At 73.4% G+C, this 115,343-nt stretch carries 89 protein-coding genes, 2 tRNA genes and 3 pseudogenes (2 of these 94 cut by a window edge); 24 read left to right on the plus strand and 70 right to left on the minus strand.

Annotated elements, in window-relative coordinates; all coding sequences use genetic code 11:
• Positions 1–77, minus strand: the 5' portion of a protein-coding gene (locus tag RLT57_RS07655) for a helix-turn-helix transcriptional regulator (protein WP_311296607.1). 817 nt of this gene lie to the left of the window's left edge; only the first 77 of its 894 coding nucleotides appear in the window; the start codon lies at positions 75–77; its stop codon lies beyond the left edge, outside the window.
• A 113-nt stretch (positions 78–190) separates the two neighbouring features.
• Between RLT57_RS07655 and RLT57_RS07660 the strand changes: the two genes are divergently transcribed.
• Positions 191–1,675 (plus strand): MFS transporter, encoded by a 1,485-nt coding sequence (locus tag RLT57_RS07660; protein ID WP_311300620.1) that lies wholly within the window; start codon positions 191–193, stop codon positions 1,673–1,675.
• Between the two features lie 235 nt (positions 1,676–1,910).
• A complete protein-coding gene (locus tag RLT57_RS07665; RefSeq protein ID WP_311296608.1) occupies positions 1,911–2,516 on the plus strand; it encodes a hypothetical protein in 606 nt (201 codons plus the stop codon).
• Here RLT57_RS07665 and RLT57_RS07670 read toward each other — a convergent pair.
• The gene (locus RLT57_RS07670) at positions 2,486–3,868 is read right to left on the minus strand and encodes a glycine--tRNA ligase (protein ID WP_311296609.1); all 1,383 of its coding nucleotides are present in this window, start codon (positions 3,866–3,868) and stop codon (positions 2,486–2,488) included. The genes RLT57_RS07665 and RLT57_RS07670 overlap by 31 nt on opposite strands.
• Before the next feature lie 176 nt (positions 3,869–4,044).
• On the opposite strand from RLT57_RS07670, the gene RLT57_RS07675 reads away from it, so the two are divergent.
• The 4 genes from RLT57_RS07675 (at position 4,045) to RLT57_RS07690 (ending at position 7,353) form a co-directional block, all read left to right on the plus strand.
• A complete protein-coding gene (locus RLT57_RS07675) occupies positions 4,045–5,028 on the plus strand; it encodes a metal ABC transporter substrate-binding protein (protein ID WP_311296610.1) in 984 nt (327 codons plus the stop codon).
• Positions 5,025–5,795: a metal ABC transporter ATP-binding protein gene (locus tag RLT57_RS07680; protein WP_311296611.1), complete on the plus strand. Its 771-nt coding sequence runs from the start codon at positions 5,025–5,027 to the stop codon at positions 5,793–5,795. Before RLT57_RS07675 ends, RLT57_RS07680 begins: the two co-directional genes overlap by 4 nt.
• Positions 5,795–6,703 (plus strand): metal ABC transporter permease, encoded by a 909-nt coding sequence (locus tag RLT57_RS07685; RefSeq protein WP_311296612.1) that lies wholly within the window; start codon positions 5,795–5,797, stop codon positions 6,701–6,703. Before RLT57_RS07680 ends, RLT57_RS07685 begins: the two co-directional genes overlap by 1 nt.
• Positions 6,704–6,894: 191 nt before the next feature.
• Positions 6,895–7,353 (plus strand): Fur family transcriptional regulator, encoded by a 459-nt coding sequence (locus RLT57_RS07690; protein WP_311296613.1) that lies wholly within the window; start codon positions 6,895–6,897, stop codon positions 7,351–7,353.
• 152 nt (positions 7,354–7,505) lie between these two features.
• On the opposite strand, the gene RLT57_RS07695 is transcribed toward RLT57_RS07690, so the two are convergent.
• From RLT57_RS07695 to leuA, 4 genes are all read right to left on the minus strand, one after another.
• Positions 7,506–8,327: an isoprenyl transferase gene (locus RLT57_RS07695; RefSeq protein ID WP_311296614.1), complete on the minus strand. Its 822-nt coding sequence runs from the start codon at positions 8,325–8,327 to the stop codon at positions 7,506–7,508.
• Positions 8,328–8,490: 163 nt separating this feature from the next.
• Entirely contained in the window at positions 8,491–9,279 is a 789-nt protein-coding gene (recO, locus tag RLT57_RS07700) for a DNA repair protein RecO (RefSeq protein WP_311296615.1), read from the minus strand.
• Between the two features lie 163 nt (positions 9,280–9,442).
• The gene (locus RLT57_RS07705) at positions 9,443–10,150 is read right to left on the minus strand and encodes a TerB family tellurite resistance protein (protein ID WP_311296616.1); all 708 of its coding nucleotides are present in this window, start codon (positions 10,148–10,150) and stop codon (positions 9,443–9,445) included.
• 295 nt (positions 10,151–10,445) lie between these two features.
• Complete coding sequence (leuA, locus tag RLT57_RS07710) at positions 10,446–12,215, minus strand: 2-isopropylmalate synthase (RefSeq protein WP_311296617.1); 1,770 nt, start codon at positions 12,213–12,215, stop codon at positions 10,446–10,448.
• 306 nt (positions 12,216–12,521) lie between these two features.
• Between leuA and RLT57_RS07715 the strand changes: the two genes are divergently transcribed.
• Both RLT57_RS07715 and RLT57_RS07720 read left to right on the plus strand, forming a co-directional pair.
• Positions 12,522–13,637 (plus strand): M4 family metallopeptidase, encoded by a 1,116-nt coding sequence (locus RLT57_RS07715; RefSeq protein WP_311296618.1) that lies wholly within the window; start codon positions 12,522–12,524, stop codon positions 13,635–13,637.
• A gap of 1 nt (position 13,638) precedes the next feature.
• Complete coding sequence (locus tag RLT57_RS07720; RefSeq protein WP_311296619.1) at positions 13,639–13,902, plus strand: protealysin inhibitor emfourin; 264 nt, start codon at positions 13,639–13,641, stop codon at positions 13,900–13,902.
• A 100-nt stretch (positions 13,903–14,002) separates the two neighbouring features.
• On the opposite strand, the gene RLT57_RS07725 is transcribed toward RLT57_RS07720, so the two are convergent.
• The gene (locus RLT57_RS07725) at positions 14,003–15,445 is read right to left on the minus strand and encodes an MFS transporter (RefSeq protein ID WP_311296620.1); all 1,443 of its coding nucleotides are present in this window, start codon (positions 15,443–15,445) and stop codon (positions 14,003–14,005) included.
• Positions 15,446–15,560: 115 nt separating this feature from the next.
• On the opposite strand from RLT57_RS07725, the gene RLT57_RS07730 reads away from it, so the two are divergent.
• Positions 15,561–16,604, plus strand: coding sequence for an Lrp/AsnC family transcriptional regulator (locus RLT57_RS07730; protein ID WP_311296621.1), 1,044 nt, complete (start codon positions 15,561–15,563; stop codon positions 16,602–16,604).
• 162 nt (positions 16,605–16,766) lie between these two features.
• On the opposite strand, the gene era is transcribed toward RLT57_RS07730, so the two are convergent.
• The 6 genes from era to RLT57_RS07760 all read right to left on the minus strand — a co-directional run bounded on the left by era (position 16,767) and on the right by RLT57_RS07760 (position 22,487).
• Positions 16,767–17,762, minus strand: a complete 996-nt coding sequence (era, locus tag RLT57_RS07735; RefSeq protein ID WP_311300621.1) for a GTPase Era — start codon at positions 17,760–17,762, stop codon at positions 16,767–16,769.
• Between the two features lie 91 nt (positions 17,763–17,853).
• Entirely contained in the window at positions 17,854–18,243 is a 390-nt protein-coding gene (locus tag RLT57_RS07740; RefSeq protein WP_311296622.1) for a cytidine deaminase, read from the minus strand.
• Positions 18,244–18,300: 57 nt separating this feature from the next.
• The gene (locus tag RLT57_RS07745; RefSeq protein ID WP_311296623.1) at positions 18,301–19,626 is read right to left on the minus strand and encodes a hemolysin family protein; all 1,326 of its coding nucleotides are present in this window, start codon (positions 19,624–19,626) and stop codon (positions 18,301–18,303) included.
• A gap of 20 nt (positions 19,627–19,646) precedes the next feature.
• Positions 19,647–20,141 carry an rRNA maturation RNase YbeY gene (ybeY, locus tag RLT57_RS07750; RefSeq protein ID WP_311296624.1) on the minus strand — a complete coding sequence of 165 codons (495 nt, stop codon included), beginning with the start codon at positions 20,139–20,141 and terminating at the stop codon, positions 19,647–19,649.
• Between the two features lie 14 nt (positions 20,142–20,155).
• Positions 20,156–21,220, minus strand: coding sequence for a PhoH family protein (locus RLT57_RS07755; RefSeq protein ID WP_311296625.1), 1,065 nt, complete (start codon positions 21,218–21,220; stop codon positions 20,156–20,158).
• 160 nt (positions 21,221–21,380) lie between these two features.
• Positions 21,381–22,487 carry a carbohydrate kinase family protein gene (locus RLT57_RS07760; protein ID WP_311296626.1) on the minus strand — a complete coding sequence of 369 codons (1,107 nt, stop codon included), beginning with the start codon at positions 22,485–22,487 and terminating at the stop codon, positions 21,381–21,383.
• A gap of 59 nt (positions 22,488–22,546) precedes the next feature.
• Here RLT57_RS07760 and RLT57_RS07765 point away from each other — a divergent pair, with 59 nt between their 5' ends.
• Positions 22,547–23,875, plus strand: a complete 1,329-nt coding sequence (locus RLT57_RS07765) for a 6-phospho-beta-glucosidase (RefSeq protein ID WP_311296627.1) — start codon at positions 22,547–22,549, stop codon at positions 23,873–23,875.
• Positions 23,876–24,015: 140 nt separating this feature from the next.
• Positions 24,016–24,813 (plus strand): HAD family acid phosphatase, encoded by a 798-nt coding sequence (locus RLT57_RS07770; protein ID WP_311296628.1) that lies wholly within the window; start codon positions 24,016–24,018, stop codon positions 24,811–24,813.
• A gap of 61 nt (positions 24,814–24,874) precedes the next feature.
• Here RLT57_RS07770 and RLT57_RS07775 read toward each other — a convergent pair whose 3' ends face one another.
• The 7 genes from RLT57_RS07775 to hrcA all read right to left on the minus strand — a co-directional run bounded on the left by RLT57_RS07775 (position 24,875) and on the right by hrcA (position 35,157).
• Positions 24,875–25,774 (minus strand): ribonuclease Z, encoded by a 900-nt coding sequence (locus tag RLT57_RS07775; RefSeq protein ID WP_311296629.1) that lies wholly within the window; start codon positions 25,772–25,774, stop codon positions 24,875–24,877.
• Between the two features lie 106 nt (positions 25,775–25,880).
• Positions 25,881–26,240: a histidine triad nucleotide-binding protein gene (locus RLT57_RS07780; protein ID WP_311296630.1), complete on the minus strand. Its 360-nt coding sequence runs from the start codon at positions 26,238–26,240 to the stop codon at positions 25,881–25,883.
• 311 nt (positions 26,241–26,551) lie between these two features.
• A complete protein-coding gene (locus RLT57_RS07785) occupies positions 26,552–29,848 on the minus strand; it encodes a S41 family peptidase (RefSeq protein ID WP_311300622.1) in 3,297 nt (1,098 codons plus the stop codon).
• Between the two features lie 1,215 nt (positions 29,849–31,063).
• Positions 31,064–31,807 carry a 16S rRNA (uracil(1498)-N(3))-methyltransferase gene (locus RLT57_RS07790; protein WP_311296631.1) on the minus strand — a complete coding sequence of 248 codons (744 nt, stop codon included), beginning with the start codon at positions 31,805–31,807 and terminating at the stop codon, positions 31,064–31,066.
• Complete coding sequence (locus RLT57_RS07795) at positions 31,804–32,871, minus strand: nitronate monooxygenase (RefSeq protein ID WP_311296632.1); 1,068 nt, start codon at positions 32,869–32,871, stop codon at positions 31,804–31,806. The genes RLT57_RS07790 and RLT57_RS07795 overlap by 4 nt, the downstream gene beginning before the upstream one ends.
• A gap of 132 nt (positions 32,872–33,003) precedes the next feature.
• Positions 33,004–34,140, minus strand: a complete 1,137-nt coding sequence (dnaJ, locus tag RLT57_RS07800) for a molecular chaperone DnaJ (protein ID WP_311296633.1) — start codon at positions 34,138–34,140, stop codon at positions 33,004–33,006.
• Positions 34,141–35,157: a heat-inducible transcriptional repressor HrcA gene (gene hrcA / locus RLT57_RS07805; RefSeq protein WP_311296634.1), complete on the minus strand. Its 1,017-nt coding sequence runs from the start codon at positions 35,155–35,157 to the stop codon at positions 34,141–34,143. It lies immediately after the preceding gene.
• 293 nt (positions 35,158–35,450) lie between these two features.
• Here hrcA and RLT57_RS07810 point away from each other — a divergent pair, with 293 nt between their 5' ends.
• Both RLT57_RS07810 and RLT57_RS07815 read left to right on the plus strand, forming a co-directional pair.
• Positions 35,451–36,212, plus strand: a complete 762-nt coding sequence (locus RLT57_RS07810) for an MBL fold metallo-hydrolase (protein WP_311296635.1) — start codon at positions 35,451–35,453, stop codon at positions 36,210–36,212.
• 72 nt (positions 36,213–36,284) lie between these two features.
• Positions 36,285–37,109, plus strand: a complete 825-nt coding sequence (locus RLT57_RS07815; protein WP_311296636.1) for a DUF3097 domain-containing protein — start codon at positions 36,285–36,287, stop codon at positions 37,107–37,109.
• A 210-nt stretch (positions 37,110–37,319) separates the two neighbouring features.
• Here the strand turns inward: RLT57_RS07815 and hemW are convergent, their stop codons facing one another.
• The 4 genes from hemW to lepA all read right to left on the minus strand — a co-directional run bounded on the left by hemW (position 37,320) and on the right by lepA (position 44,900).
• Positions 37,320–38,552, minus strand: a complete 1,233-nt coding sequence (gene hemW, locus RLT57_RS07820) for a radical SAM family heme chaperone HemW (RefSeq protein ID WP_311296637.1) — start codon at positions 38,550–38,552, stop codon at positions 37,320–37,322.
• 454 nt (positions 38,553–39,006) lie between these two features.
• Positions 39,007–40,845 carry a SpoIIE family protein phosphatase gene (locus tag RLT57_RS07825; protein ID WP_311296638.1) on the minus strand — a complete coding sequence of 613 codons (1,839 nt, stop codon included), beginning with the start codon at positions 40,843–40,845 and terminating at the stop codon, positions 39,007–39,009.
• 176 nt (positions 40,846–41,021) lie between these two features.
• On the minus strand, positions 41,022–42,899 hold the full coding sequence (locus RLT57_RS07830; protein ID WP_311296639.1) for an AMP-dependent synthetase/ligase: 1,878 nt from the start codon (positions 42,897–42,899) through the stop codon (positions 41,022–41,024).
• A 129-nt stretch (positions 42,900–43,028) separates the two neighbouring features.
• On the minus strand, positions 43,029–44,900 hold the full coding sequence (gene lepA, locus RLT57_RS07835) for a translation elongation factor 4 (protein ID WP_311296640.1): 1,872 nt from the start codon (positions 44,898–44,900) through the stop codon (positions 43,029–43,031).
• A gap of 215 nt (positions 44,901–45,115) precedes the next feature.
• Here lepA and rpsT point away from each other — a divergent pair, with 215 nt between their 5' ends.
• Entirely contained in the window at positions 45,116–45,382 is a 267-nt protein-coding gene (gene rpsT / locus RLT57_RS07840; protein WP_311296641.1) for a 30S ribosomal protein S20, read from the plus strand.
• Positions 45,383–45,765: 383 nt separating this feature from the next.
• Here rpsT and holA read toward each other — a convergent pair whose 3' ends face one another.
• Positions 45,766–46,752, minus strand: a complete 987-nt coding sequence (holA, locus tag RLT57_RS07845) for a DNA polymerase III subunit delta (protein WP_311296642.1) — start codon at positions 46,750–46,752, stop codon at positions 45,766–45,768.
• Positions 46,753–46,846: 94 nt separating this feature from the next.
• On the opposite strand from holA, the gene RLT57_RS07850 reads away from it, so the two are divergent.
• Entirely contained in the window at positions 46,847–47,089 is a 243-nt protein-coding gene (locus RLT57_RS07850) for a hypothetical protein (RefSeq protein ID WP_311296643.1), read from the plus strand.
• Between the two features lie 106 nt (positions 47,090–47,195).
• Here the strand turns inward: RLT57_RS07850 and RLT57_RS07855 are convergent, their stop codons facing one another.
• The 10 genes from RLT57_RS07855 to tmk form a co-directional block, all read right to left on the minus strand.
• Positions 47,196–49,556 (minus strand): ComEC/Rec2 family competence protein, encoded by a 2,361-nt coding sequence (locus RLT57_RS07855; protein WP_311296644.1) that lies wholly within the window; start codon positions 49,554–49,556, stop codon positions 47,196–47,198.
• A gap of 635 nt (positions 49,557–50,191) precedes the next feature.
• On the minus strand, positions 50,192–51,025 hold the full coding sequence (locus tag RLT57_RS07860; RefSeq protein ID WP_311296645.1) for a ComEA family DNA-binding protein: 834 nt from the start codon (positions 51,023–51,025) through the stop codon (positions 50,192–50,194).
• 272 nt (positions 51,026–51,297) lie between these two features.
• Positions 51,298–52,143, minus strand: coding sequence for a DegV family protein (locus RLT57_RS07865; RefSeq protein ID WP_311296646.1), 846 nt, complete (start codon positions 52,141–52,143; stop codon positions 51,298–51,300).
• Positions 52,144–52,244: 101 nt separating this feature from the next.
• The gene (locus RLT57_RS07870) at positions 52,245–52,988 is read right to left on the minus strand and encodes a hypothetical protein (RefSeq protein WP_311296647.1); all 744 of its coding nucleotides are present in this window, start codon (positions 52,986–52,988) and stop codon (positions 52,245–52,247) included.
• 382 nt (positions 52,989–53,370) lie between these two features.
• The gene (gene leuS / locus RLT57_RS07875; protein WP_311296648.1) at positions 53,371–56,271 is read right to left on the minus strand and encodes a leucine--tRNA ligase; all 2,901 of its coding nucleotides are present in this window, start codon (positions 56,269–56,271) and stop codon (positions 53,371–53,373) included.
• 229 nt (positions 56,272–56,500) lie between these two features.
• A complete protein-coding gene (locus RLT57_RS07880; RefSeq protein WP_311296649.1) occupies positions 56,501–58,492 on the minus strand; it encodes a S53 family peptidase in 1,992 nt (663 codons plus the stop codon).
• A 550-nt stretch (positions 58,493–59,042) separates the two neighbouring features.
• A complete protein-coding gene (locus RLT57_RS07885) occupies positions 59,043–59,309 on the minus strand; it encodes a MazG nucleotide pyrophosphohydrolase domain-containing protein (protein WP_311300623.1) in 267 nt (88 codons plus the stop codon).
• Positions 59,310–59,507: 198 nt separating this feature from the next.
• Positions 59,508–60,716, minus strand: coding sequence for a DNA glycosylase AlkZ-like family protein (locus tag RLT57_RS07890; protein WP_311296650.1), 1,209 nt, complete (start codon positions 60,714–60,716; stop codon positions 59,508–59,510).
• Between the two features lie 34 nt (positions 60,717–60,750).
• On the minus strand, positions 60,751–62,061 hold the full coding sequence (locus RLT57_RS07895; protein ID WP_311296651.1) for a B12-binding domain-containing radical SAM protein: 1,311 nt from the start codon (positions 62,059–62,061) through the stop codon (positions 60,751–60,753).
• Between the two features lie 42 nt (positions 62,062–62,103).
• Complete coding sequence (tmk, locus tag RLT57_RS07900; protein ID WP_311296652.1) at positions 62,104–62,787, minus strand: dTMP kinase; 684 nt, start codon at positions 62,785–62,787, stop codon at positions 62,104–62,106.
• Positions 62,788–63,014: 227 nt separating this feature from the next.
• Here tmk and RLT57_RS07905 point away from each other — a divergent pair, with 227 nt between their 5' ends.
• Both RLT57_RS07905 and RLT57_RS07910 read left to right on the plus strand, forming a co-directional pair.
• Positions 63,015–63,308: a GntR family transcriptional regulator gene (locus RLT57_RS07905; RefSeq protein ID WP_311300624.1), complete on the plus strand. Its 294-nt coding sequence runs from the start codon at positions 63,015–63,017 to the stop codon at positions 63,306–63,308.
• Between the two features lie 152 nt (positions 63,309–63,460).
• Positions 63,461–64,267 (plus strand): transposase family protein, encoded by an 807-nt coding sequence (locus RLT57_RS07910; RefSeq protein WP_311296653.1) that lies wholly within the window; start codon positions 63,461–63,463, stop codon positions 64,265–64,267.
• A 129-nt stretch (positions 64,268–64,396) separates the two neighbouring features.
• On the opposite strand, the gene RLT57_RS07915 is transcribed toward RLT57_RS07910, so the two are convergent.
• Both RLT57_RS07915 and RLT57_RS07920 read right to left on the minus strand, forming a co-directional pair.
• Positions 64,397–64,546, minus strand: coding sequence for a hypothetical protein (locus RLT57_RS07915; protein WP_311296654.1), 150 nt, complete (start codon positions 64,544–64,546; stop codon positions 64,397–64,399).
• Between the two features lie 186 nt (positions 64,547–64,732).
• Positions 64,733–64,808: transfer RNA gene (locus RLT57_RS07920), tRNA-Ala, on the minus strand.
• A gap of 365 nt (positions 64,809–65,173) precedes the next feature.
• On the opposite strand from RLT57_RS07920, the gene RLT57_RS07925 reads away from it, so the two are divergent.
• On the plus strand, positions 65,174–66,241 hold the full coding sequence (locus RLT57_RS07925) for an alkene reductase (RefSeq protein WP_311296655.1): 1,068 nt from the start codon (positions 65,174–65,176) through the stop codon (positions 66,239–66,241).
• Here the strand turns inward: RLT57_RS07925 and RLT57_RS07930 are convergent.
• Complete coding sequence (locus RLT57_RS07930; RefSeq protein WP_311296656.1) at positions 66,168–67,319, minus strand: hypothetical protein; 1,152 nt, start codon at positions 67,317–67,319, stop codon at positions 66,168–66,170. The genes RLT57_RS07925 and RLT57_RS07930 overlap by 74 nt on opposite strands.
• Positions 67,320–67,456: 137 nt before the next feature.
• Between RLT57_RS07930 and RLT57_RS07935 the strand changes: the two are divergent.
• Positions 67,457–68,059 (plus strand): annotated as a pseudogene (locus RLT57_RS07935) (hypothetical protein).
• Positions 68,060–68,164: 105 nt separating this feature from the next.
• Here RLT57_RS07935 and RLT57_RS07940 read toward each other — a convergent pair.
• The 6 genes from RLT57_RS07940 to RLT57_RS07965 all read right to left on the minus strand — a co-directional run bounded on the left by RLT57_RS07940 (position 68,165) and on the right by RLT57_RS07965 (position 72,235).
• Positions 68,165–68,237, minus strand: a tRNA-Ala gene (locus RLT57_RS07940).
• 78 nt (positions 68,238–68,315) lie between these two features.
• The gene (locus RLT57_RS07945) at positions 68,316–68,969 is read right to left on the minus strand and encodes a histidine phosphatase family protein (RefSeq protein WP_311300625.1); all 654 of its coding nucleotides are present in this window, start codon (positions 68,967–68,969) and stop codon (positions 68,316–68,318) included.
• Position 68,970: 1 nt separating this feature from the next.
• Complete coding sequence (gene rsfS, locus RLT57_RS07950; RefSeq protein ID WP_311296657.1) at positions 68,971–69,402, minus strand: ribosome silencing factor; 432 nt, start codon at positions 69,400–69,402, stop codon at positions 68,971–68,973.
• A gap of 100 nt (positions 69,403–69,502) precedes the next feature.
• The gene (locus RLT57_RS07955) at positions 69,503–71,452 is read right to left on the minus strand and encodes an LCP family protein (RefSeq protein WP_311296658.1); all 1,950 of its coding nucleotides are present in this window, start codon (positions 71,450–71,452) and stop codon (positions 69,503–69,505) included.
• Between the two features lie 29 nt (positions 71,453–71,481).
• Entirely contained in the window at positions 71,482–72,084 is a 603-nt protein-coding gene (gene nadD, locus RLT57_RS07960) for a nicotinate-nucleotide adenylyltransferase (protein WP_311296659.1), read from the minus strand.
• Between the two features lies 1 nt (position 72,085).
• Positions 72,086–72,235, minus strand: coding sequence for a hypothetical protein (locus tag RLT57_RS07965; RefSeq protein ID WP_311296660.1), 150 nt, complete (start codon positions 72,233–72,235; stop codon positions 72,086–72,088).
• Positions 72,236–72,373: 138 nt separating this feature from the next.
• Here RLT57_RS07965 and RLT57_RS07970 point away from each other — a divergent pair, with 138 nt between their 5' ends.
• A complete protein-coding gene (locus tag RLT57_RS07970; protein WP_311296661.1) occupies positions 72,374–73,546 on the plus strand; it encodes a M48 family metallopeptidase in 1,173 nt (390 codons plus the stop codon).
• Here the strand turns inward: RLT57_RS07970 and RLT57_RS07975 are convergent.
• The 5 genes from RLT57_RS07975 to proB form a co-directional block, all read right to left on the minus strand.
• Positions 73,506–74,576 (minus strand): hypothetical protein, encoded by a 1,071-nt coding sequence (locus RLT57_RS07975; RefSeq protein ID WP_311296662.1) that lies wholly within the window; start codon positions 74,574–74,576, stop codon positions 73,506–73,508. The genes RLT57_RS07970 and RLT57_RS07975 overlap by 41 nt on opposite strands.
• A 63-nt stretch (positions 74,577–74,639) precedes the next feature.
• A complete protein-coding gene (locus tag RLT57_RS07980) occupies positions 74,640–75,065 on the minus strand; it encodes a hypothetical protein (protein WP_311296663.1) in 426 nt (141 codons plus the stop codon).
• Between the two features lie 117 nt (positions 75,066–75,182).
• Positions 75,183–76,469 carry a glutamate-5-semialdehyde dehydrogenase gene (locus RLT57_RS07985; protein ID WP_311296664.1) on the minus strand — a complete coding sequence of 429 codons (1,287 nt, stop codon included), beginning with the start codon at positions 76,467–76,469 and terminating at the stop codon, positions 75,183–75,185.
• 169 nt (positions 76,470–76,638) lie between these two features.
• Entirely contained in the window at positions 76,639–77,127 is a 489-nt protein-coding gene (locus tag RLT57_RS07990) for a hypothetical protein (protein WP_311296665.1), read from the minus strand.
• Between the two features lie 152 nt (positions 77,128–77,279).
• Entirely contained in the window at positions 77,280–78,380 is a 1,101-nt protein-coding gene (gene proB / locus RLT57_RS07995) for a glutamate 5-kinase (protein WP_311300626.1), read from the minus strand.
• A 191-nt stretch (positions 78,381–78,571) separates the two neighbouring features.
• Between proB and RLT57_RS08000 the strand changes: the two genes are divergently transcribed.
• From RLT57_RS08000 to RLT57_RS08010, 3 genes are all read left to right on the plus strand, one after another.
• Complete coding sequence (locus RLT57_RS08000; RefSeq protein ID WP_311296666.1) at positions 78,572–79,480, plus strand: UTP--glucose-1-phosphate uridylyltransferase; 909 nt, start codon at positions 78,572–78,574, stop codon at positions 79,478–79,480.
• 425 nt (positions 79,481–79,905) lie between these two features.
• Entirely contained in the window at positions 79,906–82,803 is a 2,898-nt protein-coding gene (locus tag RLT57_RS08005; protein WP_311296667.1) for a bifunctional glycosyltransferase/CDP-glycerol:glycerophosphate glycerophosphotransferase, read from the plus strand.
• Positions 82,800–83,966 (plus strand): glycosyltransferase, encoded by a 1,167-nt coding sequence (locus RLT57_RS08010; RefSeq protein WP_311296668.1) that lies wholly within the window; start codon positions 82,800–82,802, stop codon positions 83,964–83,966. The genes RLT57_RS08005 and RLT57_RS08010 overlap by 4 nt, the downstream gene beginning before the upstream one ends.
• Positions 83,967–84,231: 265 nt before the next feature.
• Here RLT57_RS08010 and RLT57_RS08015 read toward each other — a convergent pair whose 3' ends face one another.
• From RLT57_RS08015 to RLT57_RS08055, 9 genes are all read right to left on the minus strand, one after another.
• The gene (locus RLT57_RS08015; RefSeq protein WP_311296669.1) at positions 84,232–85,464 is read right to left on the minus strand and encodes an acyltransferase family protein; all 1,233 of its coding nucleotides are present in this window, start codon (positions 85,462–85,464) and stop codon (positions 84,232–84,234) included.
• A gap of 186 nt (positions 85,465–85,650) precedes the next feature.
• A complete protein-coding gene (locus RLT57_RS08020; RefSeq protein ID WP_311296670.1) occupies positions 85,651–87,234 on the minus strand; it encodes a glycosyltransferase family 2 protein in 1,584 nt (527 codons plus the stop codon).
• Positions 87,235–87,475: 241 nt separating this feature from the next.
• Positions 87,476–88,918 carry a GTPase ObgE gene (gene obgE / locus RLT57_RS08025; protein WP_311296671.1) on the minus strand — a complete coding sequence of 481 codons (1,443 nt, stop codon included), beginning with the start codon at positions 88,916–88,918 and terminating at the stop codon, positions 87,476–87,478.
• Positions 88,919–89,054: 136 nt separating this feature from the next.
• Complete coding sequence (gene rpmA, locus RLT57_RS08030; RefSeq protein WP_311296672.1) at positions 89,055–89,309, minus strand: 50S ribosomal protein L27; 255 nt, start codon at positions 89,307–89,309, stop codon at positions 89,055–89,057.
• Between the two features lie 14 nt (positions 89,310–89,323).
• The gene (gene rplU, locus RLT57_RS08035; protein WP_311296673.1) at positions 89,324–89,644 is read right to left on the minus strand and encodes a 50S ribosomal protein L21; all 321 of its coding nucleotides are present in this window, start codon (positions 89,642–89,644) and stop codon (positions 89,324–89,326) included.
• Between the two features lie 442 nt (positions 89,645–90,086).
• Positions 90,087–94,832, minus strand: coding sequence for an Rne/Rng family ribonuclease (locus RLT57_RS08040; protein WP_311296674.1), 4,746 nt, complete (start codon positions 94,830–94,832; stop codon positions 90,087–90,089).
• Positions 94,833–95,047: 215 nt separating this feature from the next.
• Positions 95,048–95,866: a TIGR03936 family radical SAM-associated protein gene (locus RLT57_RS08045; RefSeq protein WP_311296675.1), complete on the minus strand. Its 819-nt coding sequence runs from the start codon at positions 95,864–95,866 to the stop codon at positions 95,048–95,050.
• Positions 95,867–95,914: 48 nt separating this feature from the next.
• Complete coding sequence (locus RLT57_RS08050; RefSeq protein ID WP_311296676.1) at positions 95,915–97,045, minus strand: hypothetical protein; 1,131 nt, start codon at positions 97,043–97,045, stop codon at positions 95,915–95,917.
• A 96-nt stretch (positions 97,046–97,141) separates the two neighbouring features.
• Entirely contained in the window at positions 97,142–97,687 is a 546-nt protein-coding gene (locus RLT57_RS08055) for a GNAT family N-acetyltransferase (protein WP_311296677.1), read from the minus strand.
• A 271-nt stretch (positions 97,688–97,958) separates the two neighbouring features.
• On the opposite strand from RLT57_RS08055, the gene RLT57_RS08060 reads away from it, so the two are divergent.
• A complete protein-coding gene (locus RLT57_RS08060; protein ID WP_311296678.1) occupies positions 97,959–99,884 on the plus strand; it encodes a TIGR03960 family B12-binding radical SAM protein in 1,926 nt (641 codons plus the stop codon).
• 65 nt (positions 99,885–99,949) lie between these two features.
• Here the strand turns inward: RLT57_RS08060 and RLT57_RS08065 are convergent, their stop codons facing one another.
• The 12 genes and pseudogenes from RLT57_RS08065 to RLT57_RS08115 form a co-directional block, all read right to left on the minus strand.
• On the minus strand, positions 99,950–101,641 hold the full coding sequence (locus RLT57_RS08065) for a hypothetical protein (protein WP_311296679.1): 1,692 nt from the start codon (positions 101,639–101,641) through the stop codon (positions 99,950–99,952).
• Between the two features lie 341 nt (positions 101,642–101,982).
• Positions 101,983–103,525 (minus strand): annotated as a pseudogene (locus RLT57_RS08070) (glycosyl hydrolase family 28-related protein); the annotation flags it as partial.
• Between the two features lie 81 nt (positions 103,526–103,606).
• Positions 103,607–103,867: pseudogene (locus tag RLT57_RS33285) on the minus strand (CYTH domain-containing protein); the annotation flags it as partial.
• Between the two features lie 115 nt (positions 103,868–103,982).
• Positions 103,983–105,179, minus strand: coding sequence for a rod shape-determining protein RodA (gene rodA, locus RLT57_RS08075; protein ID WP_311296680.1), 1,197 nt, complete (start codon positions 105,177–105,179; stop codon positions 103,983–103,985).
• Positions 105,176–107,410 carry a penicillin-binding protein 2 gene (gene mrdA / locus RLT57_RS08080; protein ID WP_311296681.1) on the minus strand — a complete coding sequence of 745 codons (2,235 nt, stop codon included), beginning with the start codon at positions 107,408–107,410 and terminating at the stop codon, positions 105,176–105,178. Before mrdA ends, rodA begins: the two co-directional genes overlap by 4 nt.
• A 1-nt stretch (position 107,411) precedes the next feature.
• Complete coding sequence (gene mreD / locus RLT57_RS08085; RefSeq protein WP_311296682.1) at positions 107,412–108,074, minus strand: rod shape-determining protein MreD; 663 nt, start codon at positions 108,072–108,074, stop codon at positions 107,412–107,414.
• A 4-nt stretch (positions 108,075–108,078) separates the two neighbouring features.
• Positions 108,079–109,107: a rod shape-determining protein MreC gene (gene mreC, locus RLT57_RS08090; RefSeq protein WP_311296683.1), complete on the minus strand. Its 1,029-nt coding sequence runs from the start codon at positions 109,105–109,107 to the stop codon at positions 108,079–108,081.
• A 147-nt stretch (positions 109,108–109,254) separates the two neighbouring features.
• Positions 109,255–110,280, minus strand: a complete 1,026-nt coding sequence (locus RLT57_RS08095) for a rod shape-determining protein (protein ID WP_311300627.1) — start codon at positions 110,278–110,280, stop codon at positions 109,255–109,257.
• A 215-nt stretch (positions 110,281–110,495) separates the two neighbouring features.
• Positions 110,496–110,909 carry a nucleoside-diphosphate kinase gene (ndk, locus tag RLT57_RS08100; RefSeq protein WP_311296684.1) on the minus strand — a complete coding sequence of 138 codons (414 nt, stop codon included), beginning with the start codon at positions 110,907–110,909 and terminating at the stop codon, positions 110,496–110,498.
• A gap of 57 nt (positions 110,910–110,966) precedes the next feature.
• On the minus strand, positions 110,967–111,302 hold the full coding sequence (locus RLT57_RS08105) for a DUF4233 domain-containing protein (protein WP_311296685.1): 336 nt from the start codon (positions 111,300–111,302) through the stop codon (positions 110,967–110,969).
• Between the two features lie 71 nt (positions 111,303–111,373).
• On the minus strand, positions 111,374–112,810 hold the full coding sequence (gene folC / locus RLT57_RS08110; RefSeq protein ID WP_311300628.1) for a bifunctional tetrahydrofolate synthase/dihydrofolate synthase: 1,437 nt from the start codon (positions 112,808–112,810) through the stop codon (positions 111,374–111,376).
• 343 nt (positions 112,811–113,153) lie between these two features.
• Positions 113,154–115,343, minus strand: partial view of a valine--tRNA ligase gene (locus tag RLT57_RS08115; RefSeq protein WP_311296686.1) — the 3' portion only. Its footprint extends 438 nt past the window's final position; the window shows 2,190 of its 2,628 coding nt (coding positions 439–2,628); its start codon lies off the right edge, out of view — the gene reads right to left on this strand; its stop codon occupies positions 113,154–113,156.

Below are 115,343 nucleotides of genomic sequence, written 5' to 3' on the forward strand. Positions count from 1 at the left end.
AAGGACGCCAGTTCGCGGCGGCGGCTCTCCTGGGCGTCCCGGGAGTCGGCGGCGGGCCGGTCCGTGGCTGCGGTCATGCCGCCAGGGTGCCCCAATCCGCAGCCGGTTGCCAGGTGGTCCGTATACCTGGATAAACGCTCTCTGGTACCCCCTTGGGAAGGGGGACAAGGTTGAGCGGGTGACCGACCGAATGCAGAAGAGCCCGACATCAAGGGCCGAGGTGCTGCCGCGCGTGACCCGCATCGGCGTGCCCGCCCGGCAAGCCCCGTCCCCCTCCGCCGCCAAGGCCGCCGCCCCGACGCTCAGCACGCTCGGTCTGTTCACCGTGCTGATCGGCGCGGCACTGCCCATGGTGGACTCGTTCATCGTGAACGTGGCCCTGCCCACCATCGACCGCGATCTGGACGCCGGCCCCGCGGTGCTGGAGATGGTGGTGGCCGGCTACGGCGTCGCCTACGCCGTGCTGCTCGTCCTGGGCGGCCGGCTCGGCGACATGTTCGGCCGCCGCAACCTCTTCCTGTGGGGTCTGGCGGCCTTCGCCGTGACCTCGCTGGCCTGCGGTCTCGCGCCCAACGCGTGGACGCTGGTGGCCACCCGCGTCGCCCAGGGCGCCTCTTCGGCGATGCTGCTCCCCCAGGTGCTCGCCACCATCCAGTCCGCCACCTCCGGCAGCAGCCGCGGCAAGGCGGTGAGCTACTACGGCGCCACGGCCGGTCTGGCCAGCGTGGTCGGGCAGCTGCTGGGCGGTCTGCTGGTCTCCGCGGACATCGCGGGCACCGGCTGGCGGGCGATCTTCCTGGTCAACGTGCCGGTCGCGGCGCTCGCCCTGGTCCTGGCGCCGCGCGTGGTGCCGGCGACCCGCTCCGCGCACCCCGCCCGGATCGACCGGGCCGGTACGGTGCTGCTCGGCGTGACCTTGATCACGCTGCTGCTGCCGCTGACCGAGGGCCGGGCGGCCGGCTGGCCGGTGTGGTCGTGGGCGCTGCTGGCGGTGTCGCCGTTCGCCGCGACGGGCTTCGTGGTGGTGGAGCGGCGCGGTGAGCGCGCCGGCGGCACCCCGCTGCTGCCGCCGTCGCTGGTCCGCATCCACAGCGTCCGCAGCGGACTGATGCTGCTCGTGCCGTTCTGCGTCGGCTTCGGCGGCTTCATGTTCGTCCTGGCGGTGGCCATGCAGGACGGGCTGCGCTTCGGGCCGATGGCCGCGGGCGCGGCGCTGGCGCCGCTGTGCGTGGCGTTCTTCGTGTCGTCGCTGCTGGGCCCGCGCGCGGTGGCCCGGTTCGGCCGCCGGACGGTGACGGCGGGATCGCTGACCCAGGGGGTCGGCCTGCTGATCCTGACCGGGACCTTCCTGTGGGGCTGGCCGCACCTGAGCATCTGGGCGCTGGCGCCGGGCATGGCGGTGGCCGGCTTCGGGCAGGGCCTGGTGATGCCGGTGGTGATCAGGATCGTGCTCAGCGAGGTGCCGCCGCAGCAGGCGGGCGTGGGCGGCGGTGCGATGGCCACCACCCAGCAGTCCAGCCTGGCGCTCGGCGTGGCGACGGTCGGCACCCTCTTCCTGACCCTGTCGTCCTCGGTGGGCATCAAGGACGCGCTGGCCTGGACACTGCTGGCCGAACTGCTGACGGTGGCGGCGACGATCACGCTGAGCCTCAGGCTGCCGCGCCGGCTGCTCTGAGCCCGCTCGCCCGCGGCCGGTCCCGCCGCCCGGGGCGGGCGGCGCGACCCGGCGACGGAGGGGGCGGCAGGACCCGGCGACGGCAACCGGGCGGAACCGGCCGCCGGACCGGTCCCTTCGGCCGCTTCGGCCGCGGCACCGGTGCGCGGCCCGCTGCCGGGCAGGCTTCCGGGAGGGTTTTCGCCCTGCCCGGCGTTGTGCAGCACGCGGGGGCGGACCGGAGGGAGACACAGCGATGTCCGTGAGCGAGAGGTCGGCCCGCCACCCGAGAGCCGTCCACCTGCCCGCCCCCCGCGCCGCGCCCCCGGACGCGCCCGTCCCGGTGCTCCGCCGCTGGCCCGGATACGCGCTGGCGGCCTGCGGTGCGGCCCTCGTACCCTGGCTCGTCGTGCTGGCCACCGGGCTGCCGCCGACCACGGCGGTTCCGCACTTGACCACCGCCTGGGTCGGCCTGGACGCCATGGAGGCGGTCGGCCTGATCGCCACGGGCCTGCTCACGGTGCGGCGCCACCCCGTCCGGTCGGCCGCCGCCGCGGCCACCGCGATGCTGCTCGTCGTCGACGCCTGGTTCGACGTCATGACCTCCTCGGGCGCCGACCTCACCGCGGCCCTCCTGATGGCCTTCGCCGCCGAACTCCCCCTGGCCGCGGTCTGCGCCGCCCTCGCCGTCCGGGCCTTCCCCCGGCCGGCCGCCGGCGCCGCAGGACCCGGCCGGGACCCTGGCGGAAGCCCCGCCGGGGCCCCCGGACGCGCCGCGACGGACCGGCTCGGGAGGGAGCCGGTCCGTCGGCAGGGGACCGTCCGCAGGCGTCAGCAGCCGAGGAGGCGCCCGCCCAGGTAGGACTCCACCTGGTCCAGCGAGACCCGCTCCTGCTTCATGGTGTCCCGCTCCCGTACCGTGACCGCGTTGTCCTCAAGGGTGTCGAAGTCCACCGTGACGCAGAACGGCGTGCCGATCTCGTCCTGGCGGCGGTAGCGGCGGCCGATCGCGCCCGCGTCGTCGAACTCGATGTTCCAGCTCTTGCGGAGCGCGGTGGCCAGGCCCTTCGCCTTCGGCGAGAGCTCGGGGTTGCGGGAGAGCGGGAGGACGGCGACCTTGACCGGGGCCAGCCGCGGGTCGAGCCGCATGACCGTGCGCTTCTCCATGGCGCCCTTGGCGTTGGGGGCCTCGTCCTCGTTGTACGCGTCGAGCATGAAGGCCAGCATGGCGCGGTTGACGCCGGCCGCGGGCTCGATGACGTACGGGAACCAGCGCTCGCCCGCCTCCTGGTCGAAGTACGACAGGTCCTGGCCGGACGCCTTGGAGTGGGCGGACAGGTCGAAGTCGGTGCGGTTGGCGACGCCCTCCAGCTCGCTGAACTCCTGGCCGCCGAAGTTGAAGCGGTACTCGATGTCGGCGGTGCGCTTGGAGTAGTGGGAGAGCTTCTCCTTGGGGTGGTCGTACCAGCGGATGTTCTCCTCGCGGATGCCGAGGCCGGTGTACCAGTTCCAGCGCTCCTGCATCCAGTACTCGTGCCACTTCTCGTCCTCGCCCGGCTTGACGAAGAACTCCATCTCCATCTGCTCGAACTCGCGGGTGCGGAAGATGAAGTTGCCGGGGGTGATCTCGTTGCGGAACGACTTGCCCATCTGGGCGATGCCGAACGGCGGCTTTTTCCGCGAAGTGGTCTGAACCTGGCCGAAGTTCACAAAAATGCCCTGCGCCGTCTCGGGCCGCAGGTACGCCACCGAGCCGGCGTCCTGGGTCGGGCCGAGGTGGGTCTGGAGCATGCCGGAGAACTGCTTGGGCTCGGTGAAGGCGCCCTTGGTGCCGCAGTGCGGGCAGTTGACGTCGGCCAGGCCGTTGGCCGGCGGCTTGCCGTGCTTCGCCTCGTACGCCTCTTCCAGGTGGTCGGCACGGTAGCGCTTGTGGCAGGAGGTGCACTCGGTCAACGGGTCGGAGAAGGTGGCGACGTGGCCGGAGGCGACCCAGACCTCGGGGGCGAGGATCACCGACGAGTCGATGCCCACCACGTCGTCACGCGAAATCACCATGGCGCGCCACCACTGGCGCTTGATGTTCTCCTTGAGCTCCACGCCCAGTGGTCCGTAGTCCCAGGCGGCCTTGGAGCCGCCGTAAATCTCGCTGCTGGGGAATACGAAGCCACGGCGCTTGCTCAGGCTGACGATGGTGTCGATCTTGTCGGCGGCCACGGTGCTCTCTTCAGTACGACGAAGCGGTCAGTTGTCCCAGATTACCGGCGGGTGCGGGGCGCTTATCAAATCCGTTCGGCGACCTGCAAGGACAGCGCGAGCTCCCGGTGGTCGCCGTGCGTCCCCCCATGGGGGGCAATTGACAATCGTTTCCAGTCTAGATGAAAATGAGAACCATGAACGCCCTCCGCCGGGTGATACCGGCCACCGCCCTCGCCGCGGCCGCCGCCCTCGCCCTGCCGGCCCTGTCCGGCTGTTCCGGGACCGCCTCCGCCGAGGGCGGCAGGGGCGCCGGGCGGGACGGGAGGCTCAAGGTGACCGCGTCCTTCTACCCGCTGGAGTTCGTGGTCCGGCGGATAGGCGGCGGATACGTCGACGTCACCGACCTCACCAAGCCCGGCGTCGAGCCGCACGACCTGGAGCTGTCGCCCCGGCAGGTGGCCCGGCTCGGCGACAGCGGCCTGGCGGTCTACCTGCGCGGCCTGCAGCCCGCCGTGGACGCCGCGGTCGAGCAGTCCGGGGTGCGGCACACCGTGGACGCGGCGGCGCTGACCACGACCGAGGACCACGGTACCGAGGTGGACGGCCGGCACCACACCACCGGCGGGAACGGCAGCGGCGGCCGGAGCGAGGACGCCGGCGCCGACCCGCACATCTGGCTGGACCCGGTGCGCTTCGCCCAGGTCGCCCGGGGCGTCGGCGCGGCACTGGCACAGGCCGACCCCGCGCACGCGGCGGCGTACCGGAAGGGCACCGACACACTGGTCGGCGAGCTCGGCGCGCTGGACGCGGCCTTCCGCGCCGGGCTGCGGAACCGCGCCTGCGACACCTTCGTGACCACCCACGCCGCCTTCGGCTACCTCGCCGAGCGCTACGGCCTGGTCGAGGAGGCGATCAACGGCATCGACCCGGAGAGCGAGCCCAGCGCGGCCCGGATGAAGGCGCTCCAGGACCTGGCCGCGCGCAGCGGCGTCAGCACGGTCTTCTTCGAGCCGCTGGTCAGCGACCGGGCCGCCAAGGCGGTGGCCGGCGACCTGGGGGTGCGCACCGACGTGCTGGACCCGATCGAGGGCATCACCGGCGCGTCCCGCGGCGCCGACTACTTCCAGGTCCAGCGGGCCAATCTGCGGGCGCTGCGCACCGCGCTGGGGGCGAGGTGAGCGCGGCCGGGCGGCAGACGGTGGTCCGGCTGACCGGCGCCCGGGTCTCGCTCGGCGGCCGGCCCGTGCTGCGCGGCGTCGACCTGGCGGTGGCGCGCGGCGAGGTGGTGGCGCTGCTCGGCGCCAACGGCTCGGGCAAGTCCACCGCGGTACGGGCGGTGGTCGGCCGGGTGCCGCTGTCGGCGGGCGGCTGGGAACTGTTCGGCACGCCCGGCGCGGACTTCCGGCAGTGGGCGCGGATCGGCTACGTACCGCAGCGCACCACCGCGGCCGGCGGGGTGCCGGCGACGGTACGGGAGGTGGTCTCCTCCGGGCGGCTGTCCCGGACCCGGCTGCGGCCGCCCGGCCGGGCCGACCGGGCCGCGGTGGACCGGGCGCTGGACCGGGTGGGCCTCACCGGCCGGGCCCGGGACCCGGTGGACGCGCTGTCCGGCGGCCAGCACCAGCGGGTGCTGATCGCCCGCGCGCTGGCCGGCGAGCCCGAACTGCTGATCATGGACGAGCCGATGGCGGGGGTGGACCTGGCCAGCCAGGACGTGCTCGCCGGCACGCTGCGCGAACAGGTCGCGGCGGGCGGCACCGTGCTGCTGGTCCTGCACGAACTCGGGCCGCTGGAGCCGCTGATCGACCGGGCGGTGGTGCTGCGGGACGGCTGCGTCGTCCACGACGGGCCGCCGCCCCGGGGCGTCGGGCAGCACACGCTGCCCGGCCACGACCACGTCCACCCGCACGCCGCGCAGGCGTACCCGAAGGGCCGGCCGCTCTAATGGAGATCCTGGACTACGCCTTCATGGACCGGGCGCTGCTGGCCGCCGCGCTGATCGGGGTGATCGCGCCCGCCGTCGGCGTCTTCCTGGTGCAGCGGCGGCAGTCGATCATGGGCGACGGCATCGGCCACGTCGCCCTCACCGGGGTCGCGCTGGGCTTCCTGCTCCAGGTCAGCCCGGTGTGGACGGCGGTGGCGATCGCGGTGCTCGGCTCGGTCGCCATGGAACTGATCCGCTCGTACGCCAGGACGCGCGGCGACGTCGCGCTGGCCATGCTCTTCTACGGCGGCATGGCCGGCGGGGTGATGATCATCTACCTGGCGCCGAACGGCTCCACCGCCAACCTGACCACGTACCTCTTCGGCTCCATCCTCACCATCGCGCCGCAGGACATCGTGCCCATGGCCGTGCTCGCGGTGTTCGTGCTGCTGGTGACGCTGGGGCTGCGGCGACAGCTGTTCGCGGTCTGCCAGGACGAGGAGTTCGCCCGGGTCGGCGGGCTGCCGGTGCGGGCGTTGAACCTGCTGCTGGCGGTGACCGCCGCGGTCACCGTGACGGTGGCGATGCGGATCGTCGGGCTGCTGCTGGTCAGCGCGCTGATGGTGATCCCGGTGGCCGCCGCCCAGCAGGTCACCCGGGGCTTCGCGTGGACGCTGGCGGCGTCGATGCTGATCGGGGTGGTGGTGTCGCTGTCCGGGACGGTGTTCTCGTACTACGTCGACGTGCCGCCGGGGGCGAGCATCGTCCTGGCCTCGATGGCGGTCTTCCTGCTGATGACGGCCGTCGCGGCACCGCTGGCCGGGCGGCGGGCCCGCCGGGCCGCGGCCGAGCGGGAGCGGTGCGCCCCGGACGTGGCGCTGCCCGCCCCGCGGCCGGCCGGGACGCGGGAGACGACGGTAAGGACCTGAACCGGGCTCGGCCTGGCACAATGGGCGACCGGACAGCTGTCCCGCGGCGCCACCCGGGGCCGGGCGCCACCGGACGGACCGGCGGCGGCGACCGAGCGGCCGGCACGGCGGCACAGACGCCCACGACGCCAGGGACGGCGGACATGCCACAGACGCCACAGACGCCCGAGAAGACCCAGAAGGAGACACCGGTGAGCACCGCCAAGCATCCCGTGCGCGGCCGTTCGACCCGGCAGCGGGCCGCCGTTTCGGCCGCCCTCGAAGAGGTCGACGAGTTCCGCAGCGCACAGGACCTGCACGACCTCCTCAAGCACCGCGGCGACTCGGTGGGCCTGACCACGGTCTACCGGACCCTCCAGTCGCTGGCCGACGCGGGCGAGATCGACGTGCTGCGCACCGGCGACGGCGAGTCGGTCTACCGGCGCTGCTCCGGCGGCGGCCACCACCACCACCTGGTCTGCCGGATCTGCGGCAAGGCGGTCGAGGTCGAGGGTCCCGCGGTCGAGAAGTGGGCCGACGCGATCGCCGCCGAGCACGGGTTCGCGGACGTGGCGCACACCATGGAGATCTTCGGCACCTGCGCGGACTGCGCCGCCGCCGGGCCGGCCGGGTCCGGTGCCGGGTCCGCTCCCTCCTCCTCCGCGCCGTAGCCCGCGCCCTCCCCCCGGACGCGGCGGGAGCCGGCGAAGGCGCCGGCTCCCGCGGACGGGCGTCGGACCGCCGGCAGCCCCGCCCAGCCCCGGTCATCAGCCCCGGCCAGCCCCGCCCAGCCCCGGTCATCAGCCCCGGCCAGCCCCGCCGGTCAGCCCCGCAGGATCTGCTCCTCGTTGGGGACCGCCCCGCCGAAGCGCCGGTCCCGGGAGGCGTACTCCATGCAGGCCCGCCACAGGTCGCGCCGGTCGAAGTCGGGCCAGAGCACGTCCTGGAAGACCATCTCGGCGTAGCTGCTCTGCCACAACAGGTAGTTGGAGGTGCGCTGTTCGCCGCTGGGCCGCAGGAAGAGGTCGACGTCCGGCATGTCCGGGTAGTACAGGTACTTGGCGAAGGTCTTCTCGTTGACCTTGGCCGGGTCGAGCCGGCCGGCGGCGACATCGCGGGCCACCGCCTGGGCTGCGTCGGCGATCTCCGCCCGGCCGCCGTAGTTGACGCAGAAGTACAGCGTCATGGCGTCGTTGCCGACGGTCTGCTCCTGGGCGACCTGGAGCTCCTGGACCACCGACTTCCACATCTTCGGCATCCGGCCGACCCAGCGGATACGGATCCCCAGCTCGTCCATCTCGTCGCGGCGGCGGCGGATCACGTCGCGGTTGAAGTTCATCAGGAAGCGCACCTCGTCCGGCGAGCGCTTCCAGTTCTCGGTGGAGAAGGCGTAGAGCGACAGGTTCTTGACGCCGATCTCCAGGCAGCCCTTGAGCACGTCCATGACGACGCCCTCACCGACCCGGTGGCCCTCGGTACGGGGCAGCCCGCGCTCCTTGGCCCAGCGGCCGTTGCCGTCCATGACGACGGCGACGTGCTTGGGGACGAGCTCGCCGGGGAGCTTGGGGGCCCGGGCACCGGAGGGGTGCGGTTCCGGGGTCTTGTACGCGGTTCGGTTACGGGCCAGAATCCCGCGACGTGCCATGGTCGTACTTCTCCTGACGGCCGATCCTGACGGCTGAGGGGGGCGGCCTGCCCGGCCGCCCCTTCGCCGCATCTCCACATCCGTGCGTGTCCGCGTGTCCGCGTCTTCACGTGTCCTGCGTGTCCCGCGTGTCCCGCGTGTCCCGCGTGTTCACGGTCGCACGCTACTGCTCGGCGGCGTCGACACCGCCCAGGACCGCGTCCTGCCGCCTCTCGACGAACCGCAGCGACCGCAGGCCGCGCTCCAGGTGCCACTGGAGGTACGCCGCGACCAGTCCGCTGCCCTCCCGGCAGTGGCGCGGCTCGCAGGCGTCCGCGGTCTCCCAGTCGCCGCCCAGCAGCGCGCCGAGCAGTTCCAGTGACTCCCGAGAGGGTACGACGCTTCCGGGCACCCGGCAGTCACCGCAGACGACTCCTCCCGCGCCGACCGAGAAGAACCGGTTCGGCCCGGTCATACCGCATTTGGCGCAGTCGTCGAAGCTGGGCGCGTAGCCGTTGACGGCCAGCGAGCGCAGCAGGAACGCGTCCAGCACCAGGCGCGGCTCGTGGTCGCCGCCCGCGAGCGTGCGCAGCGCGCCGACCAGCAGCAGGTACTGCTGGACGGCCGGTTCGCCCTCGTGGTCGGTGAAGCGCTCCGCCGTCTCCAGCATCGCGGTGCCCGCGGTGTAGCGGTCGTAGTCGGTGACGATGGCGCCGCCGTACGGCGCGATGGTCTCGCCCTGCGTGCACAGCGGCAGCCCGCGGCCGACCAGTTCCCCGCCGCGGGCGAAGAACTGCACGTCGACATGGCTGAACGGTTCCAGCCGCGCGCCGAACTTGGACTTGGTCCGCCGCACCCCGCGGGCCACCGCCCGCACCCGGCCGTGCCGGCGGGTCAGCAGCGTGATGATCCGGTCCGCCTCGCCCAGCTTCTGGGTGCGCAGCACGATGCCGTCGTCGCGGAACAGGCTCATGCGCCCATTCTCGCGTACGGCGGGGCCCGGCCCGTACGGCAGCCCCGGATCGGCGCGGGCGGGGGCCTCGGCGGGGCGCGTAGCGGCCGGCGGGGGCCACCCGGGGCGGGAAAGGCCCGGGGCCGCGTCAGGCGCGTCCGGCGCGTCGGGAGAGGGGGCGCTGTCAGGAGGGGGTGGCCGCCGCGGCGGTCAGCAGGCGGTCGATGTCGTCGGTGTGCAGCGACAGACATCGGCCGACGGCCTCCAGCACCTCCCGCTCGGCCGGCAGGTACGGCCCGTCGGCCAGCGCGATGTGGGCGCCCTGGAGCAGTACCCGCTCGCGCCCCTGGGTGAGCAGGTGGTCGGCCAGCGGCTCCAGCGCCTCGTGCAGCTCGATGGACAGCCAGCCGCCGCAGCCGTCGACCGCTTCGGCGAAGGAGTCGGGGCCGAGTTCGTCGGAGCGGCGGAAGCGGCCCTCGTCGGCGACGATGGCGGCGAGCAGGCCGAGCAGCTGGTCCTCGGTGCAGTCGCTGTAGCCGGCCGCGCGGACCGCGCACACCGCGGCCTCCCGTGCGCCCCGGCCCGAGGCGCCGCCCGCGGTGAGCACGGCGAGCGCGATGGTGTGCACCGCGTCCCGCAGCATCGCCGCGAACCGGGTGGTGGTGGGCGTGAGCAGCACTTCGGCGCCGAACCGCCGGTGGCAGGCGGTGCACTCGATGACGGTGCCGGCCGAGCCGCGGGCGAGCAGCGGAACGTTCAGCACGGTCAGTTTGCGGGTGCCGGTTCTGCGGTGGTAGGCACGGTCCCCGCCGCAGTCGGGGCAGAAGAACTCACCGTCGTCCTCGGTGTGCCAAGCGGTACGCACACCCCAGATATACAGCCCCAGCTTCATCACGCTGCACCCTCCGGCCGTCTTCGTTCCGCTAGGCGACCCTGCCGGACCGAAGGCGCGCGAAGACGCTCCGGCAACGGTGCCGTACAGCCGTGATGTTAGCCACACCGACGAGGCCCAGTCAGTACCGCGTACGGGGGCAATTCACCTCGCCCCCGTACGCGGTCACCCCGCCGGGCGGCCGACCGTGCGGCAGAAACGACGAAATCCGGTCGTTCCCGTCACCTTCGCGGGACGCAGTGCCGCCGTACGCGGCACCGAGGACGTCCGCCGCCGACCGGTTCCGCGGGTGTGATCAGCGGCCGGCGCGGTTGACGGCGGAGACCACGGCCTGCAGCGAGGCCCGGGTGGTGTTGGGGTCGATGCCGATGCCCCACAGCACCCGGCCGTCGATCGCGCACTCGATGTACGAGGCCGCCTGCGCGCTGGCGCCCTCGCTCAGGGTGTGCTCGGTGTAGTCCAGCAGCCGGGCGTCGATGCCGGCGGAGGCCAGCGCGTCGAAGAACGCGGAGATCGGGCCGTTGCCGGTGCCGTGCAGCACCGCCTCGGCGCCGTCCAGCACCGCGTCGACGGTCAGCGCGTCGGTGCCGTCGTCGGAGCCGGACGTCCGGACGGAGCGCAGGGTGATCCGGCCCCAGGCGTTGTCCGGGGTGGGCAGGTACTCGTCGCGGAAGACCGACCAGATCTCCGCCGGGGTGATCTCGCCGCCCTCGGTGTCGGTCTTGGCCTGGATGATCCGGGAGAACTCGATCTGCATCCGGCGCGGCAGGTCCAGCTTGTGGTCGTTCTTCAGCACGTAGGCGACACCGCCCTTGCCGGACTGCGAGTTGACCCGGATCACCGCTTCGTAGGAGCGGCCGACGTCCTTGGGGTCGATGGGCAGGTACGGGACCGCCCACTCGATCTCGTCCACCGTCCGGCCCTGGGCGGCGGCGTCGGCCTCCATGGCCTCGAAGCCCTTCTTGATGGCGTCCTGGTGGGAGCCGGAGAAGGACGTGTAGACCAGGTCGCCCGCGTACGGGTGGCGCGGGTGGATCTCCATCTGGTTGCAGTACTCGGCGGTACGGCGGATCTCGTCGATCTGCGAGAAGTCGATCTGCGGGTCGACGCCCTGGCTGAAGAGGTTCATCCCCAGGGTGACCAGGTCGACGTTGCCGGTGCGCTCGCCCTGGCCGAACAGGCAGCCCTCGATCCGGTCGGCGCCGGCCATCAGCGCCAGTTCGGCGGCGGCCACCGCCGTACCGCGGTCGTTGTGCGGGTGCACGGACAGGCACACGTACCCGCGCCGGGACAGGTTGCGGGACATCCACTCGAACCGGTCGGCGTGCGTGGAGGGGGTCGACCGCTCGACGGTGGCGGGCAGGTTGAGGATGATCTCCCGGCCCTCCTCGGGCTGCCAGACGTCCATCACGCCCTCGCAGACCTCCAGCGCGAAGTCCAGCTCGGTGTCGGTGAAGATCTCCGGGCTGTACTGGTAGCCGAACACCGTCTCGTCGGACAGGATCTTGTCGGCGTACTCCATGACCAGCCGGGTGCCGTCCACCGCGATCTGCCTGACCTGCTCGCGGGTACCGCGGAAGACCACCCGGCGGAACACCGGGGCGGTCGCGTTGTACAGGTGGACGGTGGCCCGGCGGGCGCCGCGCAGCGACTCGACGGTCCGCTCGATCAGCTCCTCGCGGGCCTGCGTCAGGACGGAGATCGTCACGTCCTCGGGGATCGCGTCCTGCTCGATGATGGAGCGGACGAAGTCGAAGTCGGTCTGGCCGGAGGACGGGAAGCCGACCTCGATCTCCTTGTAACCCATCCGGACCAGCAGGTCGAACATCTCGCGCTTGCGGGCGGGCGACATCGGGTCGATCAGCGCCTGGTTGCCGTCGCGCAGGTCGGTGGACAGCCAGCGGGGGGCCCGGGTGACGCGGGCGTCCGGCCAGGTGCGGTCGGACAGGTCCACCTGCTCGTACCGGCCGTACTTGTGGATCGGCATGGCGGTGGGGCGCTGGGTGACGGTCGCGGCGGTGACGGGTGTGGCACGGCCGACACGGTGCTGGTGCTGGGTGCTCATGGGGGCTCTTGCTCCTCGGAGGTCCGCTCGGGGCGGCCGACGCGCTGGGAGAACGCCGAAACTCCGCGGGGAGGGGGTCGGCCTACGACTACAGGCCCTCGCCGCGGCAGCTAAGGAGGAGCAGCCCGAAACGCATGATGGGTCCGACCTTAGCCGAGGCCGGCCGGATCACGAAGTCGGCGCCGACGCCCTCTCACTATGCAAGATGATCGGCTCTGTCCAGAATAATCTGCTAGATTCCTCCCTTTTCATGAACCACCATCCGAATCAGTGACAAGCAGGGATGAGAGCTGCCACATTGCCCGTATGGGAGTCTTCTGCACGATCGTTCCGCCGCATGTACTCGACCATCTCGCCAGAAACGGGGCCGGCACCGCCCGCCGGACCCTGGAACACGACGCCCGGGAGCGGACCCGGCGCCGGCTGACGACGGCGCTCGGGACCTCGGCGGCCGGCACACCCGGATCCGGGCAGCTCGCCAAAGTCGCGCCCGGGGACCTGCTCGACCACCCCGCCCGCAGCCTCTTCGACGCCCGCCACCGGGACGACCTGCCCGGCCACGAGACGCGGACGGAGGGCGCGAAGCCGTCGTCGGACGCGAGCGTGAACCGGGCCTACGACGGCCTCGGCGCCACCTTCGACACCTACCTGTCGGCGTACGGCCGGCACTCCATCGACGGGCAGGGCCTGCCGCTGACCGCGAGCGTGCACTACCTCCACGGCTACAACAACGCCTTCTGGAACGGTGACCAGATGGTGTTCGGCGACGGGGACGGCGAGGTCTTCCTCGACTTCACCCTCCCGCTCGACGTCATCGGCCACGAACTCACCCACGGCGTCACCCAGTACAGCGCCAACCTGCACTACACCGGCCAGTCCGGCGCCCTCAACGAGTCGGTCTCGGACGTCTTCGGCAGCCTCATCAAGCAGTACGCCCTGGGCCAGAGCGCCCACCAGGCCGACTGGCTGATCGGCTCCGGGCTGCTGGCCCCCGGCGTATCGGGCCAGGGACTGCGCTCCATGAAGGCCCCCGGCACGGCCTACGACGACCCGCGCCTCGGCAAGGACCCGCAGCCGGCCGCCATGTCCGGCTACGTGACCACCGACGACGACAACGGCGGAGTGCACATCAACTCCGGCATCCCCAACCACGCCTTCTACCTGGTCGCGACGGCCCTCGGCGGCAACGCCTGGATCCAGGCGGGCCAGATCTGGTACGACACGCTCACCGGCGGCCACCTCCCCGCGAACGCGGACTTCGCCACCTTCGCCGCGGCCACCGCCGCCGCCGCCCTGGCCCGCTACGGTGATGCCGCCGCGCCCTATCACGCGGTCCTGGACGCCTGGTCCACCGTCGGCGTCACCCCCGCCGCCGCCCCGACTCTTCCCCACCAGCAGCCGGGGCACTCCCAAAAGGTCTGATATGCATATAATGGTGACCCGTACCGGCGGTTTCGCCGGCATCCGCCGTCACGCGGAGATCGACAGCGCCACCCATCCCAACGGCGCCCACCTCGCCACACTGGCGAAGTCCGCCCTGGCCACCCCGCCGTCCGCCCACCCCCACGTCCCGGACGGCTTCACTTACACCATCACCGTCAACTCGCACACCGTGACCTGCTCCGACCCGCACCTCACCCCCGCGCAGCGCGAACTCGTCCGCGCGGTCCTGGGCGAGGGCGCGTAGCCTCCCGCGCCATGCCGCCGCCCGCCGCCCGCCGCCCGCCGTGGAGAACGGGCGGCGGGAGGCGCGGGAGTGCGCGGGAAAGCGCCGGCCGGGCGCACGGTCAGTGGGCGACCGACTGTTCTGGGGCGGGGGCCGGCGCGGACGGGGTGGGGGGCTCCGCGACCGCGGGCCGGCGGCTGGTGAGGAAGACGAGGGCGGCACCCAGGGCCGCGGCGAGAGCGGCGAGCAGGGAGATGCGGTCGACACCCGCGGCGTACGCGGCGTGCTGGGATCCGCCGTGGGTGGAGACGGCGCGCAGCCGGGCGGTGAAGACGGCGCCGAACAGGGCGATGCCGAGCGTCATGCCGAGCTGGCGGAAGGTGTTGACCGCGGCGCCCGCCATGCCCGCCTGGTGCGGCGGGACCGCGTCGATGGCGGCGGAGACCAGCACGGGGGTGGTCAGGCCGACACCGACACCGATGACGGCCAGACCGGCGAACAGCGACGACTGGCCGGAGCCGGAGTCAACGGTGGCCCACAGCAGCAGTGAGCCGGCGGCGATCAGCAGCAGGCCGCCGCCGATGGGCACCCGGGGGGCGAAGCGGTGGGTGTGGCGCCCGGCGAGGGCGGCCACCACGAAGGCGGTACCCGCCAGCGGCATGAGGGCGAGGCCGCCGCGGACCGGGCTGAGGCCGAGTACGTTCTGCAGCCACAGGGAGATGAAGACCAGCCCGCTGAAGGCCGCCAGCTGGTAGATCAGCGCGCCGGTGAGCAGCCCCGCGAAGGAGGGCCGGCGCAGCAGCGCCAGGTCCAGCATGGGGTGCGCGCCGCGCCGCTCCACCGCGACGAAGCCCAGCACGGCCAGGGCGGAGACCACGAACGCGGCGACCGTGAGAGCGTCGCCCCAGCCGTGCTCGCCGCCCCGGATCAGGGCGTAGGTGAGGGCCGCGGCGGCGAGCGTGAAGGTGGCGGCGCCGGGCAGGTCCAGCCGGGCGCCGGTGCTGCCGGCGGGGGCGCCCGCCGGCAGCACCTTCAGCGTCAGCACCACCGCGACCACCGCGATCGGAAGGTTCACCAGGAAGATCGCCTGCCAGCCGAACCCCTCGGTGAGCAGCCCGCCCGCGATCGGGCCGAGCGCGGCGGCGGCGCCGTTGACCGCGCCCCAGACGCCGAAGGCCACCCCGCGGTCCCGGCCCTGGTATGTGGCGGACACCAGCGCCGCCGACGTGGCGAACATCGCCGCGCCGCCCACCCCCTGCACCGCCCGCGCGGTGATCAGCGCCGCCGCGTTCGGCGACAGCGCGCACGCCAGTGAGGCGAGCGCGAAGACGGTCAGGCCCAGAGCGTAGAGCCGCCGGTGTCCGAAGAGGTCGGCGAGCGAGCCGGTGACCATCAGCAGGGCGGCCAGCGCCAGGGCGTAGATGTCGATCACCCACTGGAGGGAGGCGAAGGACGCGTGCAGGTCGTCGGCCATCCGCGGCAGGGCGACGTTCACGATGGTGACGTCGACCAGCAGGATGAAGGCGCCCAGGGATATCGCCAACAGGGGCAGCCACTTACGCATGAGGGACTCCGTTCCGGTACGGGGGATGTGGCGTCTCCACGATCCGGTACGGACCCGGGCTCCCACAGCAGCGGCCACTCTCGCGGGTGAATCCGACATCCTCTAGCCTGGACGGATGGAATCCGACACCGCATGGATCCCGCTGACCGAATTCGACGCACTGGACCAGCGCATCGTCCAGGCGCTCCAGATCGACGGCCGGGCGCCGTTCAGCCGGATCGCCGAGGTGCTGGGCGTCTCCGACCAGACGGTCGCCCGCCGCTACGGACGGCTGCGGTCGGCGGGGGCGGTGCGGGTGCTGGGACTGGCGGACGCGCTGCGGACCGGGCTGACCCCGTGGCTGGTCCGGGTGCGGTGCACGCCGGACGCGGCGGCGTCGGTGAGCGAGGCGCTGGCCCGGCGTACCGACACCCGCTGGGTGAGCCTGACCTCCGGCGGCACCGAGATCTTCTGCTTCACCCAGGCCGCCGCGCCCGGTCAGGACGAGGCGCTGCTGCTGCAGAAGCTGCCGCGGACCCCTCGGGTGGTGCAGGTGACCGCGCACGCCATGCTGCATGTCTTCTTCGGCCAGGATCTGAGCCCGGTGAGCCGGCTGGGCCCGCTCAGCCCGGCCGAGATCGCGGCGCTGACCCCCGAGGACGCGCCCAGACGGCGCGCCGTGGAGGCGACCGAGCCCTTCCCGCTGGGCCCCGCCGACCGGCGGCTGCTGGAGGTGCTGGCCGTCGACGGCCGGACCCCGGCGGCGGAACTGGCCACCGTGGTCGGCTGGTCGCAGACGACGGTGCGGCGCCGACTGTCCGAACTCCGCTCGTCCGGGGCGCTCTACTACGACCTGGACTTCGAAGAGGGGTCGCTGCGGTGGGAGTTCCGGGCGGCCCTGTGGCTGGAGGTGGAGCCGGCCCGGCTCGCCGAGGTGGGCGCGGCACTCGCCGAACACCGCGAGGTCGCCTTCGCCTGCGCGACCAGCGGCACGGCCAACGTCTTCGCGGCCGTCAACTGCCGCGGCCCCGGCGCCTTCTACCGCTACCTCACCGGCCCGGTCGCCGCGCTGCCCGGCATCCGCCGCACCGAGACCGCCCCGATCCAGCGACTGCTCAAGGGCCCGAGCCCCTACCTGCCCGCCCCCCACCGCACTCCGTCACCCGGCGCCCGCGCCTGACCCCGGCCCCGTGGGCCTCCCGGGGGCTGCCGCCCCCGGCCGACCCCGGGCCCCCGCGCCGCGCCCGCCCTCCGGCCGACCCGGACACGGGCCGCCGCGGACCCCCGACCGCCGGGCCGCTTCGCGGCCCGCCCCGGTCGGACCAGCCGCGGACCGGCCCGGTCAAAAGCCCAGCTTCCGCAGCTGCTTGGGGTCCCGCTGCCAGTCCTTGGCCACCTTCACGTGCAGGTCGAGAAAGACCGGCGTCCCCAGCAGCGCCTCGATCTGCTGCCGCGACTTCGTGCCGACCTCCTTCAGGCGGGCGCCCTTGGGGCCGATGACGATCCCCTTCTGGCTGGGCCGCTCGATGTAGAGGTTGGCGTGGATGTCGAGCAGCGGCCGGTCGGCGGGACGGCCCTCGCGGGGGATCATCTCCTCCACCACCACCGCGATGGAGTGCGGGAGTTCGTCGCGGACCCCTTCCAGCGCGGCCTCCCGGATCAGCTCGCCCACCATCACCTGCTCCGGCTCGTCGGTGAGGTCGCCCTCGGCGTAGAGCTGGGGGCCCGCGGGGAGCAGCGGGACGAGGAGGTCGGCCAGCAGGGACACCTGGTCGCCGCTGACCGCGGAGACCGGCACGATCTCCGCCCACTCGAAGTCCAGCTCGCGGCCGAGCCGGTCGACCGCGATGAGCTGCGCGGCGAGCTGCTTGCCGTCGACCAGGTCGGTCTTGGTGACGATCGCCACCTTGGGGGTCTTCCTGATGCCGGCCAGCTCCCGCGCGATGTAGGTGTCGCCGGGGCCGAGCTTCTGGTCGGCGGGCAGGCAGAAGCCGATCACGTCGACCTCGGCCCAGGTGGTGCGCACCACGTCGTTGAGCCGCTCGCCCAGCAGGGTGCGGGGTTTGTGCAGGCCGGGGGTGTCCACCAGGATCAGCTGGGCGTCGGGCCGGTGGACGATGCCGCGCACGCTGTGCCGGGTGGTCTGCGGCCGGTTGGAGGTGATCGCCACCTTCTGGCCGACCAGAGCGTTCGTGAGGGTGGACTTGCCGGCGTTGGGGCGACCGACGAAGCAGGCGAAGCCGGACCGGTGCGGCAGGCCGCCGGCCGCGGCGTCCGGATGTCCGGCCGATGCGGAGGAAGAGGAGGAGGACGGGGTACGAGCGCTCATGCCCCCTATTCTCCCTGACGCGGAGGGACCGTGCGGACGCCCGGCCCTCCCCCTGTGGACAACCCCGCCCCGGGGAACTCCGCGCTCCGCGCCGAAGACCCTACGCCCCCGCCGCCACCGTGCCCCGTACCTCGCCGTCCGGGCCCGCCAGGATCACCGGGGTGTCCGGGCCGCCCAGGTCCCGTACCGCCGCCAGGTCCCGGGCCGCCGGGCGCTGCGCGGCGGCGCCGGTGACCACCGCCGCCGCCTCCAGGGACGTCGCGCCGCTGGCCACCGCCATGGCCACGGCGGTCTGCAGCGCGGTCAGGGTGAGGGACGCCAGCGCCACCGAGCCGGCCACGTAGGTGCGGCCGGTCCCGTCGCGTACGGCGGCGCCCTCCGGCACCCCGTTGCGGGCGCGGGCCGACCTGGCCAGCGTGATGAGCTTGCGGTCTTCGGGGTCGAGGGCGGGTACGGCCCGCGGCTGGGGTTCGCTCATGGCCGCGATCATAGGGCCGGGCGCCCGGGGCGAGGCCCGCGGCCGGCCCCGCGGGCGGGCCCGCGCCCGCTACTCCCGCAGCGCCCCCGCAGCCTCCGCCTCGGCCGCCTCCTCCTCAGCGGTCAGCGGCTCCACCAGCACCGTACCGATGCGGTTGCGCCGCCCGGCCTGGGTCTCCGCGGTCAGCCGCAGCGCGGCGACCGACCGCTCCCCCGAGCCGTCCTCCGGCAGCGGCACCACCACGGTCGCGCCCGGGATCGGCACCCGGCCCAGCGACTTGGCCAGCAGGCCGCCGACCGTCTCCACGTCGTCGTCGTCGAGCGGCACCCCGTACAGCTCCCCGAGGTCGCCGATGTCGAGCCGGGCGGTCACCCGGTAGCGGTCGCCGCCCAGTTCCTCGACCGGCGCGGTCTCCCGGTCGTACTCGTCGGTGATCTCGCCGACGATCTCCTCCAGGATGTCCTCGATGGTGACGATCCCGGCGGTGCCGCCGTACTCGTCGACGACGACCGCGACGTGGTTGCGCTCCCGCTGCATCTCCCGCAGCAGGTCGCCCGCGTTCTTGGTGTCCGGGACGAAGGCCGCCGGCCGGATCAGCGACGAGACGGGGTCGTTGTCCGCGTCGCGGTTGATGTGCACCCGGCGGGCTAGGTCCTTGAGGTAGACGAAGCCGACCACGTCGTCCTCGCTCTCGCCGGTCACCGGGATCCGCGAGAAGCCGCTGCGCAGCGCCAGCGTCATCGCCTGGTGGACCGTCTTGAACCGCTCGATCATCACCAGGTCGGTGCGCGGCACCATCACCTCGCGGACGATGGTGTCGCCGAGTTCGAAGACCGAGTGCACCATCCGGCGCTCGTCGTCCTCGATCAGCGACTCCGACTCGGCGAGGTCCACCAGCGCCCGCAGCTCCGCCTCACTGGCGAACGGGCCGCGTTTGAAGCCCTTGCCGGGCGTCAGGGCGTTGCCGAGCAGGATCAGCAGCCCGGGGACCGGGCCCATCACCCTGGCCAGCGGCAGCAGCACGTACGAGGCCGCGGTCGCGGTGTTCAGCGGGTGCTGGCGGCCGATGGTGCGCGGCGAGACGCCCACCGCCACGTACGACACCAGCACCATCACGCCGATCGCCACACACAGCACCTGCCAGGTGCGGTCGAAGTGCCGGTCGCAGACGACGGTGATCAGCGCCGCGGCGGCGGTCTCGCAGGCGACCCTGACCAGCAGCGCCACGTTGAGGTAGCGGGTCGGGTCGGAGGCGACGGCGAGCAGGTTGGCGGCGCCGCGGCGGCCGGAGCGCAGCGCGTCCTCGGCGCGGAACCGGGAGATACGGGCCAGGCCGGTCTCCGCGCAGGCGGCGAGCCAGGCGACGATGACCAGCAGGACGGCAAAGACGACCATGGGACCGGGGGCCGTCGCCGTCAGTGGGTGGTCGGGGCGGGTGACTCGCCCTCGATGCCGCGCTCGGCACGCCAGTCGTCCAGGATCGCCTTCTGCAGGCCGAACATCTCGGCCTTCTCGTCGGCCTCGCCGTGGTCGTAGCCGAGCAGGTGAAGGACGCCGTGGACGGTGAGCAGCTGCAGCTCCTCGTCCATGGAGTGCTTGGTCGGCGCCTCCTCCCCCTGCTGCTTGGCCACCTCGGGACACAGCACGATGTCGCCGAGCAGGCCCTGCGCGGGCTCCTCGTCCTCCTTGCCGGGACGCAGTTCGTCCATCGGGAAGGACATGACGTCGGTGGGGCCGGGCAGGTCCATCCACTGCAGATGGAGCTGCTCCATGGCGGCGGCGTCCACGGCGATCACCGACAGTTCGGAGAGCGGGTGGATGCGCATGCGCTGGAGGGCGTAGCGGGCGGCGTCGAGGACCGCCTGCTCGTCGATCTCCCAGCCGGACTCGTTGTTGACGTCGATCGCCATGATGGTGGGGTCGGTTACTTTCTCTTGGGCTTCGAGCCGTTGCCGCCCGCGCTCTGGTCGGCCTGGGCGTTGTCGTACGCCTCGTAGGCGTCCACGATGCGCCCGACCAGCTTATGGCGAACCACGTCGGTGCTGGTGAGCCGGGCGAAGTGGACGTCCTCGACATCGGCCAGGATGTCCTGCACCTGCCGCAGCCCGCTCTTGGTGCCGGTGGGCAGGTCGACCTGGGTGACGTCGCCGGTGATGACGATCTTGGACTCGAAGCCGAGCCGGGTCAGGAACATCTTCATCTGCTCGGCGCTGGTGTTTTGCGCCTCGTCGAGGATGATGAAGGCGTCGTTCAGCGTCCGGCCGCGCATGTACGCCAGCGGGGCGACCTCGATGGTGCCGGCCGCCATCAGCCGGGGGATCGAGTCCGGGTCCAGCATGTCGTGCAGGGCGTCGTACAGCGGGCGCAGGTACGGGTCGATCTTCTCGTAGAGCGTGCCCGGCAGGAAGCCCAGCCGCTCGCCCGCCTCGACCGCCGGGCGGGTCAGGATGATCCGGCTGACCTGCTTGGCCTGGAGCGCCTGGACCGCCTTGGCCATCGCCAGGTAGGTCTTGCCGGTGCCGGCCGGACCGATGCCGAAGACGATGGTGTGCTTGTCGATCGCGTCGACGTACCGCTTCTGGTTCACCGTCTTGGGCCGGATGGTGCGGCCCCGGCTGGAGACGATGTTCTGGGTGAGCACCTGCGCCGGGGTCTCCGCGGCGCCTCCCGGGCCCGCGGCGCCGCCCGCCCGCAGCATGGCGATGGAGCGTTCCACGGCGTCCTCCGACAGGGGCTGGCCGGTGCGGAGCACCAGCATCATCTCGTCGAAGAGCCGCTGGACGAGGGCGACGTCGGCGGCGTCGCCGACCGCGCTGATCTCGTTGCCGCGGACGTGGATGTCGACCGCCGGGAACGCCCGCTCGATCACACGCAGGAGAGCGTCCCCTGAACCCAGGACGGTCACCATGGGGTGCTTGGCCGGTACGACGAAGTGGGCGCGCGCCTGCTGGGGCGGCTGCGGCTGCTGCTTGGTCGGTGTCTGAGTCATGGGCCGGCGCTAGGGCCTGCTCATCCCGCTTTCTGCTGGTCTCTGCCGATCGTGGATCCCGGAAGACCCCGGGGCTTCTAGGGTACGACGTACGGTCCGGCCCGGCCGAGGGGTTTGGACCGTACGCGTGGACCCGCCGCGCCCGCGGGGTGCTCCCGGGTCAGGCGGGGCGGAAGCCGATGGTGGGCACGGCCCGGCGCAGCGGCCAGGGGCGGGTGCCGGCCGGCAGGAGCGCTTCGAGGAAGCCGTAGCGGTACAGCGCCTCGCGGGTGCCGATGGTCTCGCCCGCGTACGCCCTGACCTGCTGCCACCAGCCGGCGATCTCGATCCACCCGGGGGCGGACAGCGAGCCGCCGAACTCCTGGACCGACAGCGCCGCGCACAGGGAGGCGAAGGCGAGCCGGTCGGCGAGCGGCCAGCCGGCGAGGGTGCCGGTGACGAAGCCGGCCACGAAGACGTCGCCGGCGCCGGTCGGGTCCAGCGCCTCGACCAGCAGCGCGGGCACCTCCGCGGTCTCGCCGCTGGCCGAGTCCACCGCGTAGGCGCCCTCCGCGCCGAGGGTGACGACCGCCAGCGGGACCTGTTCCGCGAGCCTGCGGGCGGCTTCCCTGGGGTCGGCGGAACGGGTGTAGCGCATGGCCTCCTCGGCGTTCGGCAGGAAGGCCGCGCAGTGCCGCAGCCCGTCGAGGTCGGCCGGGTCCCAGCGGCCGGTGTCGTCCCACCCGACGTCGGCGAAGACCTGCGTGCCGGACGCGGCGGCCTCGGCGATCCAGTCGCGGTCGCCGCGCTCGGCCGCCAGCCGGCCGAACGAGGCGACCGCGGCCCTGGCCGGCGGCGGGCAGGTCGGCACCGCCTCCTCCGGCGGCGGCGCCTGGTGGCCGTGGCTGACCATGGTGCGCTCGCCCTCGTACGCCATGGACACGGTGACCGGTGAGTGCCAGCCGGGGATCCGGCGGGAGGGGGTGAGGTCGATGCCCTCGCCGCTTTCCAGGCAGTCCCAGCAGTAGTCGCCGTACATGTCGTCGCCGAAGGCCGCGGCGAGCGTCGTGCGCAGGCCGAGCCGGGCCAGGGCGGTGGCCATGTTGGCGATGCCGCCGGGGCTGGAGCCCATGCCGCGGGCCCACGACTCGGTGCCGCGCACGGGCGCGCTGTCCAGGCCGGTGAAGATGATGTCGAGGAACACGGTGCCGGTCAGGTACACGTCGGCCGCCGGGTCCCCCGGCACGCGCAGCGCGCCGAGCGGGTCGAGAACGGGCTGGTCGTCCATGCCTCACACTGTGCACGACGGCACCGACAGTGCCCAGCGAACGCGGAGGCGGAGTCCGGATGAAGCTGACGATCCTGGGCGGCGGCGGTTTCCGCGTCCCCCTCGTCTACCGGGCGCTGCTCGGCGACCCGACGGTGCGCGAGGTGGTCCTCTTCGACCCGGACCCGCGCCGGCTGCGGGTGGTGGGGGCGGTGCTGGACACCCTGCGGACCGGCCCGGCGGGCCGGGCTGCGGCCGGGCCCGCGCCCGCCGTGCGGCTCACCGCGGACCTGGACGACGCCCTGCGCGGCGCGCACTTCGTGTTCTCGGCGGTCCGGGTGGGCGGCACGGCCGGACGGGTGCGGGACGAGCGGCTGCCGCTGGCGGAGGGCGTGCTGGGGCAGGAGACGGTGGGGGCGGGCGGGGTGCTCTACGGGCTGCGTACGCTGCCGGTCGCTGTCGCGGTGGCCCGGCGGATCAAGGCGGTGGCGCCGGAGGCGTGGGTGATCAACTTCACCAACCCGGCGGGCATGGTCACCGAGGCGATGTCGCGGGTGCTGGGCCCGCGGGTGATCGGCATCTGCGACTCCCCGGTGGGCCTGGTGCGGCGGGCGGCACGGGCGGCGGGCGCCGACCCGGACGCGGCGGACTTCGGCTACGACTACGTGGGTCTGAACCACCTGGGGTGGCTGCGGCGGCTGACCGTCGGCGGCCGGGACCTGCTGCCCGGCCTGCTCGCGGACCCGGTGGCGCTGGCCGGCTTCGAGGAGGGGCGGCTGTTCGGCCCGCACTGGCCGGCCGCGCTCGGCTCGCTGCCCAACGAGTACCTGCACTACTACTACTTCCGGCGGGAGGCCCTGGCCGCCGTCCGGGCGGCTCCGGCGACCCGCGGGGAGTTCCTGGACCGGCAGCAGTCGGCGTTCTTCGCGGCGGCCGACGCGGCGCCGGCGGACGCGTACCGGCTGTGGGAGGAGACCCGGCGGGAGCGTGAGGAGACGTACATGGCCGAGAACCGCGCGGCCGGCGGGGGCTGGGAGCGCGATCCGCAGGACCTGGACGGCGGCGGCTACGACCGGGTGGCGCTGGCGCTGATGCGGGCCGTCGCCCGCGACGAGCGGACGGTGCTCATCCTCAACGTACCGGGCGGCGGCGCGGTTCCCCTCCTCGATCCTTCGGCAGTGGTCGAAGTGCCGTGCGAGGTCGGCGCGTTCGGGGCCCGGCCGCTGCCGGTGGCGCCGCCGGACGAGCACCAGGCGGGCCTGATGCTGGCCGTCAAGGCGGTGGAGCGGGCGGCGATCGAGGCGGCGGCGACGGGTTCGCGGACGGCCGCGCTGCGCGCCCTGGCACTGCATCCGCTGGTGGACTCCGCGGCGGTCGCGGACCGGATCCTGACCGCCGCCGGCTGGTGAACGACTCCTGAAGTGGGGCTTAACACAAGGGAAACGCCGCCCGACGGCCGTCCCGCCACCACGCGCGTAGATGTTCCTTGACCTGCTCGGATGCCGGGGTCTAGATTCCGCCGCACCAACGAGCTCGAAGGAGCACCGCCATGCCCCGTGCCCGCCTGTCCGCCCGCCGCGCCCTGGCCGTGACCGCAGCCGCGATCACCCTGGGCGCCACCTTCTACGGGGTCGGCGCCGCCGGCGCGGACAGCTCCGTGCCGCGCAGCGACAAACAGATCCCCAACCTCACCGACGTCGTCAACGAGATCAAGGCGTACTACGGCGACACGGTGGACGCCACCGGCGAACACCAGGCGTCGCCCACCGGCAACTACGCCCGGCAGGTGGCCGGCATCGAGGCCAAGGCCACGTCCTACCTCGCGCACGCCGGCAAGGACTCCGGCCACGGGAAGCACGCCAAGAAGCCCGCGATCGTCCTCGACGTGGACGACACCAGCCTGCTCACCTACAACTACGAGCTGGAGGTGGGCTTCAACTACACCCCGGCCAGCAACAGCGCCTACCTGGACACCAAGAACATGCCGCCGGTCTTCGGCGTCGACACCCTCACCAACTGGGCGTCCGCGCACGGCTACACGGTCTTCTGGATCACCGGCCGCCCCGAGGCCCAGCGGGCCGACACCGTACGCAACCTGTCGGCCGTCGGCTACCGAGCCGTGGCCGACCCGGCCCACCTCTACCTGAAGAACTCCGCCGCGCCGCCCGCGTACCTGCCCTGCGGCGCGACCTGCACGACCGTGGAGTACAAGTCGGGCACCCGGGCGCACATCGAGTCCCTCGGGTACGACATCGTCGCCAACTTCGGCGACCAGTACAGCGACCTGTCCGGCGGTCACGCCGACAAGTCCTTCAAGCTGCCCAACCCGATGTACTACCTGCCCTGACGTCCGCGGCGGCGGTGGCGGGCCCGTGCGGGCCCGTGCGGGCCCGCCACCGGCGGCGCGTTCAGCGGCGCTTGGGCACCGGGACCCGCATCAGGTCCCGGGCGACGGTGAGTTCACCGGTGAAGCCCGCCGCGCGGGCCTGCCTCTCGAACAGGTCGGGGTCGGTGTAGCGCTGGGAGAAGTGGGTCAGGACCAGGTGCCGTACGCCCGCGTCCCGGGCCACCGACGCCGCCTGACCGGCCGTCAGGTGCCCGTACTCCTCGGCCAGCGCGGCGTCCTCGTCCAGGAAGGTGGACTCGATGACGAGCAGGTCGCAGCCCCCCGCGAGCGCCGGGACGGCCGGGCAGAGCCGGGTGTCCATGATGAACGCGAAGCTCTGGCCGGGCCGCGGCTCGCTGACCTCAGCCAACTCCACCCCGCGCAGCGACCCTTCGCGCTGGAGGCGACCGACGTCCGGTCCCGCGATGCCGTGTTCGGCCAGCTTGTCGGGGAGCAGGCGGCGGCCGTCGGGTTCGGTCAGCCGGTAGCCGTACGCCTCCACGGGGTGCGACAGCCGGGCCGCGGACAGGGTGAAGGCGGGCGTGGCGGCGAGCGGCCCGTCGCCGGTGACCGGGACCTCGCGCAGGTCGGCGTTGTCGCGGTAGGCGGCGGAGTACCGCAGGCGGTCGAAGAAGTGCTGCCCGCCCACCGGGTAGTGCGCGGTGACCGGGTGGGGCACCCGGTCCAGGCTGATCCGCTGGATCACCCCGGCCAGGCCCAGCGCGTGGTCGCCGTGGAAGTGCGTGACGCAGATCCGGGTCAGGTCGTTGGCGGCGACCCCGGCGAACAGCATCTGCCGCTGGCTGCCCTCACCGGGGTCGAACAGGATGCCCTCGCCGTCCCACCGCAGCACGTAGCCGTTCTGGTTCCGCTGCCGGGTCGGGACCTGGCTGGCGGTGCCCAGGACGACGAGTTCACGCACGGGAGTTCCTTACCGGTTCCTTCTACGGGGGCGGTGTACGGCCCACGGGGCAGGCGTCCGCCCGGCGCCGGCCGCGGGGCGGGTGCGGGGCCCGCGACGTCGCGGTTCAGACGACCAGCCGCTTGAGGTCCCGTCCGCCGAGTACGTGGGCGTGCGCGTGGAAGACGGTCTGGCCCGCACCCGGCCCGGTGTTGAAGATGATCCGGTAGCCGGTGGCGTCGACCTTCTCCTGGGCGGCCACCTCGCCGGCCTCGCGCAGCACGTCCGCCGCCGCCCCCGGGTCCCCCGCGGCCAGGGCGGCGCCGTCCGGGTAGTGCGCCCGCGGGATGACCAGGACATGCGTCGGCGCCTGCGGGTTTATGTCCCGGAAGGCGACGGTGGTGTCGGTCTCGCGGACGATCGTCGCCGGGATGTCCCCCGCCACGATCCCGCAGAACAGGCAGTCGGCCTGTGGTTCTCCCGCCATGACGGCGTCTCCCTTCCCGGACTTCCCCGGACTTCCCCGGACATTCCCGGACTTTCCCGGACCGCTCGTACGTCCCGGGGTCCCGGTCCGTGCGGACCTGCCGGAGCGCCCCGGCTCCCCCACTCCCCGGGTCTCCCGGACGTCCCGGCCGCGGTCGCGGCCCCCGGCATGCTACCGGCCCGCCGCCCCGCCCGGGATCCGCCGACGCGGCGGCCGGCCGGGGCGGCGGGAGAGGCAGGGGGAGGGGGCCGGGTCCGGGTCCGGCCCCCTGCCGCGACGCCCGCCCCGCGGCGCCACCCGGCGGTCCCGGGTCAGTACAGCGGCGGCGGCAGCTCCGGCGGGGTCTTCGCCGGGTGTTCCGCCAGGGCGGCCAGCGCCAGGTCGACGGCCGTGTCGAGCTGCGGGTCGCGGCCGGCCGCCCAGTCCTGCGGGGTGTGCGGGACCTCGATGTCCGGGTCGACGCCGTGGTTCTCCACGCCCCAGCCGTAACCCTCCAGCCAGAAGGAGTACTTGGGCTGGGTGACGCCGGTGCCGTCGACCAGCCGGTAGCGGCTGTCGATGCCGATGACGCCGCCCCAGGTGCGGGTGCCGACCACCGGGCCGATGCCGAGCGCCTTGACCGCCGCGTTGACGATGTCGCCGTCGGAGCCGGAGAACTCGTTGGCGACCGCGACGACCGGGCCGCGCGGCGCGTCCTGGGGGTAGCTGAAGGGGTGCGCGCCGCGCGGGACGTCCCAGCCGACGATCCGGCGGGCCAGCTTCTCCACCACCAGCTGCGAGGTGTGGCCGCCGCGGTTCTCCCGGACGTCCACCACCAGGCCCTCGCGGGCCACCTCCACCCGCAGGTCGCGGTGGAGCTCGGCCCAGCCGCTGCTGACCATGTCGGGCACGTGCAGATAGCCCAGCCGGCCGCCGGACGCCTGGTGCACGTGCGCCCGCCGCCCGGCCACCCAGTCGTGGTACCGCAGCGGCTCCTCGTCGGACAGCGGTACCGCCACCACGTGCCGTACGGGGCCGCCCGCCGCGGGGGCGACGGTCAGCTCCACCGGCTTGCCCGCGGTGCCGACCAGCAGCGGCCCGGGACCGGCCAGCGGGTCCACCGGGTGCCCGTCGACCGCGACCAGCACGTCGCCGGCGTGCACGGCGACGCCCGGCGCGGCCAGCGGGGAGCGCGCGTACGGGTCGGAGGACTCACCGGGCAGCACCCGGTCGATGCGCCAGCGCCCGTCCCCGGTACGGGAGACGTCCGCGCCGAGCAGCCCCTGCCGGTGCAGCGGGTCGCGGTAGCCGCCGGGCGGCGAGACGTACGCGTGCGAGGTGCGCAGCTCGCCGTGCAGCTCCCACAGCACGTCCACCAGGTCGTCGTGGGTGGCGACGGCGTCCAGCAGCGGGCGGTAGCGCTCGCCGGCCGCGTCCCAGTCCAGGCCGTTCATGTCGGCGCGCCAGTAGTTGTCCCGCATCAGACGGTGCGTCTCGCCGTACATCTGCCGCCACTCGTCGGCGGGGCGCACGGTGACCCTGATCCGGGACAGGTCGACGGTCACCGAGCTGTCCGAGTCGTCGTCGGCCTTGCTGTCGGCGGGCGCGATCCGCAGCCGGCCGCCGTTGGTGACGAGCACCTTGCTCCCGTCGCCGGTGACCGCGAAGTCGTCGGCGTCGTCGGCGACCTCCTCGATCCGCAGCCGGGCCAGGTCGTAGTGCTCCAGCACGGTGTTCGGCGGCTGCGCCTCCGGCCCGGCGAGCGCCGAGCCGAGCACGCCGACCAGCGGGTGCCGCAGCCACAGCACACCGCCCTTGGCGGCGCTGAGCCGTGAGTACCGCCCGGCCTCGACGGGGAACGGCACGATCCGGTCGGCCAGCCCCTCGGCGTCCACCTTGGTGACGGGGGTACGCGGCCGGTCGCCCTTCCCCCTGCCGTCCTTGTCCTGCTCGGTGTCCTTGTCCTCCCCCGCGGCGTCCTTGGCCGCTTCCCTGGCCGCGTCGTCGGCGTCGTCGTCGTACGGCCGGCCGTGGCGCTGCGGTCCGAACGGCGAGGGCGTGGTGGCGGCGAGCGTCATCAGGTACGGGCGGCAGGCGTTGGGGAAGGACAGGTCGAACACGTGGGCGTCGTAGACCGGGTCGAAGGCCCGCTCGGACAGGAACGCCAGGTGCCGCCCGTCGGCGGTGAACGCGGGGGCGAAGTCGTGGAAGCGCAGCGGGGTGGCGTCCACGACGGTGAGGTCCGCGGTCGCGGCGAGCTTGATCTGCCGCAGCGAGCCGGGCCCCGGGTGCGACCAGGCAAGCCAGCAGGAGTCGGGCGAGAAGGCCAGGTCGGAGGCATCGCCCGCGTCCCCGGCGGTCACCTCCCGGACCTCGCCGGTCTGCGTCTCCACCAGCAGCACCCGGCCGTCGTGGGAGGCGACGGCGATCCGGTGGCCGTCCGGCGAGACCTCGATCTCGTGCACCCGGCCGAGCCGCCCGGCGGCCAGCCGGCGCGGTCGCGCGTCGCCCGGCAGACCGGTGGCGGGGGCGAGTTCCAGGGCGTCGTCACCCTCGGCGTCGGTGACCCAGACGACATGCTGGTCGCCGTCGCCGCCCGGCGAGAACACCCGCGGGTGGCGGGTCCGCACGCCGGGCTCCGCGGCCAGCACCCGGGCCGGGCCGCCCCGGTGGGTGATCCAGTGCGTGGTGCCGCGGATCTCGACGGCGCTGCCGCGCCCGGTGTGGTCGGGGCGCGCGTCGCCCAGGTGGCTCGCGGCGCGCACCGGGTGCGGCTGGAGGTCGCCACGCTGGCCGCCGAGGGCGATCCGCAGCTCGCGCGGCGCGGCCGTGTGCGGGTCGGCCGCGTCCACCGCGTCGGCCGCGTCGACCAGGTTGTCGATCAGGTACAGGCGTCCGGCGGCCGTGTAGGCGACCCGGGTGCCGTCGGTGGCCGCCTGCCGGGCGTAGAAGCCGCCCAGCGGGCTGTGCCGGCGCAGACCGGTGCCGTCGGGCAGGCTGGAGTAGACGGCGCCTTCGCCCTCGTGGTCGCTGAGGAAGGCGATCCGGCCGCCGACCCACATCGGGGACTCGATGTTGCCGTCCAGTTCGGCGTGCACCCGGTGGAACTCCCCGCCGCCGTCCGGGTCCAGCCACAGCTTGCCGGCGGTACCGCCCCGGTAGCCCTTCCAGTGCGCGGCCTCCCGGCCCATGGTCGCCGACTGGAGCAGCACCGCGCCGCCGGGCCCGTACGCCAGGTCCCCGACCGGCCCGTACGGGAGGGTGCGGGCCGGGCCGCCGTCGAGCGGCACCACCCGGGCCCAGCTGCGGCGCGACGACGCCTGCCCGTCGGCGGTGATCACCACCAGTTCGCCGTCCGGCGTCCAACCCCGCACCGCCGTACGCCCGTTGCCCCAGTAGGTCAGCCGCCGCGACGGCCCGCCGTCCACCGGTGCCACGTGCACCTCGGGTGCGCCGTCCCGGGTCGACGTCCAGGCGACCACGTCCCCCGCGGGCGCGATCCGCGGGCGCCCGACCGGCATGTTGTCGGCGCTGACCCGCCACGCCCGCCCGCCGTCGAGCGGCGCCACCCACACGTCGTCCTCGGCGGTGAAGGCGACGACGTCCCCGAAGGGGTGCGGGTGCCGCAGGTACGAGAGCCCGGCCTGCGGCTGCCCCGGGCGGACCGGGGGCCGGGCCGCCGCGCCGGTGGGAGCGTCCCCGGCGGCGGCTTTCCCGGCCGCCGCCTTCCCCGCCGGGGCCTTGTTCGCCGCCGCTTTCCCGGCCACGGGCCTCTCGGCCGGGGTCTTCTTCGCCGCGGCCTTCTTCGCCGCCGGCTTCTCGACCGCGGCCTTCTTGGTTGCCGACTTCTTGGTTGCCGACTTCTTGGCGGGCGCCTTCTCGGGGGGCGCCTTCTCGACCGGTGCCTTCGCCGCGGGCGCCTTCCCGGCCGGCCGCGGGGCCGCCCGGTCGGTCGGTGCCTGGCTCGCCCGGCTCCGGGCCCGGGTGCTGTGCTGCGTGTGCTGCTCGGTCGGCTGCTGCTCCGGCTGCGGCTGGGGTGTCGGGTGTGTCACTCCGCCACCCTAACCAGGATCAACTCCTCACCGGAGTGCGGATGTCACAGTTCGCGGAGCGCTGACAGCCGGACACGCCCGGCGCGGGCGGTCACGGGAGCGGCCGACCGGGCAGGCCGACGTCCCTCCGTGGCACCCCGACGCCGACCCCGACCCCGGCTTGCCGGGCAGCGCGCCGGGCACCGGACGCGCCCGCGTCTCCCACCACCGCCGACCGGGCGCCGCCCGGGGCCGCCGCGGCCCGGCGGCCACACCCGGCCCGCCCGGCACGCGCAGGCGCGGAAGCGGCCGACCGGGCCGACCCCCCCGTGGCGCCCAGGCCCAGGCCCCGGCCCCGGCCCAGGCCCAGGCCCCGGCCCAGGCCCAGGCCCCGGCCCCGGGCCGACGGGGCCGACGGGGCCGACGGGGCCGACGGGGCCGACCACCGTCCACCCGTGGCGCCCAGGCCCCCGGCCCCGGGCCGGCCACCGCGCCCGGCACGGACGCACGCCCGAGCGCCCGCCGTGCCGGGCCCGAGCCCCGGCCGGGGCGGCGAGGGTCCGGCGGGCTGCGCGTGCCGGCGACGTCGGCCGGTGCGGATGCCGGGGGCGCGCCGCCCGGCGGCGGTCGCGGCGTACGGACCCCGGCCGCCTGGGGTCTGTCGTGGGGATCTTTGTGGGTGGCGGAGCGGGGTCCGGTGCGTGCGGCCGCGAGGCCGGGGAGGGAGGCGACGTGGTGTGCCGCCGACCGACGAAAACGCGGCAGGTGTGCGGGCCGGGACCCGCGCCGCCGCGGAGATCCACCCGACGGACCCTAGCCCCAGCGGCCGGTGCGGGTCAGCAGGGCGGACAGCGCGGCGACGCCCGCCGTGGAGGTGCGCAGGACGGTGGGGCCCAGCCGGTGGGGGTGGGCGCCGACCGCCGCGAAGGCGGCCAGCTCCTCCGGGGAGACGCCGCCCTCGGGGCCGACGACCAGGACGAAGGACCCGGCGGCGGGCAGCGGGGCGGTTGCCAGCGGGGCGGAACCCTCCTCGTGGAGCACGGCGGCGAAGTCGGCGGCGCCGAGCAGAGCGGCGAGCTGCCGGGTCGTCATGGGATCGGTGACTTCGGGGAAGCGCAGCCGGCGGGACTGCTTGGCCGCCTCGCGGGCCGTGGCCCGCCACTTGGCGAGGGACTTGGCGCCGCGGTCGCCGCGCCACTGCGTGACGCAGCGGGCCGCGGCCCACGGGACGACCGCGTCGACGCCCGCCTCCGTCATCGTCTCCACGGCGAGCTCGCCGCGGTCGCCCTTGGGGAGCGCCTGGACGACGGTGATCCGGGGGGAGGGCGCGGGCTCGTCGCGCACCGCGCGCACCTCGACGTTGAGGACGTCCTTGCCGACGACGCCGGAGACCACCCCGTGGGCGCCCCGCCCGGAGCCGTCGGTGAGGACGAGCTCCTCGCCCGGCTGCAGGCGGCGCACCGACACCGCGTGCCGCCCCTCCGGGCCGTCGAGGGTGATCCGGGACGGGGAGCCGTCCAGCAGGACGGGGTCCACCAGGAAGACCGGGGCGGTCATGCGCGGGCCTCCTCCCGGGCGGCCCGGAGTTCGGCGACGAGGGTCTCGACGAGGGCGCCCGCGGACAGCTCACGGGCCAGCCGGTGGCCCTGCCCCGCCCACAGCGCCATGCCCTGGGGGTCGCCGGCCGCGGCGGCGGCCCGGCGCAGCGGACTGGTGAGGTGGTGTATCTGCGGGTACCCGGGCGGGGTGTAGCGGCCGTGCTCGCGCATGAAGCGGTTGAACAGGCCGCGGGCGGGGCGGCCGGAGAACGCGCGGGTCAGTTCGGTCCTGGCGAAGACGGGGTCGGTGACGGCCCGCTTGTGCACGACGCTGGCGCCGGACTCCGGACAGACCAGGAAGGCGGTGCCGAGCGCGGCGGCGTCCGCCCCCGCGGTGAGGACCGCGGCGATCTGGCTGCCGCGCATCAGGCCGCCGGCGGCGATCATCGGGAGCTGCACGGCCTCGCGGACCTGCGGGATCAGTGAGAGCAGGCCGATGCCGGCGCCGTCGAGCTGCGGGTCGTCGCGGTGGGTGCCCTGGTGGCCGCCGGCCTCCACCCCCTGGACGCAGACCGCGTCGGCGCCGGCCCGCTGGGCGGCGAGCGCCTCGGCGGGCGAGGTGACGGTGACCACCGTGTACGTACCGGCCTTGGCGAACGCCTCGCAGACCGACCGCTCCGGGCAGCCGAAGGTGAAGCTGACCATCGGCACCGGGTCCTCCAGCAGCACCGCGACCTTGGAGTCGTACGCGTCGTCGGTGCCGATGTCGGGGTCGCCGAGCTCGGTGGCGTACCAGGCGGCCTCGCCTGCCAGCTGCTCGGCGTAGACCGCGACGGCGGACGGGTCGACGGTGCCGGGCTGCGGCATGAAGAGGTTCACCCCGAAGGGGTGCGAGGTGAGGTCGCGCAGCTGCCGGATCTCCTCGTACATCGCCTCGGACGTCTTGTACCCGGCGGCGAGGAAGCCGAGCCCGCCGGCCGCGCCGACGGCCGCGGCCAGCTGCGGGTTGGAGGCGCCGCCCGCCATGGGGGCCTGGACGATCGGGTACGCAGAAAAGGAGGAGAGGTCTGTCAACGCGGACATGGCCACATCGTGCCATGCGCGCGCCCCCGTCCCGCGCCGGGGCGGCGCCGGTACGGGCGCCACCGGACCCGTGCCGCCGGCCGCGCCGGCGCCCGCGGGCGGCAGGCCCGGGGCCTGCCGCCGGCGGCGCCGCTACCGCCCGTTGAACGCGTCCTTGAGCCGTGAGAACAGGCCCTGCTGGCCCGGGGCGAACTGCCCGAGGGGCCGCTCCTCCCCGCGCAGCTTCGCCAGCCGCCGCAGCAGGTCCTCCTGGTCGGCGTCGAGCTTGTGCGGGGTGATCACCTCGACGTGGACCACGAGGTCGCCCCGGCCGCCGCCCCGCAGGTGGGTGATGCCGCGCTGGTGCAGCGGGATCGACTGGCCCGACTGGGTGCCGGGCCTGATGTCGATCTCCTCCAGGCCGTCCAGCGTCTCCAGCGGGCACTTGGTGCCGAGCGCGGCGGCCGTCATCGGCAGGGTCACCGTGCAGTGCAGGTCGTCGCCGCGGCGCTGGAAGACCGCGTGCGGAACCTCGCGGATCTCCACGTAGAGGTCGCCGGCCGGGCCGCCGCCGGGGCCGACCTCGCCCTCGCCGGCCAGCTGGATCCGGGTGCCGTTGTCGACACCCGCGGGGATCTTCACGGTCAGCGTGCGGCGGGAGCGGACCCGGCCGTCGCCGGCGCACTCCGGGCACGGGGTGGGCACCACGGTGCCGAAGCCCTGGCACTGCGGGCACGGCCGCGAGGTCATCACCTGGCCGAGGAAGGACCGGGTGACCTGGGACACCTCGCCCCGCCCGCGGCACATGTCGCAGGTCTGCGCGGACGTGCCGGGAGCGGCGCCCTCGCCGTTGCAGGTGCCGCAGGTGACCGCGGTGTCCACCTGGATGTCCTTGGTGGTGCCGAACGCGGCCTCGTCCAGCTCGATCTCCAGCCGGATCATGGCGTCCTGCCCGCGCCGGGTGCGCGAGCGCGGGCCGCGCTGCTGCGACTGCCCGAAGAAGGCGTCCATGATGTCGCTGAAGTTGCCGAAGCCGGCTCCGAAGCCCCCGGCGCCGCCGCCACCGCCCGAGGCGGACAGCGGGTCGCCGCCGAGGTCGTAGACCTGCTTCTTCTGCGGGTCGGAGAGCACCTCGTAAGCGGCGTTGATCTCCTTGAACCGCTCCTGGGTCTTGGGGTCCGGATTCACGTCCGGGTGCAGTTCGCGGGCGAGCCGGCGGAATGCCTTCTTGATCTCGTCAGGTCCTGCGTCGCGGCGCACGCCGAGTACGGCGTAGTAGTCCGTGGCCACTTACGACTCCGCCAGGATCTGTCCGACGTAACGTGCCACTGCGCGTACCGCTCCCATCGTTCCGGGGTAGTCCATGCGGGTCGGTCCGACCACGCCGAGTTTGGCGACTGCCTCGTCGCCCGAACCGTAGCCGACCGCCACCACGGAGGTGGAATTGAGGCCCTCGTGAAAGTTCTCGTGCCCGATCCGGACCGTCATGGTCGCGTCCGCGGTCTCACCGAGCAGTTTCAGCAGCACCATCTGCTCCTCAAGTGCTTCGAGGACGGGTCGGATCGTCAGCGGGAAGTCGTGGTTGAACCGGGTGAGGTTCGCCGCGCCGCCGAGCATGATGCGCTCTTCCTTGTCCTCCACGAGCGTTTCGAGGAGGGTGGCCAGCACTCCGGCGACCGCGGGCCGGTCGTCGGGGTCGAAGCTCTCCGGCAGGTCCTGTACCAGCGGCGGGACGTCGGCGAACCGGCGGCCGACGACCCGGCTGTTGAGCCGGGCCCGCAGATCGGCCAGTACGGTCTCGCCGACCGGGGCGGCGCAGTCGATGAGCCGCTGCTCGACCCGTCCGGTGTCGGTGATCAGGACCAGCATGAGGCGGGCGGCGGCCAGTGACAGCAGTTCCACGTGCCGGACCGAGGAGCGGACCAGCGACGGGTACTGCACGACCGCGACCTGCCGGGTGAGCTGCGCCAGCAGCCGTACCGTCCTGGCCACCACGTCGTCGAGGTCGACGGCGCCGCCCAGGAAGTTATGGATCGCGCGGCGCTCGGCGCCCGACAGCGGCTTGACGCCGGCGAGCTTGTCGACGAACAGCCGGTAGCCCTTGTCGGTGGGGATCCGGCCGGCGCTGGTGTGCGGCTGGGCGATGTAGCCCTCCTCCTCCAGCACGGCCATGTCGTTGCGTACGGTGGCGGGCGAGACACCGAGCTGGTGGCGCTCGGTGAGTGCCTTGGACCCGACCGGCTCCTCGGTGCCGACGTAGTCGTGGACGATGGCACGCAGCACTTCGAGTCGGCGTTCGCTCAGCATCGCGCACCTCCAGCCGTAGGGCATCAGCCGTCTGGCCTGGCACTCCTCCGTTCTGAGTGCCAGCTTTCCCGCAGTAAGTGTACGGCGAGGCGGCAAGGGCACGGCAAGACCGGCTCGTGATCGTGCCGGAACCTCTTCGCGCCGCCGGGCCCGGGGGCCGGTTCGCGGCTTTTCGGTGACGGCCGGGACGCCGGTTGCGCGAGGGGTGCGCTCGTCGCGGAGGGGGGCGCGGGGGCCGCGACGGGGCGGGGCCGGAGCGCGCGTACCCGGGGTCGCGGCGATAGCGTCGTCCCGTGGAACCTGTGGAGAGCGCGCGGGAGCCGGGCGCCGGCGGCTCCGGCTGGGAGCAGCTGGCTCCCGGGGTGGCCCGCCGGCGGCTGCCCCGCCTCGACGTGACGGTCGGCCTGGTCGTGGGCGCGGACGGGGTGCTGCTGGTCGACACCGGGTCCACGCTGGCGGCGGGTGAGGAGCTGCGGCGGCAGGTGGCGGCGCTGACCGGGCGCGGGGTCACCCACGTCGTACTCACCCACGGGCACTTCGACCACGTCTTCGGCACGCCCGCCTTCCCGGCCGCCGAGGTGTACGGGGAGGCGTCGCTGGACGGCTATCTGCGCCGGGAGCGGGATGCGCTGCGGGCGGACGCGGTGGAGCACGGCACCGACCCCGCGGCGGCCGAGGCGGCGGCGCGGGCCCTGGTGCTCCCGGACCGGCCGGTGCGCGGCGGGCTGGGGCTGGATCTCGGCGACCGTCCGGTGCGGCTGGTCCACCCGGGCGCCGGCCACACCGGGCACGACCTGGCGGTGGTGGTGCCGGGCGCCACCGCGAGCGACCCGACGGTGGTCTTCTGCGGCGACCTGGTGGAGGAGTCGGGGGAGCCGCAGGCCGGGCAGGACGCGGTACCGGGCGCCTGGGCGGCCACGGTCGACGCGCTGCTGGCGCTGGGCGGCGAGACCGGCCGGTACGTACCCGGGCACGGCGCGGTGGTGGACGCCCGCTTCCTGCGCGCCCAGCGGGACGCGCTCGCCGAACGCTTCGCCGGCCCGGCGCGGGCGTAGCGGACCCGGCGCGACGGACCCGGTGTGGCGCGCACCGGCGCGACGCGCCCGCCACGTCCTACGATCTCCCCCATGCGCAGCAGGAGTTACGACGGCGATCTGACCCCTCCCTGGAAGCGGCCCGCGCCCTTGCCCGAGGTGGCCGCCGAGTCCGAGCTGGTGGTCGAGGAGGCGGGCACCGGCTTCTGCGGGGCGGTGGTCCGGGTGGAGAAGACCGCGGAGGGCCTCACCGTCACCCTGGAGGACCGTTTCGGCCGGCACCGGGTCTTCCCGATGACCCCGGGCGCCTTCCTGATCGACGGCAGGCCGGTGGCCCTGGTACGCCCCCGGGCCGCCGCCCCCCGCGGCCGCCTGCTGTCCGCCTCCGGCTCCGTCGCGGTGCCCGGCGCCCAGGCCCGCGTCGCGCGGGCCGGCCGCATCTACGTCGAGGGCCGCCACGACGCCGAGCTGGTCGAACGCGTCTGGGGCCACGACCTGCGCGTCGAAGGCGTCGTGGTGGAGTTCCTGGAGGGCGTGGACGACCTGCCCGCCGTCGTCTCCGCCTTCGCCCCCACCCCGTCGGCCCGGCTGGGCGTCCTGGTGGACCACCTCGTGCCCGGTTCCAAGGAGTCCCGCATCGCCGCCTCGGCGGCCGGCCCCGACGTGCTGGTGGTCGGGCATCCCTTCATCGACGTCTGGGAGGCCGTGAAACCGTCCTCGGTCGGCATCCCCGGGTGGCCGCGGGTGCCCCGCGGGGAGGACTGGAAGACCGGCGTCTGCCGGGCCCTGGGCTGGACCGACCTGACCACCGGGGAGGCGTGGCAGCGCATCCTGGCGTCGGTCACCTCGTACCGGGACCTCCGGCCGGAGCTGCTGGGCCGGGTGGAGGAGCTCATCGACTTCGTGACAGCGGGCTGACCGCCCGCTACTGCCGGGCGTAGCCGGTGGCGCCGCGGGCGGCGCCGTCGCAGGCCGCGCCGGGCCCGAGGGTGACCACCGGCGGCGCGGCCACCACGCGCCGCGCGAAGCCGTCCGGCGCGCCAGGCGCCGGGCCGGGGTCGGGGTCGGTGCGGGTGTCCGGACAGGTCCGGTCGGGAAGCGCGGGTCACGGCACGGGGCCGGGCGGCCCTAGTCGACCAGGTCGCGTACCACCGCGTCGGCCAGCAGGCGGCCCCGCAGAGTGAGGACCGCGCGGCCCTCGGCGTAAGGACCGGGCTCCAGGAGGCCGCCCTCCACCGCACGGGCGGCGGCGCGGGCGCCGTCCGGGGCGAGCAGCTCCAGCGGGCAGCCGGCCGACAGGCGCAGTTCGAGCAGGACGCGTTCGATCCGGCGGTCCTCGGCGCCTAGGACCTCGCGCCCGGCGCCCGGGGTGCGGCCTTCGGCGAGCGCCTGGGCGTAGGCACCCGGGTGCTTGGCGTTCCACCAGCGGACGCCGCCTACGTGGCTGTGCGCGCCGGGCCCGGCGCCCCACCAGTCCGCGCCGGTCCAGTACAGCTCGTTGTGGGTGCAGCGGCCGGCCGGGGACGTGGCCCAGTTGGAGACCTCGTACCAGGAGAAGCCGGCCGCGGCCAGCCGCTCGTCGGCGATCAGGTAGCGGTCCGCGTGCACGTCGTCGTCGGTCATCGGCACCTCGCCGCGCCGGATCCGCCGGGCCAGCTGCGTACCCTCCTCCACGATCAGCGCGTACGCGGAGACGTGGTCGGGTCCGGCCCCGATCGCCGCGTCCAGGGAGGCGCGCCAGTCGTCGTCGGACTCCCCCGGGGTGCCGTAGATCAGATCGAGGTTGACGTGCTCGAAGCCGGCCGCGCGGGCCTCGGCGACGCATGCCTCGGGGCGGCCCGGCGTGTGGGTGCGGTCCAGGACCCGCAGCACGTGCTCCCGGGCGCTCTGCATGCCGAAGGAGAGCCGGTTGAAGCCCCCTGCCCGCAGCTCGGCGAGGTATCCGGGGTCCACGGACTCCGGATTGGCCTCCGTGGTGACCTCGGCGCCCGGTGCCAGCCCGAACTCCTCGCGGATCGCGCCCAGCGCCCGTACCAGGTCGCCGGCGGCCAGCAGCGTGGGCGTCCCGCCGCCGACGAACACCGTCTCCACCGGGCGCGGGTCGTCCCCGAGCACCTTGCGGGCCAGCCGGATCTCGTCGATCAGCGCGTCGGCGTAGTTGTCCCGCGACGCCAGCGCGCCGCCGGACCCGCGCAGCTCGCTCGCGGTATAGGTGTTGAAGTCGCAGTACCCGCAGCGGCTCGCGCAGTACGGGACGTGCAGATAGAAGCCGAGCGGCCGTCCGGCGGCCCCCTCCAGGGCGTGCGCCGGCAGCGCGCCGTCAGCGGGTAGGGGTTCACCGTCGGGGAGTACGGAAGGCATCCTCCCAGTATCCGTTACGGCCGAGGCGCCCCGTGCCGAAGCGGTCCGCCCGCCACGGTCCGCCTGGCGCGACCCGCCCGCCACGGTCCGCCTGGCGCGACCCGCCGCGTCGGCCGGATCCGGCCGGGCGGCCCTCGCCCGCGGCCTGCCCCCGCCACCGCCCCCGTCGGCGGGCGGGGCCGCGAGCCCGCCGGCGGCAGGAATGGGCGAGGCCCCCGCCACCGCCACGACCGCCGCCCAGGCCACCGGCCACCGGCGGCAGGCGGCAGGCGGCAGGCGGCAGGCGGCAGGCGGCAGGCGGCAGGCGGCAGGCGGCAGGCGGCAGGCGGCAGGCGGCAGGCGGCAGGCGGCAGGCGGCAGGCGGCAGACCCTACCGTTCGGGGCCGGGGCCGGGGGCCAGGGCCGAGCCCGCGCGCTCGCGTCCCCGGTCCCGGTCCCGGTCCCGCCCGGAGGGCTACCGCGCCTGGAGGACCAGCAGCGCCAGGTCGTCGGCCGGGGGCGCCGCGTCGTAGTCGTGGACGGCCCGGCGGATCCTTTCGGCGACGCCGGCCGCGCCGAGGGTCACGCAGCCGCTCAGCGCCGCCGCGAGGCCGTCGTCGTCGTCGAACTGGCGCCGGCCGCGGCGGCGTTCGGTCACCCCGTCGGTGACGCAGAGCAGGGTGTCGCCGGGGGCCAGCAGGAAGGACTCGCTGTCGTAGCGGGCGTCGTCGGAGATGCCCAGCAGCATCTGCGGGGTGGCGGCGGGCCGTACCCGGCCGTCCGGGCCGAGGACCAGTGGCAGCGGGTGGCCGGCCGAGGCGAGGGTGCAGCGGGCGCCGCGACCGGGCGCGTACGGCGTGATCTCGCCGTAGAGCAGCGACAGGAAGCGGGCCTGGCCGCCCTCCCACGCGGCGGTTTCGCCGATCAGCGCGGCGGCGGCCTCGTCGGCGAGCGCCTTGTTGAGGCGGTCGAGGACGTCGGAGACGCCGTAGCCCTCGCGGGCCAGCAGCCGCAGCACCGGGCGGACGATGCCGGTCAGCGAGGCGGCCTCGGGGCCGCTGCCGCAGACATCGCCGAGCGCGAAGCACCAGCGGCCGTCGCCGGTCGGGAAGAGGTCGTAGAAGTCGCCGCCGACCCAGTCGCCGGCCATCGGCTCGTAGACGACGGCGTGTTCGACGCCCGGGATGCGGCCGGTGGCGGGCGGCAGCAGGCCGCGTTGCAGCACCGTGCTGATCATGGCCTGGCGGGCGTACTGCCGGGCAGTGCCCATGGCGAGCGCGACCCGGCGGGCGAAGTCCTCGATCAGGCCGGTGGCCTCCGCCGGGATGCCGAGCGCTCCGGTGCGGCCGAGCAGCAGGGTGCCGTGGCAGTGGCCGGCGGCGACCAGCGGCACGGCCAGCGACCCGCCGCGCTCGGTGGGCGCGCACGGCATGACCGGCCAGGGCAGCGACCGCGCGCCGGGACGGGGGGTCGGGGTGGGCGGCGACTTGTCCAGCAGGGCCCGCAGCGGGTCGATCCACTGCTCGACGCTGTGCCACACGTGGGCCAGCCGGGGCGCGGCACCGGCCGGGTAGAGCCAGACCGCGCACCAGTCGGCGAGCCGCGGCACCAGCAGCTGGGTGGCCAGGGAGGCCACGTGGTCCTCGTCCAGCTGCCCGGCCAGCAGGTCGGACGCCTCGGCGAGGAAGGTGAGGCTGCCGCGGCTGATCCACTCCCCGTCGGCGCGGCGGGGCCGCTCCTCGGGCGGGACGGGCGCGAGCAGCGGCCGCCGGTCCCCGCCGTCGGCCGGGTGCGGCGCGGGCGCCCCGGTGGCGGAGCGGGCCGCGGCTTCGGCCGCCGCCGAGGCGGCGGCGGCCCCGGTCAGGTCCAGGCGGCACCAGACGGTCTTGCGGTCCCGCTGGTAGGTGACGCCCCAGGTGTCGGAGAGCGCGGCGACCAGGTGCAGGCCCCGGCCGCCCTCCCGCTCGTCCGGGTGCTGCTCGGCGCTGCCGCGCAGCACCCGGCCGGGGTGCCGGTCGGCGACCTCGATCACCAGGCCGGACGGCGGCCACACCTCGGCGTCCAGGCGGCACAGGATGTCCACCGCGGTGCCGGCGTGCACCACGGCGTTCGTGACCAGTTCGCTGATCACCAGGGCGGCGTCGTCCAGCACGCGCTCGGCGAACGCGGCGTCCTGCGGCGGTCCCAGGCCCGCCCATTCGGCGAGCGTCGCCCGCAGGAACCGCCGCGCGGCGCCGGCGGCCAGCTCGTCGCCCGGCACACTGGCCCGCCGCACACTCCCCTCGACCCGGTCTCGGGTTGCAATCAGCGTCACACGGCACAGCGTGACACTCGGCAGCCCCGCAGGTGCACAGAGTGACCGGGTTTCCCACCTCAGGGGCCTTATTTCCGCCAACCTTGCCCCGATGGCGCCCGGGGGCCGCTATTGTGCGGCGCCCCGGGCCGCCGCCCGGGTCCCGCGCGCCCGCGCGGGAGTGCCGTGCGGGCGGCTCACGCCTCCCGCGAGCCCGCGTACATCTCGTCGATCAGCGGGGCGAACTCCCGCTCGACGACGGGCCGCTTGAGCTTCAGGCTCGGTGTCAGGTCGCCGTGCTCGACGTCCAGGTCGCGGGGCAGCACGCGGAACTGCCGGATCTGCTGCCAGCGCTGGAGGGTCGCGTTGACCCGCCCGACGTAGTCCTCCATCAGGGCCCGCACCTCGGGGGCGGCCACGACCTCCGGGTAGGGGCGCCCGCCCAGGCCGTTCTCCCGCGCCCAGCCGAGGATCGTCGGCTCGTCCAGCGCGAGCAGCGCCGTACAGAAGTTGCGGCCGCCGCCGACCACCAGGACGTTGCTGACGAACGGGCACAGCGCCTTGAACTGGCCCTCCACCTCGGCCGGCGAGATGTACTTGCCGCCCGAGGTCTTGATCAGGTCCTTCTTGCGGTCGGTGATCTTGAGGAAGCCGTCGGGCGACAGCTCGCCGATGTCGCCGGTGTGGAACCAGCCGTCGGGCTCCAGCACCTGCGCGGTCTGCTCGGGCAGGCCGTGGTAGCCCTGCATGATGCCGGGGCCGCGGAGCATGATCTCGCCGTCCTCGGCGATCCGGACCTCAAGGCCGGGCAGCGCCTTGCCGACCGTGCCGGTGCGGTAGGACACGTCGGGGTTGACGAAGCTCGCCGCGCTGGACTCGGTGAGGCCGTAGCCCTCCAGGATGTGGACGCCGGCACCGGCGAAGAAGTAGCCGATCTCGGGGGCGAGCGCGGCGGAGCCGGAGACGCAGGCCCGCAGCCGGCCGCCGAACGCCTCGCGGATCTTGGCGTAGACGAGCTTGTCGGCGAGCGCGTGCTTGGCCCGCAGCACCGGCGGGGCGGTCGGCGCGCCGGTCAGCCGCATGGAGTTCTGCGTCGTCCTGGCGTACTCGCGGGCGACCCCGGCGGCCCACTGGAAAATCCGGTACTTGGCGGCGCCGCCCGCGCGGGCCCTGGCGGCGACCCCGTTGTAGACCTTCTCGAAGATGCGCGGCACGGCGGCCATGTAGGTGGGCCGGACCACCGGCATGTTCTCGACGATCCTGTCGACCCGGCCGTCCACCACCATGATGTGGCCGATCGAGATCTGGCCTGCGGTGAGCACCTTGCCGAAGACGTGGGCGAGCGGCAGCCACAGGTACTGGATGTCGTTCTCGTTCAGCAGCTCGATCGCCTGGATGGCGCGGGCCATGTACGACCAGGCGTCGTGCGGAAGGCGTACGCCCTTGGGCCGGCCGGTGGTGCCGGAGGTGTAGATCAAGGTGGCGAGCTGGTCCTTGGTGATCGCCCCGATCGCCTCGGTCACCGCGGCGGGGTGCTGCTCCAGGTAGGCGGCACCGCGCTTTTCCAGGTCGGCCAGGGACAGCACCCAGCCGTCACCGTCGGAGTCGGCGGCGTCGGCCGGGTCGAAGACCACCACGTGGGCCAGCTCGGGCAGCCCGGTCCGCCGCTCACGGGCCTTGGCGAGCTGCCCGGCGTCCTCGGCGAACAGCACCCGGCTGCCGGAGTCGGACAGGATGAACGCGGTCTCCTCGGTGTTGGTGCTGGGGTAGACCGTGGTGGTGGCCGCGCCCGCGCACAGCACGCCGAGGTCGGCGAGGATCCAGTCGACGCTGGTGCCCGCCGCGATCGCCACCCGCTCCTCGGGCCGGACGCCCAGGTCCATCAGGCCGGCCGCGATGGCGTAGACCCGGGTGGCGGCCTCGCTCCAGCTCAGCGTCTCCCAGCGCTCGGCGCCCGAACCGGCCGGTACGGGGTAGCGGTACGCCTCCACGTCCGGTGTCGCCGCCACGCGGTCCAGGAAGAGCCCGGCCACGGAGGGGGGCCGGTTCTCAAGCAACGTCTGTGTGTCGGTCACCACAACCTCCGGGGCACGCGCGGCTTTCTCATTAACTCACCGGTAACCACCGGTCGGATCAGACTAGGGGGCCGACGCCGGACACGTAAGGGGCGTGACCCGCCCCGCCCGCCCGAGCAGGGCGTCCCGTCACCTCTTGGCCTTGGACTCGCCGTCGGAGTCGCTCGACAGCACCGCGATGAAGGCCTCCTGCGGCACCTCCACGCTACCGACCATCTTCATCCGCTTCTTGCCCTCCTTCTGCTTCTCCAGCAGCTTCCGCTTGCGGGAGATGTCGCCGCCGTAGCACTTGGCGAGGACGTCCTTGCGGATGGCGCGGACCGTCTCGCGGGCGATCACCCGGGCGCCGATGGCCGCCTGGATGGGCACCTCGAAGTTCTGCCGCGGGATCAGCTCGCGCAGCTTGGCGACCAGCCGGACCCCGTAGGCGTACGCCTTGTCCTTGTGGGTGATCGCCGAGAACGCGTCCACCTTGTCGCCGTGCAGCAGGATGTCGACCTTGACCAGGTCGGCGCTCTGCTCGCCGGTGGGCTCGTAGTCCAGCGAGGCGTAGCCGCGGGTCTTGGACTTGAGGCTGTCGAAGAAGTCGAAGACGATCTCGGCGAGCGGCAGGGTGTAGCGGATCTCCACCCGGTCCTCGGAGAGGTAGTCCATGCCGAGCAGCGTGCCGCGCCGGTTCTGGCACAGCTCCATGATCGCGCCGATGAACTCGGTCGGCGCCAGGACCGTCGCCCGCACCACCGGCTCGTAGACCTCGGCCAGCTTGCCCTCGGGGAATTCGCTGGGATTGGTGACGACGTGTTCCTTGCCGTCCTCCATCACCACCCGGTAGACCACGTTGGGCGCGGTGGCGATCAGGTCCAGGCCGAACTCGCGCTCCAGCCGCTCCCGGACCACGTCCAGGTGCAGCAGGCCGAGGAAGCCGACCCGGAAGCCGAAGCCGAGGGCCGCGGACGTCTCCGGCTCGTAGACCAGGGCCGCGTCGTTGAGCTGGAGCTTCTCCAGCGCCTCGCGCAGCTCCGGGTAGTCCGAGCCGTCCAGCGGGTACAGCCCGGAGAAGACCATCGGCTTGGGGTCCTTGTAGCCGCCCAGCGCCTCGGTGGCACCGCGGTTCAAGGTGGTGATGGTGTCACCGACCTTGGACTGCCGTACGTCCTTCACCCCGGTGATCAGGTAGCCGACCTCGCCGACGCCCAGGCCGTCCGCGGACAGCATCTCCGGGGAGTTGGTGCCGATCTCCAGCAGCTCGTGGGTGGCGCCGGTGGACATCATCCGGATCCGCTCGCGCTTGCTGAGCTGCCCGTCGATCACCCGGACGTAGGTGACGACACCGCGGTAGGAGTCGTAGACCGAGTCGAAGATCATCGCGCGGGCGGGGGCGTCCGCGACGCCGACCGGGGCCGGCACGTCCCGTACCACCCGGTCCAGCAGCGCGTCGACGCCGACGCCGGTCTTCGCCGAGACCCTGAGCACGTCGGAGGGGTCGCAGCCGATCAGGTTGGCCAGTTCCTCGGCGAACTTCTCCGGCTGCGCGGCCGGCAGGTCGATCTTGTTCAGCACCGGGACGATGGTGAGGTCGTTCTCCATCGCCAGGTAGAGGTTGGCCAGGGTCTGCGCCTCGATGCCCTGGGCCGCGTCGACCAGCAGGACCGTGCCCTCGCAGGCGGCCAGCGAGCGGGACACCTCGTAGGTGAAGTCCACGTGGCCGGGGGTGTCGATCATGTTGAGGATGTGGGTGCGGCCCGCCTCGTCGCCGGTGGTCGGCGCCCAGGGCAGCCGCACCGCCTGGGACTTGATGGTGATGCCCCGCTCGCGCTCGATGTCCATCCGGTCCAGGTACTGGGCGCGCATCTGCCGCACGTCGACGACGCCGGTGAGCTGCAGCATCCGGTCGGCCAGCGTGGACTTTCCATGGTCGATGTGGGCGATGATGCAGAAGTTTCGGAGCAGCGCCGGGTCGGTACGGCTCGGCTCCGGTACGTGGGAAGGGGTCGCGGGCACGCAGGGTCCAGTTTCTTGAGACTCTTGAGGACATCATGAGGCGCGGTACGTTGCTTTCCCCATAGTCCCATGACCGGGCCCGTGCGACGGTTTGGGAGCGCGGCCGGGCGGCTGGTACCCTGGGCCGCTGTGCCTCGTGCCCTTCACCCGAGGCCGCACCCCCCGTGGATCCGCCGCGGGGCGCTTTGTGGATACGAACCTGAGAAGGCTCTTTCGTGGCGAACATCAAGTCCCAGATCAAGCGCAACAAGACCAACGAGAAGGCGCGCCTGCGCAACAAGGCGGTCAAGTCCGAGCTGAAGACCGCGATCCGCCGCACCCGCGAGGCCATCGCAGCCGGCGACGCCGAGCAGGCCACCGTGGCCGCCCGGGTGGCCGCCAAGAAGCTCGACAAGGCCGTCAGCAAGGGTGTCATCCACAAGAACCAGGCCGCCAACAAGAAGTCGGCGCTGGCCCAGTCGGTCACCGCGCTCGAGGTCTGACCGGATCCGTCCCGAACGGCCCTCGGCACCGCCGGAAACCGGAATCAGCGGCCCCTCTACCGCCCGGACCGGCACAGCCAGGACCGACCGCGCCGCACGCGGACGTTCGCCACGTGCCTGCGGCGTGACCGGCGGATCCCCACGGCGCCCCTTCGTTCCTTTCCCGGGTGCCGTGCGGTCCTGCGTACCCTGCTCCACGCCTTACCGCCCGCCCGGGTCCTCCTCCCGCGGCGGGCGGTCTGCTGTCCGGGGCCGTGACGGGCGGGGCCCCCGGACCGGGCGGGGGCGGGGCGGGGGCGGTACGCGGGCAGGGGCGGCGGCCGAGCGAAGGTGCGCGGTCGGCCGCTGGGCCGGGCCGTTCGTCAGCCGGGATCGCGGGAGGGTCAGCCGCGGGCGCGGGACGCGCGGGCGATGGTGACGACCGCCTTCTCCAAGGCGTACGCCGGGTCCGCGCTGCCGCCCTTGACCGCCGCGTCGGCCTCCGCGACCGCCCGCAGCGCCACCGAGACGCCGTCGGCCGTCCAGCCGCGGATCTGCTGCCGTACCCGGTCGATCTTCCACGGCGGCATACCGAGGTCGCGGGCGAGCTGGCCGGGATTGGCGCCGCGCGGGGCGGACGCGAGCTTGCCGATGGCGCGGACCCCGGAGGCCAGCGCGAAGGTGATGCCGGGCAGCGGCTGGCCGACCGACAGCGCCCAGCGCAGCCGTTCCAGCGCCTCGGCGGTACGGCCGGTGACCGCGAGGTCGGCGACCTCGAAGCCGGTGGCCTCGGCCCGGCCGGTGTAGTAGCGGGCGACCACCGCCACGTCGATCGTGCCGTCCACGTCGGCGGTCAACTGAGCGCAGGCACTGGCCAGTTCCCGCAGGTCGCTGCCGATGGCGTCCACCAGCGCCTGGTGGGCCTCAGGGGTCGCGGACCGGCCCAGGGTACGGAACTCGCCGCGCACGAACGCCAGCCGGTCGGCCGGCTTGGTCATCTTGGGGCAGGCCACCTCCCGGGCGCCTGCCTTGCGGGCGGCGTCCAGCAGTGCCTTGCCCTTGGCCGCCCCGGCGTGCAGCAGTACCAGGGTGATCTCCTCGGCGGGCGCGGCCAGATACGCCTTGACGTCCTTGACCGTGTCCGCCGACAGGTCCTGCGCGTTGCGCACCACGATGACCTTGCGCTCGGAGAACAGCGACGGACTGGTCAGCTCCGCCAGCGTCCCCGGCTGCAGCGCGTCGGACGCCAGGTCGCGTACGTCGGTGTCGGCGTCGGCGGCGCGCGCCGCGGTCACCACCTCCCGCACCGCGCGGTCAAGCAGCAGGTCCTCCTGGCCCACCGCGAGGGTGAGCGGAGCGAGTACGTCGTCTGGAGCGGTCTTCCTGGCCATGTGACGCCCAGCATGCCACGGGGGTCCGACAGCCCGGCGCCCCGGGCGGCGGACCCGGTCCACGGCGCCGGGGAGGCTCGGGGACAATGCCGTGGTGAGCGACGTACGACATGTCCTGGTGCTGCCCGACCGCGACACCGCCGAGGAGGTCGCCGAACTCCTGGCCGACCGCTTCGCGCTGGCCGAGGAGCCGCTCCTGCTCCGCGACGCGCTGGCCGGCGAGGACGACGCGGAGGACGCCCAGTGGCTGCTGGTCGTCGAAGACCCCACCGCCCGCCTCAACCCCGCCGCCCTGCACGCCCTGGCCACCGCGCACGACGGCTGGCTGGAAACCTGACCCCGCCCGGCGCCGAACCGGAGGCCGGCGCGGCCGAAACCGTGCCCGGCGCACCGGCCAGACACCGGCCCGCGCGGGCACCCGGAGCCGCTGAACCCGACGGCGCTCATCGCGGGCCCACGGCCTGGGGACGCGCGCGCTCGCCGGGACCCGACAGGGTTGTCCGCAGGCCCGCCGGGCCGGGGGCGCTGACGGTGATGGAGCCGTCGTGGTCGGTGCGCAGGACGGTCGTGCCCAAGGCGCGCAGGGAACGGAGGGTGCGGGCGGCCGGGTGGCCGTAGGGGTTGCCGGTACCCACGCTGATCAGGGCGAGGCGGGGACGGGCGCGGGCCAGCAGGGCCGGGGCCTGGTAGGCCGAACCGTGGTGGGCGACCTTCAGCACGTCCACGCGGGGGAGGTCGGGGACGGTTTCCAGCAGGCGCTGCTGGGTGTCCGGTTCGAGGTCTCCCATCAGGAGCAGGGTCAGCCCGGCGGTGCGGACGAGGAGGGCGACACTGGCGTCGTTGGCGTCGTCGGGCGCCAGGGGCTCCCCCGCCGGGGGCCAGAGGACCTGCCAGGCCAGCGAGCCGAGGGCGCGGCGCTCGCCGGCCGCGGCCCGCACCAGCGGTACGCCGGCCGCCGCCGCTTCCCGCCGTACTTCCGCGGCCTGGCCGGCGGGTTCGTCGAGCGCGGTCGTCTCGATCGCGCCCACCGCGCGGCCGTGCAGCACGCCGGGCAGGCCGTCCACGTGGTCGGCGTGGAAGTGGGTCAGGACCAGCAGCGGGACCACGGTGACCCGCAGGTCGCGCAGGCAGCGGTCCACCGCGGCCGGATCGGGGCCCGCGTCCACCACCACCGCGGCGCCCGGACCCGCCGACAGGGCCAGCGCATCACCCTGACCGACGTCGCACATCGCGAACCGCCAGTCGCCCGACGGCCATCGCGCGGCGAACCGGGGGAGCGGCACGGGCCGCAGCAGCGCGAGCAGCAGCAGGAGGGCGCAGGTCGCGGCCGGCCAGGGGCGGCGCGGCAGCCGCTCGCCGCACACCGCCGCCGCGACCGTCGCCACCGCCAGCAGGGCCGCCCCCGGGCGCCCGCCCGGCCAGGGAACGTCCGCGCCGGGCAGCGCGGCCCCGTGGCGGGCCACCGCCGCGATCCACTGCGCCGGCCAGCCCGCGAGCCAGGCCAGGACGTGCGCGGCGCCGCCCGCCACCGGGGCGGTGAGCAGCGCGGCGAACCCGAGGACCGTCGCGGCGCCCACCGCCGGTTCGGCCAGCAGGTTGCAGGGCACCCCGACCAGGCTCAGCCGGGCCGTCAGCAGCACGATCACCGGCCCGCACACCGCCTGCGCCGCCGCTGCCGCCGCCAGCCCCTCCGCCAACCGCCCCGGCACCCCGCGGGCCCGCAGCGCCGCGCTCCACCTCGGGGCGAGCGTCAGCAGGGAGCCGGTGGCCAGCACGGACAGGGTGAACCCGTAGGACCTCGCCAATGCCGGCTCGTACAGCACCAGCAGCAGAACGGCGGCGGCCAGGGCGGGCAGCAGGGACCTGCGGCGGCCGGTGGCGACGGCCAGCAAAGTGACCAGACCGCAGGCGGCGGCCCGCAGCACGCTCGGCGAGGGACGGCACAGCAGGGCGAACCCGACGGTCACGGCCGCCCCCGCGCACGCCGTCCAGCGCAGTGGCAGGCCCACGGCGGCGGCCAGCCCACGGCGTTCGGCCCTGATGGCCCGGTTCGGGGGACCGATCAGGAGGACCAGCAGAAGCGTCAGGTTCGCCCCCGAAACGGCGGTGAGGTGCGCCAGGTCGGTGGCGCGGAAGGCGTCCGCCAGGTCCGTGGCGACGGCGGAGGTGTCGCCGACCACCAGGCCCGGCAGCAGTTGGCGGGCGTCGGCCGGCAGCGGGGCGGCGGCCTCCCGCAGGCCGGCGCGGAGATGGGCGGCGACGCGCTGTGCCGTGCTCGGCGGCGCGGCGATCCCCGGCGGGCCCACCGCCCGCAGGACGGCGGCGATGTCGTCGTCCCGCTCGTCCGGCGGGGCGAACCGGGCGGTCAGGGTCACCCTGGTGGACGGCACCAGTCCCAGCCACGACGAGCGGGCCGCGCCCCCGGCCAGCACGATCACCGGCGTACGCAGCCGTGTCGCCCCCACCCGCTCGGCCGTGGCCCGCACCAGGACGACCCGCGACGGTCCCGCCCCCGCCGTGAACGGGTCCCCGTCCACCCGTACGGTCGCCTCGGCGCCGGCCCCCTCCCCGGCCAGCGCCGGCACCGGGCCCCGCGTCAACTCCGCCCGCGCCAACCCGGCCACCCCCGCGGCCACCGCCCCGCACAACACGGCGGCCACCACCGCCGGCCACAGCCGCGGTTTCCGCCACAGCGCCGCCCCGGCCGCCACCGCCCCGGCCACCGCCAAGCCCGGCCCCCATCTCCCCGGCGCCGCCGCTGCCGCCCACGCGGCCAGCGCCGGCCCGACCAGCCGCAGGTCCACGGGCCCCTCCTGCCGCGGGTTCGAGGCCCCCAACGGTGAGGCGGCGGCAGCATGCACGGCTGCCCGCTGCGGTCCGCCGACGCTTCCGGGCCCCCCGCCCGCACCCACGCCACCCGCGGCCGCGTCCGCGCCCCGCGCCGACCCGCCCGCCGACCGCCCCGGCGCTCGGCGCAGCCGGGCCCCACCCTCCCGGCCAGCCACCGCCGCGGCAGAATCGGACGCGCCCCGCGCCCCCTGCGACCCACCTCCCTCCGGAGCGCCGTCGCCTCCAACGGCATCGGCCGTACCGCCCTCCGCACGCCCCTGAGCTTGCCGCCACCGAGCCCCGGCCTCTGGTCCGGCCTCCGCCGCCGCGCAGTGGCGAGGGCAACCGGCGTCCTCCCCACCCACGCAGCTTCGGCAGGGGACATCGCCGTTCCGCCCGCCCGCCGCCGAGGCGGGAGCATCCGCGGCGCCCGGGACGGGGCCCACCACCGACCCACCCGCCGACCGCCCCGGTACGTGCCGCAGCCTCAGCTCCGCCGCCCCGCCCGGTTCCGCCGCCGGGTGGGTGTGGCGCCCGGCGTCCTTCCCGCTCGCGCGGCCCGCGCAGGGCGCCTTGCCGATCCGGGCGGGGCGGCCGGCGGAGTCGGGGGTCATGGGTGGACCAGGGGCTGGAGGGTGGCGAATTTGCGGGGGCCGATGCCGGGAATCTGGCGGAGTTGCCCGGGAGAGGTGAAGGCGCCGTGTCGGGTACGGAAGTCGAGGATGTGCTGGGCGAGGACGGGGCCGACGCCGGGGAGGGCGTCGAGTTGGGCTGCGGTGGCGGAGTTGAGGCTGAGGGGGCCGGTCGGGGCGGGGCCGGCGGAGGAGGCGGCCGGGACCGAGAGCGGGGGCGGGGGCGGGGGCGGGGTGACGCCGACGAGGACCTGTTCGCCGTCGGTGAGGGGGCGGGCGAGGTTGAGGGGGGTGGTGTCGGTGCCCGGGAGGGGGCCGCCGGCGGCGGTGAGGGCGTCGGCCACACGGGAGCCTTCGGGGAGTCGGCGTAAGCCGGGCCGGGCGACCTTGCCGGCGATGTCGACGGTGAGCTTCGACAGCGGGGCGGGACGGGTCGCCGGGGTGGGCACGGGCATCGCGACGGGCGGGGGGACGCGGACGGTCCGCGGGCGCCCTGCCCAGTAGTGGTGGAGGGCGAGCCCGGCCGCCACGGCGAGGACCACCGCCAGGGCGGCCACCGTCCTGAACTCCAGCCCGCAGCGGACGAACAGCCACTGCCGTAGCCGGCCCATGCGTCCGCCCGCGAAGGCCCGCACCCCGGGCACCCCGGTCGGTGGCTCCTCCTCCGCCGTGCCGAAGAGCGCGCCCGCCCGCGCCCGCAGCCGCGCCGCCGCCTCGGCCTTGCCGGGCGCACGTACCGTGTCCGGACGCGGATCCGTGTCCAGTTCCGGATCCACCGGGTTCACCGGGTCCATCGAGTCCATCGAGTCCATGCACTCGATGCTGGACCCCGCCGGGGGCCGAAAACGACCTTCGCCGGGATCTGTGGACAACGCTCCGGGAAGCCGGCCGCCTGTGGATAACTCGGCCACCCGTGTGGGTGACCCGCCCCCGGCCGGCGGCCCCACCGGGCACCCGGCCCCCGGGCGCCGCACCCTCCGCCCGGCCCCGCACCCCGGCCGCCCCCGCACACCGCCGGGGCACCGCCCCCACCCGCGGCAGCACCCCCGGGCGCGGCCCTACCCGGCCCCACGGCCCACCCCTCTCAGTGCGGCGAGACCACGACCCCCAGCAGCCCCGGCCCGGCGTGCGCCCCGATCACCGCGCCCACCTCGCTCACCACCAGCTCGCCGAGTCCCGGCACCCGTTCCCGCAGCCGGTCCGCCAGCACCGCCGCCCGCTCGCCCGCCGCCAGGTGATGGACCGCGAGGTCCACGTGCCGGGTGCCCGCCTGCCCGACCACGATCTCCTCCAGCCGGGTGATCGCCCGCGACGCCGTACGGACCTTCTCCAGCAGCTCGATCCGGCCGTCGGCCAGCCGCAGCAGCGGCTTCACGGCCAGCGCCGACCCGAAGAGCGCCTGGGCCGCGCCGATCCGCCCGCCGCGCCGCAGGTAGTCGAGCGTGTCGACGTAGAAGTACGCCAAGGTGTCCGCCGCCCGCTTCTCCGCGGCTGCGACCACCTCGTCCGCCGTCCCGCCCGCCTCCGCCGCCCGCGCCGCGGCCAGCACGGTGAAGCCGAGCGCCATCGCGACCATCCCGGTGTCCACCACGCGCACCGGCACGGGCGCTTCCTTCGCGGCCACGAGCGCGGCGTCGTACGTACCGGAGAAGTCGGCGGACAGGTGGAGGGAGACGATCGAGGCCGCGCCGGACGCGGCGGCGGTCTCGTAGGCGGCGGTGAACTCGGCCGGGCTGGGGCGGGAGGTGGTGACCGGGTGGCGCCGTTGCAGGGCGCGGGCCACGGCGGGGGCGGAGATCTCGGTGCCCTCTTCCAGGGCCTCGTCGCCGATGACCACGGTGAGGGGCACGACCGCGATGCCGTGCCGGGTCAGCGCCTCCGGTGCCAGGTAGGCCGTGGAATCCGTGACGATGGCGACATGCGGGGACATGAGCGGGAGGTTACCCGGGTTGTGCCCCCGGGTGACAGTTCGCGCTCGCGCGCCTCGGCCCGCGGTGCCGGGCGGCCCGCTCCCGCTCCCGGGACCGGCGCTCACTCCGCCGACGGACCCCACTTCGGCGCCCCGGCCCCCGCCCCCGAACCCGGGAGCGGTCCGGAGCCGGGACCGGAGGCAGGTCGCGAGGCAGAACCAGGGCCATGACTTGGACCCGGACCCCGGCCGAGACCAGGACCCGCCGCCGGCCTCCCCCCGACCGCCGGATCGGCCGGACCCCCCGGACCCACCGGATCCCAGTGCCGCAGCGCGTCCGCCTCAAGGTCGATCTCCCGGGTCAGCGAGGAAAGCTCGTCGTCGGCGAAGCGCCGGGCGCGGTCCTGGGCGGCCCAGCGGAGGGCGTCGGCGGAACCGGTGATGCGGCGGGCGCGGTCGGTGAGGTCGGGGAGGCGGCGGGCGACGCGGGAGCGGTCGGGTTCCTGCTCCAGCAGCTTGAGTTCGGCGTCGAGGGAGGCGGCGTGGTCGCTGAGGCGGGCGAAGAGGGTGGCGGCCTCACGGACGGAGGCGTCGTCCTCGTGGCCGGCGTCCAGGGCGCGGAAGGTGCTGTCGATGGAGGAGCGCAGCTCCACGCGCAGCCGGGCCAGCTCACCGGCCGGGCCCGGAACCGTGTAGCGGCGGGCCTTGAGCCGGGCGTCCTCGACCACCCGGCGGGCCTGCGCGCCGCCGCGCCGCATCCGGCGCCGTGCCGCACGGACAATCTTCACCGTCGCCACCACGGACAGCGCCGCGAACACCAGGAAAGCGGCGAGGAGCACGAGCGCGATGATGCCGATGGTCTCCACGGGCAACCTCCAGTCCGGGCACGGCGGCGGTCCGGCGCGTGGGCCGCCCCCCCCACCGTAACCGGAGGGAGCGGGACCGAGGACCCGTACCGTCCCCGAACCTGCCCCGGGGCGACGGCCGCACGCCCCGCCGGCCCGCGGACCGGTGCCGGCCCGCGGCCTCAGGGACCCGCGGCCCCGCCGACCGCCCCGGCCGAGCCCGACCGCCCGGGTCGGACGCGGTCGGCCCCAGCCGGCCCGGGTCGAACCCGCCCGGCCCCGGCCTCGGCCCGCGAGCGGTCACCCCGGACGAGCCCGACGCGCGCGATCCCGAGCCGTCGCCCGCCCGGAAAAAGCACGGGCCCCGGCCCCCGGAAAGCCCGCGCAGCCCCGCCCGGCCCCCTCACACCACGATGTTGACCAGCTTCGGCGCCCGCACGATCACCTTCCGCACCGGCGCCCCGTCCACCGCGGCGACCACTGCCGGGTCGGCCAGCGCCAGCGCCTCCAGTTCGGCGTCGGAGACGGTCGGCGCGACCTCCAGGCGGGCCTTCACCTTGCCCTTGACCTGGACCACGCACGTCACCTTCGCGTCCTGCACCAGCGCCGGGTCGGCGACGGGGTAGTCCGTGTGCGCCAGGGAGCCGGCGTGGCCCAGACGGGTCCACAGCTCCTCGGCGATGTGCGGGGCCAGCGGCGCGATCAGCAGCACCAGGGGCTCGGCGACTGCCCGCGGGACCGCGCCGGCCGCGGTGCGGGTCAGGTGGTTGTTCAGCTCGGTGATCTTGGCGATGGCGGTGTTGAAGCGCAGCGCGGCCATGTCGGCGCCGACCCCGTCGATCGCCTTGTGCAGGGCGCGCAGCGTCTGCTCGTCGGGCTCGGTGTCCACGACGGTGACGCGGCCGGTCGTCTCGTCGACGACGTTGCGCCACAGCCGCTGCAGCAGCCGGTACTGGCCGACGACCGCCCGGGTGTCCCAGGGCCTGGACACGTCCAGCGGGCCCATCGCCATCTCGTACAGCCGCAGCGTATCGGCGCCGTACTCCGCGCAGATCTCGTCCGGCGTGACGGCGTTCTTCAGCGACTTGCCCATCTTGCCGAGCAGCCGTGAGACCTGCTCGCCCTGGTGGAAGAAGGCGCCGTCCCGCTCCTCCACCTCGGCCGCGGGTACGGCGATCTGGCGGGCGTCGCGGTAGACGAACGCCTGGATCATGCCCTGGTTGTACAGCTTGTGGAACGGCTCGTAGGACGAGATGTGGCCCAGGTCGTACAGGACCTTGTGCCAGAACCGCGCGTACAGCAGGTGCAGGACGGCGTGCTCGGCGCCGCCGACGTACAGGTCGACGCCGCCGGCCGGCTGCCCCTCGCGGGGGCCCATCCAGTACGCCTCGGCCTCCGCGGAGACCAGCCGCTCGTCGTTGTGCGGGTCCAGGTAGCGCAGCTGGTACCAGCAGGAGCCGGCCCAGTTGGGCATGGTGTTGGTCTCGCGGCGGTACGTGCGCGGCCCGTCGCCCAGGTCCAGCTCCGCGGTGACCCACTCCTGGTTGCGGGACAGCGGGGTCTCCGGGGAGGTGTCCGCGTCGTCGGGGTCGAAGGTACGGGGGCTGTAGTCGTCGACCTCGGGCAGTTCGACGGGCAGCATCGAGTCGGGCAGGGCGTGGGCGGTGCCCTCCTCGTCGTAGACGATCGGGAAGGGCTCGCCCCAGTACCGCTGGCGGCTGAACAGCCAGTCGCGCAGGCGGTAGTTGACGGTGCCCTCGCCGATGCCGCGGGCGGTCAGCCAGTCGGTGACGGCGGCCTTGGCCTCGGCGACGCCCAGGCCGTTCAGGTCCAGTTCGCCGGTCGCCGAGCCGACGACCTTCGCGTCGTAGGACACGAAGGCGTCGTCCCAGGCGGCGGTGTCGGTGCCGCGGCCGTCGGTCGGCTCGACCACGCAGCGCATCGGCAGTTCGAAGGCGCGGGCGAAGGCGAAGTCGCGGGAGTCGTGGGCGGGGACGGCCATGATCGCGCCGGTTCCGTAGCCCATCAGCACGTAGTCGGCGATGAAGACCGGGACGGGTTCGCCGCTGACCGGGTTGACGGCGAAGGCACCGGTGAAGACGCCGGTCTTGTCCTTGGCCTCGGCCTGCCGCTCCACGTCGGACTTCGCGGCGGCCTGCTTGCGGTAGGCGGCGACGGCGTCGGCGGGGGTGGTGTGGCCGCCGGTCCACACCTGGTGGGTGCCCTCGGGCCAGGCGGCGGGCACGATGGCGTCCACCAGCTCGTGCTCGGGGGCCAGCACCGTGTAGGTGGCGCCGAACAGGGTGTCCGGCCGGGTGGTGAAGACCGTGATCGGGTGGTCGGCGCCGGCCACCGCGAAGTCGACCCGGGCGCCTTCGCTGCGGCCGATCCAGTTGCGCTGTTGGAGCTTGATCGCCTCGGGCCAGTCCAGCGCGTCCAGGTCGGACAGCAGCCGGTCGGCGTACGCGGTGATCCGCATCATCCACTGGCGCAGGTTGGCCTTGAAGACGGGGAAGTTCCCGCGCTCGGAGCGGCCGTCGGCGGTGACCTCCTCGTTGGCCAGTACGGTGCCGAGACCGGGGCACCAGTTGACCGGCGACTGGGCGATGTACGCCAGCCGGTAGCCGCTGAGCACGTCGGCCTGCTCGGGGCCGGTCAGCTCGTCCCAGGGGCGGCCCGCCGCAATATCGCCGCTCGGGGAGGTGACCGCGGGGGTGGGCCGCTCGCCGTTGCGGAACTGGCGGACCAGCTCGTCGATGGGGCGGGCGCGGCCGGCCTCGGGGTCGTACCAGGAGTTGTAGATCTGCAGGAAGATCCACTGGGTCCAGCGGTAGAACTCGGGGTCGATGGTGGCGAGGGAGCGGCGGCGGTCGTGGCCCAGCCCCAGTCGGCGCAGCTGGGTGCGCATGGTGGCGATGTTGGCCTCGGTGGAGACCCGCGGGTGGGTGCCGGTCTGGACGGCGTACTGCTCGGCGGGCAGGCCGAAGGCGTCGAAGCCCAGGGTGTGCAGGACGTTGTGGCCGGTCATCCGCTGGAAGCGGGCGAAGACGTCGGTGGCGATGTAGCCGAGCGGGTGGCCGACGTGCAGTCCGGCGCCCGAGGGGTACGGGAACATGTCCATGACGTACTTCTTGGGCCGGGCGGCCAGCTCGGGGTCGCCGTCCAGCTCACCGCCGGGGTTGGGGGCGGCGAAGGTGCCGCGGGCGTCCCACTCGTCCTGCCAGCGGGCCTCGATCTCGGCGGCCAGTGCGGCCGTGTAGCGGTGGGGCGCAGCCGTCTCGGCGGCCGGGGTGGTGTCGCTCATCGTCCTCGGTACTCCATCGATGTCGTGACGGCTGCGCCGCCGGTGGGCCCTCCGCGGAAACAAAAAAGCCCCTCGCTCAGGAGGGGGGCCGCACTGACGTGGGTCGCGGTCAGCGCGGCTCGCTCAGCGGAAGGCTCACGGCTCGCATGGTGTCAGGCTACCGCAGCGGGCGAGGGGCCCGTACCGGGGATCTCCCCGGTACGGGCCCCTCGCGGTGGGCTGTGGGGCCTCAGTGGTGGCCCTTGCCCTTGCCGGGCTTGCCGTGCTTGGCCGGCTTGTACGACGAGACGTACGTCTTGCCGGGCGTGCCGACACCGGTCACGTCGTCGTAGCCGACGGTCGCGTGCAGCGAGCTGTCCACGCCGAAGGTACGCAGCGAGGTGATCAGGCCGTCCGAGGCGTCGGTGGTGTTCGCGAAGTCCACCCGGACGTTCGCGATGCCCTGCCCCTGGCCCAGCGGGTGGTCGGTCACGTCGTGGTACGAGGACGTGCCGAACTTGTCGTAGATCGCCGGGTTGGCGAACCCGATCGGGACGCCGCCGCGCGCCTCCTGGGCGAGCGCCTCGACGCCGGCGATGACCGGGGAGGCCAGCGAGGTGCCGCCGAGGCGGTACTCGTTGTACTTCACGGTTCCGTCCGGGAACGTCTGGGTCTCACCGACGAGGAAGCCGGTGTTCGGGTCGGCGACGGCCGCGATGTCCGGCTCGACCCGCATCTTGGTGGTGCCGCCGTTGGCGAGCGCCAGCGCGTTGGGGACGACGCCCTTCTGGTAGAAGGGCTGCGCGTACAGCCGGCTGGTGCCGCCGCCCGCACCCGAGGTGAACGGGCCGGGGAAGCCGGTCCAGCTCTTGCCGTCGGCCGCCAGCGGGGCGCGCTCGGTGCCCCAGCCGGTCTCCCACTTGTAGGTGTCGTTCTTGCCGACGGCGAGCGAGGTGCCGCCGACGGAGGTGACCCAGGGGGAGTTCGCCGGGGTGTTGACGTCCGTCACGCCTTCGTCGATGACGGAGTCGCCGTCGTCGCCGGAGGAGAAGTAGAAGCCGATGCCCTCGACCGCGCCCTTTTCGAAGACCTGGTCGTAGGCCGCGGCGGTGTCGGACGTCTCGTTGGCCTCCACGTCGCCCCAGGAGTTGGTGACGATGGTGGCGAGCCGGTCGTTGACGATCAGGGCGAGCGAGTCGAGCAGGTCGTCGTCGTTGCAGGAAGCGGCGCCCACGTAGACGATCTTCGCGTCGGGGGCCACCGCATGCACGGCCTCGACGTCGAGCGACTCCTCGCCGTACCAGCCGGAAGCGCCGCAGTCCTCGACGGTGTTGTAGCCGTCGGGACCGGGCACGACCTGGGTGAGCTGTCCCTTGCGGTACTTCTGGCCGCCGGTGTCCTTGGCGAGCTTCGCGCTGTCGCCGACGATGTTCGGCGAGGCGTACGCGTCGGTGATCGCCACGGTGACGCCCTTGCCGGTGTACTTGCCGGCGCCGTAGGCGGCACGCAGCTGTGCGCCGGTGTATCCCTTGATCGTGTACGGGGCCTTGCCGCCGTACGCCGAGGGAAGCTTCTTGTCGGTGTTCGAGCCGTAGTACGTGGAGAACGGCCCGGAGTTGACGAACGCGGCCTCCGGCGGGGGCAGCGTCTCGTCGTGCGAGGCCCGCTTCGGCGCGTTGTCCAGGCCGCTGATGGTGAGCACCGCGCCCTTAAGCGAGGCGGGCACGGAGGCGGTGCCGGTCGGGGCGCGGTAAGTGTGGCCGCTCTTGCTGTAGTTGTGCAGCTGGGTGCCGAACGTCTTCTCGGCGGCAGCCACGTCACCGGTGACGGTGAGGTAACTCTGGTTGGTGCCGGTCACCTTCAGGCCCGCGGAGGTCAGCCAGTCGGTGACCGCGGCTATCTGGGCCTTGGTGGCGCCGAAGCGGGACTGGGTCTGGGCCGGCGTCAGGTACTTCCCGTAGTCGGCGGAGTTCGGGTCGGACACGGCCTGCGCGTAGGCGGCCAGGCCCTTGGCGTCCCTGCCGGCGAGGTAGACCCGGACGGTCACCTTGCTGGAGTCGGCCGTGGCACCCTTGTCCGCCTTGGCGGTCGCCCATGCGGGCTTGGTGCCGCTGATGAGCTGGCGTCCGGTCGGCTGGTCGGCCGTGGCGGACTGAGCTCCGATGACGAGCGCGCCGGCGACCAGGGGCAGCGCCGCGGCGGCCACCAGTCCGACGCGGGTTCTCTTGCGCTCAAATCTCATGAAACCCCCATGCGAAGCGAGTTGCAGCAGAATGCGGTGTCGCCGCGAGTGCCGCTATCCGTACGGCTTGTACCGCAGAGCGACACTCTTTCGCTGATCAGTTCATGCCAGGGGCATGACTTTCCCAAGAGCAGGTCAAGGAACGATCGCCTCCATCCGCCCCGGGGCATGCCTGTTGGCTACTCCGCGCCACCAACAGACTTTTCCCGACCGCCGGTTGCGGACCCCCACCCTCCGCTTCCGACCCACTCCGCCCGACGCTAGCAGCGCCCCCGCCCACCCCAACAGACCGCGCGGGTAACGCCGTAGGTGATCGGGGGCGGCGATCGGGGGCGGGGGCGCGCGAACCCGGGGCGAGGCGGAGGCAGGGGCGCGCGGCGGGGGTCGACACGGGGGCAGCGGCGCGCGGCGGGGGTCGACGCGGGGGCGCGGCTACGGGAGCGCGGAGTGGGCGAGGGCCCGGCGAGCTTCAGGGCGGGGCGGGGGTCGACGCAGGGGCCCGGCTACGGCACCGCGGGGGCGGGCAGCGACCGGTCCGGCGCGGACGAGGTCAGGCCGGGACCCAGGTGCGGGTCTCGTTGACCGTCTCCTTGGTCCGCAGCGCGTCGGCCAGGTCGATGCCGAGCCGGTTGGCGATAGCACAGAGATAGATGAGCACGTCGGCCAGTTCCTCACCGACGTCGCCGACCGCCGAGTTCGGATCGAGGCGCATCTTCTCGCTCTTGCGCACCGCTTTGAAGACTTCGCCGACCTCTTCGCCGAGTTGCAGGCACTGCTCGATCACCGGCCGCTCACTGAAACCGCGTTCGATTTCCATGTCGGCCACGTACCGTTGAATCTCTTCGAGTGACTGATTCTTTTCCAAGGGAATCACGCGGAGCCTCGCTCTGTACGGTCGGGCGTGCACGGACAGGTCTTCGGGGGATTTCGCGGCAGCAGATTAGCAGTCGCCCCGTGGCCGTCCGGGCGGCTCTCCGCCGCCCGCGGTCCACGGCCGGTCGCACCCTGCCAGCGGTTACGGCCGCGGCTGCGGCTGCCCGGGAATCGCGGCAGCGCGGCCGCCTCGGCCGGACGTCCAGCCGAGGCGCAGGACCCGGGTCAGCCGGTTGGCACGGGCCCGCACGGATCCGCGCAGCTCAGGAGTCGATGCGCCGCCGACCAGGCGGGTGGCGACGCGCCGCTCGGCGGGGTCCCAGCTCCAGGTTCCGACGACGTGCCCGTCGTACAGGATGGTGGGCAGCACCTCGCCGATCCGATTGAACGCACGCCCGGCCGACAGGCCGCCGAGGTAGCGGCCTCTGCTCTCGAAGTACGCCTTGAGGGCCACGTCCTCGTGTGCGAGGAGGTTCACGCCGCTGTGGCGGCCGGCCTCGTCCTCGGCCAGGAACTCCTCCAGCCGGTCCGCGAACATGTACTGCGGCTGGCCGCTCCACCCCGTCGTGACGGCCACCACCGCGCGGTCGCTGCGGCCGAGGGCGTCGGTGACGGCGCGGCGGGAGAGAGCCGACCACCAGACGGCGTCGGCGAGGGAGGCCGGGCCGTACCGGTCGAAGTACGCCTCGACCAAACGGGTCGTCGCTCCCTGGCGTTCACGGCCGAGGTTCGCGCCGGGGTAGGCGTGTCCGGTCAACGCGAAGGTCCGCAGCTCCCGGTTCCAGGCGTCGGACACGTTCAGATAGGCGATGTCCCCCCGCTCCCAGGCGAGCTTCAGGGCGAGACGGGCCCGGACGGTGCCGATGCCGTGTCCGGCCAGCCGCTCCTCGATCCCCCGGTGCGGGAGCGGGCCTTGCGCTCCGAGGAGCACGGTCAGCTCGTCCACGGCCGCCTCGACGTCCACCAGCCGCTCCTGCCGGTTGGCCACGGCCCGCAGCGCGTCGCGTTCGCGGTAGTGGCGGGTCGCCGCGTGGGCGGCGGAGGCGAGTTCCAGCGGGAGGGTGTGGAGGGTCTTGCGCATGCACCGGACCGTCATGACCCGTTCACGGGTCGGCGGCGCGAACAGGCTGGCCGCCACGTCACCGTCGGCACTGCGCGCGGCGACCGTGGCGAAAGGCGAGGGCAGTCTGGCGGCGTGCAGACCGAGGCTCGCGTGGGCGATCGATTCGACCGAGTCGAAACGGGTGTCGTCTGCCAGGCCCTGGCGTCGCAAGGTCCAATTCCACAGACCGCGCGACGTCGCGTCATCCAGCCGGTGAATCGCCGACAACGGACCGGAGGACGTCAGCATGCGTGGACTTTAGCACCTTCCGCAGACCGCTGATTCACCCTTGCGCGTTCCAGCCGGATTCAACAAAATTCCGTAACCGGGTGTGCGAGGTTTCGATTTCTTCCCATTCCTGGTCGTTTCCCCACCATCTCCTGGTGTTGTGGTGGATGTGGAATTTCTCCCAGTCGCCGTCCCAGTCGGGCTGGAGGTGGGTGCCCCGGACGCCGTAGAGGTCGGCGTTCTCGTAGACCTCGGTGCCGGGGAGCGGGACGAACCGGAACAGCGAGACCCTGCTCACGGTGGCCCCGAGCTCCTGCAGGAGGCTGACCGTCTCCTCCGTGGTCGCGGCGTCCTCGCCGGGGAAGCCGTGGATGACGAAGACCTTCGCCTCGATCCCGGCGTCGTTGGCCATGTGGACGGCACGCTTGATCTGCGCGCGCCTGGTGTTCTTCCGCATGGCCTTGAGGAGCTGTTCGCTGCCCGACTCCATGCCGTACTTGATCTCGATGCAGCCGGCTCGGGCCATCCGGGCGACCAGGTTCTCGTCCACGGTGTCGACGCGCGAGAGGGCCGACCACCTCAGGCGCAGGTGGGCGATGTGGTCGCAGATGTCACCGACCTTCCGCCGGGCCACGATGAAGTTGTCGTCCACGATGGCGAAGCCCTCGATGCCGTACGCCTCGACCAGATGCTCCAACTCGGTCAGCGCGCTCGCCCCGCTGCGGTACTGGATACGGGTCTGCCCGGCCGCGCAGAAGCTGCACGGAAAGGGGCAGCCGCGGGAGAACATCACATGGGCCATCGGCAGATCCGTCCCGGCCAGCCGGTCCGATATGACGATGTCCTCGCGCGGCAGCAGGTGGCGGGCCGGAAGCGGCAGAGCGTCGATGTCGCGCAGCAGCGGGCGTCTGGGGGTGCGGCGGACCTGGTCACCGTCCAGGTAAAGGATGCCGGGAACGTTCGCCGGACTCCCGCCCCGGTGCTGGTCGAGAAGGGCCAGGATGGTCTCCTCCGACTCGCCGTCGGTGGCGACGTGCGCCTGGAAGTCGCGCAGGCTGGACTCCGGATAGAAGTTGCAGTGCACGCCGCCCACCATGACCAGCGCGTCGTCACGTATGGCGCTCTGCCGGCGGGCCCGCAGCATGAAGCCGTACGTCGCGGAGGAGGCCAGGCTGAAGCCGACAGCATCGAAGCCGGTCAGGTCCAGTCGCGTTCGGTCAGGTGTGACCTTCTCGATGGCCACCTCGTGCCCGGCCCGCTCGCACACCGCGGCAAGGTAGAGGACTCCGAAAGGCGGGAACTCCTTGCGCTCCTCACGGAAGCGGGCCATGTCGTAGACCTCGGGATAGAGCAGTGCCACTCTCATGATCTCCTCCTGGTACCAGGCCGCCGTGCGGGGGGAGCTCGTTCACCATCCGAACTGGTCGGTGGCCCGGAGGACGAGGGCGTTGTGGACGGCCTCCGGGCTCTGGTCGCCGATGTCGTACGGCCATACCGGGTAGCCTCGCGTGACCAGTTCGTCGGCCACGTGGCCGAACAGTTCGGCTTCCCTCTGCTTCGCCGCCCGGTCCGCGAGCTGGAAGCGGCTGTGGTTCCCCCGGCCGGCCGCGCGCTGGGCGCACAGTTGCCAGCTGCCGGTGAGGAAGACGGCGAGATGCGGCCATGGCAGATCCCGTTGGGTGTTCCACACGAAGTCGAAGGGGACGCCGTCGAGCTGGTCGAGTACCAGGGACGACGGCAGGTACCGGTCGCAGACCACCACCTCACCGCGTTCCAGCGCCGGCCGGATGACGGTCTCGGCGTGGTAGTACCGGTCCGCGGCGATGAGGCAGGACAGCGAGCGCCCGTGGTACTGGTGTGTTCCGTACCTGGCGAGTTCCCCCATCGCCGAGGGCGACGGCTCGGTGGTGGAGGTCACCGTCAGGCCGTAGCCGCGGAGGGACTTCGCCAGAAGGCCGGTCATCGTCGTCTTCCCCACGCCACTGGGGCCGTCGACCGTGATGAAGACGCCGTCGGCCCACGGCCGATACGAAGGGCGGGGCGCCGGCGCGGTGCGGGCGGGCGTCTCGTCGGAGCCGACGTACAGGACCACGGTGCTGCCCCCAGGAGTCAACGGAGCGCGGAGTCCGGCGACCCCATCGTCCCAAGTCCGGGCGGCTGACGATAAGTCGACAACCGGTCACAGTCGGCACGGGGGAAGCAGCGCCGAGGCGGTGCTCGGCAGGCGGAAAGCCCCGGCGCCGCGCGCTTTCGCGGCCCACGCCGCGGCAGTCGGCGGATCACGCGGTCACCCGCGAGAGCTGGCCCGATGGCTGCCTGATCCGGGTAAGGGCAACGGAAGCGCCCCGCGCCGACGCCGCCCTCGTCACATGCTGCGCCGGTGCGGGGCACACCAGCCCTGCCGAAGAAAGGACGAGGCAGAACGACGGACTTCCCGGCGAGGCCGCGGTGACCGAGCGGTACGAGGTCTGTCGCCGGACCGCCCGGCAGGCTCTTATCGAGCTGGAAGGCGCGGGGCTGATCGAGACGCACCACGGCAAGGGCCGTTCCGTGAAGTGGAGTGTCCAATCAACGGCGGATCTGCTGATCATGGGAGAGACGCCAAGTGAGTGAGGTTTTCGCAGCGAAATGATCTTCGCGAAACGTCGTGAACCGCGCGCCTGTGGGCGGATCGGACGAACCCATACCGGCCGTGGGCAGACGTAAAGCCCCTGGTAGGACAGGTCTCACCACAAGATCTTGTCCGAACCACCAGAGGCTTCACGTTGGTCACCTATGTTGCCACGCTCGACGTCCCGCGCTACGTCGTGGACCACCTGTCCCGGCTGGCCGCCCACCGTCGCCGCATCGGCACCCCGCGCGGCAGCCGGGCGCTCGGTCCGTTCCGTCAGGCCGTGCCCGTCCTGCGCTGGTTCCGCCAGCAAGCCTGCGTGCACTGCCCGGCACAGGACGCCGGAGTCTCCCAGGCCACCGGCTACCGCCACCTCCACGAGGGCATCGGCGTCCTCGCCGACCAAGCCCCCGCCCTGCACCAGGTCCTCGACCGCTGCCGACGCGAAGGCATGACGCACGTGATCCTCGACGGCACCCTCATCGAGTCCGACCGCCTCGCGGGCGTCCGCGACAACGGCAACGACTTGTGGTTCAGCCGGAAACACAAAGCGTTCGGCGGCAACGTGCAGTTCCTGTCCGCCCCGGACGGAACCCCCTTATGGGTCTCCGACGTCGAACCCGGCTCCACCCCCGACATCACCGCCGCCCGCATCCACGCACTGCCCGCCCTCTACAAGGCCGCCGCCCACGGGCTGCCGACCCCGGCAGACAAGGGCCACACCGGCGCCGGCATCGGCATCCACGTGCCGGTCCGCCGACCGAAAAGCCAGTCCGAGCAGGCCCTCCACGCCGACACCCGAACCACGAACACCCTCATCAGAGACCTCCGCGCACTCGGCGAACGCGCCGCCGCCGAACTCAAAGAACGCTGGCGCGCTCTCAAACACGTCACCCTCAGCCCACGCCGGATCGGCGACATCGCCCGCGCCGCACTCGTCCTCAACGAAATCTGGAAATGATCTTCGCTGAGAAAACCTCAGTGAGAACGGCTCAGCGCCCGGCTGCAAGGCACCGACCACGACCTCAGCGCAGCCATCGAGGCGATCGGGCTGTGCCTCGAACTACTTCAAAACCCGCAAGCCCTTTACCTACTCTGCGACGACGAGCATCGCCGCGTGCGCAACCTGGCCCTGTTCCACAGCCTGTACCTCGATGAGGAAGTCTCCGCCGGCGTCACCGTCGACCACAGCCTGCACGAGCCTTTCGCCACGCTGCACGAGGCACAGCGCGCCCGACAAGCCCTGAAGACACTCACCACGGGCGAGAACGCCCCTGGTGGGCCGGCTGCAGCCCCAAGCGCCACAGGCGCGGCCCAACACAAAAACAGCACCCTCCCCCGGAGGGGAAGGGTGCTGCCTGGGACCTGGCCCTGGCCGCCCTGGTAGGCGGCCATTGGAAGGGCAAGGGTTCCAACGGTACTTCTCTGGTGGAGCTACGGGGAATTGAACCCCGGACCTCTTGCATGCCATGCAAGCGCTCTACCAACTGAGCTACAGCCCCGCGTGCGGCGGGCGGTGGGGCCCGGCGACTCGGGGTACTTTACACGGCCCCCGGGGTGGTGAGGCAAATCCGGCGGCGGGGTGCGCCGGGGCGGGCGGGGCCACGGCCCCGGGGTCCGGCGGCGGGTCGACCCGGGTCCGGTCGGGGTCCGGTCGGGGTCCGGTCGGGGTCCGGCGCGGGGCAACCCGGGGCCGACACGCAGCAGGGCGGTTCGGGGCCGACGCGGGGGAACCGGGTGGGGCGACCGGGCCGGGAGTTCATGAAACCTCAATATTCCGCGGGGGCTTCCCGGGTTACGGTGGCCCCCGGCCGGGCGTCCGGGGCCGGCCGCCGAGATCGTCGTCGGACCCGGTCAGGAGGCCGCCGTGACCACCGCGTTCGACCCCATCGAGCTGGCAGGGCTGAGCCTGGCCAACCGGATCGTGATGGCGCCGATGACCAGGAGCCGAGCGTTCGGGCCGGGGCAGAGCCCCACGGACGCGGCGGTGGCGTACTACGCGCAGCGCGCCTCCGCCGGGCTGATCATCACCGAGGGCACGCAGCCGTCAGCCGCCGGACAGGGGTACCCGGACACCCCGGGGCTGCACAGCGCGGGGCAGGTCGCCGCCTGGCGGAAGGTCACGGACGCCGTGCACACCGCCGGCGGCCGGATCTTCGCGCAGCTGATGCACACCGGCCGGATCGGGCACCCGTCGGTGTCCCCGCACGGGCTGGTCCCGGTGAGCCCCTCCGCCGTCGCGCCGAAGGGGCGGATCTACACCGCCGACGGGCCCAAGGAGTACGTGGTACCCGAGGAGTTGGACGAGGACGGCATTTGGCGGACCATCGCCGACCACGTGTCCGCCGCCCGCAACGCGATCGACGCCGGCTTCGACGGGGTCGAGGTGCACGGCGCCAACGGCTACCTCGTCCACCAGTTCCTGGCACCCAACTCCAACCTGCGCACCGACGGCTGGGGCGGGGACCACGAGGGCCGGGCCCGGTTCGCGGCGGAGCTGGTACGGGCCGTGGCCGAGGCGATCGGCCCGCACCGTACGGGGCTGCGGATCTCCCCCGGCAACCCGCTCGGCGACATCGACGAGCCCGACCCCGGGCCCACGTACCTGGCGCTGCTCCGCGCCCTGGAGCCGGTCGGCCCGGCCTATCTGCACATCACCGAGACCGGGGACCGGGCGCTGACCCTGGAGCTGCGCAAGCGGTTCGGCGGCGTGGTCATCCTCAACGCCCGTACCGACGGCCGCCCTTCGGGTCCCGAGGAGCTGGCGCTGGTCGAGGACGGCACCGCCGACATGGTGTCGTACGGCGCCCTCTTCCTCGCCAACCCCGACCTGCCCCGCAGGCTCCGCTCGGGCGGCCCGTTCAACGCCCCGGACCGGGCCACCTACTACGGCGGCGACGAGCGCGGCTACACCGACTACCCGGCGCTGGCCTGAGCGCCGGAAGGCCCGGAAAAACGCCTCGCGGCCGGGCGGCAGGCGACCCCGGGGCGCCGGCAGACCCGGCGGTACGGGAAGGCCCGGCGGCCGGGCGGGAAGCGTAGGGCAGCCCCGCCAGGGCCCCCGCCGCCGACACCACCACCAGCGCCGCCGTGACGGCGAAGGCGTGCACCGACGGATGCGGGCCCGGCAGCGCCAGCCGGTTGAGGAACAGCGTGCCGAGGGTGGCCACCCCGATCAGCCCGCCCGGCTGCGTCACCGTCGCCGGCAGCCCGCTGGCGTCGGCCGCGTCCTGGGGTACGACCTTCGCCAGCGCGAGCGTGAACGTCGGGCTGAACGCCGCCCCCAGGCCGAGCCCGAGGCCGAGCAGGGCGACGTAGAGCCACGGCCCGCCGGTTCCGCCGCCGCGCAGCGCCAGGCCGAGCCAGGCCAGCGAGAGCCCTGCGACCGTCATTCCGGAGGTCGCGGGCCACGGCCGCCAGGCCACCGGCAGCCGCCGCCAGGTCAGGCCGATCCCGCCGAAGCCGACCGCGCAGGTCGCGAACGCCAGCCCGGTGCGCAGCGCGCTGAAGCCGAGCCCGGACTGGAGGTGCAGCGCGACCGCGAACAGGAAGCCGGCGTTGACGGCCATGGACGGCGTGATCACCGCGACGGCCCGTGCCATACCCGGCGCCCGCAGCACCCGGGCGGACACCAGCGGCGTCCCGCCGCGCCGGGCCGGCCGGGACTCGATGACGGTGAAGAGCGCGAAGAGCAGCACGCTCAGCCCCAGGCAGACCCGGCCCCACACCGGCCAGCCCTCCTCCTGCCCCAGCCCCTGCCCCAGCACCAGCACCAGCACCAGCACCAGCACCAGCACCAGCGGTACGGTGAACAGCGTGAGGGCCGCCGCCAGCGCGGTCAGCCCCGGCAGGTCCAGGCCGCGGCGCCGCTCGGGGGCGGTGCGCACGTCGCGCGGCAGCACACGCGTGGCGGTCACCAGCATCGCGGCGCCGATCGGCACGTTGACCAGGAACACCGGCCGCCGGCCGGTGCCGAACAGGTCGGGGCTGACCAGCGGCCCGCCCAGCGACATGCCGAGCGCGCGCCCGGCTCCGGGATCGGCGCCGCCGGCGGACGGGTGGGCCGCGGCCCACGGGGCGAGTGCGGCGGACGAGGCCGCGGACGGGGCCGCGTGGCCCGGTCACCGACGAGGAGGCCGTCGGCGCCGACGTGCTGCGCGTCCTGGAGTCGCTGGACCCGCTGCCGGCCGTGATCTACAACGGGCGCTACGACGTGGTCGGGTCGAACTCCGCCTACCGCACGCTGTGGCCGATGACCGCGCTGGTGAACCGGCGCGAGCGCAATGTGCTCTACAAGCTGATCACGGTGCCGCAGTGCTGATCCACCTTCGTCAACGCCGCCGAGGAACTGCCCTGGATGGTGGCGCAGCTGCGCCGGCCGTACGGGCGGCACGTGGGCGAGCCGGCCTGGGAGGCGTTCGTCGCGCGGCTGGTCGAGGAGAGCCCGTACTTCGCGCGGCTGTGGGCGCACGGCGACGTGGCCGCGCCCGGCCGCCGGGTGAAGGTCTTCCGGCACGCCGCCGTCGGCGTCATCAACCTGACGTCGCTCTCGCTGACCATCGACGGGATGTCGGAGCACCGGATCGTGGCGTACGCCCCGGTCGCGGAGGAGGACGGGTCGCGGATCGAGCGGCTGCGGGCGGTGGCGGACCCGGTCATCGGCCGCGAGGTGCACGGCCGGCCGCTGTCGGAGCCGCTGGCGGCGCAGGCCGAGCGGGCGGCGGTCACCGGATCCGCGGTTCCGGTGTCATGAGAAAAGCGCCCCTCCCCGGGGGGGAAGGACGCTGTCGGACAACAGACCCCTACCGCCTTTGCAGGCGCCCTTCGAAAGAACAGGGGTTCCGACGGTACTTCTTTGTGGAGCTACGGGGAATTGAACCCCGGACCTCTTGCATGCCATGCAAGCGCTCTACCAACTGAGCTACAGCCCCGCGTCCGCCCGGTTGTCGCGGCGACGAGAAGAAGCATAGCCGGTGAGCGCGCCGGAAACGAAATCCTTACGGCTGGCCCTAGGAGTCGTCGCCGAGCACCGCTTCGGGCAGGGTGCCGGCGTTGTGCTCGTTGAGCCGCCAGCCCCGGACGCCCTCGCCGAGCACCGACCAGCAGCAGTTGGTGAGGCCGCCGAGGGACTCCCAGCTGACCGGATCCAGACCGAGCAGCCGGCCGATGGTGGTGCGGATGGTGCCGCCGTGGCTGACCACGACGAGCACGCCGCCGTCGGGCAGTTTGTCGGCGGCGTTCAGCACAAGAGGCGCGGCCCGGTCGGCGACCTCGGTCTCCAGCTCGCCGCCGCCGCGCCGCACCGGCTCGCCGCGCTTCCACGCCTCGTACTGCTCGCCGTACCGGTCGAGGATCTCGGCGTGGGTCAGGCCCTGCCAGACGCCCGCGTAGGTCTCCCGCAGGCCCTCGCAGGAGGTGACGGGCAGGCCGGTGAGCGCGGACAGCTCGGCCGCGGTGGCCGCCGCCCGGCGCAGGTCGGAGGAGATGATGGCGTCCGGGCTCAGCGCGGCCAGCAGCCGGGCGGCGCGGCGCGCCTGGGCGACGCCCGTCCCGGTCAGCTCGATGTCGGTGGTGCCCTGGAAGCGCTGTTCCAGGTTCCACGCGGTCTGGCCGTGCCGCCACAAGACGATGCGGCGCCCCCGGCCGCCGTTGCCGCCGTTCAGCTCAGGCTCCCTCGTCCTCGCCCGCGGCGGAGGCCCGCGCGTGGGCCTCCGCCTTGCCGCGGGTGGCCACCGCCTCCTCGGGCAGCTCGATCTCCGGGCAGTCCTTCCACAGCCGCTCCAGCGCGTAGAAGACCCGCTCCTCCGAGTGCTGCACGTGGACGACGATGTCGATGTAGTCGAGCAGCACCCAGCGCCCGTCCCGCTCGCCCTCGCGCCGCACGGGCTTGACGTCCAGCTCCTTGAGCAGGGTCTCCTCGATGCCGTCCACGATGGCCTTGACCTGCCGGTCGTTGGGCGCGGAGGCGACCAGGAAGGCGTCGGTGATGGAGAGCACGTCGCTGACGTCGTAGGCGATGATGTCGTGCGCGAGCTTGTCGGCCGCGGCCTGGGCGGCGTGCCGGGTCAGCTCGATGGAGCGGTCAGTGGCGGTCACAGAAGCGGCTTTCCGGTCGGGGGCTGGTCGGTCAAGGGTCTCACGACCCTCCGACAGCCCCCGACCGGACCAAGGCCACCCGGGTGCGCGGCCTACGGCGTCAGTCGTCCGACGGCAGCTTGTAGTCCTTGCCGAGGACGACCACGACGTCCGCGTTGGACGGCACCGTGCCCGGCTGCACCGCGCTCGCCGGCAGTCCCAGGGTGGCGGCCACGTCCTTGGCCGCGGCGAGCCGGGCCGGGTCGGCGTAGCGCACCTGGGACAGCGGCTGGGTGCTCGCCGCCTTGCCGCCGGGCACGTACACGTACGTGCCGCCGTTCACGATCGCGGCCTGGGCGATGTCGGCCGCCTTGGCGGTGCCGGTGGCGTCCTGGATCTGCACCCGGGCCTGCGCCGAACTCCCGCCGGTCTGCTTGACGTTGCCGCCCAGTACGTCCTTGACGACGCTGCCGGCGGCCTGGGCGCCGAGCGTGCCGTCCGGCTGCACCGCCATCATCGCGGTGTCGTAGGCGCCGGTCTTGGCCAGCTCCGCCAGCTGGGCGAGCGAGGCGCCCAGCTGCTTGTCGGTCAGCGACGGGTCGAGGATCTGGCTGAGTCCCTGGACGGTCCTGGTGGCGTCGTCGGCGTCGCTGGGCATCTTCTTCAGCACCGCCTGCATCACCTGGCCGAAGCGGGCGAGCTGGTCGGTCTGCGACTCCCCCGGCCCCTTGTACGTGGCGTACGCCACGGCGGCCTGGCCGGTCAGCTCCTCCTGGGGGCCCTTGGGCACCAGGGTCGTCCCGCTGTCCTTGCCGGTGCCCTTGACCGCGGTGTCGGTGTTCACGAAGACGTCGCCGAGCGAGTCGACCAGGAGTTCCAGGTACGGCGAGTCCAGCCGCCAGCTGCCCTTGATGTCGGTGCCGAGCAGCGCGTTGAGCGCGTCCCGGGTGGGGCCCACGCCGTCGGCGACGGACTTGTCCAGGGTGGTCGTGGTGCCGTCGTCGGCGCCGACCTGGAGCCCGCCCGGGATCAGTACGGTGGTGCCGCGGCCCTTGGTGGCGTTGTCGACCAGCAGCGCGGTGGAGCTGGGGCCGCCGTTGACCGGCAGCATGTGGACGACGATCACGTCGCGCTTCTGGGCGCCGCCGGAGGCGACCGGCGCGGTGCCGGCCTGGTTGAGGCCGGGGATTCTGCCCGCGTGCCACAGATAGCCGCCGGCCCCGAGCACGGCCAGCACCAGCAGGACCGCCAGGCCGACCTTGCGGTTGTGGCTGCGCCGCCTGGCCTCCTCCCGGCGCTCGGTGCGCGACTCGGAGAACTTCAGCCAGTCGATGACCTCTTCGGACTCCTCCGACGCCTCGTCGAGGAAGGAGAACTGCTCGGTGTGATAGCCGGCCGCGGGCTCCGCCGCCGGTTCGGGCGCGGCCGGCGCCTCGGGCCCCAGCGGCTGCGGGCCGGTGTTGTGGAGCGGCTGCTGCCCGGTGCCATAAGGAGGCTGCTGCCCGGTGTCGTATATCTGCTGCTGCCCGGTGTCGTAAACCGGCTGCTGACCCGTCTGGTACGGGGCCTGCTGTCCCGTGTCGTATCCCTGCGGCTGCGGGCCGGTGTCGTACGCCTGCTGCTGCCCGGTGTCGTAGACCGGCTGCTGCCCGGTGCCATAGAGAGGCTGCCGACCCGTCTCGTACGCCTGCTGCCGGCCGGTGTCGTAAACCGGCTGCTGACCCGTCTGGTACGGGGCCTGCTGTCCCGTGCCGTATCCCTGCGGCTGCTGCGGCTGCTCGTAGTACGGGCGCTGGGGCTGCTGCGGGATCCAGCCCGGCGGCTGGCCGCCCTGGTGCTGTCCGCCCTGCTGCGGGGCGCCCTGCTGCTGGCCGCCGTACGTCTGCGAGGGGTCGGTGTAGTACGGATCCGCGTACTCCTGCTGCTGGAGATCCTGCTGTGGCGCGAGGGGCCTGCCGTACGCGTCGTAACCGTAGTGCTGCTGCTGGTAGTAAGGGTCCTGCGCGTAAGGGTCGCTCTCGTTGTCGGGACCGCCCTCGGCATACTGCCAACGGGGGTTTGCGTCGTTCACGAGGAACCCCTTCGTGTGTTTTTGCGCCGCTACCCGGTCGCGTCCCGGTACAGCGCGCGTTTGTCGATGTAGCGCACCACACCGTCCGGAACCAAGTACCAGACAGGATCCCCCTTGGCCACCCGCTGGCGGCAGTCCGTGGACGAGATCGCCAGCGCCGGTACCTCCACCAGTGACGCCCCGCCCTCAGGGAAGCCCGGGTCGGACAGGGTATGCCCCGGACGTGTCACGCCGATGAAATGTGCCAGGGAGAACAGCTCCCCGGCGTCCCGCCAGGAGAAGATCTGCGACAGGGCGTCGGCACCGGTGATGAAGAACAGGTCAGCCGTCGGGTGCTCCGCGCGCAGGTCCCGCAGGGTGTCGATGGTGTATGTGCGGCCCGCGCGGTCGATGTCGCTGCGGCTGACCGAGAACTGCGGGTTGGAGGCGGTGGCGATCACCGTCATCAGATAGCGGTCCTCGGCGGCCGAGACCTTGCGGTCCTCCTTCTGCCAGGGCTGCCCGGTGGGTACGAACACCACCTCGTCGAGGTGGAAGAGGCTGACCACCTCGCTCGCGGCCACCAGGTGCCCGTGGTGGATGGGGTCGAAGGTACCGCCCATCACGCCGATGCGCTTCTTCGCGGCGGACATGTCAGTCCCGGTTGAAGCGGGTCACGATCCAGAGCAGCAACAGCAGCGCGCCGAGCGCGCCGAAACCGGTCAGGTACGGGCTCAGGCTCGGGTGGTTACCGCCGCCGGACTCGGCGAGCGTGGTCAGGGCGGTGGCTGCGGCAGGCGACATGGGAGCGGACCCTTTGCGTACTCGGGGACGGGCGGCGAGACTCTGGGGCACATCGTACGGGCGGACTCCGGGGAACTTCGCGCAGGCTCCGCGCGTCCAGCACTGTGAACCGGTCGGCGAGCAGGGGGTTGGGCCAGTATGTCCGAAGCGCAGGGACCGCAGGGACCGAGCGAACCCCGGGAGGGGCCGGACGGGGCGCCGCGGGACGACCGGGTCAGCACCGAGAAGCTGCTGCCGGGCCGCAACCGCCGCCGTTTCCCCGACATCTCCTCACGGGCCTACGAGCACCCGGCCGACCGGTCCGCGCTGGTCGCTCTCCGCAAGCTGAGCGGCTTCGACACCGTCTTCAAGGCGCTGAGCGGGCTGCTGCCGGAGCGGAGCCTGCGGCTGCTGTTCCTGTCGGACTCGGTCCGGGTGGGCGACGAGCAGTTCGCGCATCTCAACGCGATGCTGCGCGACGCCTGCGCCATCCTGGACCTGGACAGGCCCCCGCTGCTCTACGTCAGCCAGAACCCGCAGCCGAACGCGATGTGCATCGGCATGGACGAGCCGATCATCGTGCTCACCACCGGCCTGGTGGAGCTGCTGGACGAGGAGGAGATGCGCGCGGTCATCGGCCACGAGGTGGGGCACGCGCTGTCCGGCCACTCGGCGTACCGCACGATCCTGCTGTTCCTGACCAACCTGGCGCTGCGGGTGGCGTGGATCCCGCTGGGCAATCTGGCGGTGCTGGCGCTGGTCACCGCGCTGCGCGAGTGGTTCCGCACGTCGGAGCTGTCCGCCGACCGGGCCGGGCTGCTGGTCGGCCAGGACGTGCGGGCCTCGATGCGCGGCCTGATGAAGCTGGCCGGCGGCAACCACATCCACGAAATGAACGTGGACGCGTTCCTCCGGCAGGCCGACGAGTACGAGGCGGCCGGCGATCTGCGGGACTCGGTGCTCAAGATCCTGAACGTGCTGCCGCGCAGCCACCCCTTCACCACCGTCCGCGCCGCGGAGCTGCGCCGGTGGGCCGCCTCCCGGGACTACCAGCGGCTGATGGACGGCCACTACCCGCGGCGCAGCGAGGACAAGGACGCCTCGGTCGGCGAGACCCTGAAGGAGTCGGCCCAGCACTACGCCGACACGGTGAAGCAGAGCAAGGACCCGCTGATAGGTCTGATACGCGACCTGTCCAACGGCGCCGGCGGCCTCGGCGGCAGGCTGCGCGACCGGTTCACCGGGGCGGGCGCCGCGGCCGGCCCGGCGGAGAAACCGGCCGAAGGACCGGCTAGCGGACCGTCGTCGGGGGACCCTCGGCCGGAGGGCTGAGCGGGGCGCACACCGCGCCCACCGGCCGGTCGTGGTCGTAGGGGTCGGAGTCGGCCACCGGGCCGGGCGCGGTGTCCCCGGCCAGTATCGGCCGGAAGCCCTGCACCGGATGGGCGCACGGCAGCGGCCCGGCCGCCACGTCGGCCTCGACGACCTCGATGTGGTGGTCGCGCAGGTCCCGGTGGTCGAAGCGGAAGCGCAGCTGGCGGCGGACGGTGAACAGCGAGGCGGCGCCCTCGGCCGAGCCGGGGCCGCGCAGCGCGTACACGAAGGTGTGGTCGGCGCTGATCTCCAGCTGGTCGTCGCTGGTCTCGCCGGCGTCCAGGGTGCCCTGCACCCGGATGTCGCCCACCAGGGTCACCCGCGCGGCCGGGTCGAAGCGCACCAGCCAGCCGGTGGCCTCGTGCCGGCCGTCGGCGGCCGGGCTGGTCAGGCTGGAGTCGAACTGGTCCAGCTGCCCGGGGTCGAGCAGGTCGCGGACCTTGCGGACGTCGCCGCCGGTCACCGTCTGCCGGTCCACCCCGGAGTCGAACAGGTACTCGCGCGCGGTGTCGTACGCCTGCCGGACCTCGCTCCGGTCGAAGTCGCCGACGCGGTGGGCCGGCGGCGGGTTCAGGCCCTCGACGCCGACCGGGTAGTGCGCGGCGGCGGCGCCGGTGAAGGGCGCGTCGGCCGGCACCGCGGGGACCGGACCGGCCGGCACCAGCGGGATCACGGTCACCTGCAGCCGCGCGCCGGCGCCGGGGGCCGCGGCCCGGTACGGGTGGCGCACGCCCATGTAGATCGCGAAGCCGAAGGCCAGCACGATCAGCAGCATCAGCGCCACCGCCTGCCGGGCCAGGCCGCGCGGCAGCACATGGCGGATCCGGACCGCCCGGGGCGCCCCGGCCAGCCGCTCCTGGGCGGAGAACTCCTGGATACGGGCAGCCCGGACGAACGATTCGTCGAAGACGACGGACCGGTACTCGTCGTCGCCGCCCCCCGGGGCGCCCTCGGGCGTGCCCTGGGGAGGGTCTGCGGACCCGCTCATATCACCAGGTTAAGTCCGTGCACGGGTGAGGAAACCTCCCGGGACCGGTCATGTCGACACGGCTCAGGGCAGGGGGGTGGTGAGGACGGGCTGCATCCGCTGGGTACCGACCGGGCCGCTGGACGGCGGCGGCGCGGTGGGCTGCCGGGTGCCGCCCGCGCCCCGGTAGACGGCGGCGAAGGTGAGGGCGACGACGCCTATGCCCATCACCACCGCCAGCGCCCAGGCGACCGGGCGGTGCCAGCGGGTGTTGCCGCCGCGGTACGGATGCCCGGCCGCGTACAGCTCGTCGGAGACCGGAGCCAGGTCGTCGTCCAGTTCGGGGACGGCGGCCGGCTCCCTTCTGTGCCGACCGGACCCCGGCTGCGGCAGCGCGGGGCCTTCGGCGACGGCGGGCATCCGTTCCCGGGCCGTGGGCTCGTGGAACAGTGCGGACCGTACGAAAGCTTCGTCGAGGACTAGGGAGGCGAACTCGTCATCGTCCGGCATCTGTTCAGGGTAATGCGCGGGCAGGCCCTTTGGGCAGGGGAATCGGCCCCGGCTGTGGACCGGCTGTGAGCCGTCCGGGTGCGGTGGAGGTACGGGCGGATACGGGTGGGACCGGGGTCAGCGGATGTGACCGTCGCCGGTGACGATGAACTTGGTGGAGGTCAGCTCGGGCAGTCCCATCGGCCCGCGGGCGTGCAGCTTCTGGGTGGAGATGCCGATCTCGGCGCCGAAGCCGAACTGGCCGCCGTCGGTGAAGCGGGTGGAGGCGTTCACCATCACGGCGGCGGCGTCGACCAGCTGGGTGAACCGGCGGGCGGCGGACTGCGAGGTGGTCACGATGGCCTCGGTGTGGCCGGACGACCACAGCCTGATGTGCTCGACGGCGGCGTCCAGGGAGTCCACCACACCGGCCGCGATGTCGTACGACAGGTACTCGGTCTCCCAGTCCTCGGCGGTGACGGGTGCGACGGTGGCCTTGCTGCCGGAGGACTCGGCGAGCGCCAGGACCCGGGGGTCGCCGTGCACGGTGACGCCGGCGTCGGCGAGCGCGTCCAGCGCTCGGGGCAGGAAGCGGTCGGCGATGGCCCGGTGGACCAGCAGGGTCTCGGCGGAGTTGCAGACGCTGGGCCGCTGGGCCTTGGAGTTGACCAGGATGTCCACGGCCGTGTCGATGTCGGCGTCGGCGTCCACGTACACGTGGCAGTTCCCGGTGCCGGTCTCGATCACCGGGACGGTGGAGCCCTCGACGACGGTACGGATCAGGGCGGCGCCGCCGCGCGGGATCAGTACGTCCACCATGCCGCGGGCCCGCATCAGCTCGGTGACCGACTCGCGGCTCTCGCCGGGGACGAGCTGGACGGCGTCGGCGGGCAGCCCGGCGCCGCCCACCGCGTCGCGCAGCACGGTGATCAGCGCGGTGTTCGAGGCGTAGGCGGAGGACGAGCCGCGCAGCAGCACCGCGTTGCCCGACTTCAGGCACAGCGCGGCGGCGTCGACGGTCACGTTGGGGCGCGCCTCGTAGATGATGCCGACCACGCCCAGCGGCACCCGCACCTGCCGCAGGTCGAGGCCGTTGGGGAGGGTCGAGCCGCGCAGCACCTCGCCGACCGGGTCGGGCAGCGAGGCCACGTGCCGTACGTCGGCGGCGATCGCGGCGATCCGCTCCCGGGTCAGGGTCAGCCGGTCGACGACCGACTCGCGGGTGCCGGCCTCGCGGGCCCTGGCCACGTCCTCGGCGTTGGCCGCGAGCACCTCCTGGGTGCGCACGACGAGGGCGTCCGCGATGGCCAGCAGGGCGTCGTCCTTCGGCGTCCTGGGCAGCGGCGCGAGGTCCGCGGCGGCGGCGCGGGCCCGGTAGGCCGCGAGCAGCACGGGCGACTTGGGCAGCGGCGAAGGCAGCGTCATGGGTGCAGCCTACCGAGTGAATCCGGTGCGGCCGGAACGGCTGCCGAACAGGCCGACCGGGGGCGGGGCTCCGGCGCGGGCCGGCCGGAGGGGATACGGGGAAGGCCGTGCGCGGGCAGGGGCGGGCGCGGCGCGGGCGGACGCGGGAAACGGGCGGGCGGACCGGCGGTCAGAAAGGGTGCACGCCGACCGGCACCGCGGGCGGCGGCCCGTAGCCCTCCGCGAGCCGCTGGTGGTAGGTCGCCCGGTCGATGACCGCCAGGCCCACCGTCTCCCAGGGCGGCAGCCCGGCGGTGGCCCGGTGCTCGCCCCACAGCCGCAGCGCGATCGCCGCCGCGTCGTGCAGGTCGCGGGCCTCCTCCCAGTAGCGGATCTCCGCGTGGTCGGTGGCGTAGCGGCTCGTCAGCAGGAAGGGGTGGTCGTGGGCGAGCTGTTCGAGGCCGCGTCTGACCTCGGGGAGCGGCGTCTGCGGTCCGGAGACGTTGAGGGTGATGTGCCACAGCCGGGAGTTCTGCTGCTCCTCCGGCCTGGTCTGCGCTCCGCTCTCACCGGTCTCACGGATCCGGCCGACATCGCTGTCGGCCGGAGCGCTGTCGACGCTGACCAGCGCACGCTCCGCGGACCCCCTGGCCGACGGCCCTGGGCGCCCTCGCTTCACCGGCGGCCTCCCTGTGGGTGACGTTCCCTGGCGCCGTCCGCGAGCCGGTGCGGACGGTCCCTGGGCATCAGGTCTGCCTCAAGTTGAGCAGGCTCGGGCGCAGCGCGCGGCCGTTTGGCAGAAGAAGCAGGTCAGGGAGGCGGCAGGACCGGTCAGGGGCGCAGCAGCACCAGATCGTCGCGGTGCACGACCTCCCGCTCGTACGCCGGGCCGAGCTCCCGGGCCAGCTCCCGGGTGGACCGGCCGAGCAGCCGGGGCAGTTCGCGGGCGTCGAAGTTGACCAGCCCGCGGGCGACCGCCCGGCCCGCCTCGTCCAGCAGGTCCACCGGGTCGCCCGCGACGAACTCGCCCTCGACGGCGGTCAGTCCGGCCGGCAGCAGCGAGCCGCCCCGCTCGGTGACCGCCCGTACCGCCCCTGGGTCGAGCCGCAGCGCGCCGCGCGGGGTGGAGGCGTGCGCCAGCCACAGCAGCCGGTCGGCGGAGCGCTTGCCGGTGCGGTGGAAGTACGTGCCGACGGGCCGGCCGGCCAGCGCGTCGGCGGCGCGCACCGCGGAGGTGAGCACCACCGGTACGCCGGCGCCGGTCGCGATGGCGGCGGCCTCGACCTTGGTGACCATGCCGCCGGTGCCGACGCCGGCCCTGCCCGCGCTGCCGATGGAGACCCCTTCGAGGTCGGCGGGCCCGGTGACCTCGGCGATCCGACTGGTGCCGGGTGTACGGGGGTCGCCGTCGTAGAGGGCGTCCACGTCGGAGAGCAGCACCAGCAGGTCGGCGTGGACGAGATGGGCGACCAGGGCCGCGAGCCGGTCGTTGTCCCCGAAGCGGATCTCGTCGGTGGCCACCGTGTCGTTCTCGTTGACGACCGGCAGCGCGCCCATGGACAGCAGCTGGTCCAGGGTGCGGTAGGCGTTGCGGTAGTGGGCCCGGCGGGCCACGTCGTCGGAGGTGAGCAACACCTGGCCGACGCGGATGCCGTAGCGGGCGAAGGAGGCGGTGTAGCGGGCGACCAGCAGGCCCTGGCCGACGCTGGCGGCGGCCTGCTGCCGGGCCAGGTCGCGGGGCCGGCCGGACAGGCCCAGCGGGGCGAGCCCGGCGGCGATGGCGCCGGAGGACACCAGGACGACCTCCCGCTGCTCGCGGGCCCTGGCCAGGACGTCCACCAGGGCGTCCACCCGGTCCGCGTCCAGTCCCCCGGCCGCGGTCGTCAGCGACGACGAGCCGATCTTGACCACGACCCTGCGGGCCTCCACCACGTCCTGCCGCACCGCAGTTGTCACACCGGGCAATCTACGCGAGTGCGGGCGGCCGGTGCCGAGCCGTCCACAGTACGGGCGCCGCGACCCGCGGGGGGATGATTCGCCCACGTGTGCGGGCGCGAGGTAGCGTCCACCGGCAGCGCATCAGCTGCCGCACCCCCGCGTCCCGACGTCCCACAAGGATTCCCATGCCGACACCTCCCCACCCGGTCACCAAGGCTGTTATTCCTGCGGCGGGTCTGGGGACCCGGTTTCTGCCGGCGACGAAGGCGACGCCGAAGGAGATGTTGCCGGTGGTGGACAAGCCGGCGATCCAGTATGTGGTGGAGGAGGCGGTGGCGGCGGGGTTGTCGGACGTGCTGATGATCACGGGGCGGAACAAGCGTCCGTTGGAGGATCACTTCGACCGGAACTACGAGTTGGAGGAGGCGTTGACGCGTAAGGGGGATGCGTCGCGGTTGGCGCGGGTGCGGGAGTCGAGTGATCTGGCGACGGTGCACTATGTGCGGCAGGGGGCGCCGCGGGGGTTGGGGCATGCGGTGTTGTGTGCGGAGCCGCATGTGGGGGATCGGCCGTTCGCGGTGTTGTTGGGGGATGACCTGATCGATCCGCGGGATCCGTTGTTGGCGCGGATGATCGCGGTGCAGGGGCGGTACGGGGGCAGTGTGGTGGCGTTGACGGAGGTGGATCCGGGTCAGATCCATTTGTACGGGGCGGCGGCGATAGTGCCGACGGGTGAGGGGGATGTGGTGCGGGTGACGGGGTTGGTGGAGAAGCCGGATGCGGGGTCGGCTCCGTCGCTTTTCGCGGTGATCGGGCGGTATGTGCTGGATCCGGCGGTGTTCGGGGTGTTGCGGAGGACGGGTCCGGGGCGGGGTGGGGAGATCCAGTTGACGGATGCGTTGGAGGTGCTGGCGGAGCGGGGTGGTGACGGTGGTCCGGTGCACGGGGTGGTGTTCACCGGGCGCCGGTACGACACGGGTGACCGGGGTGACTACCTGCGGGCGATCGTCCGGTTGGCGGCCGAGCGCGAGGACCTCGGCCCCGACTTCCGTACCTGGCTCCGCACCTACGTCACCAAGGAGATGCAGGACTGACGCCCGACGGGTGAACCGGGCCCGCTGAGGGGCGCGCGAGGCCGGACCCGGCCCCGCCGGCCTCCCGGCGGGCCCTCGTCGTACCCCGGGGCCCGGCCCTGCGCGCCCCCCGCCCGCGTCCGCGGGGCGCCCCCGCGGCGGCGACGAGGACGCGGCTCCCCGGTGGCGAACGCCGGGTCGAGCGCCGTCCCCCGTTCCGGCGGCATGCCCGGCGGGCGGCCGCGCCGCGCCCACCACCACGACCACCGCCACGACCGGCCCCCGAGAAGGCGCCGGACGCCACTTCCGCCGTCTCCCGGCACCGCCGCACAGGGCCGAACTCTTGAACGATCCGTGACGAGACGCTGAACAGCCGGTGACGCACGTGGGTTAGGCTGTGGAGTCACCGGAGAACGTAATTCCGAGCAGAGGTGGCTGTGTCAAGAATGACCAATGCGGCTGAGGGGATGCCCGGCCCCGCACCGGACATCAGCGTCGTCGTCATCGTCTACAACGACGCCGCGCGGCTGCCGGCGGCCGTGCGGTCCGTTCTCGGTCAATCGCTGCGCAATGTCGAGGTCGTCATCGCCGACGACTGCTCCACGGACGACTCCTACGAGGTCGCCCGGCAGCTCCAGGCACACGAGCCCGGCCGGGTCCGGGCCATCCGGCTGGCGGAGAACAGCGGCGGCTGCGGCGAGCCCCGCAACCAGGGTGTCAAGGCCGCCACCGGCCGCTATGTCATGTTCCTGGACAGCGACGACGTGCTCGATCCGCACGCCTGCCGCAACATGCTGGAAGCCGCCGAGCGGACCGGCGCCGACCTGGTCTCGGGCAAGTGCGTACGGGTCCACGTGGACAGCCGCCACAACAAGCGCGTCGACTGGTACCCGTGGCTGTACCGCTCCACCCGGACCATCGAAAGCATCACGGAGCTGCCCGACCTCTTCGTCTTCGACACCCTCTCCACCAACAAGTGCTACCGCCGGGAATTCCTGCTGGAAAATCAGCTCAGCTTTCCGCGCGGAATCCACTACGAGGACCTGCTCTTCTCCGCGCAGGCTTATCTGGCGGCCGACCGGATCACCCTCATTCCGCAGACGGTCTACCACTGGAACGTGGTGGAGAAGACCCAGGCGAAATCCATCAGCAACCGGCGCCACGAGATCAACAACTTCGCCGACCGGCTGGAGATCCACCGCCGGGTGGACGCGATCCTGGAGCGCCGCGGCCTGGACGCGCTGCGGCTGCACAAGGACGTCAAGTTCCTCAAGCACGACCTGGTGCTCTACCTGCGCGACCTGCCCTTCCTGGACGACGGCTACCGCCACCGGTTCGCCGAGATGGCCAACGGCTACACCCGGGACTTCCCGCGGCAGGCGTTCGACGCGCTGGACCCGATCCACGCGATCTGCGCCTACCTGCTGCTCCAGGAGGACTGGCCGAACCTGATGCCGGCCATCGACACCCTGATCAACCGCAGGAAGGTGTCGTCGCCGCTGGTCGAGCGGGACGGCCGGGTCTACTGGTGCGCGGACCACCTGGACGACCCGCACGCCCGCGCCATACTGGACGTCACCGAGCAGGGCTACCACACCGTCGCGCTGGACTCCCTGTCGCTGCGCGACGAGCTCACCGGCTACCACGAGGACGCCTCCGGCGTGGTCCTGGACGGCCGGGTCGTCAACCCGCTGGGCGTCGTCCCGCCGGCCGCGCGGCTCACCGCCGAGCTGGAGTTCAAGGCCCGCCGCCGGAGCCTGCGCAGCTACCGGGTGCCGGTGCCGGCGGTGCGCCACGAAGGCGACTTCATCAGCTGGCACGCCGAGGTGCCGCTGCGCCGGATGCTCCGCCCGCTGGGCGTCCTCGACGAGGTGTGGGACATCCGGCTGCGGCTGACCGCCGACGGCCGGACCACCACGGGCAAGATCACCGCGGGCAACACCGACCTGGAGGACGTCGGCGCGATCGAGGTCCGCCCGCTGCTCACCCGGGCCACCGCCGACCGCCTGCGGCCCGAGGTCTCCGCCCGCGGCCACCTGGCCTTCGTGCTCGCCCAGCACGGCAGGGCCGCCAGGACCGGCCGTGCGCTGCTGGACCGCAACCTCCAGGGCGCGACCGGCCGCGCCGCCAAGTCGGTGCTGCGCAAGGCGCGTGCCACCCGCCGCCGCCTCGACTCGGGGCCGGCCAAGGTCCGGGGCTACGAGCGGATGGTCAGGGTGCTGCCGGTGCGCAAGGGCACCGTCGTCTTCGAGAGCCACCTCGGCAAGCAGTACAGCGACAGCCCGCGGGCGATCCACGAGGAGCTGCGCCGCCGCAAGGCCCCCGTGCACGCCGTCTGGTCCTACGACGGCAAGAAGCCGCCGGCGGACTACCCGCGGGACGCGGAGCTGGTCCGGCGGTGGTCGTGGAAGTACCTGCGGGCGCTGGCCCAGGCCGAGTTCTGGATCGACAACCAGGGCTACCCGCTCAAGCTGTCCAAACGGCCCGAGACCACGTATATCCAGACCTGGCACGGCTCGGCGCTCAAGCGGATGGGCTTCGACGAGCCGAAGTACCGGATCATGTCCGAGGGCGACCAGCGGGACTACCAGCGGGCGCTGGACCGGTTCGACCACTTCGTGGTCCGCTCCGAGCACGACGTACGGACCCTGGCCCGCGCCTACCGGCTGCCGGACGACAAACTGCTGCGCACCGGGTATCCGCGCAACGACGCCCTGGTACGGGCCCGGACGGCGGTCGGGCGGCCGCCCGAGGCGCGGGAGCTGGCCGAGAGGCTGGGGCTGCGGGACGGGCTGCCGGTGGTGCTGTACGCGCCGACGTTCCGGGCGGCGGCCGACGGCAAGGTGCGGGCCTTCGAGCCGCCCTTCGACGTGGAGGCGTTCGCCGACCGGTTCGGCGCGGAGTTCACCCTGCTGGTGCGCTCGCACTACCTCAACAAGGTGACGCTGCCGCCGTCGGTCGCCGGCCGGCTCGTCGACGTCACCGCGGTACCCGACATCACCCCGCTGCTGCTGCTCGCCGACGCGCTGGTCACCGACTATTCCTCGGTGATGTTCGACTACGCGCTGCTGGGGCGCCCGATCGTCTTCTACGCCTACGACTGGGAGGAGTACGCGCACGACATCCGCGGCACGTACTTCAACCTGCTGGAGGAGGCGCCGGGTCCGGTGGCACGGACCCAGGAGGAGCTCTTCACCACGCTGGCCGACCTCGACGCGGTCCGGACCAAGTACGGCGACCAGGTGCGGGACTTCGTGGCCCGGTACGGCGAGTACGACCACGGCGACGCGGCGGCCGCGATCGCGGACCGCTTCTTCGGCCCGGCAGGGGGGACCCGGCGATGACCGAGCCCGCAGTGCGGCCGTCCGCGCCGCGTGACATCTTCTTCGTCGCCAACGAGGTCAACGAGCTCGGCGGGGTGGCCCGCTGGCAGGCCCAGATGGCGGGGCTGTTCGCGGCCCGCGGCCACCGGGTGACCGTCGTCGGCGTCGCTCCGCCCGAGGTGCCGATGGACCTCGGCGGCCATCCGCCGTTCGACGCCGTCACGCTCTACGAGGTCCGGCCGCCCGGCCGGCGGCCGAAGTCGCCGCTGGGCCGGGCCAACCCGGCGGCCCGGCTCCGGGAGGCGGCCCGCGACAGGGGCGTCCGGCAGGCCGCCGCGAAGCTCTCCGCGCTGTTCCGGGCGGCGCGCCCCGGCGCCGTGATCATCGTCACCCAGGTGTGGGCGATGGAATGGGTGGCGGTCGCGGACACCGCGGGTCACCGGGTGATCGGGATGAGCCACGAGTCGTACGCGTACTCGCGGCAGTCCTCGCGCTTCCAGCGGGTGGAGAGGCTCTTCCGGGGCGTGGACCGGCTGGTGCTGCTCACCCAGGAGGACGCGGACCTGTGGGCGGGCCGCGGTCTGAACAACGTCGGCTTCATGCCCAATCCGCTGCCGATGATGCCGGAGGTGCCGTCGCCGCGCACCGAGAAGGTGGTGGCCAGCGTGGGACGGCTCAGCCACCAGAAGGGCATCGACATGCTGCTCGACGCCTGGGCGGAGGCGGCCCCGCTGGCGCCCGGCTGGCGGCTGCGGATCCACGGCGCCGGCGAGCTGGCGGAGCCGCTCCGGCGGCAGTGCGCGGAGCTGGGCCTGGACGACTCGGTGGAGTGGGCCGGGCAGACCGCGGACGTACCGGGCGCGCTGCGGGCCGCCTCGGTGTTCGTCCAGTCCTCGCGCGGCGAGGGCTTCCCGCTGGCGCTGCTGGAGGCGATGGCCTGCGGACTGCCGTGCGCGGCCTTCGACTGCGCGCCGGGCGTGCACGAGATCGTCGACGACGGCGTGGACGGCCTGCTGGCCCGGCCCGGCAACACCTCGGAGCTGGCCCGCCGGCTGGTCCGGCTGATGAACGACGGCGACGAGCGGGACCGGATGGGCGAGCTGGCCCGGCGCAGCGTCCAGCGCTACACCCCCGAGGCCATCACCACCCGCTGGGAGGAGCTCTTCGCCTTCCTGGAGCGCTGAGCGGGTCAGCGGGTCAGCGGGTCAGCGGGTCAGCGGGTCAGCGGGTCAGCGGGTCAGCGGGTCAGCGGGTCAGCGGGTCAGCGGGATGATCCCGCGACGGGGCTCGGCCGGTCCGCTCATCCGGCCGGTCCGGCCGTGCGGCTGCCCGGCGGGCAGTTGTGAGCGTGCGGCTGCGCGGCGGGCGGCTATAGGGCGGGCGGCTGTCCCGCGGACAGCCGCCCGGCGGGGCAGGCGACGGATTGTGCGCTCGTCCGGGTCCGCCCGGCTACCGGTTGGCGGGCTCCGGGACGGGCCGGGGCTCGCACCCGGCGGCTGTCCCGGGACCGGCCCCGGCGGGCCGGCTCTGGCCGGGTACGGGCGTCCCGCCCCGCTCCAGCCACCGCTTCGGCGTGTGCCGGCGCATCCAGCGCTCGCCGGGCTCCTCCACGTAGCGGAACAGCAGCCATGCCAGGGCGTTCCCGACGACGCCCATGGCGAGCAGGCTGAGCAGCGCCCAGTTGTCGTCAGGCAGCCGGCCCCAGAGGTAGGTGGCGATCCGGCTCAGCGAGTGGTGGAGCAGGTAGAAGCAGTACGACCACGCGCCGAGGAGCACCAGCGGCCTGGTGTTGAGCAGCCCGCGCCGCCCGCGCACCTCCCGCTGCACGAACGCCAGGATGATCAGCACCGACAGGATCGCGATGACCGGCCGCAGGGTGTAGTCGAGCTGCTGGTCCACCCCGACCGCGAAGTTCGGCCGGCCCTTGTAGTAGACCCCGACGTAGCCGGCCAGCAGCAGCACCGGCACCACCGGCCGCAGCGGCAGCCGCCAGCCGCGCCTGACGGCGAGCGCGACCGTCATGCCGAGCAGGAACTCCGGCAGGTACACCACCGGCAGCCGCATGATCCAGCTCGCCGTGGCGGGGGCGGCGTTGAGCACCGCGAGCCAGTCGGTCAGCCACATGCCGATCAGGCCCAGCGCCGTCGCCGACACCAGCACCCGGGTGCGGCAGCGCTGCGCGAGCCGGCCCAGCAGCGGGAACAGCAGGTAGAAGAGCAGCTCGACGCTGAGCGTCCAGGTGACCTCGTTGCCCGGCAGCGTCGGATAGACGTGCGGCGGCCAGGTCTGGACGAGGAACACCGACAGGATCAGGCTCGGCCAGTCGATGGTCAGGTGCGCCATCACGTAGTACGCCTGGACGGCCGGCAGCAGGGCGACCAGGTGCGCGGGCCAGATCCGGCCGACCCGCCGCCAGTAGAAGACCCCGGGGTGCTCGTGCGGCTTGAAGACCCACATCAGCAGGAAGCCGGAGAGCACGAAGAAGAAGGTGACGCCCTGCCCGCCGATCATCGAGTACGGGAAGATCACCGGCACCCGCCCGAAGCCGGTCTCGCCGCCGTTGCCGGTGAAGTGGAAGGTGAAGACGGCGAACGCGGCGAAGAACCGCAGGCTGGTCAGCGAGTCCAGGCGTTTGGGCAGCGGCGGGGACGCCGCGTCTGTCCGGGTGCCTCGTATCGCCATGGTGATGCGGTCGACCTCTTCGCGCCTCGTGGGTGGCTCAGGGATGACTCGGAAATGACTCGTCGGTGACTCGTCCGGGAACGGAATGCGATCGTCCGGAGAACGCTAGGCCACCGGGCCCCGGCTGTCCAGATTGGGCGGATTTCCTGTCCCCCAGCTGTGTCGCCGGTCTGAACATCATGGGATTCAGCGGCCTAGCATCCTGCGCAGCCGGCCGCCGGCGACCCTTCGCGCGCCCTGGACGCCGTCGGCGACCCGCAGGATCAGCGCGCGGCCCGCGGTGATGTGCGCCTGCACCAGCAGCACCTGGCCGGTCGGCCGGACCACCGCGCCGCGCCGTACCTCCTGGCCGTCGGCGGCGCGCACCTCGACCGGGGTGCGCTGGTCGGTGCCGGCGTAGCGGATCTCGGCGCTGATGTGCCAGATCGCGAGCCGGCCGCTGCGGGCGAGGTCGGCGGTGTTCAGCCGCAGCGCGCCGGTCCAGCCGCCGCCCTCCCGCACCAGCGGCGCCTCCACCGCGATCGCGGCCTTCGGGGTGCCCCGCTCGGTCAGCTCCACCCGCAGCGCCACCGGGTGCAGCGCGCCCAGCCGCCCGTAGAGCTCGTGCACCCGCAGGTCCAGCCGGGTGTGGGTGCCGGTGTGCACCCGGGCGTCCACCGTCACCGGGAGCTCCGCCGGGCCCAGCTCGGCCAGCTCCGGCGGCGGCGTGGTGCCGTACGGTGGGATCAGCCGCGGCGGGCGGGCGGCCAGCTCCACCAGCCGGCCGATCCCGGCGGCGCCGGGCTCGGGGTCGTTGGCGCCCGGCGCGGTCAGCGCACGGACCGTCCAGCGGGCCGGGACCGTGGCCAGCGCGACGCCCTCGCGGTCGAAGCCGCCCACGTAGTCGCGGGCCGACCGCCACCACTCGGTGACGTACGCGGCCGGGCGCTGCGGCAGCTCCCTTATGTACATGGGCAGGTCGTAGTCGAGGAACTTCGCCTGCGCGGCTTCCGCCAGGCCGTACGCGCCCGCGTCCCGCAGGGTGTCCACCACGCCGCGGTGGGCGGCCACCCGGTGCCGCCAGTTGCCGATGTCGGCCCGGCGCAGCGAGATGGACAAGGTGGCGGCCTGGCGGCGGACGTTCCACACGTAGACCGGGGCGTCGGTGAAGACGATGCGCGGGCGGGCCGCGTAGAGCCGGGCGGTGAAGACGAAGTCCTCGTAGTGGAAGGCGCCGTCGGGGAAGGTGAGGCGGCGGTCGCGGAGGAAGGAGGTGCGATAGAGCTTGTTGACCGACAGGGTGTCCCAGAGCAGTTCGGGGTGCTCGGCGATGCCCTGCAGGATGGTGCCGGGCAGGGTGGCACCGGCGGCGCGGTCGTAGAGCTGCGGCGCCCACACCGTCTCCCGGCCGCCGGGCAGTTCACGGCGGATCGCCTGGCCGGCCACCACGTCGGCGCGGTACCGCTCGGCCGGCGGCAGCAGGGCGTCGACGGCGCCGGGCGGCAGGACGTCGTCGCTGTCCAGGAAGAGCAGGTACGGGAAGGCGGCGGCGCCGATACCGTCGTTGCGGGGGGTGCCGCAGCCCCGGCTGTTGGTGGCGCGCGGCACCAGGCGCAGCCGGGCGTTGGCGGCGAGCAGGGGGGCGAGGACCTCGGCGGTGCCGTCGGTGGAGCAGTCGTCCACGACGATGACCTCGCCGATCGCGTCACCCTGCGCGAGGGCCGATTCCACGGCGGTGGTGACATGTTCGGCGTCGTTGTAGGTGATCACGACGACGCTGACGCGTGCCATCAAGGACCCTCGCTTCTGATCGGCCTTCAAGCGCCCAAGCGTAGTATTTGTCGGCTTCGCTCGCGCACACCGGGGTGAATTCGCGGGGTCCCGGTCCGGAACATCCCGCCGAACGTCCCCGAACGCCCCGCCACCCCCGCGCCCCTCCACCGACCCCCGCCCCGCCCGGCCCCCGCCTTCCCCGGCCTACGCAAACGGGTCGAACCCTTTGGACTCCGTCCAGGCCCCCCACCCCCGCCGCCTACGCAAACGGATCGAAACCCCGGAACTCCTCATCCGACTCGTCCCGCTCCACCTGACGCTCACGACGACGGGTGACCGCCGCACGCGGCGCGTCGAAACGGTGGTCCTCGCCGCGGCGGCCGAGCATTTCGGCGCCGGCGGCGAGGGAGGGCTCCCAGTCGAAGACGACCGCGTCGTCGTCGGAGCCGATGGCGACGCCGTCGCCCGCGTGGGCGCCGACCTTGACGAGTTCGTCCTCGACGCCGAGGCGGTTGAGCCGATCGGCGAGGTAGCCGACGGCCTCGTCGTTGGCGAAGTCGGTCTGGCGGACCCAGCGTTCGGGCTTCTCGCCGCGTACGCGGAAGAGGCCGTCCTCCTCCTGGACCACCGTGAAACCCGCGTCGTCGACGGCCTGCGGGCGGATGACGACCCGGGTGGACTGCTGGGCGGGCTGGGCGGCGCGCGTGTCGGCGACGACCTTCGCCAGCGCGTATGACAGCTCCTTGAGGCCCGCGTGGGAGACCGCGGACACCTCGAAGACCTGGTACCCCCGGGCCTGGAGGTCCGGCTTGATCATCTCGGCGAGGTCGTGGCCGTCGGGCACGTCGATCTTGTTGAGCACGATCATCCGCGGCCGGTCCTCCAGCCCCGCCCCGTACGCGCGCAGCTCCGCCTCGATCACGTCGAGATCGGTCAGCGGGTCCCGGTCCGACTCCAGGGTCGCGGTGTCCAGCACGTGCACCAGCACCGAGCAGCGCTCGACGTGCCGCAGGAACTCCAGGCCCAGACCCCGCCCCTGGCTCGCGCCGGGGATCAGCCCGGGTACGTCCGCGATCGTGTAGACGGTCGAACCGGCGTTCACCACCCCGAGGTTCGGCACCAGCGTGGTGAACGGGTAGTCGGCGATCTTCGGCTTCGCCGCCGACAGCACCGAGATGAGCGAGGACTTGCCGGCGCTCGGGTAGCCGACCAGCGCCACGTCGGCGACGGTTTTGAGCTCCAGCACCACGTCCTGTGCCTGGCCGGGCTCCCCGAGCAGCGCGAAACCGGGCGCCTTGCGCCGCGCCGACGCCAGCGCCGCGTTGCCGAGGCCGCCGCGCCCGCCCTGCCCGGCGACGTACGTGGTGCCCTGGCCGACCAGGTCGGCCAGCACGTTGCCGTCCTTGTCCAGCACGACCGTGCCGTCGGGCACCGGCAGCACCAGGTCCGTACCGTCCTTGCCGGAGCGGTTGCCGCCCTCGCCGGGTTTGCCGTTGGTGGCCTTGCGGTGCGGGCTGTGGTGGTAGTCCAGCAGTGTGGTGACGTCCTGGTCGACCACCAGGATCACGTCGCCGCCCCGGCCGCCGTTGCCGCCGTCGGGTCCGCCGAGCGGCTTGAACTTCTCCCGGTGCACGGAGGCGCAGCCGTGGCCTCCGTTACCCGCGGCGACATGCAGCTCGACGCGGTCCACGAAGGTGGTCATGGTTGCTTCCTCCAGTTACGTACGGGATCGTGCGGATTCTCACGTGTGCTAACGCGCCGAGGGCGGTCCCGCCTCCCGTTGCCGGGAAGGGGGTCCGCCCTCGGAGATGGTGCTCTGTCGCTCGACGGCGCCTGGATCAGGCGGCCGGAACGATGTTCACGACGCGACGGCCGCGCTTCGTACCGAACTCGACCGCGCCGGCGGCGAGGGCGAACAGCGTGTCGTCCTTGCCGATGCCGACGCCGGAGCCCGGGTGGAAGTGGGTGCCGCGCTGGCGGACGATGATCTCACCGGCGCTGACGACCTGACCGCCGAAGCGCTTCACGCCGAGCCGCTGAGCGTTGGAGTCGCGACCGTTCCGAGTGGACGATGCGCCCTTCTTGTGTGCCATCTCTCCTCAGTCCCTTACTTCGCAGCCGCGGGGATGCCGGTGATCTTCAGCGCCGTGTACTGCTGGCGGTGGCCCTGACGGCGCCGGTAACCGGTCTTGTTCTTGTAGCGCAGGATGTCGATCTTCACGCCCTTGTGGTGGTCGACGATCTCGGCCTCGACCTTGATCCCGGCCAGCACCCACGGGTCGCTGGTGACCGCGTCGCCGTCCACCACGAGCAGCGTCGAGAGCGCGACCGGGTCGCCGACCTTGCCGGTGGGAATCTTGTCAACCTCGACGATGTCGCCGACGGCCACCTTGTGCTGGCGGCCACCACTACGCACGATCGCGTACACGCGGAACTCACTCTCTCGCTCGAATCGGGCCCCTGATGCCAGCCGTCCCGTAAACCGCGAGGGGGGCCTCTCCTTGCCGCCGCGAAGGCCGCCGGGAGGAATGTGCTCAGGAGAAAGGCGCAGAAACGCCGAAGGTCAAGACTACGGAGTGCCTCCGGCAGGGTCAAATCCACCCCGGCGCGCCCGCCTCGGACCTGTGCCCTGGCTGCCGCCGGCCTACCCGGGCAGGCCCGCCGGAGGCGGTTCGGCGAGGAGCGGACATCGCAGGCGACCGGGCTCGCGCGGCGTTGGAGCGGGCGGGCGGCGGCCCGCGGGAACAACCTCCGCGGCGGGCCGCCTCCAGGCGACGGGCGGGCGTTGGAGCGGGCCGCCTCCGGGCGAGCGCGCCGGCGCGGCGCTCGGGCGGGCGGGCGGGGGTGGTTCGCCCCCGCCCGCCGGGAGGTTACTGCTCGGCGGGGGACGCCGTCTTCTTCGCGGCGGTCTTCTTGGCCGTCGTCGTCGTCTTCTTCGCGGCGGCCTTCTTGGTCGCCACCTTCTTCGCCGTCTTCTTGGCCGCCGCCTTGCGCGGCGCCCGCTTCTTCGGCTCGGGCTCGGCGGCGTCGGCCGAACCGTCCTCGGCGGGAGCGGCGTTGGTGACGACCACGACCGCCTCCTCCTCAGCCGCGGCGACCGGGGAGCCGGCCGGGGCGGTCGCCTTGCGCGTGGCACGGCGCCGGGTACGGGCCGGCGGCTCGGCCGAGACCCCGGCCTCCGCCACCGCTTCCACCGCCTCGGCCGTCTCGACCTCGGCGACCTGCGCGTCCGGCCCGGCGGCCACCACCACCGGCTCGTGCGTGACGACCACGACCGCCTCCTCCGCCGCGGGCGGCGAGCCGGCCGGGGCGGTCGCCTTGCGCGTGGCACGGCGCCGGGTACGGGCCGGCGGCTCGGTGGAGACCTCCAGCTCGGCGGCCGGCTCGATGTCCGGCTCGCTCACCGGCACCACGACCACGGCCGTCTCCGGCACCCGGTCCGCCGCCGCGGGCGCGCCCGCCGGGGCGGTCGCCTTGCGGGAGCCGCGGCGCCGGGTACGGCCGCGCGGCCCCGCGGCGGCCTCCGCCTCGGCGGCGCTGCCGAACCACTCCTCCTCGGGGTCGCCCACCGTCGGCACCAGGTCCGACTCGCCGACCTCCAGCGGCTCCAGCTCGGGCAGCTCGTCCGCTTCGGCGTCGGTCCCGGCGGCATCGGCGTCCTCGGCGTCCTCGGCGTCCAGCACATGCTCGTGCTCGTGCGCCTCCTCCACACCCGTGCCGCCGCCGCGCCCGTTGCGCCGCTTGGCGCGCTTGCCGCCGCCACCGATCGTCGTCGCCTGGTCCATGTGGACGATGACGCCGCGCCCGTTGCAGTGCACGCACGTCTCGGAGAACGACTCCAGCAGACCCTGGCCGACCCGCTTGCGGGTCATCTGCACCAGGCCCAGCGAGGTCACCTCGGCCACCTGGTGCTTGGTCCGGTCCCGGCCCAGGCACTCCAGCAGCCGCCGCATCACCAGGTCGCGGTTGGACTCCAGCACCATGTCGATGAAGTCGATCACCACGATGCCGCCGAGGTCGCGCAGCCGCAGCTGCCGGACGATCTCCTCGGCCGCCTCCAGGTTGTTGCGGGTGACCGTCTCCTCCAGGTTGCCGCCCTGGCCGGTGAACTTCCCGGTGTTGACGTCGACCACGACCATCGCCTCGGTCTTGTCGATCACCAGCGAACCGCCGGACGGCAGCCACACCTTGCGGTCCAGCGCCTTGAGCAGCTGCTCGTCGATGCGGTACGTCGCGAAGACGTCCACCTCCGACGTCCAGCGCGACAACCGGTCGGCCAGGTCGGGTGCGACGTTCGCGACGTACTGGTGGATCGTCGCCCACGCCTCGTCACCGCTGACGATGACCTTGGTGAAGTCCTCGTTGAAGATGTCCCGGACCACCCGGACGGTCATGTCCGGCTCGCCGTAGAGCAGCGTCGGCGCGTTCGCATTGCTGCCGCCCTTGGCCCGCTTCTGGATCTCCGACCACTGGCCCTGGAGCCGCTCGACGTCGCGGCGCAGCTCCTCCTCGCTGGCGCCCTCGGCGGCGGTGCGCACGATGACGCCCGCGTCCTCGGGGACGATCCTCTTCAGGATCGCCTTGAGCCGGGCCCGCTCGGTGTCGGGCAGCTTGCGGCTGATGCCGGTCATCGAGCCCTCGGGCACGTAGACCAGGTACCGGCCGGGCAGCGAGACCTGGCTGGTGAGGCGGGCGCCCTTGTGGCCGATCGGGTCCTTGGTGACCTGCACCAGCACCGGCTGGCCGGACTTGAGCGCGGACTCGATCCGGCGCGGGCCGCCGGAGTGGCCGAGCGCCTCGAAGTTCACCTCGCCGGCGTAGAGCACCGCGTTGCGGCCCTTGCCGATGTCGACGAACGCGGCCTCCATGGACGGCAGCACGTTCTGGACCTTGCCCAGGTAGACGTTGCCGACGTACGAGGTCGCCTGCTCCTTGTTGACGTAGTGCTCGACGAGGACGTTGTCCTCCAGGACGCCGATCTGGGTCCGCTCGCCGTTCTGCCGGACCACCATGACGCGCTCGACCGCCTCGCGGCGGGCCAGGAACTCGGCCTCGGTGATGATCGGCACCCTGCGGCGGCCCTGCTCGCGGCCCTCGCGGCGGCGCTGCTTCTTGGCCTCCAGCCGGGTGGAGCCCTTGATGGACTGCACCTCGTCGACGCCGGTGCCGCCCTCGTACCGCTGGCGGGGCTCGCGGACCTTGACGACCGTACGCTCCGGGTCGTCGGCGACACCGCCGCCGTCCTCCCCGGCCGCGTCCGCACCACGGCGGCGGCGCCGGCGGCGGCGCCGGCTGGAGCTGGAACCGCCGTGCTCGTCGTCGGCCGCCTCGTCGCCGGCCTCGTCCTCCTCGCGCGGCTCGTCGCCGTCCTCGGCCGACCCGCCCGCGAGCGGACCGTCCTCCTGGTCCTGGTCCTGCTCGGCCGCGTCACCGCGGCGACGGCGGCGGCCACCGCGGCGACGGCGCCGCGACGGGCGCTCGTCCTCGTCGGTCTCGACGCCCTCGTCGGTGTCGTCCGACTCGTCGTCGGCGTCCTCGATCTCGGGCTCGTCGGCGACGACCGCCGCGGCCGCGACCGGCTCGCCCGCGCCACCACGACGGCGCCGGCGGCGGCGCGGGGTGCGGCCCTCGGGCTCGTCGCCGTGCTCGTCGTCGGCGCTGTCGGCGCTGTCGTCCGTGTCGTCCACGTCCTCGGCCGCCGGGACGGCGACCGCGGTGACGGGCGCCTGGAACACCGGCGGCTGGAAGACGGCCACCGCGGGCCGGGCGGCACGCCGCCGGCCGCGGCCCTGCGGCGCCTCGTCCTCGGCGGCGCGAACCTTGATCGCCACCGAGCCGGCGACCAGGCCGAACGCCTCCGCCACGGCGGCCGCCGCCTCTGCGGTCGCCTCCTCGACGGTCTCGCCGTAGCCGCGGATCTCGTAGGCGTCCTCGACCTCGACGCCCCATCCGTCGCCGTCCCGGAACGCCTTGCCGGTGTACGAGCTCACGGCGTACGCCTGCCCGCCGTCCTGCTCGTCGCGGTCGTCCCGCTGGTCACGGTCGTCCTGGGGGGCCAGCGCGCCGGGCCGCAGCCTGCGCGAGCCCTCTCCCGCGGAGAAGGTCGGGACCGTGTTCCCCTTCTGGCCGCGCCGCCTCGCCCGGCTGTCGCTCTCGGCGGCAGGCGTACGGGCGCCTCGGGCGGCGGGCGGCTCCGCACCGTCGATACGGGTGCCCGCGGCGGGCCCGGGGTCGGCGGTGTCCGCCGCGGGCGCGCCCTCGGGGGCGCTCGCCCTGCGGGTCGCGCGCCGACGAGCGCGGGTGGGCGCCGCGTCGGAGGTGGTGTCGGTGTCGTCGGCCGCGTCGGCGGCCACGGCGGCAGCGGGCTCGGTGCCGGTCGCCGCGGCGCCCCCGGCCACCGGCTCGGCGGCGGCGGGCGCGCCCTCGGGGGCGCTCGCCCTGCGGGTCGCGCGCCGACGAGCGCGGGTGGGCGCGGCGTCGGAGGTGTCGGGCACAGGGGCGGCGGTGTCCGCCGCGCCGGTGGCCGTGTCGGCGGCGGGCGCGGGAGCGTCCGCCGAGTCGCCGGCGTGCTCGGTGTCCGCGGCGGCGGGCGCGGGCAGGCCGACGTCCCCCGCGGAACCGGCGGAGTCGGCCGGCGCGCCGGCCGGAGCGGTCGCCTTGCGCGTGGCGCGGCGCCGGGTACGCGGCGGCGCGGCGTCGCCCAACGGGCTCTCGTCCCCGGCGGCCGCGGTGCCGCCCGCGCCGGTGGACGTCTGCGGGGCGGCCGGCGGGGCGGTGTCACCGGCGTCGGCGGCGCGTACGGGCGGGGCGGTGCCGTCGGCGGAGTCGGCGGTGGCCGAGGGCGCGCCGGCCGGCGCGGTGGCCTTACGGGTCGCGCGGCGCCGGGCGCGCGGCGGGGCCGCGGCGTCGGAGGTGTCGGAGGTGTCGGCCGCGGCTTCGGGCGCGGTGGTGCCGGCCGCGGCTTCGGGCGCGGTGGTGCCGGCCGCGCCGACCGCGGCCGACGGCTCGGTGTCGCTCCCGGCGGTGGCCGCGGGGGCGCCCGCCGGAGCGGTCGCCTTACGGGTCGCGCGGCGCCGGGCCGGAGCGGCCGGAGCCTCGGGTTCGGCCGGCCCGGAGGTCTCCGCGGCGGCCGGCGGGGCCGGGTCGGCGTCCGCCCCGGCCGTGACGGCGTCCGGGGTGGCGGCGGGCGCGCCCGCCGCCGCGGTCGCCTTGCGTGTGGCGCGGCGCCGGGCCGGGGGCGCGGGGGCCTGCTCGGCCGCGGGGTCGAAGGCGGCGGTGTCGGCGGCGCTGCCGCTGTCCGCCGGCTCGGCGGAAGCCGCCGTCTTGCGGGTCCTGCGGGCCCGCGCCGGAGCCGGCGCCTCCTCGGCGGCGCCGTCGGAGGCACCCTCGGCGGCTGAGGCGGCGGTCTTGCGGGTGGCCCGGCGGCGCGGCGCGGCCGGCGCCTCGTCGGGGGCGGTCCCGCCGCTCTCCTCCGCGGCCGGGGCCTCGCCCACCGGGGGTCCGGCGGGCCGGGAGACGGCGCGCCGACGGCGGCGGGGCGCCGCGGTCTCGTCCGCGGCTGCGGTGGTCGTTTCCGGGTTCGTACCGGACGTGGTCGGATCGGTCTGGTCGGGCATTCGGGCATTGCTCCCGTCGTGCTCCCGGGCGCCGTGTCCTGTTCGGGGCCGGTGGCCGCTTGGGTCGCGGGGCCGGCCTCCGGGGCGCGGGCGCCGCACGGGAGCTGCTGTGTCGCTCGCCTGCCCACCCGTAGGGGGCCGGCGAAAGTCTCATGTGGTCAGCGGCGCCGGACCCGGGTGGCTCCCTGGTGCGTCGGCGACGCGTGACGCCGTAGCTACGCGGAACCGGCCGGTACCGCCACGGCGTCGCGATCTGGCGCGAGCGGGTCGGTGACCGTACCGGACCCCTCGGCGAGCGGCCCCTGCGCCAGCCTGGTCACCGCTGCGGGGACCGGCGGCGCGAGGCCGGCCGTCACCTGGAGGCCGGACAGTACGTCGTCAGGCCGCACGGCAGGTGTCAAGTGCCGCACAACCAGCCGCAGTATCGCACAGGCACTGTCCTGTGGCCTATCGGGGCCCGCCCCGGTCCGGTTCGTGTCGGTTTCCAGGAGGTCTGCAACCTCCCGGGGGTCCGGGCCCGCCGTGTCGTCCACGCCGTCCGCCCCGACGACCTCGAACCGCGTCACCGCGGCCCGGCAGTCGAAGCTGCGGACGCCGTTCTTGAAGCCGCGCTGTACTTCCACGGTGTCCGCGGCCAGGAACGCCGCCACCGCCCGCCGTGCGTCCTGCGGTGTCACGCCGTCCAGCCGTACCTGCCAGACGGACGCCTCGAGCCGTTCGGCGAGGCCCGCGGTGTGCGCCTCGACCGCTTCGATGACGTCGAGCCCGGCGGGCAGCGACTCGTCCAGCAGCCGTCGCAGCGGTTCCGGGTCGCAGGTCCGGGCGAGCCCGATCTCCAGGTACTCCGCTTCGCTGCCGACCCCGGTGGGGGCGGCGTTCGCATACGACACCTTGGGATGCGGGGTGAAGCCGGCCGAGTACGCCATCGGCACGTCGGCGCGGCGCAGCGCCCGCTCGAAGGCACGCTGGAAGTCGCGGTGGCTGGTGAACCGGAGGCGGCCCCGCTTGGTGTAACGCAGGCGGATGCGCTGCACCGTGGGTGCGGGCGGCGGGCCTTCGGGCTGTCGCTTGCCCAGTGTCGTTCAGTCCCTCGTTGTCTTCGTACGGGCGGTCGCCTTCGTACGATGGGTTGTCTTCCCGTACTCGTCCAAGGTTACGCCGCGTCGCGGCACCCTCTCGCCGACCGTCCGCCCACCTGTGGACGACCCGCGCGGCCGGGCCGCGGAAGTGCCGAACACAGCGGTCCGCACGGTCCGGCGGGCGTCGGCCACCGCCTCGCGAACCGGTCGCAGGACGTTCAGCCGGGTCCAGCGGGCGGCCCGGCCCAGCGCGCGGAAGAAGGGTCCGCCGGTCCGCCGCCACACCCACACCGCGGGGACGGCGACCAGCACCCGGAACGTCCGGCCGATCGCGCACCCGACCGCCCGCGAGACGAAGGCCGCCATCCGCCAGGCCATCACGAACGCCGCCCCGACCTCGCGGCCGACCGGCACCAGGACCCGCCGCCACACGAACACCGACGGCGCCACCACCAGTACCCCGACCAGGAGGACCAGCACCCGCCAGGCGCCGCGCAGCACCCACCGCGCCCCGCGCCCGGCCGGCGTGACGGCGTACCGCCACAGCGCCACCAGCGGCACGACCAGCAGCCAGCGCAGCAGGAACGCCGCAACCAGCCCGGCGGCCACGCCGAGCGGCACGGCCGCGACCCGCCACAGCCACCCTGCGGGCACCGCCACCAGCACCCGGACCAGCCAGGCGGTGACCGCGCCCAGCCCGAGCAGGCACCAGCGCGTCCCACGCCCGAGCGGCGCCAGCACATACGTCCACAGGGCCGCCGCGGGCACCGCCAGCAGCCAGTGCGCGGCCGCCGCGACCGCCCACGCCAGCACCCGGCCGGCCGGCACCAGCACGTACCGCCCCAGCGCGGCGAGCGGGACCACCGCGAGCACCCGGACCAGCCAGGCGAGCGCGACCGCCAGCAGCCGCGCCGGCGGGTACAGCACCCGGCGCCCCAGCACGTCGGCCGCCGTCCGCGCCGCCCGCCCGGCCGCGCACAGCACGTCCCACAGCAGCCGCACCGGCAGCACGACGACCAGCGCGAGCACCCGGGCGGGCATGCGGATCGCGACGACCAGCCAGCCGTCGCCCCGGCCGGGCCCCTGGTCGCGGTCCTGACCGCCCGGCCGCGACGACTCCCCTTCCACTCTCATACGGGTGAACCTAGGCCATGTCCGCCCCGTCCCGCCCGGACCGCGGCACATACGCGGGCCGGACCCCGCGACCGCGAGGACCCCCGGCGGCGGGCCCTAGCCGAAGGACGTCGGCACCCAGAAGCGGAGTTTGCCGCCGTGTTCGTCCTCGAAGACCCCGCCGCACGCCTGGATGACCTTGCGGGAGGCGGTGTTGCCGGTGTCGCAGGTGAGCAGCGCCGGGTCGATGCCGAGTGCGGCGGCGTAGGGCAGGGCGGCGCGGAGCATGGCGGTGGCGTGCCCGCGGCGCCGGGCCGAGGGCCGCATGTCGTAGCCGATGTGGCCGCCGAACTCGCGCAGGAAGGTGGTCAAAGTGTGCCGTACCGCAATTCGGCCGAGGAACTCCTCACCCTCGGTCCACCACAGGTTGGTGCACCGCACGAACCCCGCGGGCCGGTGCCCCTTGGCCGACGCCTCGGCGCGCTGCTCGGCGACGTACTCGGCGAAGACCGCCGGGTCGTGCCAGCGGCGCGACCAGATCCGCAGGTCGCGCCCGACGATCGAGTTGTCCGCCGCGGTCCCCCGCCCGTCGGCGGTGAACTCGGCCATGGCGGCGAGGAAGGAGTGGTGGACGAGCACGTCCGGCGCGATGAGCTGCGGCACCGCCTCAGTGTGCCGGGCCGCCGCCGCGCGGGGCCACCGCTTTGCCCGGCCCGATCGGCGCCGCCCGCCCGCGGGTCCGCCCGGTCCGCCGGGCGCGCTCCGCCCGCCGGCTTCCGTACCACGCCCCCGCCGGCCCCCGGGCGGCGCCCGCACGGGGCCCGGTGCCCGGCACGGCCGGGCCCCCGGCTCGGGTACCGTTGAGGGTCATCCTCTGCCGGGTCCCGACCGGGCCGCCCGAGAGTCCCCCCGCCCGCTGATGAAAGTCGCCGAGATGCCTGTCGAGTCGGTCTTCCCGCGCCTGGAACCGCTGCTCCCGCACGTACAGAAGCCGATCCAGTACGTGGGCGGGGAGCTGAACTCCACCGTCAAGGAGTGGGACGCCGCAGACGTGCGCTGGGCCCTGATGTACCCCGACGCGTACGAGGTGGGACTGCCCAACCAGGGCGTCATGATCCTCTACGAGGTGCTCAACGAGCAGCAGGGCGTGCTCGCCGAGCGCACGTACAGCGTCTGGCCGGACCTCGAGGCGCTGATGCGCGAGCACGGCGTACCCCAGTTCACCGTGGACGCCCACCGGCCGGTGCGAGCCTTCGACGTGTTCGGCCTCAGCTTCTCCACCGAGCTCGGCTACACCAACATGCTCACCGCGCTGGACCTCGCCGGCATCCCGCTGAACGCGGCGGACCGCACCACCGACGACCCGATCGTGCTGGCCGGCGGGCACGCCGCCTTCAACCCCGAGCCGATCGCCGACTTCATCGACGCGGCCGTGATCGGCGACGGCGAGCAGGCCGTCCTGACCGTCACCGGGCTCGTCCGCGCCTGGAAGGCCGAGGGCCGTCCGGGCGGCCGGGACGAACTGCTGCTGCGGCTGGCGCGGACCGGCGGGGTGTACGTGCCCCGCTTCTACGACGTCGAGTACCTCGACGACGGCCGCATCTCCCGGGTGGTGCCGAACCGCTCCGGCGTGCCGTGGCGGGTGTCCAAGCACACCGTCATGGACCTCGACGAGTGGCCGTACCCCAAGCAGCCGCTGGTCCCGCTCGCCGAGACCGTGCACGAACGCATGTCGGTGGAGATCTTCCGCGGCTGCACCCGCGGCTGCCGCTTCTGCCAGGCCGGCATGATCACCCGGCCGGTGCGCGAGCGCTCCATCACCGGCATCGGCGAGATGGTCGAGGCGGGTCTGAAGGCCACCGGGTTCGAGGAGGTCGGCCTGCTGTCGCTGTCGTCCGCCGACCACAGCGAGATCGCCGACATCGCCAAAGGGCTGGCCGACCGCTACGAGGCGGACAAGATCGGCCTGTCGCTGCCCTCCACCCGCGTCGACGCCTTCAACATCGACCTCGCCAACGAACTCACCCGCAACGGGCGCCGCTCCGGCCTCACCTTCGCCCCCGAGGGCGGCTCCGAGCGGATCCGCAAGGTCATCAACAAGATGGTCTCCGAAGAGGACCTGATCCGTACCGTCGCCACCGCGTACGGCAACGGCTGGCGGCAGGTCAAGCTCTACTTCATGTGCGGCCTGCCCACCGAGACCGACGAGGACGTCCTGCAGATCGCCGAGATGGCCAGGCGGGTCATCGCCAAGGGCCGCGAGGTCACCGGCCAGAACGACATCCGCTGCACGGTCTCCATCGGCGGCTTCGTCCCCAAGCCGCACACGCCCTTCCAGTGGGCCCCGCAGCTCGGCGTGGAAGAGACCGACGCGCGGCTGGCGAAACTGCGCGACGCGATCCGCGACGACAAGAAGTACGGCCGCAACATCGGCTTCCGCTACCACGACGGCAAGCCCGGCATCATCGAGGGCCTGCTGTCGCGCGGCGACCGCCGGGTCGGCGCGGTGATCCGCGCGGTCTACGAGGACGGCGGCCGCTTCGACGGCTGGCGCGAGCACTTCTCCTACGACCGCTGGATGCGCGCGTGCGCCGCCGCCCTCCCGGCCACCGGCCCGGACCTCGCCTGGTACACCACCCGCGAGCGCACCGCCGAGGAGGTCCTCCCCTGGGACCACCTCGACTCCGGCCTCGACAAGGACTGGCTCTGGGCCGACTGGCAGGACGCCCTCGACGAGACCGAGGTCGACGACTGCCGCTGGACCCCCTGCTTCGACTGCGGGGTGTGCCCGCAGTTCGACACGTGGCCACAAGTAGGCCCTACCGGCAAGAAACTCCTGCCGCTGACCGTCGTCAAGTAGCCGGCGGGCGCACGGCCCCCGGAAGCGGACGGCTTCCGGGGGCCGGGGGTACGGGGCGCCGCGGGTTACGGGGTGACCGTCAGGGTCACCGGGCCGCCGGGGAGGGGCTGGGTGGCGGTGCCGTAGGGGTAGTCGTAGGCGGCGGTTCTGCGGGCCTGGTCCTGGAGGAGGACGCCGACGGTGTAGGTGCCGGGGGTGAAGTCCCAGGGGAGGGTGAAGTAGACGGTCAGGGGGCCGCTGAAGGTCAGCGGGAGGCCGCCGGAGGAGATCGGGACGAGGGTGCCGGCCGCGTCCTTGAGGACGAGGTCGTAGCCGTTGACACCCGCGGTGGAGGCGGCGACGTCCAGGGTGAGCGCGATCTGGGTGGCGTGGTCGTCCGCCGCCACGGTGGCCGGGGTGAGGGTGGCGGCGCCGTCCAGTGTCGGCGGGACGGTGTCGGGGGTGTTGGTGAGCGTCGCGCTCACCGGCGGGGCGCCGTAGGCGTCGCCGTAGACCGCCTGGTCGCCTTGGCCGTCGGTGACGACCAGTCCGCTCACGCCGCAGGAGAACAGGCCGGGCAGCGCCCGTACCGGCACCGACAGGGAGCCGTCCGCGGCGACGGTGGGCGTGGTGGACAGTTGCAGGCAGCCGGAGTTGGGGCTCCAGTCGGTGATCCGCACCGAACTGACGCCGTCCCGGGCGCCGTACGCGCGCAGCGTGAGCGCCGAGGTCTGGATGGTGCGCTGCCAGCTGTCGACCTGGCCGGGGGCGAAGGCGATGGAGTCGGCGCTCAGTACGGCGTTCGACGTGACGTGCACGGGCACCTCGGACAGCCCGGTGTACGCGTGGGTGGTCCCGGCGTTGCTGGTCAGGTCGACCTCGGTGACCGTCCAGTCTCCTTCCTCGGCGCCGGCCGGCAGCGGCACGGTCACCCGGCAGCTCAGCAGCTGGTGCTGGAGCCAGTCGATGTAGCCGCAGCCCTGGTAGCCCTCGCTCCAGTCCCAGCCGATGGAGAAGCCGCCGGTGGCGGTCTGCCCGGACGGGCCGCGGACCGTGATCCGGCCGCTGTGGACGCCGGAGTAGCCCTCCTGGCTGTCCAGGGTGTAGCGCAGTGCGGCGCCCTGCTGGTCGGCGTACACGCTCGCCCCGGTGCCGGACAGCGCGACGGCGTCCAGGCTCGGGTATCCGCTGTCGGGGGTGGTGACGGCGGTGAAGGTGCGCGGGAAGGCCGACAGTCGGGGTGCCGTCAGGTCGGCGCTGCCGCCGGCCCCGTCGGAGCCGGTGAGTTCGGAGACGGCCCAGGTGGTGTGGCGGGTGGCGCCGTACTGCGGTACGGCGACGGTCCATGTGTACGTGGTGGCCGCCGGGGTGCCGCCGGGCAGGGCGGCCACGCTGCCGTCGAGGGATCCGTCCGTGGAGTAGGACGCGGCGAGTTCGGTGCCGAGGTAGCCGCCGGTGGCCGTGGACAGCCGGCGCAGGTGGACCTCGCCGCCGAACCCGGAGGCGGCGGCGTTGGACGACCGCATGGTCCAGCGGAGCGTGGCCGTGGCGCTGCCGGACCTGGCGTCCACCGTCCGCCGCTCGAACGACAGCGCCGTGACGGTCAGGCCGCCGCTCCCGGCGGCCGGTCGGCCGTGGCCGGCCGGTCCCGTGTGCCTGCCGTGCGCGGTCGGTCCCGCGGGTCCGCCGTGGCCGGCCGCCGCGGCGGGCAGTACGCCCGTCCAGCCGAGTGCCGCCACGACCGCCGCGATCACCAGGGATTTTCCGCTTCTTCTCATGGCCCCCCCGAGGAGATGCCGGCCCGCCCTGGTGGGCGCGCCGCGCCGGGTGACCATATCCCCGTGCCAAAGGCCCCGGCACACCGTTTTCCGGGGGCCCTTGGTGGGCTCCTGTTGAGCTCTGACTGAGCTCTGACTAGGCCCTGACCTGACCCCGAGGCGTGCGGGAGTGCGCCCTGGGGACGGGGGACGACGGCCGGCGCGGGCGGGGGACGACGGCCAGCGCGGGCGCGGCGGGAATGGGGTGCCCCCGGTGCGGAGTTCCGGGGGCGCCGTTCGGGTGGTGCGGGACCGGCCGGCCGCGGCCGCGGCCGTTGCGGGTCGGCCGGTTCCGTGCCGGGTTACGAGCCCGGGGTGCCGGTGATGGTGAAGCCGGAGCCGGGTTCGATGAGGACGCTGCCCTCGGCCGAGTTGGTCACGGTCACGTTTGTCAGCGTCGCGCTGCCGCGTGCGCCGCCCTGAGCCCGGATGCCCGCGCCGTTGTTGGACTTGTCGATCTTCACGTTGGTGACCGCGACGCCCGGCACGTTGCCGCCGCCGGTCTTGAACTGGATGCCGTCGTAGGTGGAGTCGTAGATGTCGGTGTCCCGGATGGTGACGCCCGTGATGTCGCGGCTGGACGGGAACAGGGTGATCGCGCCGAACTTCTGCTGCTCGCCCCAGAAGACGCCGCCACCGCGGTAGATCCCGTTGTTGGCGATCAGGGTGGTGCCGGAGAAGGGCAGCGGGTCGTGGTCGGTGGCCAGCATGACGGCCGGGTAGTTCATCGTGTCGTAGACGAGGTTGTTCTCGATCGTGTTGCCGTAGCCGCCGTAGACGGCCAGGGCGTTGGCCCGCCAGGGCAGTTGAATGGTGTTGTTGACGAAGTGGTTGTCGTAGCCGACGTCGACGGAGGTGTCCTTCACGTAGCGGTTGGCCCAGACCGCCAGCGAGTCGTCGCCCGTGGTGCGGAAGGAGGAGTTGCAGACCTTGGAATCGCGGGTGCCGTTGACGAGGTTGATGCCGTCGGCGTAGGTGTCGCGGATCCGCATTCCGCTGAACTCCAGCCCGTCGGCCGGTCCCCACAGGGCGGGGATGTTGTCGTAGTCGCGGCCGACCCGGACGGCGACGTTGGCGTGCTCGATCCGCACGTTGCTGATCTTGGTGTGCTGGCCGAACCGGCCGTTGAGGCCCACGCCGCCCTCGGCGTTGCCGTCGCCGCCGCGGATCCGGCCGGAGCCGAAGACGGCGATGTCGGAGATCTGGGTGTTGTCGTCGATGTCGAAGCCGAAGTTGCCCTCGTGCGGGTGGTTGATGCCGCCCACCGCGTTCTGCGGCTCGGTCAGCGTGTAGAGCTGCGAGTACCACATGCCGGCGCCGCGGATCGTGACGTTGCTGATGCCCACCTGGTTGTGCTGGCCCCGGTTGAGCGGGTCGTCGGTGAGGATCTTCTTCTCCTGCCGCCACTGGCCCGGCGGGATCCACACGCAGGCGATGACGCCGTTCTGGTCGTCGGTCACCGCCCGCTGGATGGCGGCGGTGTCCTCGATGCCGTCGTCGGGCACGGCGCCGTAGGCGGTGATCGAGGTGCACTCGGCGGGCTTGGCCGCCGGGGGCGCCACCTGCTCCAGGTCGATCAGGTCGATGATGTAGAAGGCGGCCGTGTCACCGGCGTCACGTTGCAGGCGGAACTTGCTGCCGGCCGGATACGTCGTCGACAGCAGCGCGTTGGACTTGTCGAACAGCCGCCGCGCGTCGGTCTGGGGGGGTGTTGGTGAGGGCCTCGGGGCCGTCGGTGTTGCCGTACAGCCAGCTGTGCCGGGAGGAGAGGGTCAGCTTGCGGACAAAAATGTTGTTGACGTAGAGGCTGATGGTGGCGTCGATGCCGCCGCCGCTCAGGGCGTCCAGCGGACGGCCCCTGACCAGCGCCGCGACCTCGGACCGCAGCTCCGCCGACGGCATGCCGGTGCCGGTGCCGAGCGGGACGTGCACCTCGGTGCGGGTGTCGGCGCGGGCGGTGGGGAGCTTGAGGTGCCAGCCCGCGTCCTGCCCGCCGGTACGCCGCCGCAGGGTCGTCCGGTGGGCGGCCAGTGCCAGGCCCGGCGTGTCGTGGTAGACCGCGTCGAGCCGGCCGGGATCCGGGCGCCGCACCTCGGCGACGCCGGGCACCCCGGCCAGCTCGGGCGCCGCCTGCCCGGCGGTGGTCTCGTACGTGCGTTCGGTCTCAGCCAGCCGTACACCCGTCAAGGGACCGTAAGCGCAGGCCGGGCCGGGAGCAATGGCGGCGGCCCGGACCGCCGGTCAACCGGGTGCGGTCCGGGCCGCGGACCGGCACGGGATCCGGTACGCGATCCGGTCGGCCCTACGCCGACATCGACCGTTTCATCTTCACCGACTGCAGCAGCCCTATGGCGATGAAGTTCGCGAACATCGACGACCCGCCGTAGGAGACGAACGGCAGGGGGATACCGGCCACCGGCATGATCCCCAGCGTCATCCCGATGTTCTCGAAGGACTGGAACGAGAACCACGCCACGATGCCGGCCGCCACGATCGTGCCGTACAGGTCGGTGGCGTTGCGGGCGATCGAGCAGGCCCGCCACAGGATGACGCCGATCAGGCCGACGATGACGACCGCGCCGACGAAGCCCAGCTCCTCGCCGGCCACCGAGAAGACGAAGTCGGTCTGCTGCTCGGGCACGAACTGGCCGGTGGTCTGGCTGCCGTGGAACAGGCCCTTGCCCAGCAGCCCGCCGGAGCCGATGGCGATCCGGGCCTGGCTGGTGTTGTAGCCGACCCCGGCCGGGTCGAGCGCGGGGTTGGCGAACGCCGCGAACCGGTCGATCTGGTACTTGTCCAGGATGCCGAGCTGCCAGACCAGCAGCGCCCCGGCGATGCCGGTGGCGATCAGGCCGAACACCCAGCGGGCGGACGCGCCGGAGGCCAGCAGCACGCCGAGCACGATCGCGGCCAGCACCATCACCGAGCCGAGGTCCGGCATCATCATGATGATCGCCACCGGCAGCGCGACCAGGCCCAGCGACTGGAGCACCGTGCGGTGGTCGGGATGCAGTTTGTCGCCCGCGTCGACCCGGGCGGACAGCACCATGGCCATACCGATGATGATGGCGACCTTGACGAACTCCGACGGCTGGATCGAGAAGCCGCCGCCGATGACGATCCAGGAGTGGGCGCCGTTGACGGTCGAGCCCAGCGGGCTCAGCACCGCGAGGATGCCCAGGACCGACAGGACGTAGAAGAACGGCACGATGGTCCGCATGCGGTGGTGGCCTATGGCCATCGCACCGATGGCCAGGCCCAGGCCGATGCCGGCGTTCATCACATGGCGGATCAGAAAGTAGTACTGGTCGCCGTGGGTGAGGTTGGTCCGGTTCCGGGTCGCCGAGTAGACCAGCAGCGTGCCGATGCCGCACAGCACGAAGGTGGACAGCAGCAGCACCCAGTCCATCCGGCGGACCACCGAGTCCCGCGCGAAGAGCTTGGCGAGGGTGGACTTCTCCGGGCTGAACCGGCGGACCGCGTAGGTGTTGACGCTCATGTCCGGGACTTCCTGCCGTACAGCAGCCGTTCGGCGCGGGTCGGGGCGAGAGCGGCGGGCACCGGCCCCGGGCCGTCCGCGGTGCGCGGCCCGTCCCCGGCGGTCAGCACCGCGTCCGAGGCGCCGACGACGTAGGACGCCTGCTGGACCACTCCGCCGTCCGGGGAGATCCGCGGCAGCGCGGTCACCGGCCTGGGCATGATGCCCTTGCTCGAATCGATCGCCGTGCCGTCCTTCTGGATGCCGTACATCGCCTCGTAGATCCGGCGGACCGCGGTACCGGCGCCGCCGGAACCCGTGCCGGCCTGCGAGATCGTCATCACGATCGTGTAGTCCTTGGTGTACGTGGTCAGCCAGGAGGTGGTCTGCTTGCCGGAGACCTCGGCGGTACCGGTCTTGGCGTGCAGGGTGATCTTGTCCTGCGGCCAGTTGAGGAACTTCCAGTTGGCCGTACCACCGGTGATCACGCCCGCGGTGGCCTCGTCGATGTCCTTGATCGTCTGCGCGCTGTCCGGCAGCCTGCCGACCGCCTTCGGCCTGATCGGCGTGACGGTCCTGCCGTCGGGGCTCACCACGGCCTTCCCTATGGTCGGCTGGTAGAGGGTGCCGCCGTTGCCGAGCGCCGCGTAGATCCGGGCCATCTGGATCGGGGTGACCAGCGTGTCGCCCTGGCCGATCGCGTAGTTGACCGAGTCACCGGCCCGCAGCACGTAGCCGTCGGTGCAGTTCTCCCGGGCGATCTCGGTGGCCAGGTCGTGCTTCTTGCTGGTCTTCTTGACCTTGCACCAGTAGTCCTTGTTGGCGTCGAAGTAGTCCTGCTTCCACTGCCGGTCCGGCACCCGGCCGGTGACCTCGCCGGGCAGGTCCACGTCGGTCTTGGCGCCGAGGCCGAACTGGTGGGCGGTCTTGTAGAACCAGTCCTTGGGATGCTGGGGGTCGGTGCCCCCGTCCTTCTGCCACTCCTGGTACGCGATGCCGTAGAAGACGGTGTCGCAGGAGACCTCCAGCGCCCGGCCGAGGGAGATGTCGCCGAAGCTCTCGCCCTCGAAGTTCTTGAAGAGCTGGTCGCCGATGGTCATCGACGCGGTGCAGGGATAGCCGCCGTCCATCGGGTAGCCGGCGTTGACGGCCGCCGAGGTGGACACCACCTTGAAGGTCGAGCCGGGGGCGGACTGGCCCTGGATCGCCCGGTTCAGCAGCGGGTAGTTGGACGTGGTGTCGGTCAGCTGCTTGTAGTCCTTCGCGGAGATGCCGCCGACCCAGGCGTTCGGGTCGTACGTCGGCGCGCTCGCCATGGCGATGATCCGGCCGGTGTGGTTGTCCATCACCACGGCCGCGCCGGAGTCGGCCTTGTAGTTCTCGTGGGTGATGGTGTCGTAGGTCTTGCGGGCCTCCTTCATCGCGTCGTCGAGCTGCCGCTCGGTGACCGCCTGGACCTTGGCGTCGATGCTGGTGACCAGGGTGTCGCCGGGAACGGCCGGGGTGTCGCCGGCCTTGCCGATGACCCGGCCGCGGTTGTCCACCTCGTAGCGGGTGACCCCGGCCTTGCCGCGCAGCTGGGTGTCGTACGAGCGCTCCAGCCCGGAGCGGCCGATCTGGTCCGAGCGCAGCAGCGGGGCGGCGGTCTTCTCCGATGCGGTCAGCTCGTCGTCGGTGACCGGCGAGAGGTAGCCGAGCACCTGCGCGGTGTTGGCCTTGTCCGGGGACGGGTAGCGGCGTACGGCGGTGGGTTCGGCGGTGATGCCGGGGAAGGACTCGCGCCGCTCCATGATCTGCAGGGCCTGCTGGGTGGTGGCCTCGTCGGTGATCGGGATCGGCTGGTACGGCGAGCCGTTCCAACAGGGCTGCGGGGTCTGCGCGTCGCACAGCCGCACCTTGTCGGTCACGTCCTCGGGGGCCATGCCGAGCACTCCGGCGAGCCGGGTCAGCACGGCCTTGCCGTCGTCGCTCTGCTTGAGCAGGTCGGTACGGCTGGCGGAGACCACCAGGCGGGTCTCGTTGTCGGCGAGCGGCACCCCGTGGTCGTCGAGGATCGCGCCGCGCACGGCGGGCGTGACGACCTGCTGGATGTGGTTGCTCGCGGCCTTCTCGTCGTACTCCTGGCCGTTGCGGATCTGCAGGTACCACAGCCGGCCGCCGAGGGTGAGCAGCAGCGACAGGGTGAGGATCTGCAGGATGACCAGGCGGATGGTGACCCGGGTGGTCCTGCCGGTGTCGGGAATGTTGCTCACGTCAGCGTCGCGCTCCCCTGGCCGGCGAATTGACCTTCACCATCCGGCCGACCCGGCCGAACCGGCCGCGCTGCGAGCCTGGTCCGACCCTGATCGCGCGCGTCCGGCCGCGACCGCCGCCCAGACCGCCGAAGCCGCCGACCGGGTCCTCGGCGAGCGGGTCGTTGTCGAACCGGCGGGCCAGTGCCATCACCAGCGGGACGGCGAAGGGCGCGAGCAGCAGGTCGTACAGCGTGGCGGTGAACACCAGCTTGGCCAGGCCGACATGGGCGCCCGCCTGGTCGCCGACGAGACCGCCGACGCCCGCGTAGAGCAGCGTGGTGCCGATCGCGGCGCCGACCACGACCATCATCGGCCCGGCGGCGGTGCGCAGTTGGCCGCTCTCCGGTCTGGCGAGGCCGGCCAGGTAGCCGATCACGCACAGCACCAGGGCGTAGCGGCCGACCGCGTGGTCGGCCGGTGGCGCGATGTCGGCGAGCAGCCCGGCGAAGAAGCCGACCAGGGAACCGCCGACATGGCCGTAGGTGAGGGCCAGGCCGAGCACGGTCAGCAGCAGCAGGTCGGGTACCGCGCCCGGCAGGTGCAGCCGGGCCAGCACGCTGACCTGGGCGACCATGGCGATGACCACCAGGACGGTGGAGAGCACAATCCGTTTGAGACGCATGGGGTCAGCCCCCGCTGGAGTTCGTCGGGGTGGATCCGTTGCCGAGCGTGGTGTTGTAGTCCGGTACGGCGTCGGCGGGCGGCGTGGTGCCGGACGGCGTGCCGCCGGGCGGACCGGACGGCGTGCCGCCCGGTTTCGCCGTGTTCCGGGGCCGGGCGGTGGCCGGCGGGGTGGGCCGGGGCGGCAGCACGCTGTCGCGCGGGTCGGTCCGCGGGCCCACCACGACCACGCCGACGATGTCCAGCCTGGTGAAGCTGACGAACGGCTGGACCTGCACGGTCTTGGTGAGGTTGCCGCCGGACGGGTCGATGCCCACGATCCGGCCGACCGGCACGCCCGCCACGAACGGCTTGCCGGCCTCGGAGCCGAAGGTGACCAGCCGGTCGCCGTCGTGCACGTTGGCCTTGCCGTTGAGCAGCTGCACCCGCATCGGCCGGTTGCCCTGGCCGGTGGCGAAGCCCAGTTCCATGGACTTCTCCAGCCGGGTGCCGACGGTGAAGTCCGGGTCGTTGGCGAGCAGCACGGTGGAGGTGGAGGCTCCCACGGTGGTGACCCGGCCGACCAGTCCGTCGCCGTTGATGACGGTCATGTCCCGGGCGACGCCGTCGTCGCTGCCCGCGTCGATGGTGACCGTCCAGGAGAAGCCCTGGGCGGCTCCTATCGCGATGACCTGCGCGCCCTTGATGGTGTACCGGCCGGCGCCGGCCGTCCCGAGCATCCTGTCCAGCTCGGCGGCCCGGTTGCGGGTGATGTCCTTGCTGCCGAGCTGCTGCTTGAGCGCCGCGTTCTCCCGCTCCAGGCGGCTGATGGTGCCGTTGCGGTCGCCGGAGTGCTTCACCGCGTCCATGGCGTTGCCCACCGGGTCGACGGCGCCGGCGACGGCGTTCTCCACCGGGCCGAAGGCGGACTGCGCCGCCTGCCGGGGCCGGTCAAGGGGTGAGTTCTCACCGCCCCGGATATCCACGGTGATCAGCGCGAACGCGACCACCACCAGCAGTACCAGCAGCAGCCGGCTCTCCTTTGTGTCCCTCACGGGCGCCAGTCCGTGCCTTCCTCGTCGGACCCGCCGCCGCTGGGGGCACGGCCGGTCGGAACTAGTGTGCGTGTACGGCCGGTGGGGCGACGCGGGTCCGGCGCCCGGTCCGGCGGGGGTCGGCCGCGGGGCGTCGTCCGCGGGAGGTCATCTGCGGGGAGCGGCGTCGAGCACCTGCTGGAGCGCCTCGAACTCCTCGACGCACTTGCCGGCGCCGAGCGCCACGCAGTCCAGCGGGGACTCGGCGATGTGGATCGGCATGCCCGTCTCGTGCCGCAGCCGCTCGTCCAGGCCGCGGAGCAGGGCGCCGCCGCCGGCGAGCACGATGCCGCGGTCCATGATGTCGCCGGACAGTTCCGGCGGGCACTTGTCCAGGGTGGTCTTGACCGCGTCCACGATCGCGTTGACCGGTTCCTCGATGGCCTTGCGGACCTCGCCGGCCGAGATGACCACGGTCTTGGGGAGTCCGCTGACCAGGTCGCGGCCGCGGATCTCGGTGTGCTCCTCCTGCTTCGGCCGGGAGTCGAAGGCGGAGCCGATGGTCAGCTTGATCTGCTCGGCCGTGCGCTCGCCGAGCAGCAGGCTGTACTCCTTCTTGATGTGCTGGATGATCGCGTTGTCCAACTCGTCGCCGGCCACCCGGATGGACTGGGCGGTGACGATACCGCCGAGGCTGATCACCGCGACCTCGGTGGTGCCGCCGCCGATGTCCACCACCATGTTGCCGGTGGCCTCGTGCACGGGGAGCCCGGCGCCGATCGCGGCGGCCATCGGCTCCTCGATGATGTGCACGGTACGGGCGCCGGCCTGGGTGGCGGCCTCGATCACCGCGCGGCGCTCCACGCCGGTGATGCCCGACGGCACGCACACCACGACCCGCGGGCGGACCATGTAGCGGCGGCGGTGGATTTTCAGGATGAAGTGGCGCAGCATGCGCTCGGTGATCTCGAAGTCGGCGATCACACCGTCTTTCAGCGGCCGGACCGCCACGATGTTGCCCGGGGTGCGGCCGATCATCTTCTTCGCCTCGGAGCCGACCGCGAGGATGCCACCGGTGTTGGTGTTGACCGCCACGACTGACGGCTCGTTCAGGACGATCCCGCGGCCCCTGACGTACACCAGCGTGTTGGCGGTCCCGAGGTCGACAGCCATATCACGGCCGATGAACGACATGTTGTTCGCCATGTGGATACGTCTGGCCTTCCCGAGCTTGAGCGGAGATTCCATCGTAGTCGCGCCCGACCGGGCACACGGTCGGGGTGCCGACGTCATCGAGGGTTCCGACGTCATTGTCATCAGAACACACAGCGGACCTCGGTAATGGTGACGCCGTGTCGGAGTGATTGGTTCCCGATGGCCCTCGGCACATGCCCGGCCGGGACGGGTGGCTAGGCCAGACCGGGGAAGAAGAGTTTGATCTCGCGTTCGGCGGACTGCTCGGAGTCCGAGGCGTGCACCAGGTTCTCCCGCACGACGGTGCCGAAATCCCCCCGGATGGAGCCGGGTGCCGCGGCGATCGGGTCGGTCGGTCCGGCCAGCGCGCGCACGCCCTCGACCACCCGCTCGCCCTCGACGACCAGCGCGACGGTGGGACCCGACGCCATGAAACCCATCAGGGGTTCGTAGAACGGCTTGCCAACGTGCTCGGCGTAATGCTGTTCCAGGGTGGCTCGGTCCAGGGTGCGCAGTTCCAGCGCACCGATCGTCCATCCGGCCTTGCGTTCGATGCGGCTGAGGAGTTCACCGATCAGACCGCGGCGAACGGCGTCCGGCTTGAAAAGGACGAGGGTGCGCTGGGACACGATACGGCTCCTGAGGCGTAAGACACGTGCGGGTGTGCGTACGGGCGAGCCTATCCGTCACGCGGCGGGGGCCGTATGGCGGGCCCGGATCTCGTCGATCTTGCGGCCGTAGTGGATCGACGCCCACCACAGGGCGGCGAAGATCACCCCGAGGACGAACATCGTACCGACCACGAAGCCGCTCGCGATCAGGCCGATCTGCAGCGCCCAGCCGACCGCCAGCGCTCCCGGCCGGGTGACGGCGCCGCACAGCAGCACGCACAGCGCCATGGCAGCGCCGCACACCGCCCACACCGTGCCCTGGGACAGGTCGGGGTGCTTCATCGCGACCAGTCCGGCGAAGCCGATGACGAAGAACTCGCCGATCAGCGTGCTCGAACACAGTGTCCGCATGGCCTGGGCCCCTTCTTCTCACGTTGCACTATCGGTCGCTGCCCGGTGTTGCCGCGCGTTGCCGCGGCCCGTCACGGCCGCTTGCGGCCCAGCAGCAGCCGGGCTTCGCCGACGGTGACGACCGACCCGGTGACCAGTACGCCGGCCCCGGCGTACTCGCCCTCGTCCTCCGCCAGGGTGATGGCCGCCTCCAGCGCGTCGTCCAACCGCGGCTCGACCTGCACCCGGTCGCCGCCGAACACCTCGACGGCGAGGGCCGCCAGCGCGTCCACGTCCATCGAGCGCGGCGTGGAGTTGCGGGTGACGACGACTTCGGCGAAGACCGGTTCGAACGCCTCCAGCAGGCCGCGGACGTCCTTGTCGCCGCTGGGGGCGACGACGCCCACCAGGTGGCTGAAGGCGAAGGCCTCGCCGACGGCGGCGGCCGCGGCCAGCGCGCCGCCCGGGTTGTGCGCGGCGTCCAGCACCACGGTGGGGCTGCGGCGGATTACTTCGAGCCGGCCGGGCGAGGTGACCGCGGCGAACGCGGCCCGCACGGTGTCCATGTCCAGGGTCCGCCGGTGCAGCCGGCCGATGCCGAAGAACGCCTCGACGGCGGCCAGCGCGAGGGCCGCGTTGTGCGCCTGGTGCTCGCCGTGCAGCGGCAGGAAGACCTGCCCGTACTCACCGCCGAGGCCGCGCAGCGTCAGCAACTGGCCGCCGACGGCGACCTCGCGGTGCAGCACGCCGAACTCCAGGCCCTCCCTGGCCACCGTGGCGCCGGTCCCGGCGGCCCGCTCCAGCAGCACCTTCGCCGCGTCGGCGGGCTGCTGGGCGAGGACCGCGGTGGCGTCCTTCTTGATGATCCCGGCCTTCTCCAGCGCGATGGCGGCGGTGCTGTCGCCGAGCAGCCGGGTGTGGTCCAGCGAGATCGGGGTGACCACGGCGACCTGGCCGTCGACCACGTTGGTGGCGTCCCAGGTGCCGCCGAGGCCCACCTCGACCACGGCCACGTCCACCGGCGCGTCGGCGAAGGCCGCGAGGGCCATACCGGTGAGCACCTCGAAGAAGGACAGCCGGTACGGCTGGCTGCCGTCGACCAGGCCGAGGTAGGGCTGGAGGTCGCGGTAGGTCTCGATGAAGCGCTCGGCGCTGATCGGGGTGCCGTCCAGGCTGATCCGCTCGGTGACGGACTGGACGTGCGGGCTGGTGTAGCGGCCGGTGCGCAACGCGAAGGCGAGCAGCAGCCGTTCGATCATCCGGGCGGTACTGGTCTTGCCGTTGGTACCGGTGATGTGGATCGCCGGGTACGCGCGCTGCGGGTCGCCGAGGACGTCCATCAGCGCGGTGATCCGGTCGAGCGACGGTTCCAGCCGCGTCTCGGGCCAGCGGTCGAGCAGCTCCTGCTCGACCGCACGCAGCTCCCGGTCGAGCGCGGGGTCCGCGGGCCGGGACGGCACGTCGTCCTCGGGCGCGGCCGGGGCGACCTGGGTGCGCAGGGTGCGGCTGCCCGCCTCGATGACGGCCATGTCGGCCTCGCGGAGCGGCTCCCCGGCGCTCTCGCCACCGACGTCGCCGCCGTCGCCGGCCGGGTGACGGGCGGTGTCGCGGTCGGCGCGGCCGGCCTCGTGGGCCTCGTCGGCCGGATCGCGGCGGAAGTCGTCCGGGAGGTCGTCGTCGTACGGCCGGTCACCCGGGAGGTTGTCGCTCACGCCGCCCAGTCTACGGAACGGGCCCGGACCGCATGGTCCGGGCCCGTCGGGGGCGCGGGTGCCCGGCGCCTTCCGGGAGGCCGGCCGGGGCGCGGGACGACGGGACGGCGGGCGCGGAGGCGCCGTGCGGAGGGGCCGCCGGGCCGCCGGACGGCGTCCGCTACGCCTGCGGGAGCGCCGCGAGCTGCGCGCCGATCCGGGCGATGTCCGCCTCGGCCGTCGCCAGCCGGGCCCGGATGCCGGTCACCACCGGCTCGGGCGCCTTCGCCAGGAACCCTTCGTTGCCGAGCTTCCGGCCCGCCTGTTCCTTCTCCTTCTCGGCCAGGCCCAGGTCCTTGGTGAGCCGCCTGCGCTCGGCGGCCACGTCGATGGTCCCGGACAGGTCCAGCGCCACGGTGGCCCCGGCCACCGGGAGCGTGGCGGTGGCGTGGAAGCCCTCGCCGGCCGGCTGGAGCCGCAGCAGCTGCCGGATCGCGTCCTCGTGCGGCGCCAGCGCGGTGCCGTCCAGGGTGAGCAGTGCCGGGACCCGCTGGCCGGGCTGCAGGCCCTGGTCGGAGCGGAACCGGCGGACCTCGGTGACGACCCGCTGGACCTCGGCGATCTCCGCCTCGGCCGCCTTGTCCCGGAAGCCGCTGTCCTGCGGCCAGTCCGCGACCACCAGCGACTCCCTGCCGGTGAGCGTGGTCCACAGCGTCTCGGTGACGAACGGCACGATCGGGTGCAGCAGCCGCAGCACCACGTCCAGCACCTCGCCGAGCACCCGGCCGGAGACCCTGGCGGGCTCGCCGCCCTGGAGGAAGACGGTCTTGGACAGCTCGACGTACCAGTCGAAGACCTCGTCCCAGGCGAAGTGGTACAGCGTGTCGCTCAGCTTCGCGAACTGGAAGTCGTCGTAGAGCGCGTCCGCCTCGGCGACGACCGTGTTCAGCCGGGACAGGATCCACCGGTCGATCGCGGCCAGCTCCTCCTCGGCGTGCAGCGGGCCCTCGACGGTGGCGCCGTTCATCAGCGCGAACCGGGTGGCGTTCCAGATCTTGTTGGCGAAGTTGCGGGACGCCTGCACCCAGTCCTCGCCGATCGGCACGTCCGCGCCGGGGTTGGCGCCGCGGGCCAGGGTGAAGCGCACCGCGTCGGAGCCGTAGGCGTCCATCCAGTCCAGCGGGTCGACCGAGTTGGGGTTGGACTTGGACATCTTCTTGCCGAACTCGTCGCGGACCAGGCCGGTCAGCGCGATGGTGTGGAAGGGCGCGACGCCGTCCATCACGTAGAGGCCGAACATCATCATCCGGGCGACCCAGAAGAAGATGATGTCGTGGCCGGTCAGCAGCACGTCGGTCGGGTAGAACTTCTCCAGCTCCGGCGTCTGTTCGGGCCAGCCCAGGGTGGAGAACGGCCACAGCCCGGAGGAGAACCAGGTGTCCAGGACGTCGGAGTCCTGGGTCCAGCCCTCGCCGGGGGCGGGGTCGTCGGGTCCGACGCAGATCTGCTCGCCGTCCGGGCCATACCAGACCGGGATGCGGTGGCCCCACCACAGCTGCCGCGAGATGCACCAGTCGTGCATGTTGTCGACCCAGTCGAAGTACCGCTTGGCCAGCTCCGGCGGGTGGATCCGCACCCGGCCGTCGCGGACCGCGTCACCGGACGCCTTCGCCAGCGGGGCGACCTTGACCCACCACTGGAGCGACAGCCGCGGCTCGACGGTGGTCCTGCAGCGCGAGCAGTGCCCGACGGAGTGGACGTACGGGCGCTTCTCGGCGACCACCCGGCCCTGCTCGCGCAGCGCCTCGACGATCGCCGAGCGCGCCTCGAAGCGGTCCAGCCCCTGGAAGGGGCCGGGGACGGTGATGACGGCGCGCTCGTCCATGACGGTGAGCGACTCCAGGCCGTGCCGGCGGCCGATGGCGAAGTCGTTCGGGTCGTGGGCGGGCGTCACCTTGACCGCGCCGGTGCCGAACCCGGGGTCGACATGGGTGTCGGCGACGACCGGGATCGTGCGGTCGGTGAGCGGCAGCTTGATCCGCCTGCCGACCAGGTGGGCGTAGCGCTCGTCGTCGGGGTGCACCGCGACCGCGGTGTCGCCGAGCATGGTCTCGACCCGGGTGGTCGCGACCACGACGGACTCCTCGCCGTCGCCGTAGCGCAGCGAGACCAGCTCACCCTCGTCGTCCTGGTAGTCCACCTCGATGTCGGAGATGGCCGTCAGACAGCGCGGACACCAGTTGATGATCCGCTCGGCGCGGTAGATCAGCTCGTCGTCGTAGAGCTTCTTGAAGATGGTCTGGACCGCGCGGGACAGGCCCTCGTCCATCGTGAAGCGCTCGCGTGACCAGTCGACGCCGTCGCCGAGGCG

The organism is Streptomyces sp. ITFR-21 (genome assembly GCF_031844685.1).
Classification (GTDB): Bacteria; Actinomycetota; Actinomycetes; order Streptomycetales; family Streptomycetaceae; genus Actinacidiphila.

Coding starts and splice junctions, on each gene's coding strand:
- RLT57_RS07660 (WP_311300620.1), top strand. CDS start 191: ATGCAGAAGAGCCCGACATCAAGGGCCGAGGTGCTGCCGCGCGTGACC.
- RLT57_RS07665 (WP_311296608.1), top strand. CDS start 1,911: ATGTCCGTGAGCGAGAGGTCGGCCCGCCACCCGAGAGCCGTCCACCTG.
- RLT57_RS07675 (WP_311296610.1), top strand. CDS start 4,045: ATGAACGCCCTCCGCCGGGTGATACCGGCCACCGCCCTCGCCGCGGCC.
- RLT57_RS07685 (WP_311296612.1), top strand. CDS start 5,795: ATGGAGATCCTGGACTACGCCTTCATGGACCGGGCGCTGCTGGCCGCC.
- RLT57_RS07695 (WP_311296614.1), bottom strand. CDS start 8,327: ATGGCACGTCGCGGGATTCTGGCCCGTAACCGAACCGCGTACAAGACC.
- recO (WP_311296615.1), bottom strand. CDS start 9,279: ATGAGCCTGTTCCGCGACGACGGCATCGTGCTGCGCACCCAGAAGCTG.
- RLT57_RS07705 (WP_311296616.1), bottom strand. CDS start 10,150: ATGAAGCTGGGGCTGTATATCTGGGGTGTGCGTACCGCTTGGCACACC.
- leuA (WP_311296617.1), bottom strand. CDS start 12,215: ATGAGCACCCAGCACCAGCACCGTGTCGGCCGTGCCACACCCGTCACC.
- RLT57_RS07715 (WP_311296618.1), top strand. CDS start 12,522: ATGGGAGTCTTCTGCACGATCGTTCCGCCGCATGTACTCGACCATCTC.
- RLT57_RS07720 (WP_311296619.1), top strand. CDS start 13,639: ATGCATATAATGGTGACCCGTACCGGCGGTTTCGCCGGCATCCGCCGT.
- RLT57_RS07725 (WP_311296620.1), bottom strand. CDS start 15,445: ATGCGTAAGTGGCTGCCCCTGTTGGCGATATCCCTGGGCGCCTTCATC.
- RLT57_RS07730 (WP_311296621.1), top strand. CDS start 15,561: ATGGAATCCGACACCGCATGGATCCCGCTGACCGAATTCGACGCACTG.
- RLT57_RS07740 (WP_311296622.1), bottom strand. CDS start 18,243: ATGATCGCGGCCATGAGCGAACCCCAGCCGCGGGCCGTACCCGCCCTC.
- RLT57_RS07745 (WP_311296623.1), bottom strand. CDS start 19,626: ATGGTCGTCTTTGCCGTCCTGCTGGTCATCGTCGCCTGGCTCGCCGCC.
- ybeY (WP_311296624.1), bottom strand. CDS start 20,141: ATGGCGATCGACGTCAACAACGAGTCCGGCTGGGAGATCGACGAGCAG.
- RLT57_RS07755 (WP_311296625.1), bottom strand. CDS start 21,220: ATGACTCAGACACCGACCAAGCAGCAGCCGCAGCCGCCCCAGCAGGCG.
- RLT57_RS07760 (WP_311296626.1), bottom strand. CDS start 22,487: ATGGACGACCAGCCCGTTCTCGACCCGCTCGGCGCGCTGCGCGTGCCG.
- RLT57_RS07765 (WP_311296627.1), top strand. CDS start 22,547: ATGAAGCTGACGATCCTGGGCGGCGGCGGTTTCCGCGTCCCCCTCGTC.
- RLT57_RS07770 (WP_311296628.1), top strand. CDS start 24,016: ATGCCCCGTGCCCGCCTGTCCGCCCGCCGCGCCCTGGCCGTGACCGCA.
- RLT57_RS07780 (WP_311296630.1), bottom strand. CDS start 26,240: ATGGCGGGAGAACCACAGGCCGACTGCCTGTTCTGCGGGATCGTGGCG.
- RLT57_RS07790 (WP_311296631.1), bottom strand. CDS start 31,807: ATGACCGCCCCGGTCTTCCTGGTGGACCCCGTCCTGCTGGACGGCTCC.
- RLT57_RS07795 (WP_311296632.1), bottom strand. CDS start 32,871: ATGTCCGCGTTGACAGACCTCTCCTCCTTTTCTGCGTACCCGATCGTC.
- hrcA (WP_311296634.1), bottom strand. CDS start 35,157: ATGCTGAGCGAACGCCGACTCGAAGTGCTGCGTGCCATCGTCCACGAC.
- RLT57_RS07815 (WP_311296636.1), top strand. CDS start 36,285: ATGCGCAGCAGGAGTTACGACGGCGATCTGACCCCTCCCTGGAAGCGG.
- hemW (WP_311296637.1), bottom strand. CDS start 38,552: ATGCCTTCCGTACTCCCCGACGGTGAACCCCTACCCGCTGACGGCGCG.
- holA (WP_311296642.1), bottom strand. CDS start 46,752: ATGGCCAGGAAGACCGCTCCAGACGACGTACTCGCTCCGCTCACCCTC.
- RLT57_RS07860 (WP_311296645.1), bottom strand. CDS start 51,025: ATGGACTCGATGGACTCGATGGACCCGGTGAACCCGGTGGATCCGGAA.
- RLT57_RS07865 (WP_311296646.1), bottom strand. CDS start 52,143: ATGTCCCCGCATGTCGCCATCGTCACGGATTCCACGGCCTACCTGGCA.
- leuS (WP_311296648.1), bottom strand. CDS start 56,271: ATGAGCGACACCACCCCGGCCGCCGAGACGGCTGCGCCCCACCGCTAC.
- RLT57_RS07880 (WP_311296649.1), bottom strand. CDS start 58,492: ATGAGATTTGAGCGCAAGAGAACCCGCGTCGGACTGGTGGCCGCCGCG.
- RLT57_RS07885 (WP_311300623.1), bottom strand. CDS start 59,309: ATGGAAATCGAACGCGGTTTCAGTGAGCGGCCGGTGATCGAGCAGTGC.
- RLT57_RS07890 (WP_311296650.1), bottom strand. CDS start 60,716: ATGCTGACGTCCTCCGGTCCGTTGTCGGCGATTCACCGGCTGGATGAC.
- RLT57_RS07895 (WP_311296651.1), bottom strand. CDS start 62,061: ATGAGAGTGGCACTGCTCTATCCCGAGGTCTACGACATGGCCCGCTTC.
- RLT57_RS07930 (WP_311296656.1), bottom strand. CDS start 67,319: ATGTCGCTGGGCGGGCCGCTGGTCAGCCCCGACCTGTTCGGCACCGGC.
- nadD (WP_311296659.1), bottom strand. CDS start 72,084: ATGTCCGCCGCGAAGAAGCGCATCGGCGTGATGGGCGGTACCTTCGAC.
- RLT57_RS07965 (WP_311296660.1), bottom strand. CDS start 72,235: ATGTCGCCTGCCGCAGCCACCGCCCTGACCACGCTCGCCGAGTCCGGC.
- RLT57_RS07970 (WP_311296661.1), top strand. CDS start 72,374: ATGTCCGAAGCGCAGGGACCGCAGGGACCGAGCGAACCCCGGGAGGGG.
- RLT57_RS07975 (WP_311296662.1), bottom strand. CDS start 74,576: ATGAGCGGGTCCGCAGACCCTCCCCAGGGCACGCCCGAGGGCGCCCCG.
- RLT57_RS07980 (WP_311296663.1), bottom strand. CDS start 75,065: ATGCCGGACGATGACGAGTTCGCCTCCCTAGTCCTCGACGAAGCTTTC.
- RLT57_RS07985 (WP_311296664.1), bottom strand. CDS start 76,469: ATGACGCTGCCTTCGCCGCTGCCCAAGTCGCCCGTGCTGCTCGCGGCC.
- RLT57_RS08000 (WP_311296666.1), top strand. CDS start 78,572: ATGCCGACACCTCCCCACCCGGTCACCAAGGCTGTTATTCCTGCGGCG.
- RLT57_RS08005 (WP_311296667.1), top strand. CDS start 79,906: ATGACCAATGCGGCTGAGGGGATGCCCGGCCCCGCACCGGACATCAGC.
- RLT57_RS08010 (WP_311296668.1), top strand. CDS start 82,800: ATGACCGAGCCCGCAGTGCGGCCGTCCGCGCCGCGTGACATCTTCTTC.
- RLT57_RS08015 (WP_311296669.1), bottom strand. CDS start 85,464: ATGGCGATACGAGGCACCCGGACAGACGCGGCGTCCCCGCCGCTGCCC.
- RLT57_RS08020 (WP_311296670.1), bottom strand. CDS start 87,234: ATGGCACGCGTCAGCGTCGTCGTGATCACCTACAACGACGCCGAACAT.
- obgE (WP_311296671.1), bottom strand. CDS start 88,918: ATGACCACCTTCGTGGACCGCGTCGAGCTGCATGTCGCCGCGGGTAAC.
- rpmA (WP_311296672.1), bottom strand. CDS start 89,309: ATGGCACACAAGAAGGGCGCATCGTCCACTCGGAACGGTCGCGACTCC.
- RLT57_RS08040 (WP_311296674.1), bottom strand. CDS start 94,832: ATGCCCGACCAGACCGATCCGACCACGTCCGGTACGAACCCGGAAACG.
- RLT57_RS08050 (WP_311296676.1), bottom strand. CDS start 97,045: ATGAGAGTGGAAGGGGAGTCGTCGCGGCCGGGCGGTCAGGACCGCGAC.
- RLT57_RS08060 (WP_311296678.1), top strand. CDS start 97,959: ATGCCTGTCGAGTCGGTCTTCCCGCGCCTGGAACCGCTGCTCCCGCAC.
- RLT57_RS08065 (WP_311296679.1), bottom strand. CDS start 101,641: ATGAGAAGAAGCGGAAAATCCCTGGTGATCGCGGCGGTCGTGGCGGCA.
- rodA (WP_311296680.1), bottom strand. CDS start 105,179: ATGAGCGTCAACACCTACGCGGTCCGCCGGTTCAGCCCGGAGAAGTCC.
- mreD (WP_311296682.1), bottom strand. CDS start 108,074: ATGCGTCTCAAACGGATTGTGCTCTCCACCGTCCTGGTGGTCATCGCC.
- RLT57_RS08095 (WP_311300627.1), bottom strand. CDS start 110,280: ATGTCGTTCATCGGCCGTGATATGGCTGTCGACCTCGGGACCGCCAAC.
- RLT57_RS08105 (WP_311296685.1), bottom strand. CDS start 111,302: ATGCGGACACTGTGTTCGAGCACGCTGATCGGCGAGTTCTTCGTCATC.
- folC (WP_311300628.1), bottom strand. CDS start 112,810: ATGGCCGTCATCGAGGCGGGCAGCCGCACCCTGCGCACCCAGGTCGCC.